General features: G+C 72.1%; 83 protein-coding genes and 1 pseudogene (1 of these 84 cut by a window edge). 45 read left to right on the plus strand and 39 right to left on the minus strand.

Features of this window, described 5'->3' with window-relative positions; translation table 11 throughout:
- Positions 1-425: the 5' portion of a sensor histidine kinase gene (locus tag AC067N_RS26110; protein WP_478681302.1), read on the minus strand. The gene continues 2,017 nt to the left of window position 1, outside the view; 425 of the gene's 2,442 nt are visible here — the first part of the coding sequence; the start codon lies at positions 423-425; its stop codon lies beyond the left edge, outside the window.
- 333 nt (positions 426-758) lie between these two features.
- Positions 759-1,772 carry a substrate-binding domain-containing protein gene (locus AC067N_RS26115; protein ID WP_478681303.1) on the minus strand — a complete coding sequence of 338 codons (1,014 nt, stop codon included), beginning with the start codon at positions 1,770-1,772 and terminating at the stop codon, positions 759-761.
- A gap of 367 nt (positions 1,773-2,139) precedes the next feature.
- On the opposite strand from AC067N_RS26115, the gene AC067N_RS26120 reads away from it, so the two are divergent.
- From AC067N_RS26120 to AC067N_RS26130, 3 genes are all read left to right on the plus strand, one after another.
- Complete coding sequence (locus tag AC067N_RS26120; protein ID WP_478681304.1) at positions 2,140-4,194, plus strand: pectinesterase family protein; 2,055 nt, start codon at positions 2,140-2,142, stop codon at positions 4,192-4,194.
- Between the two features lie 156 nt (positions 4,195-4,350).
- Positions 4,351-4,725, plus strand: a complete 375-nt coding sequence (locus tag AC067N_RS26125; RefSeq protein ID WP_478681305.1) for a DUF779 domain-containing protein — start codon at positions 4,351-4,353, stop codon at positions 4,723-4,725.
- 114 nt (positions 4,726-4,839) lie between these two features.
- Entirely contained in the window at positions 4,840-6,030 is a 1,191-nt protein-coding gene (locus AC067N_RS26130; RefSeq protein WP_478681386.1) for a phosphodiester glycosidase family protein, read from the plus strand.
- A gap of 9 nt (positions 6,031-6,039) precedes the next feature.
- Here AC067N_RS26130 and AC067N_RS26135 read toward each other — a convergent pair whose 3' ends face one another.
- The 6 genes from AC067N_RS26135 to AC067N_RS26160 all read right to left on the minus strand — a co-directional run bounded on the left by AC067N_RS26135 (position 6,040) and on the right by AC067N_RS26160 (position 11,356).
- Complete coding sequence (locus AC067N_RS26135; protein ID WP_478681306.1) at positions 6,040-6,234, minus strand: hypothetical protein; 195 nt, start codon at positions 6,232-6,234, stop codon at positions 6,040-6,042.
- Positions 6,235-6,344: 110 nt separating this feature from the next.
- Entirely contained in the window at positions 6,345-7,217 is an 873-nt protein-coding gene (locus tag AC067N_RS26140) for a phosphatidylinositol-specific phospholipase C/glycerophosphodiester phosphodiesterase family protein (protein ID WP_478681307.1), read from the minus strand.
- 194 nt (positions 7,218-7,411) lie between these two features.
- Positions 7,412-8,497, minus strand: coding sequence for an acyl-CoA dehydrogenase family protein (locus AC067N_RS26145; RefSeq protein ID WP_478681308.1), 1,086 nt, complete (start codon positions 8,495-8,497; stop codon positions 7,412-7,414).
- Positions 8,494-9,678: an acyl-CoA dehydrogenase family protein gene (locus AC067N_RS26150; protein ID WP_478681309.1), complete on the minus strand. Its 1,185-nt coding sequence runs from the start codon at positions 9,676-9,678 to the stop codon at positions 8,494-8,496. Before AC067N_RS26150 ends, AC067N_RS26145 begins: the two co-directional genes overlap by 4 nt.
- On the minus strand, positions 9,675-10,652 hold the full coding sequence (locus AC067N_RS26155; protein WP_478681310.1) for an NADPH:quinone oxidoreductase family protein: 978 nt from the start codon (positions 10,650-10,652) through the stop codon (positions 9,675-9,677). Before AC067N_RS26155 ends, AC067N_RS26150 begins: the two co-directional genes overlap by 4 nt.
- A 104-nt stretch (positions 10,653-10,756) precedes the next feature.
- On the minus strand, positions 10,757-11,356 hold the full coding sequence (locus tag AC067N_RS26160; RefSeq protein ID WP_478681311.1) for a helix-turn-helix domain-containing protein: 600 nt from the start codon (positions 11,354-11,356) through the stop codon (positions 10,757-10,759).
- Positions 11,357-11,433: 77 nt separating this feature from the next.
- Here AC067N_RS26160 and AC067N_RS26165 point away from each other — a divergent pair, with 77 nt between their 5' ends.
- From AC067N_RS26165 to AC067N_RS26185, 5 genes are all read left to right on the plus strand, one after another.
- A complete protein-coding gene (locus AC067N_RS26165; protein ID WP_478681312.1) occupies positions 11,434-12,378 on the plus strand; it encodes an NAD(P)/FAD-dependent oxidoreductase in 945 nt (314 codons plus the stop codon).
- Between the two features lie 210 nt (positions 12,379-12,588).
- A complete protein-coding gene (locus AC067N_RS26170; protein WP_478681313.1) occupies positions 12,589-14,127 on the plus strand; it encodes an ATP-dependent DNA ligase in 1,539 nt (512 codons plus the stop codon).
- The gene (locus tag AC067N_RS26175; RefSeq protein ID WP_478681314.1) at positions 14,124-14,591 is read left to right on the plus strand and encodes an NUDIX hydrolase; all 468 of its coding nucleotides are present in this window, start codon (positions 14,124-14,126) and stop codon (positions 14,589-14,591) included. The genes AC067N_RS26170 and AC067N_RS26175 overlap by 4 nt, the downstream gene beginning before the upstream one ends.
- Before the next feature lie 65 nt (positions 14,592-14,656).
- Positions 14,657-16,042, plus strand: a complete 1,386-nt coding sequence (locus AC067N_RS26180) for an NADP-dependent succinic semialdehyde dehydrogenase (RefSeq protein WP_478681315.1) — start codon at positions 14,657-14,659, stop codon at positions 16,040-16,042.
- A 25-nt stretch (positions 16,043-16,067) separates the two neighbouring features.
- Positions 16,068-16,307: a DUF6213 family protein gene (locus tag AC067N_RS26185; RefSeq protein WP_478681316.1), complete on the plus strand. Its 240-nt coding sequence runs from the start codon at positions 16,068-16,070 to the stop codon at positions 16,305-16,307.
- 18 nt (positions 16,308-16,325) lie between these two features.
- Here AC067N_RS26185 and AC067N_RS26190 read toward each other — a convergent pair whose 3' ends face one another.
- A complete protein-coding gene (locus AC067N_RS26190) occupies positions 16,326-16,988 on the minus strand; it encodes a thiaminase II/PqqC family protein (RefSeq protein WP_478681317.1) in 663 nt (220 codons plus the stop codon).
- A 228-nt stretch (positions 16,989-17,216) separates the two neighbouring features.
- Between AC067N_RS26190 and AC067N_RS26195 the strand changes: the two genes are divergently transcribed.
- On the plus strand, positions 17,217-18,431 hold the full coding sequence (locus AC067N_RS26195; protein ID WP_478681318.1) for a cytochrome P450: 1,215 nt from the start codon (positions 17,217-17,219) through the stop codon (positions 18,429-18,431).
- 153 nt (positions 18,432-18,584) lie between these two features.
- Here AC067N_RS26195 and AC067N_RS26200 read toward each other — a convergent pair whose 3' ends face one another.
- On the minus strand, positions 18,585-19,814 hold the full coding sequence (locus tag AC067N_RS26200; RefSeq protein ID WP_478681319.1) for an acyl-CoA dehydrogenase family protein: 1,230 nt from the start codon (positions 19,812-19,814) through the stop codon (positions 18,585-18,587).
- 167 nt (positions 19,815-19,981) lie between these two features.
- Here AC067N_RS26200 and AC067N_RS26205 point away from each other — a divergent pair, with 167 nt between their 5' ends.
- Positions 19,982-20,629, plus strand: a complete 648-nt coding sequence (locus AC067N_RS26205) for a TetR/AcrR family transcriptional regulator (protein ID WP_478681320.1) — start codon at positions 19,982-19,984, stop codon at positions 20,627-20,629.
- 34 nt (positions 20,630-20,663) lie between these two features.
- On the opposite strand, the gene def is transcribed toward AC067N_RS26205, so the two are convergent.
- Positions 20,664-21,203 (minus strand): peptide deformylase, encoded by a 540-nt coding sequence (gene def, locus AC067N_RS26210; RefSeq protein ID WP_478681321.1) that lies wholly within the window; start codon positions 21,201-21,203, stop codon positions 20,664-20,666.
- A 152-nt stretch (positions 21,204-21,355) separates the two neighbouring features.
- On the opposite strand from def, the gene AC067N_RS26215 reads away from it, so the two are divergent.
- From AC067N_RS26215 to AC067N_RS26245, 7 genes are all read left to right on the plus strand, one after another.
- The gene (locus AC067N_RS26215) at positions 21,356-22,594 is read left to right on the plus strand and encodes a MurT ligase domain-containing protein (protein WP_478681322.1); all 1,239 of its coding nucleotides are present in this window, start codon (positions 21,356-21,358) and stop codon (positions 22,592-22,594) included.
- 23 nt (positions 22,595-22,617) lie between these two features.
- Complete coding sequence (locus tag AC067N_RS26220; protein WP_478681323.1) at positions 22,618-23,346, plus strand: type 1 glutamine amidotransferase; 729 nt, start codon at positions 22,618-22,620, stop codon at positions 23,344-23,346.
- Positions 23,347-23,636: 290 nt separating this feature from the next.
- Complete coding sequence (locus AC067N_RS26225) at positions 23,637-24,662, plus strand: 6-phosphofructokinase (protein ID WP_478681324.1); 1,026 nt, start codon at positions 23,637-23,639, stop codon at positions 24,660-24,662.
- Between the two features lie 107 nt (positions 24,663-24,769).
- A complete protein-coding gene (locus tag AC067N_RS26230; protein ID WP_478681325.1) occupies positions 24,770-25,714 on the plus strand; it encodes a cytochrome c oxidase assembly protein in 945 nt (314 codons plus the stop codon).
- Positions 25,715-25,975: 261 nt separating this feature from the next.
- Entirely contained in the window at positions 25,976-27,328 is a 1,353-nt protein-coding gene (locus AC067N_RS26235; protein ID WP_478681326.1) for a DUF6777 domain-containing protein, read from the plus strand.
- 17 nt (positions 27,329-27,345) lie between these two features.
- On the plus strand, positions 27,346-29,202 hold the full coding sequence (locus AC067N_RS26240) for a serine/threonine-protein kinase (protein ID WP_478681327.1): 1,857 nt from the start codon (positions 27,346-27,348) through the stop codon (positions 29,200-29,202).
- A 13-nt stretch (positions 29,203-29,215) separates the two neighbouring features.
- A complete protein-coding gene (locus AC067N_RS26245) occupies positions 29,216-29,371 on the plus strand; it encodes a hypothetical protein (protein WP_468080424.1) in 156 nt (51 codons plus the stop codon).
- A 19-nt stretch (positions 29,372-29,390) separates the two neighbouring features.
- On the opposite strand, the gene AC067N_RS26250 is transcribed toward AC067N_RS26245, so the two are convergent.
- The 4 genes from AC067N_RS26250 to AC067N_RS26265 form a co-directional block, all read right to left on the minus strand.
- A complete protein-coding gene (locus tag AC067N_RS26250) occupies positions 29,391-30,611 on the minus strand; it encodes a sensor histidine kinase (protein ID WP_478681328.1) in 1,221 nt (406 codons plus the stop codon).
- A 178-nt stretch (positions 30,612-30,789) separates the two neighbouring features.
- A complete protein-coding gene (locus AC067N_RS26255) occupies positions 30,790-32,535 on the minus strand; it encodes a sodium/solute symporter (RefSeq protein ID WP_478681329.1) in 1,746 nt (581 codons plus the stop codon).
- A 34-nt stretch (positions 32,536-32,569) separates the two neighbouring features.
- Positions 32,570-32,962, minus strand: coding sequence for a hypothetical protein (locus AC067N_RS26260; protein ID WP_478681330.1), 393 nt, complete (start codon positions 32,960-32,962; stop codon positions 32,570-32,572).
- 9 nt (positions 32,963-32,971) lie between these two features.
- On the minus strand, positions 32,972-33,727 hold the full coding sequence (locus AC067N_RS26265) for a LytR/AlgR family response regulator transcription factor (protein ID WP_478681331.1): 756 nt from the start codon (positions 33,725-33,727) through the stop codon (positions 32,972-32,974).
- Positions 33,728-33,829: 102 nt separating this feature from the next.
- Between AC067N_RS26265 and AC067N_RS26270 the strand changes: the two genes are divergently transcribed.
- The 4 genes and pseudogenes from AC067N_RS26270 to AC067N_RS26285 form a co-directional block, all read left to right on the plus strand.
- Positions 33,830-34,321, plus strand: coding sequence for an Lrp/AsnC family transcriptional regulator (locus AC067N_RS26270; RefSeq protein WP_055537445.1), 492 nt, complete (start codon positions 33,830-33,832; stop codon positions 34,319-34,321).
- Positions 34,322-34,443: 122 nt separating this feature from the next.
- Positions 34,444-35,265: a dimethylargininase gene (gene ddaH / locus AC067N_RS26275; RefSeq protein WP_478681332.1), complete on the plus strand. Its 822-nt coding sequence runs from the start codon at positions 34,444-34,446 to the stop codon at positions 35,263-35,265.
- Between the two features lie 70 nt (positions 35,266-35,335).
- A complete protein-coding gene (gene rocD / locus AC067N_RS26280) occupies positions 35,336-36,562 on the plus strand; it encodes an ornithine--oxo-acid transaminase (RefSeq protein WP_478681333.1) in 1,227 nt (408 codons plus the stop codon).
- 229 nt (positions 36,563-36,791) lie between these two features.
- Positions 36,792-36,878: pseudogene (locus AC067N_RS26285) on the plus strand (hypothetical protein); the annotation flags it as partial.
- Between the two features lie 180 nt (positions 36,879-37,058).
- On the opposite strand, the gene AC067N_RS26290 reads toward AC067N_RS26285, so the two are convergent.
- The gene (locus AC067N_RS26290; protein ID WP_478681390.1) at positions 37,059-37,265 is read right to left on the minus strand and encodes a hypothetical protein; all 207 of its coding nucleotides are present in this window, start codon (positions 37,263-37,265) and stop codon (positions 37,059-37,061) included.
- Positions 37,266-37,802: 537 nt separating this feature from the next.
- On the opposite strand from AC067N_RS26290, the gene AC067N_RS26295 reads away from it, so the two are divergent.
- A complete protein-coding gene (locus AC067N_RS26295; protein WP_478681334.1) occupies positions 37,803-38,543 on the plus strand; it encodes a lysophospholipid acyltransferase family protein in 741 nt (246 codons plus the stop codon).
- Between the two features lie 225 nt (positions 38,544-38,768).
- Positions 38,769-39,794 (plus strand): NAD-dependent epimerase/dehydratase family protein, encoded by a 1,026-nt coding sequence (locus AC067N_RS26300; protein WP_478681387.1) that lies wholly within the window; start codon positions 38,769-38,771, stop codon positions 39,792-39,794.
- 54 nt (positions 39,795-39,848) lie between these two features.
- Here the strand turns inward: AC067N_RS26300 and AC067N_RS26305 are convergent, their stop codons facing one another.
- The 7 genes from AC067N_RS26305 to AC067N_RS26335 all read right to left on the minus strand — a co-directional run bounded on the left by AC067N_RS26305 (position 39,849) and on the right by AC067N_RS26335 (position 46,389).
- Positions 39,849-41,438 (minus strand): alpha/beta hydrolase, encoded by a 1,590-nt coding sequence (locus AC067N_RS26305; protein ID WP_478681335.1) that lies wholly within the window; start codon positions 41,436-41,438, stop codon positions 39,849-39,851.
- A 152-nt stretch (positions 41,439-41,590) separates the two neighbouring features.
- The gene (locus tag AC067N_RS26310) at positions 41,591-42,352 is read right to left on the minus strand and encodes an urease accessory protein UreD (protein ID WP_478681336.1); all 762 of its coding nucleotides are present in this window, start codon (positions 42,350-42,352) and stop codon (positions 41,591-41,593) included.
- A gap of 77 nt (positions 42,353-42,429) precedes the next feature.
- Positions 42,430-43,113 carry an urease accessory protein UreG gene (gene ureG, locus AC067N_RS26315; protein WP_478681337.1) on the minus strand — a complete coding sequence of 228 codons (684 nt, stop codon included), beginning with the start codon at positions 43,111-43,113 and terminating at the stop codon, positions 42,430-42,432.
- Positions 43,114-43,377: 264 nt separating this feature from the next.
- Positions 43,378-44,052: an urease accessory protein UreF gene (locus AC067N_RS26320; RefSeq protein ID WP_478681338.1), complete on the minus strand. Its 675-nt coding sequence runs from the start codon at positions 44,050-44,052 to the stop codon at positions 43,378-43,380.
- A complete protein-coding gene (locus tag AC067N_RS26325; RefSeq protein ID WP_478681339.1) occupies positions 44,052-45,773 on the minus strand; it encodes an urease subunit alpha in 1,722 nt (573 codons plus the stop codon). The genes AC067N_RS26320 and AC067N_RS26325 overlap by 1 nt, the downstream gene beginning before the upstream one ends.
- The gene (locus AC067N_RS26330; RefSeq protein WP_478681340.1) at positions 45,766-46,077 is read right to left on the minus strand and encodes an urease subunit beta; all 312 of its coding nucleotides are present in this window, start codon (positions 46,075-46,077) and stop codon (positions 45,766-45,768) included. Before AC067N_RS26330 ends, AC067N_RS26325 begins: the two co-directional genes overlap by 8 nt.
- Positions 46,078-46,086: 9 nt before the next feature.
- Entirely contained in the window at positions 46,087-46,389 is a 303-nt protein-coding gene (locus AC067N_RS26335; RefSeq protein WP_086752804.1) for an urease subunit gamma, read from the minus strand.
- Between the two features lie 473 nt (positions 46,390-46,862).
- On the opposite strand from AC067N_RS26335, the gene AC067N_RS26340 reads away from it, so the two are divergent.
- The gene (locus AC067N_RS26340) at positions 46,863-46,988 is read left to right on the plus strand and encodes a hypothetical protein (protein WP_478681341.1); all 126 of its coding nucleotides are present in this window, start codon (positions 46,863-46,865) and stop codon (positions 46,986-46,988) included.
- 456 nt (positions 46,989-47,444) lie between these two features.
- Here the strand turns inward: AC067N_RS26340 and AC067N_RS26345 are convergent, their stop codons facing one another.
- Positions 47,445-47,723, minus strand: a complete 279-nt coding sequence (locus tag AC067N_RS26345) for a type II toxin-antitoxin system Phd/YefM family antitoxin (RefSeq protein WP_478681342.1) — start codon at positions 47,721-47,723, stop codon at positions 47,445-47,447.
- Between the two features lie 134 nt (positions 47,724-47,857).
- On the opposite strand from AC067N_RS26345, the gene AC067N_RS26350 reads away from it, so the two are divergent.
- The 4 genes from AC067N_RS26350 to AC067N_RS26365 all read left to right on the plus strand — a co-directional run bounded on the left by AC067N_RS26350 (position 47,858) and on the right by AC067N_RS26365 (position 50,190).
- Positions 47,858-48,019, plus strand: coding sequence for a hypothetical protein (locus AC067N_RS26350; RefSeq protein ID WP_478681343.1), 162 nt, complete (start codon positions 47,858-47,860; stop codon positions 48,017-48,019).
- A 185-nt stretch (positions 48,020-48,204) separates the two neighbouring features.
- The gene (locus AC067N_RS26355) at positions 48,205-48,846 is read left to right on the plus strand and encodes an ATP-dependent Clp protease proteolytic subunit (RefSeq protein WP_478681344.1); all 642 of its coding nucleotides are present in this window, start codon (positions 48,205-48,207) and stop codon (positions 48,844-48,846) included.
- Positions 48,847-48,853: 7 nt separating this feature from the next.
- Positions 48,854-49,171, plus strand: a complete 318-nt coding sequence (locus tag AC067N_RS26360; protein WP_478681345.1) for a hypothetical protein — start codon at positions 48,854-48,856, stop codon at positions 49,169-49,171.
- A 545-nt stretch (positions 49,172-49,716) separates the two neighbouring features.
- Positions 49,717-50,190, plus strand: coding sequence for a C40 family peptidase (locus tag AC067N_RS26365; protein WP_478681346.1), 474 nt, complete (start codon positions 49,717-49,719; stop codon positions 50,188-50,190).
- A 338-nt stretch (positions 50,191-50,528) separates the two neighbouring features.
- Here AC067N_RS26365 and AC067N_RS26370 read toward each other — a convergent pair whose 3' ends face one another.
- Positions 50,529-50,987 carry an ATP-binding protein gene (locus AC067N_RS26370; protein WP_478681347.1) on the minus strand — a complete coding sequence of 153 codons (459 nt, stop codon included), beginning with the start codon at positions 50,985-50,987 and terminating at the stop codon, positions 50,529-50,531.
- A 246-nt stretch (positions 50,988-51,233) separates the two neighbouring features.
- Between AC067N_RS26370 and AC067N_RS26375 the strand changes: the two genes are divergently transcribed.
- Together AC067N_RS26375 and AC067N_RS26380 are read left to right on the plus strand one after the other, a co-directional pair.
- Positions 51,234-52,199, plus strand: coding sequence for a helix-turn-helix domain-containing protein (locus AC067N_RS26375; protein ID WP_478681348.1), 966 nt, complete (start codon positions 51,234-51,236; stop codon positions 52,197-52,199).
- Positions 52,115-52,339, plus strand: coding sequence for a DUF397 domain-containing protein (locus AC067N_RS26380; protein WP_478681349.1), 225 nt, complete (start codon positions 52,115-52,117; stop codon positions 52,337-52,339). Before AC067N_RS26375 ends, AC067N_RS26380 begins: the two co-directional genes overlap by 85 nt.
- Before the next feature lie 57 nt (positions 52,340-52,396).
- Here AC067N_RS26380 and AC067N_RS26385 read toward each other — a convergent pair whose 3' ends face one another.
- On the minus strand, positions 52,397-53,524 hold the full coding sequence (locus AC067N_RS26385; RefSeq protein WP_478681350.1) for an 8-amino-7-oxononanoate synthase: 1,128 nt from the start codon (positions 53,522-53,524) through the stop codon (positions 52,397-52,399).
- Positions 53,525-53,724: 200 nt separating this feature from the next.
- On the opposite strand from AC067N_RS26385, the gene bioB reads away from it, so the two are divergent.
- From bioB to bioD, 3 genes are read left to right on the plus strand one after another with little or no spacing between them, the layout of a single operon-like run.
- Positions 53,725-54,972 (plus strand): biotin synthase BioB, encoded by a 1,248-nt coding sequence (bioB, locus tag AC067N_RS26390; RefSeq protein ID WP_478681351.1) that lies wholly within the window; start codon positions 53,725-53,727, stop codon positions 54,970-54,972.
- Positions 54,965-56,254 (plus strand): adenosylmethionine--8-amino-7-oxononanoate transaminase, encoded by a 1,290-nt coding sequence (locus AC067N_RS26395; protein WP_478681352.1) that lies wholly within the window; start codon positions 54,965-54,967, stop codon positions 56,252-56,254. The genes bioB and AC067N_RS26395 overlap by 8 nt, the downstream gene beginning before the upstream one ends.
- Position 56,255: 1 nt before the next feature.
- Positions 56,256-56,975: a dethiobiotin synthase gene (gene bioD, locus AC067N_RS26400; RefSeq protein ID WP_478681353.1), complete on the plus strand. Its 720-nt coding sequence runs from the start codon at positions 56,256-56,258 to the stop codon at positions 56,973-56,975.
- Positions 56,976-57,019: 44 nt separating this feature from the next.
- Here bioD and AC067N_RS26405 read toward each other — a convergent pair whose 3' ends face one another.
- The gene (locus tag AC067N_RS26405; RefSeq protein ID WP_478681354.1) at positions 57,020-59,314 is read right to left on the minus strand and encodes a LuxR C-terminal-related transcriptional regulator; all 2,295 of its coding nucleotides are present in this window, start codon (positions 59,312-59,314) and stop codon (positions 57,020-57,022) included.
- A gap of 109 nt (positions 59,315-59,423) precedes the next feature.
- Between AC067N_RS26405 and AC067N_RS26410 the strand changes: the two genes are divergently transcribed.
- Together AC067N_RS26410 and AC067N_RS26415 are read left to right on the plus strand one after the other, a co-directional pair.
- Positions 59,424-60,110 (plus strand): esterase/lipase family protein, encoded by a 687-nt coding sequence (locus AC067N_RS26410; protein WP_478681355.1) that lies wholly within the window; start codon positions 59,424-59,426, stop codon positions 60,108-60,110.
- A gap of 173 nt (positions 60,111-60,283) precedes the next feature.
- Positions 60,284-60,955, plus strand: coding sequence for a class I SAM-dependent methyltransferase (locus tag AC067N_RS26415; RefSeq protein WP_478681356.1), 672 nt, complete (start codon positions 60,284-60,286; stop codon positions 60,953-60,955).
- 112 nt (positions 60,956-61,067) lie between these two features.
- Here AC067N_RS26415 and AC067N_RS26420 read toward each other — a convergent pair whose 3' ends face one another.
- Both AC067N_RS26420 and AC067N_RS26425 read right to left on the minus strand, forming a co-directional pair.
- Complete coding sequence (locus tag AC067N_RS26420; protein ID WP_478681357.1) at positions 61,068-61,442, minus strand: fic family toxin-antitoxin system, toxin component; 375 nt, start codon at positions 61,440-61,442, stop codon at positions 61,068-61,070.
- 4 nt (positions 61,443-61,446) lie between these two features.
- Complete coding sequence (locus AC067N_RS26425) at positions 61,447-61,722, minus strand: toxin-antitoxin system HicB family antitoxin (RefSeq protein WP_478681358.1); 276 nt, start codon at positions 61,720-61,722, stop codon at positions 61,447-61,449.
- A 216-nt stretch (positions 61,723-61,938) separates the two neighbouring features.
- Between AC067N_RS26425 and AC067N_RS26430 the strand changes: the two genes are divergently transcribed.
- The 3 genes from AC067N_RS26430 to AC067N_RS26440 all read left to right on the plus strand — a co-directional run bounded on the left by AC067N_RS26430 (position 61,939) and on the right by AC067N_RS26440 (position 66,372).
- Positions 61,939-62,814 carry an ABC transporter ATP-binding protein gene (locus AC067N_RS26430; RefSeq protein WP_478681359.1) on the plus strand — a complete coding sequence of 292 codons (876 nt, stop codon included), beginning with the start codon at positions 61,939-61,941 and terminating at the stop codon, positions 62,812-62,814.
- A 4-nt stretch (positions 62,815-62,818) separates the two neighbouring features.
- Complete coding sequence (locus AC067N_RS26435) at positions 62,819-65,389, plus strand: ABC transporter permease (protein WP_478681360.1); 2,571 nt, start codon at positions 62,819-62,821, stop codon at positions 65,387-65,389.
- 104 nt (positions 65,390-65,493) lie between these two features.
- The gene (locus AC067N_RS26440) at positions 65,494-66,372 is read left to right on the plus strand and encodes an LLM class F420-dependent oxidoreductase (RefSeq protein ID WP_478681361.1); all 879 of its coding nucleotides are present in this window, start codon (positions 65,494-65,496) and stop codon (positions 66,370-66,372) included.
- Positions 66,373-66,518: 146 nt separating this feature from the next.
- On the opposite strand, the gene narI (AC067N_RS26445) is transcribed toward AC067N_RS26440, so the two are convergent.
- The 5 genes from narI (AC067N_RS26445) to AC067N_RS26465 form a co-directional block, all read right to left on the minus strand.
- Positions 66,519-67,289: a respiratory nitrate reductase subunit gamma gene (narI, locus tag AC067N_RS26445; RefSeq protein WP_478681362.1), complete on the minus strand. Its 771-nt coding sequence runs from the start codon at positions 67,287-67,289 to the stop codon at positions 66,519-66,521.
- Positions 67,286-67,948, minus strand: a complete 663-nt coding sequence (narJ, locus tag AC067N_RS26450) for a nitrate reductase molybdenum cofactor assembly chaperone (RefSeq protein WP_478681363.1) — start codon at positions 67,946-67,948, stop codon at positions 67,286-67,288. Before narJ (AC067N_RS26450) ends, narI (AC067N_RS26445) begins: the two co-directional genes overlap by 4 nt.
- Before the next feature lie 5 nt (positions 67,949-67,953).
- Positions 67,954-69,684 (minus strand): nitrate reductase subunit beta, encoded by a 1,731-nt coding sequence (gene narH / locus AC067N_RS26455; protein WP_478681364.1) that lies wholly within the window; start codon positions 69,682-69,684, stop codon positions 67,954-67,956.
- A complete protein-coding gene (locus tag AC067N_RS26460; protein WP_478681388.1) occupies positions 69,684-73,367 on the minus strand; it encodes a nitrate reductase subunit alpha in 3,684 nt (1,227 codons plus the stop codon). The genes narH (AC067N_RS26455) and AC067N_RS26460 overlap by 1 nt, the downstream gene beginning before the upstream one ends.
- A gap of 360 nt (positions 73,368-73,727) precedes the next feature.
- Positions 73,728-75,014 (minus strand): nitrate/nitrite transporter, encoded by a 1,287-nt coding sequence (locus AC067N_RS26465; protein ID WP_478681389.1) that lies wholly within the window; start codon positions 75,012-75,014, stop codon positions 73,728-73,730.
- 246 nt (positions 75,015-75,260) lie between these two features.
- On the opposite strand from AC067N_RS26465, the gene AC067N_RS26470 reads away from it, so the two are divergent.
- Positions 75,261-75,683, plus strand: a complete 423-nt coding sequence (locus AC067N_RS26470) for a pyridoxamine 5'-phosphate oxidase family protein (RefSeq protein ID WP_478681365.1) — start codon at positions 75,261-75,263, stop codon at positions 75,681-75,683.
- A gap of 81 nt (positions 75,684-75,764) precedes the next feature.
- On the opposite strand, the gene AC067N_RS26475 is transcribed toward AC067N_RS26470, so the two are convergent.
- The 4 genes from AC067N_RS26475 to AC067N_RS26490 all read right to left on the minus strand — a co-directional run bounded on the left by AC067N_RS26475 (position 75,765) and on the right by AC067N_RS26490 (position 81,606).
- Complete coding sequence (locus tag AC067N_RS26475) at positions 75,765-76,787, minus strand: Acg family FMN-binding oxidoreductase (protein WP_478681366.1); 1,023 nt, start codon at positions 76,785-76,787, stop codon at positions 75,765-75,767.
- Between the two features lie 414 nt (positions 76,788-77,201).
- A complete protein-coding gene (locus tag AC067N_RS26480; RefSeq protein ID WP_478681367.1) occupies positions 77,202-77,648 on the minus strand; it encodes a hypothetical protein in 447 nt (148 codons plus the stop codon).
- Entirely contained in the window at positions 77,648-80,296 is a 2,649-nt protein-coding gene (locus tag AC067N_RS26485; protein ID WP_478681368.1) for a multicopper oxidase domain-containing protein, read from the minus strand. The genes AC067N_RS26480 and AC067N_RS26485 overlap by 1 nt, the downstream gene beginning before the upstream one ends.
- Entirely contained in the window at positions 80,293-81,606 is a 1,314-nt protein-coding gene (locus AC067N_RS26490) for a TIGR04053 family radical SAM/SPASM domain-containing protein (protein WP_478681369.1), read from the minus strand. The genes AC067N_RS26485 and AC067N_RS26490 overlap by 4 nt, the downstream gene beginning before the upstream one ends.
- A gap of 452 nt (positions 81,607-82,058) precedes the next feature.
- On the opposite strand from AC067N_RS26490, the gene AC067N_RS26495 reads away from it, so the two are divergent.
- Genes AC067N_RS26495 through narI (AC067N_RS26510) form a run of 4 tightly spaced genes read left to right on the plus strand, consistent with a single transcriptional unit; the run spans position 82,059 to position 88,906 of the window.
- The gene (locus AC067N_RS26495) at positions 82,059-85,757 is read left to right on the plus strand and encodes a nitrate reductase subunit alpha (protein WP_478681370.1); all 3,699 of its coding nucleotides are present in this window, start codon (positions 82,059-82,061) and stop codon (positions 85,755-85,757) included.
- A gap of 1 nt (position 85,758) precedes the next feature.
- Positions 85,759-87,294, plus strand: a complete 1,536-nt coding sequence (gene narH / locus AC067N_RS26500) for a nitrate reductase subunit beta (protein ID WP_478681371.1) — start codon at positions 85,759-85,761, stop codon at positions 87,292-87,294.
- Positions 87,291-88,133, plus strand: coding sequence for a nitrate reductase molybdenum cofactor assembly chaperone (gene narJ, locus AC067N_RS26505; protein ID WP_478681372.1), 843 nt, complete (start codon positions 87,291-87,293; stop codon positions 88,131-88,133). The genes narH (AC067N_RS26500) and narJ (AC067N_RS26505) overlap by 4 nt, the downstream gene beginning before the upstream one ends.
- Positions 88,130-88,906, plus strand: coding sequence for a respiratory nitrate reductase subunit gamma (narI, locus tag AC067N_RS26510; protein WP_478681373.1), 777 nt, complete (start codon positions 88,130-88,132; stop codon positions 88,904-88,906). Before narJ (AC067N_RS26505) ends, narI (AC067N_RS26510) begins: the two co-directional genes overlap by 4 nt.
- Before the next feature lie 46 nt (positions 88,907-88,952).
- Here the strand turns inward: narI (AC067N_RS26510) and AC067N_RS26515 are convergent, their stop codons facing one another.
- Positions 88,953-89,651, minus strand: a complete 699-nt coding sequence (locus AC067N_RS26515) for an NADPH-dependent F420 reductase (RefSeq protein ID WP_478681374.1) — start codon at positions 89,649-89,651, stop codon at positions 88,953-88,955.
- Between the two features lie 346 nt (positions 89,652-89,997).
- Here AC067N_RS26515 and adhE point away from each other — a divergent pair, with 346 nt between their 5' ends.
- Together adhE and AC067N_RS26525 are read left to right on the plus strand one after the other, a co-directional pair.
- Positions 89,998-92,658 (plus strand): bifunctional acetaldehyde-CoA/alcohol dehydrogenase, encoded by a 2,661-nt coding sequence (gene adhE, locus AC067N_RS26520; protein ID WP_478681375.1) that lies wholly within the window; start codon positions 89,998-90,000, stop codon positions 92,656-92,658.
- 283 nt (positions 92,659-92,941) lie between these two features.
- A partial coding sequence (locus AC067N_RS26525; protein WP_478681376.1) for a globin domain-containing protein occupies positions 92,942-93,402 on the plus strand: 461 nt, incomplete at its 3' end.

Consider the following 93,402-nt stretch of genomic DNA (forward strand, 5'->3'; position numbering starts at 1 on the left):
GTGGGGTTGTCCACCTGGCCCCGGTAGTACTCCAGGCTGCCGGAGCCCGCCATCACCGAGTACAGCTGCTCGCCGATGCGGTCCGGGGCGTCCTCGATCGCGTCCGCCCGCTCGGCGAGCCGGGTGACCGCCACGTCCGTCTTCCGGCGCTGTTCCTCCAGGGCGGCCGTGGAGCTGCCGGGAGCGGCCATGTAGGCGGCGGAGAGGACACGCTCCCGCTGGAGGGCCAGGGTGGCGTCGGTACCCATGGCGCCGGTGGACTTGCTCAGCCCCGTCTGCGCCCTCAGCCGCAGCCCCTCGGAGAACATCTGCGTCGTCGTCATGGCCCAGCTCGCGGTGAGCGTGACGCTGGGGATGAGAGCCAGCAGGATCAGCGAGAGACGTATGGAGCCGAGACGGCGCCGGGCGCCGGTCCTTGGGGGCATCGTCGTCCTTGGGCGGTTGGCGGGGAGCGGAGGGATTTCGGGGGCGGGGTTGCGGCGACCGAGGGTGGTGGGTGGTCACCCGTCAGTACGGTGCACAGGGGATGCGCAGGATGTTATCCGCACAAGTGAACGCATGGGTCGGGAGAGGCGGAAAGCTTGGCGTCGCCGTTACCGGACCCTTCCGGATGGTTGGATTCCGTGGTGAACCCGTGTCCGAACGGAAGGTTCCGCCGGGAGGTTCCGCCGGGTGCTCGCACGGGCCTGTGAGGCGCCGTGCGCCCGGTGTGCGGGGGCGCCCACCGCATCGTGTCCACGTATGCCGTCCACTTCGTGTCAACGTGTGCCGTTCGCGGCGAACTTCTCGATCCCCGCGATGTTCTTCCTGGTCACGAACGCGGGGCCGGTGAGCACCGGTTCGACGCCACCGCCGCTGACATTGCCGTTGGTTCGGTAGAGCCAGAGCCCGTCCACCGCGAGATAGCCCTGGAGGTACGGCTGCTGGTCCACGGCGAACTGCACGGCACCGCTCTTGACGGCCTTGACCATGTCCGCGTTGAGGTCGAAGGTCGCGACCTCGGCCCTGTCGCCCGCGTCCTTCACCGACTCCACGGCGGCCAGCGCGTACTGCGCCCCGAGGGTCACGACCTCGTCGATGGAGGGGTCCTGGCGGAGCTTCGCGGCGATCACGCCGGTGACCGCGTCCATGTCGGCGCCGTCGACGTAGAGGTTCTCGGTCTGTCCGCCGAAGGTCTTGCGGACCCCCGCGCAGCGGGCTTCCAGGGCGACGTTGCCACGTTCGTGGATGACGCAGACGGCGTGCCGGGCGTCGCGGGCGTCCAGTTCCTTGCCGAGCGCCCGTCCTGCGACGCTCTCGTCCTGGCCGTAGAACCCCAGCAGGCCCTGCGCCCGCCAGGCGTCGATGCCGGAGTTGAGGGCGACGACGGGTATGCCTGCCGCGCGGGCCTCGGCGACCGCGCCCCGCATGGCCCGCGGTTTGGCGAGGGTCACCGCGATGCCGTCGACCTTGTCGGCTATCGCGTCCCGCACCAGTTTCGCCTGGCCCGCGGCGTCGGGGTCGCTGACGAACGTGAGGTCGATGCCGTCCTTGGCCGCCGCGGCCTCCGCGCCCTTGCGCACCCGGTCCCAGAAGGCGTCCCCCTCGACCCCGTGGGCGATGAGGGCGACCTTCATCCCGCGCCCGCCCGGCGCGCCAGACGTGCCGTCGCCCGCGTCGGAGTCGGTGCCGCCGAGGACGGAGCAACCGGCGACGGCGAGACAGACGGCGGCGGCGAGCGCCGCGGCGCGGAGAGCGGTGGAGAGCCGGTGTGCGGCGGGGGCTGGGTTCATGAGGGTGCGGCACCTCGCTGTGCGGCCAAGGCGGAACGTCAGGGGCAGCGACATCGCCGTCATCACCGCGTTGACGTGCGGCGACTTGGCTGACTTTCGCTGTGCGGAGCCAATCGTGTGTGACGCCCGGTAGTCAAGTGACCATCGAAATCGATGTACTGCTGTGACGGGCCGGAACCGACCTGCGCACACGTGTCAACGTACGGGAGTCCGGTAAGTCCGACACCGTTCGAATCCGGCCAACTCCGATGCCTGGAGGGCTTTCTCAGCACGGCCGGAACGCGCGGGGAAGCGCGGCAACCTCCACGCCCGCGGTGGCGACTGCCCGGCAGACCGACCATCCCCCCGCGTGGAACGGATACGACTCGTGAGTGAGATCCGAAGCAAGGCCCGCCACCGCAGAAGGAGGACGGCTCTCGTGGCCGGCCTCCCCCTGGCTCTGACCGCCGCCGGAACCATGGCGTACGGCTCGGTCTTCGGAGCGTTCGGCGACGACGCCCGGCCGTTGGCCGCGGCGGCCGGGCCCGCCTGGGCCACCGAGGCAGCCGACGGCTTCGCCTCGGTCGACGCCCTCGGCCAGAAGGGCACCTACGGCGGCCGGGACGGCAGAACGGTCACCGTGCGGACTCTCGCGGACCTGGAGAACTACGCGACCGCCGCGGAGCCGTACGTCATCGTCGTGGCCGGAACGATCACCATGAACCCGGTGGGCAAGGAGATCAAGGTCGCCTCGGACAAGACGATCGTGGGCTCGGGGACCTCCGGGCACATCGTCGGCGGCGGGTTCTTCCTCGGCTCCGGCGTCCACAACGTCATCATCCGCAATCTGACGATCCGGGACTCCTACCAGGGCACCTGGAACGACAAGGACCACGACTTCGACGCGATCCAGATGGACGGCGCCCACCATGTGTGGATCGACCACAACGACCTGCGGAACATGGCGGACGGCCTGATCGACAGCCGCAAGGACACCACCTACGTCACGGTGTCCTGGAACAGGCTGAGCCAGAACAACAAGACCTTCGGCATCGGCTGGACCACCGACACCACCGCCGATCTGACGATCCATCACAACTGGTTCCGTGAGACCGAACAGCGCAACCCGTCCACCGACAACGTGGCCCACGCGCACCTCTACAACAACTTCCTGGAGGACGTGCCCGGCACGGACATCACCTCCTCGTACGGCAACCACGCGCGCGGCAAGACCCGGATGGTGCTGGAGAACAGCTACTTCCAGGGCATGCGGAACCCGGTGACGAAGGACGCCACGGCCGCCCTGGTCCAGCGCGGCAACGTCTTCTCGGGCACGTCCGGGCGCAACGAGAGCGGCGGCACCGCCTTCGACCCGAAGTCGTACTACCCGTACACCCTCGACAAGGCGGCCGATGTGCCGAAGCTGCTCAAGTCGGGTGCGGGGCCCAGGGGTTCGATCGGGACGACGGCCACGGCCAAGGCCGCCGCGGCAACGACGCTGACCGTCGCCAAGGACGGCAGCGGCCAGTACACCAGCGTGCAGAAGGCCGTCGACGCGGTGCCCGCGAACAACCCCTCGCGGGTGATCATCTCGGTCAGGCCGGGCACGTACCGCGAGCTCGTCAAGGTCCCCGCCAACAAGCCGCACGTCACCATCCAGGGCTCCGGCGCCAGTCGCAAGGACACGACCATCGTGTACGGCAACGCGTCCGGTACGCCCAAGCCCGGCGGCGGCACCTACGGCACCGGCGGCAGCGCCACCGTCGCCGTGGAGGCCGACGACTTCCAGGCCCGGAACCTGACCATCTCCAACGACTTCGACGAGGCCGCCAACCAGTCCCTGAGCGGTCACCAGGCGGTCGCCCTGCGCACCGCGGCCGACAAGATCGTCCTTGACGGCGTCATCGTCACCGGCGACCAGGACACCCTGCTGCTGGACACGGCGTCGAAGGACAGGATCGGCCGCGTCTACGTCTCGAACTCCTACGTGACCGGCAACGTCGACTTCATCTTCGGCAGGGCCACGGCCGTCATCGACAGGTCGGTCATCACCCTGAGGAAGCGCTGGAACGGCACCTCGGCCGGTTACATCACCGCCCCGAGCACGGCCGCGGGCCGCAAGGGCATCCTCATCGCCAACTCCACCGTCAACGGCGATGTCGCCGACCGGAGCTTCCACCTCGGCCGTCCCTGGCACGCGGGCGGCGACGCATCCCTCGACCCGCAGACGACGGTCCGCAACACCACGCTCAGCGCCGCGGTGAAGACCACACCGTGGACCGACATGAGCGGCTTCTCCTGGAAGGACGACCGCTTCGCCGAATACCGGAACAAGGGCCCGGGGGCGGGCGGGGCGAGCGCCGACCGCCCGCACCTGACCGACGCGCAGGCCGCCGACCAGGAGGTCGCCGACTGGCTGTCCGGCTGGACGCCCGGCGCCTGACCCCCACGGCCGAGGAGTCCCGGCCGCGTGGAGACCTGGCCGCATGGGGACCTGGCCGCGACCGGCCTCTCCGACCTCCCGGCCCGGAACGCGGCCGGCTGGGACTGACGGGAGTACGCAACGTCCTCGCAACCTGACGGGACGTTGACTGCGGCCATGGATGTGGTCCCACGTGTAGAGCTGACCCCCGCGGCCGCCGACCTGGTCCGGCGGCTGCGGGCGGCCCACGGCCCGCTGATGTTCCACCAGTCGGGCGGCTGCTGCGACGGCAGCGCCCCCATGTGCTACCCGGACGGTGAGTTCCGCACGGGCGACTCCGACGTCCTCCTCGCGGAGTTGGAGGTCGACGGCGTCGACGAGGCGGTGGGCTTCTGGATGTCCCGCGGCCAGTACGAGGTGTGGAGTCACACCCGGCTCATCGTCGACGTCGTACCGGGCCGGGGCGGCGGTTTCTCCCTGGAGGCACCCGAAGGGGTGCGTTTCCTGATCCGTTCCCGCGTCGTCGGCCCGGAGCCGCCGCCCGGCCGGTAGTCGTCTGGTGCACTTCCCCTGGGTCCTGGGACAGTTGACGAGACATCAGGGGGCGCCGTGACACGTCGTGGCGGACGGTTCAGAACGGTACTGACGGTTCTCGCGGCGTGGAGTGTGCTCACCGGCGGGGCCCTGGTGGGAGCGGCGCCGGCCACCGGCGCGCCCCGGGCCACAGGCCTCATGCCGGGCGTCGCGTACACCGAGTTCGACGTACCGGCCTCCCACGGTGTGGCACACGCCCATGTGCTGAGCGTCGATCTGCGCCACCGCCGGGTGGGCGTCGGCCTGCTGTACCCGGGCGTGGTGGCCGCGCGGGAGACGGTCTCCCGGATGGCCACGGCCGCGGGCGCCGTCGCCGGGGTGAACGGCGACTTCTTCAACATCACCGAGGTCCAGCACTCCGGTGTCACGGCCACCGGCGCGCCCGTCGGCCCGGCGATCGCCCGCGGACGCGCCCTCAAGGCGGCCGTGCCGGACGGTCAGCGCTTCGGCCCGGCGCCGCCGCCCGGTACGAGCACCAGGGACGTGCTCGGTGTCACGGCCGACGGCCGGGCCCGCCTGGACGGCATCGCCCTCGACGGTTCCGTCACCACCGCCGAGGGCGTCCTCCCGCTCGGTGGCCTCAACCAGTACGCCCTGCCGGTCGGCTCCGTCGGGGCGTTCACCTCCGACTGGGGCACCGTCTCCCGGATGCGGGCCGTGTGCGGCACCGACACCGACCGTGCGGCACCGTGCAGCACCGATGTCCACGAGGTGCTGGTCGCGGGCGGCCGCGTGGTCTCCGCCGCGCCCTCGCCCGGCAGCGGTGCCGTCACGCCCGGCGCCACGGTCCTCGTCGGCCGCGAGGCGGGCGCCCGGTGGCTGCGCGGGCTCTCCCCCGGCGACCCGGTTGCGGTACGGCACCGTCTGGTGACGGCGACGACCCGCGTCCCGTACGCCTTCGCGCTCGGCGGCCACCCGGTCCTGCGGTCGGGCCGGCCGCTGCCGGGCCTCGACGACACCGTCTCGGCGGTACGTACGGCCGCCGGCATCGCCGAGGGCGGCCACCGGCTGCTGCTGCTCGCCCTCGACGGAGCCCCCGCCCACCGGTCCGGCCTCACCGTCGCCGAGGTCGCCGAGGTGATGCGGGAGCTGGGCTCGGACGACGCGTTCAGCCTGGACGGCGGCGGCTCCTCCACGCTGGTCGCCCGTGCCGCCGGCGAGAGCGCCGTCACCGTACGGAACCACCCCGGAGCCGGCGCCGAACGGCCCGTACCGAACGGGATCGGCGTGTTCGTCAAACCCCGTCGGCACGAAAGGACATGAGGGCCGGGCTCATGGGTTCAGACTGCCGACGATCTCCGCCGTGGCCGTGAGCCCGTTGTGGATGGTCGGCGCCAGACTGGTGCTCGCCATGGAGAAGCCGAGCAGCACACAGACGGCGGCGTGCGAGAACTTCAGCGCTCCGTTGCGCATGAAGACCACCGTCAGGATCACGAGCAGCAGCACCACAGAGATGGAAATGGCCATCGTCAACCTCCTCCGCCACGCCCACTTCGCGGCATTCGGCCGCAAGTGTGGCGTAGCGGAGGGTTCGTCCGTGCGGCTGACGTGTCCGCCGAACGTGTGGTGTCACGGCGTCAGGCGGTGTCGCGGGCGTCCAGGAAGGCTTCGAGGCCCGCGAGGTCATCGGTGTTGAGGTGGTCCACGTCCGCGGCGAGCAGTTCGCCCCAGAGCGCGTCCCGGTCCGGGCCGGCCAGGTCCGGCGTCGCCCAGAACCGCACCCGCTGCCCGCGCCGGTGCGCCGTCGAGACGATGGTGCGCAGCTTGGCCCGCTCGGTGTCCGGGAACGGGCCGGCGCCCCGCCAGGTGAAGTTCGGCGCCCAGTTGTCGGAGATCAGCGGAATGAAGGAGGCGGGCGCGGGTCTCGCGCTCAGCAGGTCGGCGAGCCGTCCGTCGTAGAAGGCGCGCCGCACGGTCTGCGCCTCCATGGGGGCCCGGGCGGCCCGGTCCCCGGAGATCACGGCCGTCACCGGTCCGGGGTGCGCCCGGCCGTGCGCGTACGTCGTGAACAGGTGCCGGTGGCGCCGCAGGTGCCGGTCGAGTTCCAGATAGGTCGAGGAGCCCTCGGTCTTGATGTCGATGAGGAGTTGGAACGGCTTGCGACGCCCCCGGTACACGGAGCCGTGGTGGGCGCGGACGCGGGCGGCGAGTGGTTCCAGGTAGAGGGATTCGAGGGTGCGGGCAGGGTCGAGGCCCTCGGGGTCGTGGGCGACGAGGAGTTGGTCGCCGACGAGGAAGACGTCGGCCTCGACGCTGCCGAAGCGGTGGTCGAGGGCGTCGAGCAGGGGGCGCGGGTGCTCGTAGTCGTTGTGCGCGTGGGCACGCCGCAGCGGTCGCGGACGGTGCCCGCGCGGTTCCGCCGCCAGCGCCTCGGCGGCGGGCAGGGCGAGCGGTCCGGCGAGTGCGGCGCCGAGGGTGGTGAGCGCTCTGCGGCGGGTGGTGAGGGCCATGCTCTGCCTCCCCTGAGGTGGCGTACGGGACCCCAGCGAGTATGGGGTCCCGAACCGAGCAAAGAGCCTGTGCGGGGCGGAAGTCGGCCGGGCCGACGTCGTCGGTTCATCTCGTCCGCGCGGGGCGCGCGAGATGGCCCGCCCATGCGGGGCGGGCCGTTTCGCGCGCTGTGGTGGCGCTGTCCGACGGTGGCTCAGGGCGCGCGCAGGTCGACCAGTTCGGCCAGTGCCTCCCGGTGGGCGCCCGCGGTGCCGTAAGCGATCGCGTCGGCCTTGGCCCGCTTGAGGTACAGGTGGACCGGGTGTTCCCACGTCATGCCGATGCCGCCGTGGAGTTGCAGCGCCTCCTCGGCCGCGTGGACGGCCACGGGGGCGGCGAACGCCTGGGCGACGGCGACCGCGACGTCGGTGTCGTCGCTGCCGATGGCGAGCGCGTCGGCCGCGTTGCGGGCGGCGGCCCGCAGGTTGACGACCTCCAGCCACAGCTGTGCCAGCCGGTGCTTGAGCGCCTGGAAGCCGCCGACGGGCCGGTTGAACTGCTTGCGCTCCTTGAGGTAGCGGACCGTCTCGGTCAGCGTCCAGTCGGCGAGCCCGAGTTGCTCGGAGGCGAGCAGCCCCGCCCCGGCACGCAGGGCCCGGCGTACGGCGGGTTCCGCGTCACCGAGGAGGCGGCCGGGCGCCCCGTCGAGCGCGACCCTGGCCAGGGGCCGGGTCAGGTCGAGGGAGGCCTGCGGGGTCACGGTCGCGGCGGAGGCGTCGACCGCGTACAGACCGCCGTCGTCGGCGGGCACGAGCAGCACGTCGGCGACGGTCGCGTCCGCGATGCCGGTCAGCTCGCCGTGCAGGGCACCGTCCTCGAACCGGACGACCTGGTAGGCCCCGCCGGCGGCGACGTTCAGCGCGACCGCCAGGGCGCCGATCCTGCGGCCGGAGGCCAGCTCGGCGAGCAGGTCGTCGGCGGCGCAGGCCAGCAGGGCCTCGGTGGCGACGACGGCGCTCGTGAGGTACGGCAGGGGGGCGACGGCACGCCCCAGCTCCTCCAGGACGACGGCGGCCTCGCGATGGCTGGCGCCCTGGCCGCCGCGGTCCTCGGGGACGAGGAGTCCGGCGAGGCCCATACCGTCGGCGAGCGCCTTCCAGGCGGCCGGGTCGTGCGGGGCGTCCGACTCGACGCGCGCGATGACACCGGCCGCGTCGCAGTGGTCGGCGAGCAGGTCGCGGACGGCCGCGCGGAGGGCCTCTTCCTCCTCCGAGTACAGCAGGTCGGGCTGGGTGCTCATCGGGCCAGGTCCTTCCAGGCGACGTCCTTGTCGGTGCGCGGCTCCGGGGGCAGGCCCAGGACGCGCTCGGCGACGATGTTCAGCAGGACCTCGGTGGTCCCGCCCTCGATGCTGTTGCCCTTGGAACGCAGGTAGCGGTAGCCGGCGTCGCGGCCGACGAAGTCGACCAGCTCGGGGCGGCGCATGGTCCAGTCGTCGTACAGCAGGCCCTCCTCGCCGCGGAGTTCGACCTCCAGGCCGCTGATCTCCTGGTTGAGGCGGGCGAAGGCGAGCTTCATGCCGGCGCCCTCGGGGCCGGGCTGTCCGGCCACGAGCTGCTGGCGCAGCCGCTCGGCGGTGAGCCGGGCGGCCTCGGCCTCGACCCACAGCCTGAGCAGCCGCTGGTGGAGGTCGTGGGTGCGCAGCTCGGGCCGTTCGCGCCAGGTCCTGGAGACGGGGCCGATCATGCCGCCCTCGCGGGGCAGCCGCATACCGCCGATGGCGACGCGTTCGTTGTTGAGGGTGGTCTGCGCGACCTTCCAGCCGTCGCCGACCTCGCCGAGGCGGCGCGCATCGGGGATGCGGACGTCGGTGATGAAGACCTCGTTGAACTCGGCCTCGCCGGTGATCTGCCGCAGCGGCCGGACCTCGATGCCGGGGTCGGTCATGTCGCAGATGAAGTAGGTGATGCCCCGGTGCTTGGGCACGTCCGGATCGGTGCGGGCGATGAGGATGGCCCAGCGGGCGACGTGGGCGCTGGACGTCCACACCTTCTGCCCGTTGACGACCCAGTCTCCCCCGTCCTCCCGCACGGCCCGCGTCCCGAGCGCGGCGAGGTCGGACCCGGCGCCGGGCTCGCTGAAGAGCTGGCACCACACCTCCTCCCCGGTCCACAGGGGCCGCAGATAGCGCCGCTTCTGCTCCTCCGTGCCGTAGGCGAGGATCGTGGGCGCGGCCATGCCGAGGCCGATGCCGATCCGCCGCGGGTCGTTGTCGGGCGCGCCCTCGGCCTCCAGGTCGGCGTCGACGATCGCCTGGAGGGAGCGCGGGGCGCCGAGGCCGCCGAGTCCCTCGGGGTAGTGGACCCAGGCGAGCCCGGCGTCGAAGCGGGCGCGCAGGAAGTCCAGCCGGTCGGTGGTGGCGGGCGGGTATGCGGCCAGCAACTCGGCGGTGCGGCGCTTGAGTTCGGCTGCGTCGGTCATGCGGCGGCTCCGTTCTCCGGCGAGGGCACCACGACGACCCGGCCGGTGGTGACACCGTCCGCGACGCGCTGGACGGCGGCCGCGGCCCCGTCGAGCGGCACCCGTTCGCTCACCAGGGGCTTGACGACGCCTCGCGCCGCCAGTTCGGTGAGCTGTTCGTGGCAGTGCTGGACCAGCTTCGGGTTCTTGGTGTTGTACAGGCCCCAGTGCAGGCCGAGGATCGAGTAGTTCTTCACCAGGGCGTGGTTGAGGCCGGGGCTCGGGATGTTCCCACTGGCGAAGCCGACGACCACGATCCGCCCCTCGAAGGCGACGACCTTGGTCGACTGTGTGTAGGCCTCGCCGCCCACGGGGTCGTAGATCACGTCGGCGCCGCGTCCCCCGGTGGCCTCCTTCACGGCGGAGACGACGTCCTCGCTCCGCCGGTCCACCACCACGTCGCAGCCCAGTTCCCGGGCGACGGCGGCCTTGTCGGCGCCGCCGACGACCCCGATGACCGTGGCGCCGGCCGCCTTGCCGAGCTGCACGGCCGCGCTGCCGACCCCTCCGGCGGCGGCGTGGACGAGCAGCGTCTCCCCCGCTTCGAGGCCGGCCCGGCGGTGGAGGCCGAACCAGCCCGTCTGGTAGCCGATGTGCAGGGCCGCGGCCTCCGCGTCGTCCAGCGCCCCGGGCGCGGGCAGCAGGGCCGCGGCGTCCGCCACGGTGTACTCGGCGAAACCGCCGTGGGGCAGCGCCGGGGTGGCGATGACCCGGCGGCCGTCCTCGGTCTCACCGCAGATCTCCACTCCGGGCGTGAACGGCAGCGGGGGGCGGACCTGGTAGTGGCCCCGGGCCATCAGCACGTCCGGGAAGTTGATGTTCGCGGCGCGCACCCTCAGCAGGACCTGGCCGCCACCGGGCGTGGGCCGCTCCACGTCCCGGAGCCGCATCACCTCGCTCGGCTCGCCGTTCTCGTGCACTTGCCATGCCTGCATGCGGTGCCTCCACGGGACAGCTTCGTCGGACCGGGGTGGACTGACATCCGCATACTAAGCGGTCGCTTGCCATCCGGGGAACAGTCGGCGGACAGTAGCGTGCGTCACCGGCGGGCGGGCTTGGCGCGGACGTGCATCCGCTCCCCCTGCGGCCCGAACAGACTGAGGAACTCCGCCGGCGCCTCGCCCGCCGCCCCGAACCAGTGCGGCACCCGGGTGTCGAACTCGGCGGCCTCCCCCGCGGTGAGCACCACGTCGTGCTCACCGAGCACCACGCGCAGCCTCCCCGAGAGCACGTACAGCCACTCGTACCCCTCGTGGGTGCGCGGCTCGGGGACCTGCTGCCCCTCCGGCTCGACCCGCACCTTGAAGGCCTGGAGGCCGCCCGGCTGCCGGGTGAGCGGCCAGTACGTCCGCCCGTGCCGCACGATCGGCTTGGACCGGACCCGCGGATCACCGACGGGCGGCTCCCCGATCAGCTCGTCCAGCGGGACCTGGTGGGCCCGCGCGATCGGCAGCAGCAGCTCCAGGCTGGGCTTGCGCAGCCCCGACTCCAGCCGGGAGAGGGTGCTCACGGAGATCCCGGTCGCCTCCGACAGGGCGGCGAGCGTCACCTCCCGCTCCTTGCGGAGGGCTCGCAGCCTCGGCCCGACCCCGGCGAGCACCTCGTCCGTACCGCTCGCCGCCTCGCTCTTCTCACTCATGCCGCTATTGCAGTTTCGGCAAAGGCGTTTGTCAATGCGGCAGCTCTCGGGCGACCTTTTCCGTGGAGGTGGTCACCATGACCGAGCAGTACGAAGTGATCGTGATCGGCGGCGGCGCGGCCGGACTGTCCGCGGCCCTGGTCCTCGGCCGGGCCCGGCGCCGGACCCTGGTCGTCGACGCCGGGGAGCCCCGCAACGCGCCCGCCGCGCATATGCAGGGCTATCTGTCCCGGGACGGCATGCCGCCGCAGGAGTTCCTGGCCGTGGGCCGCGAGGAGATCGCCCGGTACGGCGTGGAACTCGTCCGGGGTCGCGCGGTCGACGTCGCCCGGAACGAGGACGCGGACGACGCCGAATTCTCGGTGACCCTGGCCAACGGCCGGACCTTCCACGCCCGGCGCCTCGTCGTCGCCACCGGCCTGCAGGACGAGCTGCCGCCGGTGCCGGGGGTCGCCGAGCGGTTCGGACGGGACGTCCTGCACTGCCCCTACTGCCACGGCTGGGAGGTGCAGGACCAGGCGTTCGGTGTGCTCGCCACCACCCCCATGAGCGTGCACCAGGCCCTGATGGTCTCCCAGTGGTCCAAGGACGTCACCCTGTTCCTGCACACCGTCCCCGAGACCGACCTCTCGGACGACGACCTGCGCCGGCTCTCCGCGGCCGGTGTCCGCGTGGTCCCCGGCGAGGTCGCGGGCCTGCTGACCGAGGACGACCGCCTCACCGGCGTCCGGCTCAGCGACGGCACGACCCACCCCCGGCAGATCCTCTTCGTCGCCCCCCGCCCCCTCCCCCAGACCGGCCTCCTCGAGCACCTGGGCGCCGACCTGCGCGAGACCCCCTTCGGCAGCTACCCGGTCGTCGACCCGAACGGCCTGACCTCGGTCCCCGGCGTCTGGGCGGTGGGCAACGCCATGGGCTTCTCCGAACAGGTCGTCAACGCCGCCTCCACCGGCTACCGGGCAGGCGCCGTCATCAACGGAGACCTCCTGATGACAGACCTGGACGCGACGGTGCCGTCGTAGGGGCCAGGTCAAGCCAGGGGCGCAGGGAACGACGCACATGGAACGGCGCTGGTCCCCACAGGGACGCTGGGAACCGCGCAGACGATCGGCCCGAAGGGCCGTCGAGGGGCGCGGGGAACGGCGCGACCAGCCCCCACCCACCCGCACCCGCCACACACCCCCGCCCCCACCCACTGGGCGCCCGGCGAAACTCCGTAGGACCATGGCTGCATGCTGTTCGCCCAGCTGGCCCACCTGTCCCGGCAGCTCGCCGCCACCTCGGCCCGCTCCCGCAAGACCGCTCTGCTCGCCGAGCTGTTCCGGCACGCCGAGGCGAACGACGTACCGATCGCCATCCCGTACCTCGCGGGACACCTCCCCCAGGGCCGTCTCGGCATCGGCTGGAAGATCCTCGACCAGGACATCGCCCCCGCAGCCGAGCCCACCCTGACCGTACGCGGGGTCGACGCCCGGCTCACCGAGATCGGCGGCGTCACCGGCAGCGGCTCGCAGGCGGAACGCCGACGCCTCGTCGGTGAGTTGCTGGCCGAGGCCACCGACGTCGAGCAGCGCTATCTGTTCGGGCTCCTCACCGGCGAGGTCCGGCAGGGCGCGCTCGACGCGGTGGCCGTCGAGGGCCTGGCCGCCGCCACGGGCGCGCCCGCCGCCGGCGTCCGCCGGGCGGTGATGCTGGCCGGCTCCCTGCAGACCGTGGCGCAGGCGCTGCTCGCGGACGGCCCGCCCGCACTGGAGCGGTTCCACCTCACCGTGGGGCGGCCGGTCCTGCCGATGCTGGCGCACAGCGCCTCCTCGGTCGCGGAGGCCGTGGAGAAGCTGGGCGCCTGCGCGGTCGAGGAGAAACTGGACGGCATCCGCGTCCAGGTCCACCGCGAAGGCCCCGAGGTACGCCTCTACACCCGGACCCTCGACGACATCACCGACCGCCTCCCCGAACTGACCGCGGCGGCACTGGAGTTGCGGGGCGAACGGTTCATCCTCGACGGGGAGGTGATCGCGTTCGACGAGAAGGGACGGCCGCGTTCCTTCCAGGAGACGGCCGGGCGCGTCGGCTCGCGGCTGGACGTGGCGACGGCCGCCGGACAGGTGCCCGTCGCACCGGTCTTCTTCGACGCGCTCTCCGTGGACGGCCGGGACCTCCTCGACCTGCCGTTCACCGCACGCCACACCGAGCTGGCCCGTCTCGTCCCGGAGCCGATGCGCGTCCGGCGCACCCTTGTACACGGCCCCGACGACCTGGCCGAGGCGGAGCGGTTCCTCGCCGACACCCTCGCCCGGGGCCACGAGGGGGTCGTACTGAAGGCCCTCGACGCCGCCTACAGCGCGGGCCGGCGCGGTGCCTCCTGGCTGAAGGTCAAGCCCGTGCACACCCTCGACCTGGTGGTGCTGGCCGCCGAGTGGGGCCACGGGCGCCGCACCGGCAAGCTCTCCAACCTCCACCTCGGCGCCCGCACCGCCGACGGCGGCTTCGCGATGCTCGGCAAGACCTTCAAGGGCATGACCGACGCGATGCTGACCTGGCAGACCGAGCGGCTGCGTGACCTGGCGGTCGAGGAGAAGGGCTGGGGCGTGGCCGTCCGCCCCGCACTCGTCGTGGAGGTCGCCTACGACGGCCTCCAGCGCTCCACCCGCTATCCGGCCGGTGTCACCCTCCGCTTCGCCCGCGTGATCCGCTATCGCGAGGACAAGTCCCCCGCCGAAGCCGATACCGTCGAGACCCTGCTCGCCGCACACCCGGAGGTAGCCCGGTGACGACCCCCAAACGCAGTGCCGGCCTGCTGCTGTACCGCCGCACCGAGCACGGCGTCGAGGTGTTGCTGGGCCATATGGGCGGCCCCTACTTCGAGCGGAGGGACGCCGGCGCGTGGACCGTGCCCAAGGGCGAGTACGAGCCCGACGAGCCCGCCTGGGAGGCGGCGCGCCGCGAGTTCCGGGAGGAGCTGGGGCTGGAGCCGCCCGACGGGGAGGCCGTGCCGCTGGGCGAGGTGCGGCAGACCAACGGCAAGATCGTCACGGTCTGGGCGATCGAGGCCGACCTCGACCCGGCGACGGTGGTGCCGGGCACCTTCCGCTTGGAGTGGCCGCCCAGGTCGGGGCGGTTCCAGGAGTTCCCCGAGCTGGACCGGGTGGAGTGGTGCGGCCTGGAGCGGGCCCGCGCGGTGCTCGTGAAGGCGCAGACGGAGTTTCTCGACCGGCTGCCTGAGCACTCGGACTGAGTCCGCGTTGCGGCGCGCGTCGCCGCGCGGGAAGGTCGAGGGACAGCCCACGCAGGAGGTCAGGCATGCCCATCGCGACGGTGAATCCGGCGAACGGCGAGACGCTCAGGACGTACGAGGCACTGGGCGAGGAGGAGATCGAGCGCCGGCTCGCCGTCGCCGACAGCACGTTCCGTACGTACCGGACGACGTCCTTCGCGGAACGCGCCCGGCTGCTGCGCCGGGCCGCCGACCTCCTGGACGAGGACGCGGAGGACGTCGCCCGTGTGATGACGACCGAGATGGGCAAGCCGATCAGGCAGGCCCGCGCCGAGGCCGCCAAGTGCGCCAAGGCGATGCGCTGGTACGCCGAGCACGCGGAGGTGCTGCTCACCGACGTGGAGCCCTCCGACGCGGACGTGAAGGACTCCGGCGCCTCCCGCGTCCTGGTCCGCTACCGTCCGCTGGGCCCGGTCCTCGCCGTGATGCCCTGGAACTTCCCCCTCTGGCAGGTGATCCGCTTCGCCGCGCCCGCGCTGATGGCCGGCAACGTGGGCCTGCTCAAGCACGCCTCGAACGTCCCGCAGACCGCCCTGTACCTGGAGGACCTCTTCCGCCGGGCGGGCTTCCCCGAGGGCTGCTTCCAGACCCTGCTCATCGGGTCCGGCGCCGTCGAGGGCGTCCTGCGCGACCCGCGGGTGCGGGCCGCCACCCTCACCGGCAGCGAGCCCGCGGGCCGGTCCGTGGCCTCCGTCGGCGGCGACGAGATCAAGAAGACCGTGCTGGAGCTCGGCGGCAGCGACCCGTACATCGTGATGCCGTCCGCCGACGTCGACCGCGCGGCGAGCACCGCCGTGACGGCGCGTGCCCAGAACACCGGCCAGTCCTGCATCGCCGCCAAGCGGTTCATCGTGCACGCCGACGTGTACGACGCCTTCGCCGAGCGGTTCGTCGAGGGCATGAAGGCGCTGAAGGTCGGGGACCCGCTGGACGAGGACACCGATGTCGGCCCGCTCTCCAGCGAGCAGGGCCGCGAGGACCTGGAGGGTCTGGTCGACGAGGCCGTGGAGAGCGGCGCCACGGTGCTGTGCGGGGCGGAGCGCCCGGACGGGCCCGGCTGGTACTACCCGCCGACCGTCCTCGCCGACATCACCCCCGAGATGCGTGTCCACCGCGAGGAGACCTTCGGTCCGGTAGCCACCCTGTACCGGGTCGCGGACCTCGACGAAGCGATCGCGATCGCCAACGACACGCCCTTCGGACTCAGTTCGAACGTGTGGACGCAGGACGCCGCCGAGGTCGACCGCTTCGTCCGGGACCTCGACGCGGGGGGCGTCTTCGTCAACGGAATGACCGCCTCCCACCCGGCGTTCCCGTTCGGCGGGGTCAAGCGGTCGGGTTACGGACGTGAGCTGTCGGGACACGGAATCCGGGAGTTCTGCAACATCACCACCGTGTGGCACGGGGCGTGAGCGTTCCGCGGTTACCATCCCCGTTGTGAACCGCGAAGTGACTCTGCCTCTGATCGTCGACGACCGCGGGAACCTTCAGGTGGCCGCCGCCGATGTCAGCAAGCTGCTGCGAACGGTGGGCGGGCGGTGGCTGCACCTCGTGGAGGCGGGTGCGGACGACCTGGACGAGGACACGGTGGCCGCGTTGACGATCGAGCTGGCGAAGCTGGCCGACCGTATCGACGTGGCGTGCATCGCGCACAGCAGTGGTGCCGTGTCCGGCTGAGACGTACCTCAACGCCCTTCACAGGCGCGCGAGGGTGCTCCAGAACAGGGATTCGTAGCTCTGCAGCAGTCGGCCGTGACGATGGGCGAGTCTCTCGTCGATCCGGCCGGCCTCCCACCCCTCCTCCACGGCCGTCCGGGCGCTCTTCTCCAGGTCGGGGGACGGCTCGGCGAAGAAGTCGAAGAAGGCGCAGGCATCGTCGCCGAAGTCGTAGTGGTGGCGCAGGGCTTGCGCGATCACGGCGCAGTAGCCGCCCCAGGAGGCGAAGTTGGCGGTCAGGGCGAGGACCGCGTCGGCCGGCTCGGCCTCCAGCGCGAGGCGGGCCACGTACGACGGATAGGCCTGGCAGCCCGGCAGCGGTTCGTGGGCCGCGGCTCGTTCCTCGTCCACGCCGCAGGCCCTCGCGAACGCGGTCAGGTGTCCGGCCGCCACGGCCTCGCCGTCCGCGAGCAGCCGGAAGAAGGCGGCGCCGGCGGGGGCTTCGGTCGCCGCGCGCTGGGCCAGACGGGCGAAGGAACGGTGGTCGGAGCCGATCACCAGGTGCTGCTCCAGGGCGAGTACGGCGAGGGTGGCGCGGTCGGCCGCACCGGAGGCGATGAGCGGCAGGAGGGGGTTGTCGTCGGGTTCGGGGGCCAGTCGCGTCGTGAGGGTGTCCAGCAGCTGCCCGGCCGTGCGCGTCATTGCGTCCTCCTGTCGGTTCCGGCGGTGGCGCCGTGCTTCCCCGACCTTGGCACGGCCGCCCGGTTCGGAGTAGTGGGCGGTGGTCCGTCCGGCTTCGCCGGTCTGGAGTAGTCCGGCGCGAGATCGCCGGGCCACCGGGTGATCGTGGGTAACCGAGCGAACCAACCGTGCCCGGGCCCGAAGGCCTTGCGGACAGCGAAAGCAGGCGTTCTCCATGGGTGACGACACATGACGACGAGCGAAGAGACCCTCGGTGCTCCGCCGGTACGGCACTGGCCCGTCCTGAATCTGAACGGGGTCGACTTCGACCCCCTGCTGGCCGAGCTGATGCGGGAGGGTCCGATCAACCGGATCCAGTTGCCCGACGGCGAGGGCTGGGCGTGGCTGCTGACCCGCTACGACGACGTACGGCTGGTGACGAACGACCCCCGGTTCAGCCGTGCCGAAGTGATCGGCCGTCAGGTCACCCGGCCGGCAGCGCACTTCGTCCCGCCGCCCGGCGCGATGCACTTCGTGGACATGCCGGACCACGCCCGGCTGCGCAGCTCCGTCGCCCCCGCCTTCGGCACCCACGGCATCGAACGCCTCCGGACGGCCGCGCGGCGGACGCTGGACGCGGTGGTGGACGCGATGCTGCGCGACGGCCCGCCCGCCGATCTCGTCGCACGGGTGCTGGAGCCGTTCCCTTTCACCGTGATCTGCGAGCTGATGGGCGTCCCCGAGGCGGACCGTGCGGACCTGCGGGAGTGGACCCGCCGGATCCTGTCGTCCACCGACGGTGGCGCGGCCGGCCGTCAGGCCCGACGGGACATGGAGGCGTACTTCGCGAAGGCCGTCGCCGCGGACCGGCACTCCGACGGCGAGGACGTCGTCTCCCTGCTCGGCTCGGCCGTGGACCGGGACGACATCACGGAGGAGGAGGCGACGGCCCTGGCCTGCTCCCTCCAGCTCGGCGGCGAGACCGTCACCCACCACGCGGGCCGGCTGTTCTCCATCCTGCTGACCCGCCCCGACCTGCTCGCCCGTCTGCGTGCGGAACCCGGGCTGCGACCGCAGGCCCTCGACGAGCTGCTGCGGTACATCCCGCACCGCAACGCCGTCGGCCTCTCCCGTATCGCCCTGGAGGACGTGATCCTCCACGGCGTCCGCATCCGGGCCGGCGACCCGGTCTACGTCTCGTACCTGGCCGCCAACCGTGACCCGGACGTCTTCCCCGACCCCGAGCGCATCGACTTCGACCGCGCCCCGAACCCCCATCTGGCCTTCGGGTACGGGGCGCACTCCTGCGCGGGTGCCCACCTGGCCAGGCTGGAGATCGGACTGATCACCGATACGCTCCTCGACCGCGTACCGGGCCTGCGGCTGGCCGTGCCGCCCGCCGAGGTCCGCTGGCGGCGGGGGGCCCTGATCCGCGGCCCCGAGGCCCTCCCCGTCGCCTGGTGACCGTGACCGCCCTCAGCGGGCCCGAAGGGCCTTCCGCCGGCCACGCCGGCACCCATGCGCACATCCGCACTTCAGGGGCGGCCAGGAGCGCGGGGGCTGTCGAACGGTCCCCCACGCGCCCGCGGCCCGCCTCGCACGGAAGATCCCGCGGTGCTACCGGATCGACATCCCCGAGACCGTCCGGGCGATCACCAGCCGCTGGATCTCGCTGGTGCCCTCGAAGATCGTGTAGATGGCCGCGTCCCGGTGCATCCGCTCCACCGGGTACTCCCGGGTGTACCCGTTGCCCCCGAGGATCTGCAGCGCCTGCGCGGTCACCTTCTTCGCCGTCTCGCTCGCGAACAGCTTCGACTGGGACCCCTCGGCGGCGGTGAACGGCCTGCCGTTGATCGCCATCCACGAGGCCCGCCACACCAGCAGCCGTGCCGCGTCCACGGCCGTCCGCATGTCCGCCAGCTGGAACGCGACGCCCTGGTTGTCGATGATCGGCCGCCCGAACTGCTCACGGGTCTTGGCGTACTCCAGCGCCACCTCGTACGCGGCGCGAGCGGTCCCCACGGCCATCGCGCCGACCGCCGGCCGGCTCGCCTCGAACGTCGCCATCGCCGCGTTCTTCACCCGCTCACCGCCGGCGGCCTTCGCCCGCTCCCGGGCCCGGGCGAGCCGCTCGTCGAGCTTCGCCTTCCCGCCGAGGAGGCAGGAGCCGGGCACCCGCACGTCCTCCAGCACGACCTCGGCGGTGTGCGAGGCGCGGATGCCGTGCTTCTTGAACTTCTGGCCCTGGGACAGACCGGGCGTGTTCGGCGGGACGATGAAGGACGCGTGGCCCTTGGAGCCGAGTTCGGGGTCGACGACGGCCACCACCACATGGACGTTGGCGATGCCGCCGTTGGTCGCCCAGGTCTTGGTGCCGTTGAGCACCCACTCGTCCTTGGCCTCGTCGTACACCGCGCGGGTGCGCATGGAGGCGACGTCGGAGCCGGCGTCGGGCTCGGAGGAGCAGAACGCGGCCACCTTGACGTCGTTGGCGTCGCCGTACATCTGGGGGATCCAGGTGCCGATCTGCTCCTCGGTGCCGTTGGCGAGGACGCCCACCGCGGCGAGGCCGGTGCCGACGATGGAGAGCGCGATGCCGGCGTCACCCCAGAACAATTCCTCCATGGCCATCGGAATACCGAGGCCGGTGGGGTCGAAGTACTGCTGGGCGTAGAAGTCGAGGGAGTAGATGCCGACCTTGGCGGCCTCCTGGATGACCGGCCAGGGCGTCTCCTCGCGCTCGTCCCACTCGGCGGCGGCGGGCCGGATCACATCGGCGGCGAATCCGTGCAGCCAGTCGCGGACCTCTCGCTGTTCCTCGTTGAGTTCCATGGTGAACTCGGCCATGACGCCTCCAGCACTGCACTAAGATGTTACCTGCGGTAACGCGAGTCTGTTACCGGTCGGTAGGAAAAGTCAACTCCCGGGTCGCCCTCGGTAGCCCGTTCGATCGCGACATGTCCATCAGTGCTACTTTGCGCAGGCGTCACCGAAATACGTACTGGGGGAGAGACATGGACACCACGCAGTCGACCGACCAGGAACGGTCCGCCGACCGTCGTCGGCGCGAGCTGCTGGAGGCCGCGGACCGAGTGGTGCTCCGCGACGGCCCCGGGGCGTCGATGAACGCCATCGCCGCCGAGGCGGGCATCACCAAGCCCATCCTGTACCGCCACTTCGGCGACAAGGGCGGACTCTACGCCGCTCTCGCCCAGCGTCACACCGATGCCCTCCTGGACTCCCTGCGGGCCGCCCTGGACGCCCCGGCGGAGCGCCGGGAACGCGTCGAGGCGACGCTCGACACCTATCTCGCGGCCATCGAGGCCCGCCCTCAGGTGTACCGCTTCCTGATGCATCCCGCCGAGGGCGGTCAGCCCGGGGGCGACCAGGGCTTCGACGTGGGCAAGCACTCCGCGCCCCTGCTGCGCCGGATGGGCGAGGAACTGGGCAAGGTCATAGAGGACCGCCTCGACCTCGGCCCCGACAGTCGTCGGCTGGCCCGCGTCTGGGGCCACGGCATCGTGGGCATGATGCACGCCGCAGGCGACTGGTGGCTCGGCGAACGTCCCTGCACCCGGGCCGAGTTGGTCCGCAGCCTGGCCGACCTCCTGTGGGGCCGCCTGGCGGCGGCCGGCGACAAGGTGGGCGGCCCGGGTTTCTAGCGCCGCAACCGGCAACGGTCGCCCCGCCGAGACGTCAGGTGCCCCACGGTGCCTTCGCGATCTTCCGCCGCATCCGGGAGCGACGCCACCCCGAGAGCCGGTCCACGTACACCCGGCCCTCGAGGTGATCGCACTCGTGCTGGAGGCACCGCGCGAAGAACCCGGTCCCCCGCACCCGCACCCGGTCGCCGTCGACCGTGTAGCCCTCCACCACGGCCTCGTCGTAGCGTTCCACCCCCGCCTCCAGCCCGGGCAGCGAAAGGCACCCTTCCGGCCCACGCAGCACGATCCCGTCCGCCGACACCAGCCGCGGGTTCACCACGTGGCCGAGATGGCGCTCGTCCTCGTCGTCCGGGCAGTCGTACACGAACACCCTCAGCGCCCGGCCCACCTGGTTCGCGGCCAGACCCACGCCCCGCGCGTCGTACATGGTCGCGAACATGTCCTCCACGAGCCGCGCGAGTTCGGGGCCGAACTCGGTGACGTCCTCACCAGGGGCGTGCAGGACGGGGTCCCCGAGCAGTGCCATGGGGAGAACGCGCCCTCGGGCGCCGGGAATCGAGCCGCTTCGCATGGGCGCAAGAGTACGTTCGGACCCGATATCGCCGGTCCCGTCGGTGCGAGGCCCCCGGCGAGATTCGGGCACGTGAGTGGATCTCGATAGGCTTTGGTCCACACGTTGCCGGGACTGGGCGCGGCGCTGTACGCAAGGAGGATCGAGAACTGATGGCAGGCAACTCGGACCCGCTGACGCCGCGGGCCAAGCTGGCCGTGACGGCGGGCAAGGCGGTCGCGGCGGCATCACGTGCCGCGGGACGCGGTAGCGGATCGGTGATCGGCGGCCGGGTGGCCCTCAAACTCGACCCCGATCTACTCGCCAGACTGGCGCAGAGCCTGGACGTCGTCCTGGTCTCCGCCACCAACGGCAAGACGACCACGACCCGGCTGATCGCTGAGGCCCTGCGCGCCGCGGGCCCGGTCGTGTCGAACGCGCTGGGCGCGAACATGCCCGCGGGCATCACCTCGGCGCTCGCCGGGAACTCCGACGCCAAGTTCGGTGTCATCGAGGTCGACGAGAAGTACCTCGCCGGCGTGGCGCGGGACACGGACCCCAAGTGCATCGCGCTGCTCAACCTCTCGCGCGACCAGCTCGACCGGGCCGCCGAGACCCGCATGATGGCGGAGGCCTGGCGGGAGGGCCTGGCCGGCACCAAGTCCGTCGTCGTCGCCAACTGCGACGACCCGCTGGTGGTGTGGGCCGCGTCGTCCTCCCCCAACGTGGTCTGGGTCGCCGTCGGCCAGATGTGGAAGGACGACGCCTGGTCGTGCCCGTCCTGCGGCGGTGTGATGCAGCGCCCGGGCGACGACTGGTTCTGCGGCGAGTGCGGGTTCCGCCGGCCCACCCCGAGCTGGGCGCTCTCCGGCGACCACGTCCTCGACCCGCACGGCTCGGCCTGGCCTATCCACCTCCAGCTGCCGGGCCGCGCCAACAAGGCGAACGCGGCCTCGTCGGCCGCCGTCGCCGCCGTCTTCGGAGTGCCCCCGCAGGTCGCCCTGGAACGCATGTACCAGGTGCAGGCGGTGGCCGGGCGCTATGACGTGGTGCAGTTCATGCAGCGCGACCTTCGGCTGCTGCTCGCCAAGAACCCGGCCGGCTGGCTGGAGACGTTCTCGCTGATCGACCCGCCGCCGTCGCCGGTGATCCTCTCGGTGAACGCGCGCGGCGCCGACGGCACCGACACCTCCTGGCTGTGGGACGTCGACTACACGCGGCTGACCGGCCACCCGATCTTCGTCCTGGGCGACCGGAAGCTCGACCTCGCGGTGCGTCTGGAAGTGGCCAACCAGCACTTCCAGGTCTGCGACAGCCTCGACCAGGCGGTGCAGATGTGCCCGCCGGGCCGGATCGAGGTCATCGCCAACTACACCGCCTTCCAGGACCTGCGCCGCCGCGTGGGCAACTGACCACGAGGACTCGAGGGGAACTCATGAGTGACAACAGCCTGCGGGTCGTCTGGGTCTACCCGGACCTGCTCAGCACCTACGGCGACCAGGGCAACGTGCTGGTCGTGGAGCGCCGGGCGCGTCAGCGCGGCCTGGACGTGGCCCGGCTGGACGTGCGCAGCGACCAGCCGATCCCGACCTCCGGCGACATCTACCTGATCGGCGGCGGCGAGGACCGTCCGCAGCGGCTCGCCGCCGAGCGGCTGCGCCGCGACGGGCATCTGTACCAGGCGGTGAACAACGGCGCGATCGTGTTCGCCGTGTGCGCCGGCTACCAGATCCTCGGCCACGAGTTCGTCAACGACCTCGGGCAGCGCGAGCCGGGCCTGGGTCTGCTCGACGTGACCACGGTCCGCGGCGAGGGCGAACGGTGCGTCGGCGACGTCCTCGCGGACATCGACCCGCGCCTCGGTCTGCCCCAGCTGACCGGGTTCGAGAACCACCAGGGCGTCACGCACCTCGGCCCCACCGCCCGGCCGTTCGCGAACGTGCGGCTCGGCAAGGGCAACGGCACGGGCGACGGCACGGAGGGCGCGTACAACGACACCGTGTTCGGCACCTACATGCACGGTCCGGTGCTCGCGCGGAACCCGCTGATCGCCGATCTGCTGCTGAAGCTGGCGCTCGACGTCAACGCGCTGCCGCCGACCGACGACCACTGGTTCGAGGCGCTCCGCAACGAGCGGATCGCGGCGGCCACCCAGCCGGCGTAGCGCATGCGCGCGGAGCGGCCGAGACGGCGTCGGCCACGGCCCGCGCACCGGGACGAGGGCGGGCCGAGGAGCCTGGGAAACGGTTCCTCAGTGCCCGTACCGAAGCCCGTCTGACACCGCCCCCGCTCACCTGTGACAGCCCGTCTGACCAGGGCCGCGCTCACCTGTGCGGGGGCGTCCAGCAGGCGGACGCCCGCTACGGTCCCGCCCCGTGCCGCCGGTAGGGTGGCGGGGATTCCGCCGGACAGCGTGGTCCGGATCCTGCCCACGTTGAGAAGGTAATTCGGGCTATGCGCATTGGTGTCCTCACGTCCGGCGGCGACTGCCCCGGGCTGAACGCCGTCATCCGGTCCGTCGTGCACCGTGCCGTCGTCGACCACGGCGACGAGGTCATCGGCTTCCGGGACGGCTGGAAAGGCCTCCTGGAGTGCGACTACCTCAAGCTCGACCTGGACGCGGTGAGCGGCATCCTTGCTCGCGGCGGCACGATCCTCGGTTCCTCCCGGGTCCAGCCCTCGCATCTGCGGGACGGTGTGGAGCGGGCGAAGGGCCATGTCGCGGAGCTGGGCCTCGACGCGATCATCCCCATCGGCGGTGAGGGCACGCTCAAGGCGGCCCGGCTGATGTCGGACAACGGCCTGCCCGTGGTGGGCGTGCCGAAGACCATCGACAACGACATCGCGGTCACGGACGTCACCTTCGGCTTCGACACGGCCGTCGGTGTCGCCACCGAGGCCCTGGACCGCCTGAAGACCACCGCCGAGTCCCACCAGCGCGTCCTGGTCGTGGAGGTCATGGGCCGCCACACCGGCTGGATCGCCCTGCACTCCGGCATGGCGGCGGGCGCGCACGCCATCGTCGTGCCGGAGCGGCCCTTCGACATCGAGGAGCTGGCCGCGCGGGTCGGCGAGCGCTTCGAGGCAGGCAAGCGCTTCGCGATCGTCGTGGCGGCCGAGGGCGCCAAGCCGAAGGCCGGGTCCATGGACTTCGACGAGGGCGGCAAGGACATCTACGGACACGAGCGGTTCGCCGGCATCGCCCGGCAGCTCTCCGTCGAGCTGGAGGCACGGCTCGGCAAGGAGGCGCGGCCGGTGATCCTCGGGCATGTGCAGCGCGGCGGTACGCCGACCGCGTACGACCGGGTGCTGGCGACGCGCTTCGGGTGGCACGCGGTGGAGGCCGTGCACCGCGGGGAGTTCGGGAAGATGACCGCGCTGCGCGGCACGGACATCGTGATGGTCCCGCTGGCGGAGGCGGTGGAGACGCTGAAGACGGTTCCCGAGGAGCGTTACGCAGAGGCTGAGTGCGTGCTCTGACTCCAGGGTTCGCCGTAACCGCCCCCGGTCGCCGACGCGGCCGGGGGCGGTTCTAGTCTGGTGCGGGACAGACGGCGCTCAACCCCCACGAAACAGGAGCCGGCGGAATGGATCACAGCGGGCACGGCACGGATCTCCTCCCCTTCACCCTGGGGCGGGGACTCGGGTGGTCGGCGGACCCGTTCTTCCTGGTCGGCTGTCTGGCGGCACTCGCGCTGTACACGTGGGGCGTCGTCCGGCTCGTGCGGCGCGGGGACAGGTGGCCGGCCGGGCGGACGGTGTCGTTCGTCGCGGGTGTACTGCTGATCATGCTGGTGATGTGCACCAGGCTGAACGACTACGGCATGGTCATGTTCAGCGTGCACATGGTGCAGCACATGGTGATCAGCATGCTGGCGCCGATCCTGCTGCTGCTGGGCGCGCCGATCACCCTGGCGCTGCGGGCGCTGCCGACGGCGGGCAAGGGCCGCAAGGGGCCCCGTGAACTGCTGCTGATGCTGCTGCACAGCTGGTACATGCGGATCGTCACGCACCCGGCGTTCACGATCCCGATGTTCATCGCGAGCCTGTACGCGCTGTACTTCACCCCGCTGTTCGACTTCCTGATGGGGTCCCGGCCGGGACACATCGCGATGATGGTGCACTTCCTCGCGGTGGGTCTGGTCTTCTTCTGGCCGATCATGGGCGTGGACCCCGGCCCGCACCGGCCGGGCTATCTGATGCGGATGCTGGAGCTGTTCGCGGGCATGCCGTTCCACGCGTTCTTCGGCATCGCGCTGATGATGGCGTCCACGCCGATGGTGAAGTCGTACGAGAACCCGCCCGCGTCGCTGGGCATCGACGCGCTCGCCGACCAGAACGCGGCCGGCGGGATCGCATGGGCGTTCAGTGAGATCCCGTCCGTGCTGGTGCTGCTCGCGCTGCTCTTCCAGTGGTACGGCTCCGAACAGCGCCAGGCCCGGCGCAAGGACCGGGCGGCCGACCGGGACGGCGACAAGGAACTCGAGGCGTACAACGCCTATCTGGCCTCACTCAACGCTCGCGGCCGCTGAGCCCTTCTCGATGTCGCGGGACCACTCCCCTTTTCCCCGGCCTCATTTCCTTTGTTCGGCCCCACGGCCGCGCATTCATATTCTTCTTGACTGAAAGGCTTTGTCCTTCAGTAGCATGATGCGTGACCCCGCTTCCGTTCCGCGGGGCGTCGGGGGAAACCGCCGGGGGGAGCGGTCATGACAATTCACGCCTGCCTGCGAACATGCTTGCGAAATTCCGGGAAATCCACCGTCCGCGGGATCGCCGCTCTTCTTGCGGGAATGGTGATGCTCAGCGGATGCGCCGATTCCGGGCCGGCACTGCTCCCGGTGAAGGCCGTCGCCGCGGGCGTGGCCTCCCTCGCACCTTTCTTCGACGAGAACGCCGGACTGGGCAGGGACCAGAGGAACCTCAGGTCCCGTGCGCCGCACAGCGGGCTCCAGCAGGGGAACGCACCCGGCCTGTACGGGGGAACACGGAAGCGACCGAAGATCTGCGACGTCGGCAAACTCGAGAGTTTCCTCACCGATCCCAAGCACCGGAAAAAGGCTCAGGTATGGGCCGGCCTCGCCGGTGTGAAGGTCGACGGGATCGGCGATTATCTCGACGGTCTCACCCCCGTTCTCCTGCGCCACGACACCCTCGTGAAGAACCACGACTACAAGAACGGCGAAGGCGTCGGCTTCGACGCCCTGCTGGAAGCGGGCATCGCCGTATTGGTGGACGAGCACGGTCTGCCCGCGGTGAAGTGCAGCTGCGGGAATCCGCTACGGGCGTTCGACGACGACCCCCGGCGCATCGACGTGAGGTTCGACAACGGCAACGACAAGTGGGACGGCTACGACAAGTCCGCCCTGGTCGTGGTCAAGCCCGCGCCCGAGCGGCTGAAGGAGGTCAGGCTCGTCGACGTCGAGGACCCGGACCAGGGCATCGGCAGGGACGTCGGCACCGCCGGCGAGTCGGACGAGACCTTCGACGCGCGTGAGCGGCGGACCGTGCCCGAGGTGGAGGGGAAGTCCTTCGGTGAGGCGAGCGCGGCTCTGGCCGACAGGGGCCTGGCGGCGGTGGCCGAAGGGGACGAGATGCCGCCGAGTGATGCTGTGGTGAGCGGGTCGAGCCCGGGACAGGGCACCAGCCTGGAGTTCGGGGACGCGGTGACGCTGACGGTGGACCGGACACCGAGCGAGTCCTCGCAGTCGGACGGTGGCACCGGCCCGGGCGGGGACTCGGGGGGCTCCGGGTCGCCACCTCGGAGCACGCCGCCGGGATCCCCCTCGAAGCCCACGCCGACGCCGACACCGACACCGACACCGACTCCCCCACCCACGCCCACCCCGACACCCACTCCCTCGTCCCCGTCCCCGGCCCCGATCGCCCCGACGCCTACGCCGGAATCGGGCACTCCCACCCCGATCCCCACCACGTCGAGTGCGTCCCCTCCCCCGCCGGAACCCACCTCGACGAAGGACGGCGATCCGCCCGCCGCCCCGAAGGTCGACCCGACCACAGGTGATCCCGCACCGGCCGGCGGCTCCCCGTCCGAGGAACCGGGTGATCCGCGTGATCCCGGCGGGGGCCCCGGCGGAGATGCCAAGGACCCCGTCGATGCCCCGGCCCAGCCCGTATGGATCTGAACCCTGGGGAGTGACCGATGCAGTCAGAAGCACCGGAGTCGGGAGTCGGCCGGGTCATCGCCGACCGCTACCTCTTGCTGAACCGCCTCGGCAGCGGCGGTATGGGCCATGTCTGGCTCGCCCACGACCGGCAGCTGGACTGCGAGGTGGCGCTCAAGGAGATCGTGTTCCGCGACCCGGCCGAGGAGGAGCACGAGCGCGCCGCCCGTATCGCCCGGGCCCGTGCGGAGGCCCGCCACGCCGCCGGGCTGCGCGGCCACCCCCACGTGGTCACCGTGCACGACGTCCTGGAACACGACGATCTGCCGTGGATCGTCATGGAGTACGTACCGGGCGCCCTGGACCTGAAGGCGCTCGTCACCCGGCGCGGCCCGCTCGCGCCCGCCGAGTGCGCCCGTATCGGGCTCGCCGTGCTGGACGCGCTGACCGCCGGGCACGAGCGCGGCATCATGCACCGGGACGTCAAACCGGCCAACATCCTGCTCGCCCCCGACCGCACCGGCTCGCCGTGTGCGCGCGTCCTGCTCACCGACTACGGCATCTCCGTCCAGCCCGATACCCAGGAGACCCGCCACACCCGCACCCACATGCTGGTGGGCACCGCCGGGTATCTGGCGCCCGAGCGGGCCCAGGGCGGGCCGCCGACCGCCGCGGCCGACCTGTTCTCGCTGGGCTGCACGCTGTACTACGCCGTGGAGGGGTACGGCCCCTTCGACCGGGACTCCGGGATCGCCGCCCTGACCGCCGTCGTCCTGGAGCAACCGCGCCCGGTGCTGCGGGCCGGCGCCCTGGAACCGTTGCTGGTCACGATGCTGGCCAAGGACCCCGTGCGGCGGATCACCGCCGCCGAGGCCGAGGTGGCGCTCACCGCGATCCTGACACCTCAGGCACACCCCCGCACCCAGCGCGGCCCGCACCCGCACGAGACGCCGTGGCTCGCTCCCGTCCCGGCACCGGACAGCCCTTCGGCCCGTGCCGCCTCCCCCGGCCACGGCCCCACCCCCCGCACCCGCGGCATCCCCGCGGACGGACGGCGCCGCCATCACCGCGGGAAGGCCCTGTGGGCCGGTATGGCGACCACCCTCGGCCTGGCACTTCTGGTGAGCGGGGTGATGTACGGCCTGGAGAACCTGCCGGGCATCGGCGGCCTGCGTGGTGGCAACGGGAGCGGTGCTCTGCCGTACGGGGCCGCCGTCGGGCTGACCCGGGCGCTGGAGAACGGCGACTGCGTCGACGCCGTGTGGCCCGGCACGCCCTTCGCGGGCCGGCCCCGGCTCACCGTCGTGGACTGCGGTGAGGGGACGGACGGGCAGGTCATGGCGGTGTACGAGGCCGCGTCCGCCGAGGACGCCCGCGGCAGCGGTCCCGCCAGGTGCGAGCGGCTCACCGAGGAGGCCGACGACAGGCTCGCCGACACCCGCGGCTACGCGGTGGTCCCCTCCACCGACGGCTTCGACACCGCCGGGCAGCGCGTCGCCTGTCTGCTGCTGGGGGCCCACGGCCCGGTGCACGGCCCGATCGGGGAGCACCGCCCGATGGGCATGCTGTTCACGGACACGGCCACCATGCAGAAGCGGGACTGCCTCGACAGGCTTTCCGACACCCGCGCCAAGCTGGTCCCGTGCGACGGGCCGCACGACCAGCAGGTGCTCGCGTTTCTTCGGCTGCCTCCGGACACGAAGCTGAGGGACGCGAAGGACGAGGGACCCGGCATCTGCCGGAAGGAGGCGCCGCCCAAGGAGTACGGCTACCCCCACGACACCTATGAGGCCGATGTCTGGGTGGGCGGGAGTGGATGGCATTCGGACACACATTTCGTCGTCTGCACCGCGATTCGCCTGGACAGGCGCACCATGGAGAAGGACGAACCATGAGGAGGGTGTTGCGATGCCCAGTTCGACTAAGGCCATGGGGGTGCTCACCGTGGGTGGGCTGGTCGTGGTGACGGCCTACACCGTGGCTCTCGGAAGCAATGGCTGGCTGTGGTTCGGATGGGTCGTCCTCGGCCTGCTGACGCTGGGGATGGTGGCATCGCGCACCTGAATCGCACGCTGCGCGACCCTCAGGCTCGGGGTATTACCCCGTCCGGGTGTACGCCCGGCTGGTACTTGGGCAGCCGGGCGGTGATCTTCATGCCCGCGCCGACCGCGGTCTCGATGACGAGGCCGTGGTCGTCGCCGTACACCTGGCGGAGCCGTTCGTCGACGTTGCTGAGGCCGATGCCCCCCGAGGGGCTCGTCTCGCCGGAGAGGATGCGGCGCAGCACCTCGGGGTCCATGCCGACGCCGTCGTCCTCGATGACGACGAGTGCCTCGGCGCCCGAGTCCTGGGCGGTGATGCTGATGTGGCTCTTGTCGAGGCGGCCTTCGAGACCGTGTTTCACCGCGTTCTCCACCAGCGGCTGGAGGCAGAGGAAGGGCAGGGTGACCGGCAGGACCTCCGGGGCTATCTGCAGGGTGACGGAGAGGCGGTCGCCGAAGCGGGCCCGGACCAGCGCCAGGTAGTGGTCGATGGCGTGGAGCTCGTCGGCGAGGGTGGTGAAGTCGCCGTGTCTGCGGAACGAGTAGCGGGTGAAGTCGGCGAACTCCAGCAGGAGTTCGCGGGCGCGCTCGGGGTCGGTGCGGACGAACGAGGCGATCACGGCGAGCGAGTTGAAGATGAAGTGGGGGGAGATCTGGGCGCGCAGCGCCTTGATCTCGGCCTCGATCAGCCGGGTCCGGGACTGGTCGAGGTCGGCGAGTTCGAGCTGGACGGAGACCCAGCGGGCGACCTCCCCGGCCGCGCGGACGAGGACGGCGGACTCCAGGGGTGCGCAGGCGACGAGCGTGCCGTGGACGCGGTCGTCGACCGTGAGGGGGGCGACGACCGCCCAGCGGACCGGACAGTCGATGATGTCGCAGGTCAGGCGGAAGGCCTCGCCCCGGCCGCTCTCCAGGGGTCCGGCCAGACGCTCCATGATCTCGGCTCGGTGGTGCTCGCCCACGCCCTCCCAGGCGAGGACCGACTCGTGGTCGGTGAGGCACAGCGCGTCCGTGCCGAGCAGGGTGCGCAGCCGCTTGGCCGACTTGCGGGCCGTCTCCTCGGTGAGGCCGCCGCGCAGCGGGGGCGCGGCGAGCGTCGCGGTGTGCAGGGTCTGGAACGTGGCGTGCTCCACGGGCGTGCCGAGGCCGCCCAGGCTTCTGCCCGGCCGGGCCGTTCGGCGGCCGAGCCAGAAGCCGGCCGCGAGGAACGGCAGCACCGCGACCAGGAACCCGGCCAGGAACCCGCTGACTTCACCGCTCACCGTTCGCCTCCCGCATCCGCTGCGCCTCCCGCCGCCCGCGGGCCTCCGTCCGCCCGTCGGCCGCTTCTCCCACCGTCGACCGCCCGCTCGTTCCCGTCCGCCCGCAGGCTGCGGGCCGGCCGGCCGTCGACCGCCCGCGGTTGCCCCGTCGGCGCCGGTCCCCGGCGGGTTCCCCGGCTCACCTCCGCCACAGTTCGATCTCCTTGGAGGCCGCTCCGGGCTGGCCGCCGACCAGTTCCTCCGGCAGGTGGAAGCGGGCCAGGATCGACGGCGTCCCGGCCGGGACCCTGCTCGGGGTGGCCAGGGAGACCAGGACCATCGTCAGGAAGCCGAGCGGCACCGACCAGAGTGCGGGCCAGGCCAGGAGGGCGTGGAAGGTGCCGTTGCCCGGGTAGCCGGCCATGGTCGCCGCGACCGCCAGCAGGGCCGCGCCACCGCCGGCGAGCATGCCCGCGGCGGCACCCGGCGGGGTCAGGCGCCGCCACCAGATGCCGAGGACGAGCAACGGGCAGAAGGACGACGCGGACACGGCGAAGGCGAGGCCGACCGCGTCCGCGACCGGCAGTCCGCCCACCAGGACGCTCGCCGCGAGCGGTACGGCCATGGCGAGGACCGTGCCCAGCCGGAAGTGCCGCACCCCGCGCGCGGGCAGCACGTCCTGGGTGAGGACGCCGGCGACGGCCATGGTGAGGCCGGACGCGGTGGACAGGAACGCCGCGAACGCCCCGCCCGCCACCAGCGCGCCGAGCAGATCGCCGCCGAGGCCGCCGATCATGCGGTCCGGCAGGAGCAGTACCGCCGCGTCGGCGTCTCCCGTGAGGGTGAGCTCGGGGGCGTAGAGCCGGCCGAGGGCTCCGTAGACCGGCGGAAGCAGATAGAAGGCGCCGATGAGACCGAGGACGACGACCGTGGTGCGGCGGGCGGCGACGCCGTGCGGGCTGGTGTAGAAGCGGACGACCACATGGGGCAGTCCCATCGTGCCGAGGAAGGTGGCGAGGATCAGTCCGTAGGTGGCGTAGAGCGGGCGTTCCTCGCGGCCCTCGGCGAGGGAGGTGGACATGCCGCCGTTGCTGCCGCGGTCGGCCACGGGCACGGTGTCGCCCTCGGTGAAAGTCAGCCGGGTGCCCCGCTCGACGCGATGGGTGCCGGTGGGCAGGTCGATCCGTCTGTCGTCGAGGCGGCGGCCGTCGATCGTGCCCGACACCGTGACGGTCAGCGGCTCGGCGAGCTTCAGGTCGAGGGTCTCGTCGACGCGGACGACTCGCTGCTCGCGGAAGGACGCCGGTTCGTCGAAGGCGTGGCGGGGGCCGCCGTCACCCTGCCAGGCGAGGACGAGGAAGAGCGCGGGGACCAGCAGGGCGGTGAGCTTCAGCCAGTACTGGAAGGCCTGCACGAAGGTGATGCTGCGCATGCCGCCCGCGGCGACGGTGGCGGAGACGACGACGGCGACGATGACCCCGCCGAGCCACTGGGGTGCGTCGGTGAGCACGTTCAGGGTCAGTCCGGCGCCCTGGAGCTGGGGCAGCAGGTAGAGCCAGCCGACACCCACGACGAAGGCGCCCGCGAGCCGCCGTACGGTCTTGGAGGCGAGCCGGGCCTCCGCGAAGTCGGGCAGGGTGTAGGCGCCCGAGCGGCGCAGCGGGGCGGCGACGAACAGCAGCAGCACCAGGTATCCGGCGGTGTAGCCGACCGGGTACCAGAGCATGTCGGGGCCCTGGACCAGGACGAGTCCCGCGATGCCGAGGAAGGAGGCGGCGGACAGGTACTCGCCGCTGATCGCCGCCGCGTTCAGGCGGGGGCCGACGGTGCGGGAGGCGACGTAGAAGTCGGAGGTCGTGCGGGATATGCGCAGGCCGAACGCGCCGACGAAGACGGTCGCCACGACGACCAGGGCGACCGCGGGGACGGCGTAGTTCTCGTTCATGCTGTGCTTCCGGTCGGCTCGTGCACGGTGGGCCTCAGCGGTCCTCGACGAGACGCACGAGGTCCTGTTCGTTGCGTTCGGCACGCCGTACGTGCCAACGGGCCAGGAGGACCAGCGGGGGGTAGACGCCGAAACCGAGGACGGCCCACTCCAGTCCGGCACCGTCCGGCATGGCGGCGAAGACCAGGGGCAGCGGGGCGACCAGAAGGACCAGGACGGCGGAGACCGCGAGGGCGGCGCGGAGCTGGCTGCGCATGAGGGAGCGGACGTAGGTGTGGCCGAGGGTGGTCTGTTCGTCGATCTCGGTGCGGGGGCGGTGGGGGGAGCGGTGCGGGTACCTGCCGACCGGGCGGAGCCGGGAGCCGGGGAGGGTGCGGCGGGGCACACCGGTGACGACGACGCGTCGCTCGGTCGGGTCCTGGGGCATGCCGTCTCCTCAGCCGGTGGTCCGGCGCATCAGCAGATCGCGCAGCTCACGGGCGTGGCGGCGGCTGACCTGGAGTTCCACCGAGCCGACGAGGACGCTGACCGTGCCCGCGTCGAGGCGGAGTTCGCCGATGTGGCGCAGGGCGACGAGGTGGCGGCGGTGGATGCGGACGAAGCCGCGGGCGCGCCAGCGTTCCTCGAGGGCGGAGAGCGGGATGCGGACCAGGTGGCTGCCCTGCGAGGTGTGCAGACGGGCGTAGTCGCCCTGGGCCTCGACATGGGTGATGTCGTCGACGGCGACGAAGCGGGTCACGCCGCCGAGCTCGACGGGTATCTGGTCGGGGTCGGGTTCGTGGACGGGTATCGGTGGGGCGGTGCCGCGCAGCTGGGCCGCTCGGCGTATCGCCTCGGCGAGCCGTTCGCGGCGCACGGGCTTGAGGACGTAGTCGACGGCCTTGAGGTCGAATGCCTGCACGGCGAAGCCCTCGTGGGCGGTGACGAAGACGACGAGCGGTGGCCGGGCGAAGCCGGTGAGGAGCCGGGCGAGGTCGAGGCCGTCGAGTCCGGCCATGTGGATGTCGAGGAAGACGACGTCGATCGCCTCGGGCCCGGCGGGGCCGGACTCCAGGGCGCGGTTGATCCGGCGCAGGGCCTCGGTGGCGTCGCCGGCGCCCTCGGCGCTGCTGATCCGCGGGTCCGCGTTCAGCAGGTACAGCAGCTCCTCGAGGGAGGGTTTCTCGTCATCGACGGCGAGCGCGCGCAGCATGAACCCGGAGTGTAGGAGTAATTCGTACGCCTGCACATGTCCGCGCGCCGGAGGCGTTCCCGGTGGGCGCCGCGGGCGCTCCTCGCTGGATACAGTGCCCGCATGAACAGCAAGTCCGCGGCGTTCGACGAGCTCGATCGCAAGATCATCACGGCGCTGATGGCGAACGCGAGGACCAGCTTCGCCGAGATCGGCTCGGCCATCGGTCTGTCCGCCACGGCGGTCAAGCGGCGGGTGGACCGGCTGCGGGAGACCGGGGTGATCACGGGGTTCACGGCCACGGTGAAGCCGGCGGCGCTCGGATGGCGCACGGAGGCGTACGTGGAGGTGTACTGCGAGGGCGCGGCGCCGCCCCGGCGGCTGGCGGAGGTGGTACGCAACCATCCGGAGATCACGGCGGCGATGACGGTGACCGGCGGCGCGGACGCGCTGCTGCATGTGCGGGCCGTCGATGTGGAGCACTTCGAGGAGGTGCTGGAGCGGATCCGCACCGAGCCGTTCATCCGCAAGACGATCAGCTACATGGTGCTGTCCCATCTGCTGCCCGAGGCCCCGGAGGCCGCCGCCACCCACGACGCACCGAACGTGCGCTGACCGGGTTCAATACGCAGTATCACTGCGTGAACACGCAGCGCTCGTTGCTTGTCGGGCGTCTGCCCCGATTCCTACCGTGGTGTCATCCCCAGCCGACACCGCAGGAAGCGGAGAGACCCTCTGTGCCCGACAGCCGTGTGCCGCGCCTTCGGCGCTTTCTCGTCTGCGAACCCAGACACTTCGCCGTGCAGTACTCGATCAATCCCTGGATGCATCCGGACACCCCCGTGGACGTCGACCTGGCCCGTGAGCAGTGGCGGGCGCTGATCCGCGCCTACCGGGCCCACGGCCACACCGTGGAGACCGTGGAGCCGGTGGCGGCGCTGCCCGACATGGTCTTCGCGGCCAACTGCGCGCTGGTCCTCGGCGGCCGTGTCCTCGGCTCGCTGTTCCACGCGCCCGAGCGGCGCCCGGAGTCCCTCGCCTACGACGCCTGGTTCGAGGGCGCCGGGTACGAGGTGCACCGGGCCGAGTCGGTGTGCGAGGGGGAGGGCGATCTGGTGCCGACCGGCCGCTATCTCCTTGCCGGGACCGGTTTCCGTACCACGCGTGAGGCCCACCGCCAGGCGCAGGAGTTCTTCGGCGTCCCGGTGATCAGCCTCCAGCTGGTGGACCCGCGGTTCTACCATCTGGACACCGCCCTGTTCGTCCTCGACGACGGGGAGGACGGCAACATCGCCTACTACCCGGAGGCGTTCTCCCCCGGCAGCCGCGCGGTCCTCGCCCGGCTGTACCCGGACGCGGTGATCGCCACCCGTGAGGACGCGCTGGCCTTCGGTCTGAACTCGGTGTCCGACGGCCGCCATGTGTTCATCTCGTCCCGCGCCAAGGAACTCGCCGACCAGCTCGACCGGCAGGGCTATGTGCCCGTCCCCCTCGACCTGTCGGAGTTCCGGAAGGCGGGCGGCGGCATCAAATGCTGCACGCAGGAGCTCCGGCCGTGATGCTGGAGACCCGGCCCCCGTTCCCCCGCCCTCGCCCGGCGTTTCGCCCCGTGCCCCAGGAGGCCCGCTCATGACCGCTCCCGTCCGTACGCGTTCGTCGGCCGACCTCATCCGTGCCGAGGAGCCCGTCCTCGCGCACAACTACCATCCGCTGCCCGTCGTCGTCGCCCGAGCCGAGGGCACCTGGGTCGAGGACGTGGAGGGCCGCCGCTATCTGGACATGCTGGCCGGCTACTCCGCGCTCAACTTCGGTCACCGCCACCCGGCACTGATCGAGGCCGCGCACCGCCAGCTGGACACGCTGACGCTCACCTCGCGGGCCTTCCACAACGACCGGCTCGCGGAGTTCGCCGAGTCCCTGGCCGAGCTGACGGGCCTGGACATGGTGCTGCCGATGAACACGGGCGCCGAGGCCGTGGAGAGCGGGATCAAGGTGGCCCGCAAGTGGGCGTACGAGGTGAAGGGCGTCCCCGCCGACCGGGCGACGATCGTGGTGGCCGCGGGCAACTTCCACGGCCGTACGACGACGATCGTCAGCTTCTCCACCGACCCGGAGGCGCGCAACGGCTTCGGGCCGTTCACCCCGGGGTTCCGGGTCGTGCCGTACAACGACCTGGCCGCGCTGGAGGCGGCCGTCGACGAGACGACGGCGGCCGTGCTGATCGAGCCCATCCAGGGCGAGGCGGGGGTGCTCATCCCGGACGCGGGCTATCTGCGCGGGGTCCGCGAGGTGACCCGCCGCGCCGGCTGCCTGTTCATCGCGGACGAGATCCAGTCGGGCCTGGGCCGCACCGGCCGAACGCTCGCGGTCGAGCACGAGGACGTCGTGCCCGACGCCGTTCTGCTCGGCAAGGCGCTCGGCGGCGGCATCGTGCCGGTGTCGGCGGTGGTCGCCCGACGGGAGGTGCTGTCCGTCCTGAAGCCGGGTGAGCACGGCTCGACGTTCGGCGGCAATCCGCTGGCGGCGGCGGTGGGCTCCGCGGTGGTCGAGCTGCTGCGGACCGGAGAGTTCCAGCAGCGGGCGGCCGAGCTGGGCGTCGTCCTGCGGGACGGGCTCGCGGAACTGGTCGGCGGGGGCGTGGTCGGCTTCCGGGCGCGCGGTCTGTGGGCGGGCGTCGACATCGACCCGGCGATCGGCACCGGCCGCGAGATCAGCCAACGGCTCATGGGCCGGGGGATCCTGGTCAAGGACACCCATGGCTCCACGATCCGCCTGGCGCCGCCGCTGACGATCACGCCCGCGGAGCTCCGCTCGGCGCTGGGGACGCTGGGGGAGGTTCTGCGGGAGGGCTCCTGATCCGCCCGCAAGGTCGGCCCCGGGAGTGCCGTCGTTGGCGCCCCCGGGGCGGTCCGCCGTCAGGCCCACGAGGAGGGACCGGGCCGACGACCGGCACCCGGCGGCCCTCACGCGCAGCGGTGAGAACCAACTGCGGGCCCCCTGCGACACCCTGGCCACCCGCTGCGTTCCCGGCATCACCGCCGACCGCGAGCGCCTCCACGCCGCGCTCCACCGCTCCGTCGGCCTGGTGACCGCGTTCGCCCCGCGCACCGGCTACGCCGCCGGCACCGCCCTCGCCCGCCAGGCCCTCGGCACCGGGCGCGCCGTCAAGGACCTCGCCGCCGACTCGGGCCTCCTCACCACCGGGCAACCGGACGCGATCTGCGCCCCGAGAACCTCACCCGCCCCACGGCGCGCGCATCGGCGGTCACCGCTCCGTGAGACCCCGGCTCCGCCGGCGCGCGGGGCCACGAGCGCCGCTTCGGCCGGCACTCGGTCGCGCGGCGTCCCGCCGTCAGTCGAGGCGGACGCCCGTGCGGCTCTCCAGAGCCCCGATCAGGCGGGCCTGGAACTCCTCGTCCCGTGCCGCGCGATGCGGTGTCTGCGTCCGCCCGCGGTATCGGTGGCCGCCGGTGGCCGGGGTGACGTCGGAGTGGGTGGCGAGCCGGACCTGTGTCCGGTGACCGGCGGCCAGGTCGTCCGACGCACCGGGGCCGCCCATGCGGGTCGGGACCCAGCCGGGGTCGACCGCGTGACCGGGGGTTCCCTCCCAGCCCGGTGCCCTCGGCCTGCCGACCCAGGTCGGTCGAGCCCGACCGGTGCATGGAGCTGCTGACGTGGCTCAGCCTGGCCGGCACCCGAAGCCGCCATCGAAGTCAGGGATCGTCCGGCGGTCGATCCGGCGGAGGGGGCGCGGATACGGGGCGAGGCGGGCCGCAGCGGTGACGCGCGGGGAAGGGCGAGCAGCAGTGCTCCCGTGCACCCCGCCCGGCTGATCGTCCTTGCCGTTCGGGGCAGGTCGGGGCACTCCTTACTGCGGGTACATCGGGCTACGATCAATGCTCGGCACCGCAGGACGAGGCTCACCGGCGCGCGAGCGCCTGATGCAACGTCAGTACAGTCAGCGAGGAGTCGGTATGAGTCCGATCGGACCTGTCCTCACATGGCCGCACCCTCAGCACGGTCGCGTCCGCGGATGTGCGTTGTGACCTGCTGGAACACGTCCATAGAGCCGATCCGGTAGAGCGAAGGGGACACTGTGTTCTATTACCTGCTCAAATACGTGCTTCTGGGTCCGCTCCTGCGACTGGTCTTCCGGCCTCGCATCGAGGGTCTCGAACACGTGCCGTCGTCGGGCGCGGCCATCGTCGCGGGGAACCATCTGTCCTTCTCGGACCACTTCCTGATGCCCGCGATCCTGAAGCGGCGCATCACCTTCCTGGCGAAGGCCGAGTACTTCACCGGGCCGGGCGTCAAGGGCCGGCTGACGGCGTTCTTCTTCCGCAGCGTGGGCCAGATTCCCGTCGACCGCTCCGGCAAGGAGGCCGGTCAGGCCGCGATCCGCGAGGGGCTCGGGGTGCTGGGCAAGGACGAACTCCTCGGTATCTACCCGGAGGGCACGCGCTCGCACGACGGCCGCCTCTACAAGGGCAAGGTCGGGGTGGCGGTCATGGCGCTGAAGGCCAGGGTGCCCGTGATCCCCTGCGCGATGATCGGCACCTTCGAGGCGCAGCCCCCGGGCAAGATCATCCCGAACATCCACCCGGTCGTCATCCGCTTCGGCAAGCCCCTCGACTTCTCCCGCTTCGAGGGCATGGAGAACGAGAAGGCCGTCCTGCGGGCCGTCACCGACGAGATCATGTACGCGATCCTCTCCCTCTCCGAGCAGGAGTACGTGGACCAGTACGCGGCCGTCGTGAAGGCCGAGGAGGCCGAGGCCGCCGCGCAGGTACGCAAGGACCGAAGGGAACGCAAGTTCCCCCGCCTGCCGCTGAGTTGACGCAGGTCGCGCCGAGAACACCGGGAGCCGGGGCGGGCGGGGCGTCGGTGGCTGCCGGGTCACCGCGTACACGATGCCGTCCACGCTGCCGATGTCGAGCACTCCGGCGGCGAAGACGGGTGTCGTTCACGGGGTGCCGGCGGGCCGACAGCCGGGCTCTGCTTGGAGCAGAGCGCCCTCCTCCAGGGTGCGTCGGAGCCGTACGGTCGGAGCATGAGACGGGCTGTGGTGATCGGAGCGACGGGACAGATCGGGCGGGTGGCCGTGGGCGCCCTGGCGGAGGACGGCTGGGAGGTGACGGCCCTCTCTCGGGGCGGCGGACGGGACGACCGCTGGCCGGAGGAAGTGCGGGCCGGGCGGGCGGACCGCGGTGACGACACGGCACTGGCGGCCGCGATCGGCGACGGCTGCGACGTCGTGGTGGACATGGTGGCCTACGGCCCCGAGCACGCACGGCAGTTGACCGCGCTGGCCGACCGGATCGGCTCCGCCGTCGTCATCTCCAGTGTGTCGGTGTACGAGGACGACAAGGGCCGCAACTTCGACACCCAGGCCGAGCCGGACGGCTTCCCCGAGTACCCCCTGCCCCTCACCGAGAGCCAGCGGACGGTCCGGCCCGGCGAGACCTCGTACAGCACCCGCAAGGCGGGCCTGGAACGGGAACTCCTCGCCTCCGGCGACCGGCTGCCGACGACGCTGCTGCGTGCGGGCGCCATCCACGGGCCGTACTGCCGTACGCCCCGCGAGCTGTACTTCGTGAAGCGCAACCTCGACCGGCGGCCCCGTCGGATCATCGCCCACGGCGGGCGGAGCCGCTTCCATCCGGCGAGCGTCCGCACCATCGCCGAACTGATCCGCCTGGCCGCCGCCCGGCCGGGCTCACGAGTGCTCAACGCGGTCGACCCCGACGCGCCCACGGTCGCGGAGATCGCCGCCGCGATCGACGCCGTCATGGGCGTCGAGACGGAGGACGTGCTCGTCGACGGCCCCGCCCCGTCGCCCACGGTGGGCGACACGCCGTGGTCGGTGCCGGTGGACGTGGTGTGCGACATGTCGGCGGCCGAGCGGGAGTTGGGCTACCGGCCGGTGGCCCGGTACGCGCAGACCCTGCCGGAGACGGTCGCGTGGATCGAGAGCAGGCTGGCGGGCGGCCGGGACTGGCGGGAGGCGTACCCCAAGATGCCCGCGGCCTACGGGGACCTCTTCGACTACGCGGCGGAGGACGCCTGGCTGGCGGAGCGGCGGCGGTGAGCACATGGGTGAGGGGCGACCGGCCGGCCCGGTCGCCCCTCACTCACTCACTGCCTACGGCGCCGGCGTGGCGTGCGGGGCGCACTTCACGTCGGTCTTGCCCACCTTGCCGGTGAGCAGGTAGGTGTCCACCCGCTCGTTGACGCACGGGTTGACCAGACCGGTGACTCCGTGGGAGCCGGCCTTCGTCTCCGTGACCAGACGGGAGCCCTTGAACCGCTTGTGCAGCTCGACGGCACCCTCGTACGGGGTGGCCGCGTCACGCTCGGACTGGACGATCAGAACGGGCGGCAGGCCCTTCTTCGTCTTGACCTCCACCGGCGTGTACTGCTTCGACGGCCAGGTGGCGCACGGCAGGTTCATCCAGGCGTTGGCCCAGGTCATGAACGGGTAGTTCTTGTGCAGCCGGGTGTTGTCGCGGTCCCACGTCTTCCAGCTGGTGGGCCACTTGGCGTCGGTGCACTCGACCGCGGTGTAGACGGCGTTGCCGTTCTCCGACGCGGCGTTGCCCGCGGTGTCGCCGAGGTCCGGGGCGGCCGCGTCGACGAGCGCCTGGGTGTCACCGGCGGCGTACTTGCTCCACACCTGCGCGGTGGGCGCCCACGCGGAGTCGTAGTACGGGGCGCTCTGGAAGAAGGAGATCAGCTCGGCCGGGCCGACGAGCCCGCCGATCGGGTTCTTCTTCGCCGTGGCGCGCAGCTCCAGCCACTTCGCCTGCACCTTGGCGCGGGTGTCACCGAGGTGGTACGTCGCGTCGTTCTTCGCGACCCACTTCGTCCAGTCCTTCCAGCGGCCCTCGAACGCGACGTCCTGGTCCAGGTTGGCCTGGTACCAGATCTTCTCGCGCGAGGGGTTCACCACGCTGTCGACGACCAGGCGGCGCACATGGGTCGGGAAGAGGGTGCCGTAGACCGCGCCGAGGTAGGTGCCGTACGAGACGCCGAGGAAGTTGAGCTTCTTCTCCCCGAGGGCGGCCCGGATGACGTCCAGGTCACGGGCGGTGTTCGCCGTGGTCATGTACGGCAGCATCGCGCCGCTGCGCTTCTTGCAGCCGGCCGCGTACGCGGCGGCGAGCTTCCGCTGCTTGCGCTTGTCGGCCTCGGAGTCGGGCACCGGGTCCATCTTGGGCGCCTTCACGAACTCCTGCGGGTCGATGCAGGAGATGGGCGCCGACTTGCCGACACCACGCGGGTCGAAGCCCACGAAGTCGTACGCCTTGGAGACGTTGGCCCACAGCGGGTTCTTGGTGGTGACCCGGCGCGGGAAGCGCAGACCCGAGCCGCCCGGGCCGCCCGGGTTGTAGACGAGGGCGCCCTGGCGCTCCTCCTTCGTGCCCGTGCTGCCGATCCGGTCGACGGCGAGCTTGATCTGCTTGCCGTTCGGCTTGGCGTAGTTCAACGGCACGGTGACCCAGCCGCACTGGATGGGCTTCTCCAGCCCCCATGCCTCGGGGCAGTCCTGCCATGTGACGCCCTTCTTCGCCGCCTTGGCGGCGGCGACGGCGACACCCTTGGCCTCCAGGTCCTTGCCGGACCCGGTGTCCGCGGCGTTGGCCACGGGGGCGGTGACGGCGCCGGCTATCAGGGTCGCCGTGACGAGCAGTCCGGCGGAGCCGAACGCTGCCGCCCTTCTCGTCGGCCTCATACCTCTCAAGAGGGAACTCCCCGTACATCGTTGCGAAGTGTCGAATGGTCACGGGGATCCTCGTGCCTGTGAGGTGTCCGGCAACAGAGGGGCGGAGCGTTCTTTACTAATCCGATAACCGGTGAGGAACGTTCCGTTGAGCGGGGCAGCGGTCAGCCGTCGAGCCCGGCCAACGCCTCGTCCAGCACCCGCCGCAGCCGAAGCGCGTCCGGCGCCAGGGCGCTGACGAGCACGGCGGGCCCGGCCAGCGGAGTGAGCGCGGCCGCCTCCCCCAGCACCCGGGGTCCAGGAACCATATCGCTGAACTCCGGTCGTACGACGAGGAGTTGCCCGAGCGCCCGGTACCCGCCCAGCACGGCGGGACCGTCCCACCCGCCCGGCGCTCCCGGCCCGCAGGACACCTCCTGGTCGAGCAGCGCCCGCCCGCCCAGCCGCAGGGTGAGCCGACTGCTCAACCGCCCCGGCTCCTCTCCGACCCGGCCGAGCACCTGCTCCTCCCGGAACACGAGCCGGGCGCCGGGGGCCAGATCCAGGGACGTCGCCACATGGAGGTCACTGCCCCCGGCCGAGATCAACTGCTCGGGCAGCCATCGCAGTTCGCCTCCGGCGGCGACGCGGACCCGGACGTCGTAGCGGGCCTCGTCCTTGCCCTGCCCGGGCAGCGCGATGGTCGCCGCGGCGGACCCCAGGTGCAGCCGGGCCCCCTCCCCGACCTCCGCCTCCACGGCGAGGCGGTCACCGCCGAGCGGACCGCTCATGGCCCCGACCAGCATGACCCGGGCCTCGTCACCGCTCCCCCGGGTGCGTCGCAGCGCGAGCGGCCCATGGCTCTCCAGCACCGGCAGAGCGGTGCCGCCGCGCCCGTCGGCACGGGCGGCGATCCGCGCGGTGGCGGAGACACCGGTCGTACTCATGGCGGAGGCACCGGTGGGTCTCGCGCCCCGCGAGATCATCGAACTCCCGCCCCGCGTGCCGACGCCTCGCGCCGCCGTCATGCCGTCCACGCCGCGAGCCGCTCCCGCACCCAGGCCGCGACGTCCGTGACACCGGCCTCGCTCCTCAGCGACTGGAACACCACCGGCAGTTCGGCGCGCTGCGCCTTCGCGTCGACGGCCATCCGGCCGAGGTCGGACCCGACGTACGGCGCGAGGTCCGTCTTGTTGACCACGAGCAGATCGGCGGTGGTGACGCCGGGTCCGCCCTTGCGGGGGATGTCGTCCCCGCCGGCCACGTCGATCACGAAGATCTGCGCGTCCACGAGCCCCCGGGAGAACGTCGCGGTGAGGTTGTCCCCACCGGACTCCACGAGGACGAGGTCGAGCGGCCCGACCTCGTCCTCCAGGTCCTCGACGGCTTCCAGGTTCGCCGAGATGTCGTCCCGGATCGCCGTGTGCGGGCACGCCCCCGTCTCCACGGCCGTGATCCGCTCGGGCGGCAACACTGCCTCGCGCAGCAGGAACTCGGCGTCCTCCCGCGTGTAGATGTCGTTCGTCACCACGGCCAGGGACAACTCGTCCCGCAGCGCACGGCACAGCGCCGCGACGGTGGCCGTCTTCCCGGACCCCACGGGCCCGCCCAGACCGATCCGCAGCGCCCGGCGACGGCCGTCGGGCCGGCGCGCGTCCGCGCTCACCGCGGAGGGACCGTCGTGAAGGTGGTCATGGCCGAGATGCATGAAACGGCTCCTGTTCGTTGTGGTGTGGGTCGCCGGAGCGGGGGCGGTGCGGGTTGTTCGTGGGCTGGTCGCGCGGTTCCCCGCTCCCCTGAGGGAACCCGCCGGGGGGCGCCGCGTGCTTTTGAGGGGCGCGAGGAACTGCGCGACCGGCCACCGACAACCCGCAGCCGCCCGACGACAAGACGTCCCCGAGTTCGAAGGCGGGGGTCGAAGGGGCGCAGCCCCTGGGGATGGGACGGGCAGGGGCGGCGGGGCGAGCCCCCGCTACGAGGCGAACAACCGCACGGCCCAAGCCGCATGCACCTCCGCCCCGATCTCCAGCAACGGCCCGGAGGCCGCCGGCAGGACGTCAACCCCACCACCGACCACCTCCCGCCCCGCCTCGACGGCGCCCCGCACCACCCGGTCCATCTCGGGAGCCAACCGCGCCACCACACCCGTCGCCTCGAACGGATCCAGACTCAGCAACCGCACGGTCGCACTGGCCGGCCCGCTCACACTCTCGTACACGGAGCAGTACGCCGCGTCCTCCGGCCCGAGCCCGGCCGCCCGCGCGGCGACCCCGAGCACCACCGGCTGATGTGCCCCCTTGGGGAACTGCCTCGCCAGCGCGTCCAGTTCGTCGGACGGCCAGGTCGCCCGGGCCGCCCGCATCAGCTGCCGCCCCAGCTTGCGCGAGGCCACCCGCAGGGCGAGGGACGGCGTACGGGCGTCGGCCGCGGCGTCCAGCGCGACCGGGTCGACACCGAGTGCCGCCGCCGCGGCCAACGCCGCCGACACCAGCCCCACCGTGTGCAACCGCCCCCGGCAGAACGCCTCCAGCCCCTCCGCCCCGCTGATCAGCCCGGCCTTGACGGCCGCCTCGGCCCCACCGGAGTGGGCGTGCCCCCCGGCGGGAAAGCGGCCGTCGGCCAGTACGAGAAGCGTCGCCCTGGACATCAGAAGAGGAAGTAGCGCTGGGACATGGGCAGTTCTGCGGCCGGTGTCGCCTCCACCAGTTCACCGTCGATGTGCACGGCGAAGCTGTCGGGGTCGACGCGCACCTCCGGCCGCGCGTCGTTCTCGCGCATGTCGGCCTTGGTGACCCCGCGCGTCGACTCGATCGCGACGAACCGCTTCCCGAGCGAGAGCCGCTCCGGAAGGCCGTCCTCGACGGCCAGCGGTGCCACGAAGTTCAAGGAGTTGGCCGCCGGCGCCCGCCCGATCGCCCCGTACATCGGTCGCGGGAGGATCGGCTGCGGTGTCGGGATGGACGCGTTGGCGTCGCCCATCTGCGCGTACGCGATCTGCCCGCCCTTGATCACGAGCTGCGGCTTGACGCCGAAGAACGCGGGCTCCCACACCACGAGGTCGGCGAGCTTGCCGCTCTCCACGGAGCCGACCTCACGGGCGAGGCCCTGCGCGAGCGCGGGATTGATCGTGTACTTGGCGACATAGCGACGTACGCGGTGGTTGTCGGCGCGGTCGTCACCCGGCAGCGCGCCCCGTCGCCGCTTCATCACGTGCGCGGTCTGCCAGGTGCGCAGGATGACCTCCCCGACCCGGCCCATGGCCTGGGAGTCGGACGAGATGATCGAGATGGCGCCCAGGTCGTGCAGGATGTCCTCGGCCCCGATCGTCGACGGCCGGATGCGGGACTCGGCGAAGGCCAGGTCCTCCGGCACAGCGGCGTTGAGGTGGTGGCAGACCATCAGCATGTCGAGGTGTTCCTCGGCGGTGTTGACGGTGTAGGGCCGGGTCGGGTTGGTGGAGCTGGGCAGCACGTGTGGCTGGGAGACCACCGTCATGATGTCGGGCGCGTGCCCGCCGCCCGCGCCCTCGGTGTGGTACGCGTGGATGCCGCGTCCGGCGATCGCGGCCAGGGTGTCGCCGACGAACCCGGCCTCGTTGAGGGTGTCCGTGTGGATCGCGACCTGGATGCCGGTGCGCTCGGCGACGGTCAGGGACGCGTCGATGACGGCGGGGGTCGAGCCCCAGTCCTCGTGCAGCTTCAACCCGAGCGCCCCGCCGCGGATCTGGGACAGCATCGCCTCGTGGGAGACGGTGTTGCCCTTGCCGAGGAAGCCGATGTTGAGCGGGTACTGCTCCATCGCCTCCAGCATCCGGGCCAGGTGCCAGGGCCCCGGGGTGACCGTGGTCGCCTTCGAGCCCTCCGCCGGTCCGGTGCCACCGCCGACCAGGGTCGTCACTCCGGACGCCAGCGCCTCGTCGGCGATCTGCGGGCAGATGAAGTGGACGTGCGCGTCGATGGCGCCGGCGGTGACGATCCGCCCGTTGCCCGCGATGACCTCCGTCTCGGGGCCGATGACGAGGTCGGGGTGGACCCCGTCCATGGTGTCGGGGTTGCCCGCCTTGCCGATGCCGGTGATCCGGCCGTCGCGGATGCCGATGTCTGCCTTGACGATGCCCCAGTGGTCGATGATCACCGCGCCGGTGATGACCGTGTCCGGGGTGCCGTCTGCGCGCGTAGCGCGGGCCTGGCCCATGGATTCGCGGATGACCTTGCCACCGCCGAACACGGCCTCGTCACCGGCGAGTCCGGGGCCGCCGGAACGGTCCTCCTCGATCTCGACGAGCAGATCGGTGTCGGCGAGCCGGATGCGGTCACCGGTGGTCGGGCCGAACAGGTCGGCGTACGCGGCACGCGAGATCTCAGGCATCGAGAGCACCTCCGGTCTCCCCGCGCAGCCCGGGCACGACACGGGCGCCGGTGAGGGGAACGAGTTCCACGTCGACGGGGATCCCGGGCTCGAAGCGCACGGCGGTACCCGCGGCGACGTTCAGCCGCTTGCCGCGCGCGGCCGCACGGTCGAACTCCAGGCCCGGGTTGGCCTCGGCGAAGTGGTAATGGGAACCGACCTGGACGGGCCGGTCGGCGGCGTTGAGGACGGTCAGCCGGGTGACCTCACGGCCCTCGTTGTACACGATGGAGCCCTCGGCGAAGAGGATCTCTCCGGGAATCACGGCAGCCCCTCAGACGATCGGGTCGTGGACGGTGACGAGCTTGGTGCCGTCCGGGAAGGTCGCCTCTACCTGGACGTCGTGGATCATCTCGGGGATGCCCTCCATCACGTCGTCACGGGTGAGCAGTCTCCGCCCGGACGCCATGAGTTCGGCCACCGTACGGCCGTCCCGCGCGCCTTCCAGGATGTGCGCGGTGATCAGGGCGACGGCCTCGGGGTGGTTCAGCTTCAGGCCCCGGGCCCTGCGCTTCTCCGCCACGTCCGCAGCCACGTGGATCAGCAGCCTCTCCTGCTCGTGCGGGGTCAGTTGCACGGCGTCCCACCTCACATCCTCGCTCCGGACCGTGCGGGGTCCGGTTGCCGCGCCACCGGGCGAAATCGCTGGTGGCGTGGGCGCAGGCTAATTGCGCGGCGTTTCAGCGACGTTAACCGACACAGCGTCCCCGCAGGCCGGCCCACCCCGATCCAGCCACCGCCACCGAGCGCGCCCCGACCGGCTCCCGCCCACGCCGACAGGCTTGCTCCGGCAGGCGGTGACCGGGCGGGCGGCACAGGAGGGCGCCAGGGTGCCGGTCACCGACGTGGTGGCCGCTCCGGCGGGCGATCCGCGCGGCGCGGCCTTCGGTTCGAGTGTGCTGCCGCCGGCGCCGGTCGGTACCGCCTCCGGCGCGCTGGTCACGCTGCTCGGGTTACGCCGGGCGCGAGCGACCGGCGCACGGACCGGAGCCGCCGTCCTGGCCGGGCTCACCGCCACCGCCCTCGCCCTCGCCCACAGCTCGCCCGGGTGTGCTCACCGGCGACTGGTGGGCGGAGGACGGCGTGCTGAGCCTCACCACCCTCGCCGTGAGTGCCACCGCCACCGGCTTCGCCGCGCCGCTCGGCCGGGCGGGTATCGGCCTCGGGCACTGCTGATCGAGTTCCTCGGTACCCCCTTCTCGGGCACCGCATCGGCACCCCGGATGCTGCCCGAGCCGGCGGGGGCGCCGGGCCAGTGGCTGCCGCCGGCGCGGGAGCGAGGCTGCTGCGCCCGGTGTCGTTCTTCAACGGCGCCGCCGCACTCAGCCCGGCGCTGGTCCTGAGCTGGGGGCCAGCCCGGCGCTCGTCCTGAGCCGGTGGGCCGCGCCCGGCCCCGGCGCGATCCTTCCGGGCCCCCTGTTCGAGCGGTCCAGGATGTCCGCCCCGCCCGCCACCACACCCGCTCCGGCGTCAGCACCGGCACACCGACCGCCGGCGGGCTCGCGGCCGGAGCCACCCGAGCAACGGCCGAGCGGACGGGTCGTGCGCCCCCCGCTGTAGCGGACGGGTCATGCGCCCCCGCTGTAGCGGACGGGGGCGCACGGCCTTCTCATGCCTGCTCCGGTCGGCGCCTCAGGAGGCGCCCGGCCCCCGGTGCTCCGCCGTGATGCCGAACCGCTGCTGGTCGCGGGGATGCGACGCCACCTCGCGGACGCCGGAGACCGCGCTGATCACGGGCTCCTCCGCGGGGTCCTGAAGCGCTTCGAGCTGCTCAAGATCGGCGGCGGAGACCAGGGCGACGAGGGGCTTGCCGTGCCGTGTCACGACGACGCGCTCGCCGCCGTAGACCACTCGGTTGATCAGATCGGCGAGCTCAGCCCTGGCTTGCGTCACCGGAATCTCGTAGGCCATGGGGTCCAGCTTAAACCGGGACCCATAGCCTCCCTGGAGCGGAAGATCCCCTTCTGCCCCCGGACGCTCCATTCGTTCATGGGATCACCACGACCTCCAGCAGGAGGCGTTCATGACAATCGAACAGGGGGGCCGTGTCCAGCCCTTCCAGCCGGCACACCGCCCGCATACACGGGGACGGCGGCAGCGGGGACGGCACCTTCACGGCGAGCACGACGGAGGCACCGACCACCCGGCGGATCTCGGCGCTCGAGGCGGCGAACGCCCTCAACGAACTCGCAGCCACCCGCGACTGACCCCGGTCACCTCCTACGGGTCCCCTGCCCCGCCCCGGCTCAACTGATCCGACGCGCTCCAGCCCGCCCGAGACCCATCCCCACGCAGTCACGCTCCGCGGGGATTTTCGCTGTCAGCCGAGCGCACCCCTGAAGATATGTACGTCCTGTACATTTCTAACGGACGAAGATCAGAGGAGGCTCCCATGCCCGCGCACCGACCGTCGGCCCGCCAAGTGCTCCCCGAGTTCACCGAACGCACCGGTACGGGTCACCGAACGATGGATCCGTATGCGAAGTTGCTGGAGGAGCGGATCGTGTTCCTCGGGACGCAGATAGACGACTCGTCCGCGAACGACGTGGTGGCCCAGTTCATGCACCTGGAGCACCAGTCCCCGGAACGGGACATCTCCCTCTACATCAACTCCCCCGGCGGCCCGTTCAGCGCGATGACGGCCATCTACGACACGATCCGCTTCGTCACCTGCGACGTGGAGACCGTCTGCCTCGGCCGGGCGGGGGCGTCCGCCGCGGTGTTGCTGGCGGCGGGCACCCCGGGCAAGCGATCCGTGCTGCCGGGCGCGCAGGTGGTGATCCATCAGCCGTCGCCGGCCGGGCCGGTCACCGGACAGGCGAGCGATCTGGCGATCCAGGCCGACGAGTTGATGCGCAACCGCCGCGGACTGGAGGAGATGCTCGTACGGCACACCGGGCGGAGCCACGAGCGGATCAGCGCCGACATCGAGCGGGACACGTTCCTCGACGCGCGAGGAGCCGTGGACTACGGCCTGGCCGACCGGGTCGTACCGAGCCGCAAGGGCTCGCGGGCGCTCCCCGGCGCGAGGTGAACCGCCGATGCTCCCACCCGAGCTGCCGCCGTTGCCCGCGCTGACGCGCGCCGAGGCGGAGTTGATCGACCGCTATCTGGACGTGGTCGACCTGCTGGGCCGGATCAATCCGGCGCGCCCCGGAGACACCTATCGCGGGCTCCGGGCCGCACAGGCCCTCGTCGGCAGGGCGGCGGCCCTGCGCGACGCCCTCGAACTGATGCACGCACGCGGCGAGAACGAGCTGCACGGGCCCACGCTCGCCCGGGCCCTGCGGGTCCTGGACGGGGAGCGGCGGGCGGCTCGGGTCACCCTTCCGCCGGAGCCCGAGGACTCACCCGCCTGAACGGATCGCCGTTCGCCCGCCGTACTACTGACGGGGCCTTCGGTCCGGGCTTCGGCCCACCGGACGGCCTACACGGAACCACCCATCGGCCCATCCGTCCGAAGGACTGCCCGAGTTGCGCTCCATGCCTACGCGAACGCCGGATCTGGTGATTCCGGTGCTGGTACAGACGCCCTCGCCTCCTCGGACAGAACAGCCGAAAACGGTCTGTCCACCCGAACGGGCGAGTGGTGAGTAACACCACAAATCCCTGATTCCGTTGGGATTTTCGGACTTCCGTGCGTCAAGATCCCTTCCTGACGACAAGCCCCCGCCGCAGCGGCGGGGCGATCCGGGCGGACGCCGAGTCCTGCCGCCGTCCGGATGACCGGTCGACAGGAGTGGATCGGCAGGAGTGGAGGACCCAAGCACGACGGGTCGCCGGAACGGTCACGCCATGGCCGGGCCGAGCAGCCCTTGGGGTGAAGCCGCGTCAGCGGCCGGGCAACTTCGCCAGCCCGAATCCGACAGGTCATCCTTCACAGGCGGCTGACGAAGGGTTGCGCATGTCTGCGCTGAATCGTGTCCCGTCGCTGTTGACCCGGGCCGGCACGGCCTCGGCTCTCACCATCGCCGCCGTCGGCGGCAGCATCGTGGTCCCGGGCGTCGCAGCCGACGCCGAGGCCGTCACAGTGGCGTCGAAGGCACTCAAGGTCGCGGCTTCCAAGAAGGGCTCCCCTTACAAGTACGGCGCGACGGGCCCCGGCAGGTTCGACTGCTCGGGGCTGACGCTCTACTCGTTCAAGAAGGCGGGCAAGAAGCTGCCCCGTACTGCCCAGCAGCAGTACAACAAGACGAAGCACGTCTCCGCGAGCAACCGCAAGCTCGGAGACCTCGTCTTCTTCCACTCGGGCTCGAACGTGTACCACGTGGGCATCTACGCGGGGAAGGGAAAGATCTGGCACTCGCCGAAGACGGGTGACGTCGTGCGGCTGCAGAAGATCTGGACGAAGAGCGTCTGGTACGGGCGGGTCCGCTGACCCGCGGGGGGCGGCCGGTCCGACGGCCGCCCCCTCTGCCGCCCCACGCTCACCGGGTCTCCCCGAGCCGTCCTTCACCCCTCCTCCGGAGGCGTGACACGGGCCCTGATGGTCACCCGCACAGTCATGGCCGACGAACGCATCAGCCCCGCCCCGGCCGCCCTGCCCCGCTCGCTGTTCCAGCCGCATCGCCGCGGGGGGCGGCACTCTCGTCGGCTGTCTGCTGCTGTGAGGCGTCTTGCCGAAGCTCATGGGACGCTCCGGTCGCGACAGCGGTACGCCGGCGCGGGCATCGCGCCGCGGCGGGACGGTCCCCGCGCCCGGGCGGGAGGACACCGTCAGGGTTTCTGCGGACCGCCGGTCCTGACCGGCTGCACGGGCACGGTCCACGGAAGTTCGATCGCCACCGTCTTGCCGCCCTCCCGCGTGGGTCTGACGCTCAGCCTGCCGCCGCACTCGGCGGTCAGCCAGCGGATGATGACCATGCCCCGCCCGTTGTCCTGCTGGACGGCCGCGGGCAGACGCTTCGGGAAGCGGGGATGACTGTCCGTGACGCCGATGCGCAGGTGCTCGTCACGGTCGAGGGCGAGGTCCACGGTGAACGTGGGTGACTGACCGAAGGTGTGCTGAACGGCGTTGGTGGCGAGTTCGGACACGATCAGGCGCACGGTGTCCGCGATGTCCGTGTCGCTCGGCAGGCCCCATTCGGCCAGCACGGTGGCGACGTATTTACGGGCCGCGGACACCGAGGCGGGATCGCTCGGCAGAGTGACGGATGCTTCCTGGTGATCTGCCATGGCGAGGCGTCCCTTTCCCACGGGACCGGTGTCCGACGGGGAGCGGATGATTCGAGTACGGTCCCGGACTGGTGCTTCGCGCCAGACTGCCACTACCTGGGCCGTCACGGGTGACGATCCCCCAAGATATGCATATATCTGTCGCTCGAAGCGGTGAACTCTCCGACGGCCGACCGTATGCGGAGGGGCTCTCGGGCCATCCTCTACCGTCACCGGGCTTCGCGCGCCGGGCGGAAGGAGAAGCCCATGCAGTACGGTCCGGCGGTGCGCCGCCGCAAGCTCGGCGCAGAGCTGCGCCTTCTGCGTACCCGCGCCGGCATCACCAGCATCGAGGCGGCCCGTCTCGTGGGCTGGCACCAGTCGAAGATGAGCCGGATCGAGACGGGCGCGAGCGGGGTGAAGCCCGCGGACGTACGCAGGCTCCTGGACGCGTACGCGGTGGATGACGCCGGGTTGCGGGACCTGCTGCTGGCGCTGGCGGGCTCCGAGGACGGCGGCGGGCGGCACAACTGGTGGCACGCGTACCGCGGGGTGCTGCCGCCCACCTACCGGGACTTCATCAGTCTGGAGTCGCAGGCCAGCCGGATGCGCACCTTGGAGACCTCCGTCGTGCCGGGCCTGTTGCAGATCCCCGAGTACGCCAGGGCGGTGACGCGGGCCGCGGTGGAGGGGCTGGAAGACGACAAACTCGACGCGCTCGTGGAAGTGCGGCTCGCACGGCAGGACGTCCTGCGCGGGCATCCCCCGCTGGAGCTGAGCGCCGTGCTCGACGAGGGCGTTCTGCGGCGGGAGGTCGGCGGACCCGAGGTCATGGCCCGTCAGCTGGAGCGGTTGGCCGACGCGGCGCGCCTTCCTCAGGTGAGGCTGCAGGTGCTGCCGTTCACCGCCGGGGCGCACATCGGCATCACGGGCCCGTTCGTGATTTTCTCATTTCGAAGCACGTCAGATCTGGACGTGGTTGTTCTCGACCACCTGACGAGTAGCCTCTACCTCGAACGGAAAGAAGACCTCAGGGCCTATGTCGAGGCCTTCAACACCCTTCAGATCCACGCCCTTTCGCCCGAGGACTCGTCGGATTACATCGCCGGACTGGCTCAGGGCCAGCTTCCGGCGCGTGAGGAGGCGCCATGTCAGCTCTGCCTCGCAGCGTACCCACCAGTACCGCACTACGCGGTGTGCGGTGGCTGCGCAGCAGCCGCAGCACGGGGATGAACAACTGTGTGGAGACGGCCCGTCCCGGGTCCGGCCGGCTGGCCGGACTGGTGGCCGTGCGCGACTCGAAGAACACGGCGGGGCCCGCCCTGCTGTTCACCCCCGAGACATGGGAGGGATTCATCACCACCCTTCGGTGAGCATCACCGATGGTCCCAGCGGTTCCGCTTCCGGCGACACACGGCCGCGACGCCGACTCACGGTCGCGTATCGCCGATGATTCCCACGGCTTGGTCGATCTGCCCCTCGGTGAGATCCGCCCGGGCGGTCAGCCGCAGCCTCGAGATGCCGTCGGGCACCGACGGTGGGCGGAAGCAGCCGACGGCGAGACCCGCCGCCCGGCAGTCGGCCGCCCACCGCACCGCCTGATCCGGAGACGGCGCGCGTACGGACACCACGGCGGCGTCGGGCCGCACCGCTTCATGGCCCGCCGCCGTCAGCCGTGTGTGCAGCGCCCGCGCCACCTCACGGGCCCGCGCGGCACGCTCCGGCTCACGGCGCAGCAGCCTGAGCGCGGCAAGGGCCGCGCCCGTCGCGGCCGGGGCGAGCCCCGTGTCGAAGATGAACGTCCGGGCCGCGTTGACCAGGTGGTCGATCACCCGGGCCGGGCCGAGGACGGCACCGCCCTGGCTGCCCAGCGACTTCGACAGGGTGACCGTCACGACGACATCGGGTGCGCCCGCCAGCCCCGCCGCGTACGGCGCGCCCCGGCCGCCGTCGCCGAGGACACCGAGTCCGTGGGCGTCGTCCACGACGAGCCCGGCGCCGTACTCCCGGCACGCGGCGGCCAGTCCGGCCAGCGGGGCGGCGTCGCCGTCCACCGAGAACACCGTGTCGGAGACCGCGATGGCGGGCCCCATGGCCGTGCCGAGCGCCTTGCGGGCCGCGTCCGGGTCTGCGTGCGCGACGACCTGGGTGGTCCCTCGGGCCAGCCGGCAGCCGTCGATCAGGGAGGCGTGGTTGCCCGCGTCCGACACGATCAGGGAGCCGTGCGGTGCGAGCGCCGTCACGGCCGCGAGGTTGGCGGCGTAGCCGGAGGAGAAGACGAGGGCGGCCTCGAATCCGCAGAAGGCGGCCAGTTCGCGCTCCAGTTCGCCGTGGAGTTCGGTGGTGCCGGTGACGAGCCGCGAGCCGGTCGCCCCGCCGCCCCAGGTGCGCGCCGCCTCGGCGGCGCCCTCGACGATCTCGGGATGGCGGGCCAGTCCCAGGTAGTCGTTGCTCGCGAGGTCGAGCAGGGGCGAGTCGGCGGGGCGGGGGCGCAGGGTCCGTACGAGCCCGGCGCGGCGACGCGCCGACGCCTCCTCGTCGATCCAGCCGAACGCCATGGGTCCTCCGGGGGTCGCGTGGGCAGCCCTCGGCGCCGGCGCCGCCATGTGGCAGCGGGGCAGGGGCTTTTGTAGGCAGTGCACAGACACTAACGGGACGACCGGTCGCCCACGATGTGGCGATACCCACACGTCGATCCGACTCTGTTGTCCGAAGTCTCCTTGGCCGGGAGCGGTCCCGTAGGACAGGATCGGCTCTCATGGACCTGCTGAACACGCTGGTGGACAAGGGGCTCCGGCGCGAGCCGCTGAGCCGTGCCGAGGCGCTCGCCGTTCTCGGCACCTCCGACGACGACCTGCTCGACGTGGTGGCCGCGGCCGGAAAGGTGCGCAGGCACTGGTTCGGGCGACGGGTGAAACTGAACTATCTCGTCAACCTGAAGTCCGGGCTGTGTCCCGAGGACTGCTCCTACTGCTCCCAGCGGCTCGGCTCGACGGCCGGGATCCTCAAGTACACCTGGCTCAAGCCCGACGAGGCGTCCAAGGCCGCGGCGGCCGGGCTCGCCGGCGGCGCCAAGCGGGTGTGCCTGGTGGCGTCCGGACGCGGTCCGACGGACCGGGACGTCGACCGGGTCGCGGGCACCATCAAGGCCATCAAGGAGCAGAACGAGGGCGTCGAGGTGTGCGCCTGTCTGGGTCTGCTCTCCGACGGCCAGGCCGAACGGCTGCGCGACGCGGGCGCGGACGCCTACAACCACAACCTCAACACGTCGGAGTCGACGTACGGGGAGATCACGACCACCCACACGTACGCCGATCGGGTGGACACCGTGCAGAAGGCGCACGCGGCGGGTCTGTCGGCGTGCTCCGGTCTGATCGCGGGCATGGGCGAGACGGACGAGGACCTGGTGGACGTCGTCTTCTCGCTGCGCGAACTGGACCCGGACTCGGTGCCGGTCAACTTCCTGATCCCGTTCGAGGGCACCCCGCTGGCCAAGGAGTGGAACCTCACGCCCCAGCGGTGCCTGCGGATCCTCGCCATGGTGCGGTTCGTCTGCCCCGACGTCGAGGTGCGCATCGCGGGCGGCCGCGAGGTACATCTGCGCACGATGCAGCCGCTCGCGCTGCACCTGGCCAACTCGATCTTCCTCGGTGACTACCTCACCAGCGAGGGCCAGGCGGGCAAGGCCGACCTGGAGATGATCGCGGACGCCGGGTTCGAGGTGGAGGGCGCCGACCAGGTGACGCTGCCGGAGCACCGGGCGGCCGGGGGCGGCTGCGGGTCCCACGAGAGTGCCGGCTGCGGATCGCACGAGGGCGGCGGCGGGTGCGCGTCCCATGCGAGCGGTGGTGGTTGCGGGTCCCACGAGGGGGGCGGCGTCTGCGGTTCCGCGCCCGGTACGGCCTCCACCCCCTCCGAGGCCGTACCGCAGGCGGGCGAGGCCCGTACGGATCTGGTCGCCGTACGCCGTCGGGGTGCCGGAACGGATCTCGCGCCCAATGCCTGAGGCGCCCGACCCGAGCGTGGCCGAGCTGGTGGAGCTGGACCGGCGGCATGTGTGGCATCCGTACGGTCCGATGCCCGGACGGGTCGAGCCGCTCGTCGTGGAGTCGGCGAGCGGCGTCCGGCTGCGGCTCGCCGACGGCTCGGGCGAACTGGTCGACGGCATGTCGTCCTGGTGGTCGGCCATCCACGGCTACAACCACCCGGTGCTGAACGAGGCCGCGCGCGAGCAGCTCGGCCGGATGAGCCATGTGATGTTCGGCGGTCTCACCCACGAGCCCGCCGTACGTCTGGCGAAGCGCCTTGTCGACATGTCGCCCGAGGGGCTGGAGCATGTGTTCCTTGCCGACTCGGGGTCGGTCTCGGTCGAGGTCGCGGTCAAGATGTGCCTCCAGTACTGGCGCTCGCTCGGCCGCCCCGGCAAGCGGCGCCTGCTCACCTGGCGCGGCGGCTACCACGGCGACACCTGGCAGCCGATGTCGGTGTGCGACCCCGAGGGCGGGATGCACGAGCTGTGGCAGGGAGTGCTGCCCCGGCAGGTGTTCGTCGAGGCGCCGCCGGCGGAGTACGACGAGGCGTACGCGGAGCGGCTGCGCTCGGCCGTCGAGCGGCACGCCGACGAGCTGGCCGCCGTGATCGTGGAGCCGGTGGTGCAGGGCGCGGGCGGGATGCGGTTCCACTCCCCCGCGTATCTGCGGGTGCTGCGCGAGGCGTGCGACGCGCACGACGTGCTGCTGGTGTTCGACGAGATCGCGACCGGCTTCGGGCGGACCGGCGCGTTGTTCGCGGCGGAGCACGCGGCGGTGGCGCCGGATGTGATGTGCGTGGGCAAGGCGCTGACCGGCGGGTACCTGACGATGGCCGCGACGCTGTGCACGGCGCGGGTGGCCGACGGGATCTCGCGGGGCGAGGTGCCGGTGCTCGCCCACGGACCGACGTTCATGGGCAACCCGCTGGCCTCGGCCGTGGCGCTCGCCTCGATCGAGCTGCTGCTGGGGCAGGACTGGCTCGCGGAGGTCCGGCGGATCGAGGCGGGACTGCGGGAAGGGCTGGCACCGGCGCTCGACGTGCCGGGGGTGAAGGACGTCCGGGTCCTCGGTGCCATCGGTGTCGTGCAGCTCGACCACGAGGTGGACATGAGGGCGGCGACGGGGGCCGCGGTGCGCGAGGGCGTGTGGCTGCGGCCGTTCCGCGACCTCGTCTACACGATGCCGCCGTACGTCACGGGTGACGAGGACGTGGCACGGATCGCGCGCGCGGTGTGCGCGGCGGCGCGGGAGGGATGACATGACGATCCTGGTGGTGACGGGGACGGGCACGGAGGTCGGCAAGACGGTCGCCACGGCGGCCGTCGCCGCGGTGGCGGCGGCCGCCGGCCGGTCCGTGGCGGTGCTCAAGCCCGCGCAGACCGGGGTACGGCCGGACGAGCGCGGCGACGCGGACGAGGTGGTGCGCCTCGCCGGGGGCGCCGTGGCGGCGCATGAACTCGCGCGCTACCCCGAGCCGCTGGCTCCCGCGACGGCCGCCCGGCGGTCCGGTCTGGCCCCGGTCCACCCGGAGGACGTCGCCGAGGCCGCGGCCAAGCTGGAGACCGGCCACGACCTGGTCCTGATCGAGGGCGCGGGCGGTCTCCTCGTCCGCTTCGACGAGGCGGGCGGCACGCTGGCGGACACGGCCCGGCTGCTGGGCGCGCCGGTGCTGCTGGTCGCCTCGGCCGGGCTGGGCACGCTCAACACCACCGAGCTGACGGCCCGTGAACTCGCCGTCCGGGAGGTACGGCTGACGGGCGTCGTCATCGGCAGCTGGCCCGAGGCCCCGGATCTGGCGTCCCGTTGCAACGTGGCGGATCTGCCGGTGGTGGCGGGAGCGCCGCTGCTGGGGGCGGTGCCGGAGGGCGCGGGCGCGCTGGAACCGGCGGACTTCCGGGCGCGGGCGGGCAAGTGGCTGGCACCGGCGCTGGGCGGCGTGTGGGATGCGGGCGCCTTCGCGGCACGGGAGACCGCGTAGCGGTCGGACATCCCGGCTGGGCACCCGGCGCTGCCGGCCGGGTCTCAGTCCGCCGTTTCTCCCAGCAGTCGCACCAGTTCTATCCGGGATCTGATGCCCAGTCGGGCGAAGACGCCCCGGAGGTGGTGGTCGATGGTGCGGGGGCTCAGCAGCAGGCGCGCCGCGATCTCGCGGTTCGTCGCGCCGTCCGCGGCCATGCGGGCGATGGTCAGTTGCTGGGCCGTGAGCCGGGTGGTGAGGTCGTCGGGGCCGTGGGTGGCGGGGGCGCGTTCGCCGAGGGCCCGGAGTTCGGCGCGGGCCTGGTCGGCGCAGTGGGGCGAGCCGAAGTGGCCGAATGCCTCCAACGCGCTGTGGAGCCGGTCGCGGGCCTCGGTGCGGTTGCGCAGCCGCCGCAGCGCGCTGCCGAACAGCAGTTCCGTACGGGCCCGTTCGAAGTCACGGGTGCCGGAGGCGTGCAGGTCGAGCGCGGTCCGGTAGTGCTCGACGGCCTCCTCCCCCGTCGCGAGCAGCGCCCGGCAGCGGGCGCTGAGCGCGAGGTCGTCGGCGCTGCGCACGGTGCGGGCCCAGCGGTCGTAGTCGGCGTGTGCGGCGCGGGCCACCCGGGTGTCGCCGGTGCGGACGGCCGCCTCGACGTAGTGCGGTGTCGCGAGGTGCCGGATGGCCCGGTGCCCGTGCCCGGGGCCGAAACCTGCGAGCGCCCGGAGGCGGGCCGCCGAGGCGGCGTAGCGGCCCGTGCCGAGGTCGAGGAAGGCGAGGGCGAACATGGCGAGCGCGGCCGGGAGTCCGAGGCCCCGTTCCAGCGCGTGGGTACGGGCGGACTCGGCGCGCTCCCGGCACAACCGCTCGTCGCCGGTGACGGCCGCGAACATCGCGAGCGCGGCCTGGAGATGGCAGGCCCCGTTGTCCTGCCCGGTGGCGTACGCCTGCCGCAGGGCCTCCACGGCGGCGGCCTCGGCGGCCTTGGGGCGCCCGGTCCAGAACTCGGCGTACGCCCGGAACTCCATGGCCTGCGGCACGGTCACCGTCTCGCCCCTGGCGCGGGCTGAGGCGGCCGCGCGGGCCGTCGCGGTGAACGCGCGGGTGTGGTCGCCGAGGAGGAGGGCGGCGATCCCGGAGTGGATCAGCCCGGTGGGGTCGCCGCCGGGACCGCAGCGGCCCGCGGAGGCTTCGAGGACGTCGCGGGCGTCGTCGTAGCGTCCCTCGAACGCGGCGGTCAGCGCGCCGAGGGTGCCGGGCGGCAGGATGCCGAGCCGGTCGGCGACGGCGGCGGCCTCCCGGCAGCGGCGCAGGTCCCCGGTGTAGATGGCGGCCTCGGTGGCTCGTGCCAGCACATGGGCAGCCGTGTCCGCGTCGTGGTCGCCGCCGTGCCGGACCGCGGCGGTGAGCAGGGCGTCGAACGCTTCGGCGGCGTTGCCCGAGCGGAGGGCGAGGAGCCCGGCGAGGGCGTCGTCGTCGGTGGCGGCGACGAGCCGGCGGGCCCGGTCGCCGTCGCCCGACTGCCATGCCTCCGCAGCCGCTTGTGCGAGCAGCGGCCGGCGTTCGGCGGGGTCGGGAGTGAGGGCGGCGGCGCGTTCGGCGAGGGCGGAGGCCAGCGCGGGCTCACCGATGGCACGTGCCACCTGCGCGGCGAACCGGAGTTCGGCGGCGAGCCGGCGGCTGGGGCCGAGGGCGGCGGCGGCCCGGTGCCAGGAGCGCCTGGGTCTCTCGCCCTCGCCGCTGAGGACGCCGGCGAGCAGGCGGTGGGCCGCGCGGCGGTCGGCCGTGGCGGCGGACTCGTACACGGCGATCCGGGTCCAGGCGTCCCGGAAGACCACGCCCTGGGCCGTGGCGTCCGCGATGCCCGCCGCGTCGGCCGCGTCGAGAGGCCGGGTGTCGAGTCCGGCCGCCGTGACGGCCCGCTCGAAGGCGTGCGTCGGGATCGGGTACTGGTCGGCCGCGGCGAGGAGCAGCAGGAAGCGGGTGTCGTCGGGCAGGGCACGGACGTCCCGCCGGTGGACCCGCAGCAGCGCGGGCGCCAGGGCGAACGGCTCGGCGGGGAGCGGGTCGAGCCCGATGGCCTGACGCGGGGTCAGGGCGGCGGCGAGTTCGGCGGCGGCGCGCGGATCGCCGTGGGCGGCGTGCAGGAGACGCACCCGCACGCCTTCGGACAGCGCCTGCGCGGGCACGGCACCCTCGGCCGGACCGGACGGCGGCAGGTCGTCCCGGGCCGGCGCGGGCACACCTTCGGACGGCGTCGGCGCGGGGGCCGCCGCCGTGTTGGGGCTCGGCCACGCGGCCGTGGGGGGCGGTGGCGAGCGATGCGGAAGTCGTGGGGGGTTCACCGGAGTCACCACACCCATCACGTTACTTGCGAGTTAACCGACCAGTAAAGACCGGCGATTTCACCGATGCGGCGCGCGTAGACCCCCCTGACACTCCAGACGAACCCCACCCGTTTCAGGAGGCTCCATGCATCGCCGCATGCGCCGTATCGCCACGGCCCTCGGGACCGTGACCACCACGCTCCTGCTGTCCCTCTCCTTCTCCGCGGTCCCCGCTCGGGCCGCGACCCACGACCCGATCGTCTTCGTACACGGTCTGAGCAGCTCGTCCAGCAGCTGGGACGACTGGGCCGCGTACTTCAGGGCGGACGGTTACGCCGCCTCCGAGCTGCACTCCTGGTCGTACGACTGGGGCCAGTCCAACGCCACGACGGCGGCGCAGCTCAGGACGAAGATCCAGAGCGTGCTCGCCTCGACGGGCGCCGCCAAGGTCGACGTGGTCGTCCACTCGATGGGCGCGCTCAGCTCCCGCTACTACCTCAAGAACCTCGGCGGGACGGCCTACGTCGACGACTTCGTCTCCACGGCAGGCGTCAACCACGGGACGACCGTCGCGGGTTGGTGCCGCTGGCTGTACACCTCGTGTGCCGAGATGTACACCGGCAGCTCGTTCCTGACCTCGCTCAACTCCGGTGACGAGACCCCGGGCAGCGTGTCGTACGCCAGCTACTGGTCGAACTGCGACGACGCGCTCACCCCGGACACCACCGCGATCCTGAACGGGGCCACGAACGTCGAGGTCGGCTGTGTCTCGCACAACGAGATGAACAACGACCACGGTGTCTACGAGCAGGTGCGCGACTTCGTCGCCTGACCGCCCGCCACCAGCGGAAGACCGCCTGCCGTACGTCCCGCACCCGTCGCGCGACCTCCTCCCCAGGGCCGCGCGGCGGGCGCCGCCGTGTCCGCCCGCCGGCGCCGGACGGGTGAGCCGGTGTCCTACGGGGGACAATCGCGGTATCTGTCGTCCTCCTCGGGAGGCCCGTCATGGTCCGTGCCGGCAAGGACACCGTGCACCACCCCCTGTTCGCCCGGTTCTACGCCCGCCTGAGCGTGTCGGCGGAGCCGAAGATCGGTCCGTTGCGCGACGAGCTGCTCGCCGGTCTCTCGGGGCGGGTCATCGAGATCGGTGCCGGCAACGGCCTGAACTTCGCGCACTACCCCCGTACGGTCGCCGAGGTCGTGGCGATCGAACCGGAGCACTCCCTGCGGCAGTTGGCCCTGGAGACGGCCCTGCGCGCCGATGTGCCCGTGGATGTCGTACCGGGCGCGGCGCAGGCCCTGCCGGTGAAGAGCGAGGCGTTCGACGCGGCCGTGGTGTCGTTGGTGCTGTGCAGCGTGCGGGATCTGCGGCGCTCGTTGCGCGAGATCCGGCGGGTGCTGCGTCCCGGCGGTGAGCTGCGGTTCTTCGAGCACGGCAGGGGCGGCGGCCGGGTGATGCGCACGACCCAGCGGGCGCTGGACCGCACGGTGTGGCCCCTGCTGTTCGGCGGCTGCCATGTGTCCCGCGACCCGGTCGGCGCGATCGAGGCCGCGGCGTTCGAGATCGAGTCGGCAAGGGAGCTGCACCTGCCGCCCCGGGGCCCACGACTGCCCAGCTCGTACCTCGTACTCGGCCGGGCCCGCCGGTCCGGACCGGACGAAGATGCGGACGGCTAGGGCTTCCGGTGGATCTCCGCGGCGTCGCGGTGGCATCGGACAAGGGCGCCATGCCGGCGCGCCGCCGGCCGGACCGTCCCCCGCACCGGGCGAAGCCCGCCGGTCCGGTCGTTCATCGGCTCCACTGGCGAAGCTCCTGCGCGATGTCCTGGACGGTGGCCTCGCCGGTCTTGACCAGTCTGGCCAGCTCGCGCACCTGCTCGGCGGAGGTGACGACCTTGACGCCACTGGCGACGAGGTAGCCGTAGGCGACGGCGGAGGCGAACAGCGCGTTGGAGCGTTCCAGGGCCGGGACGTGCATCAGCAGCTGGAGGAGGGAGGCGGCCCGGGCGTGCGGGGTGTCGTAGACGGGGACGTCGAAGATCTGCGCCTCGTGCCGGGCGACGGCCGCGACGAGGGCGCCCCAGTCGCTGACCTGGGGGTCTCCGGGGGTCTTCTGTTCTGCGACCATCAGCAGCCAGGCGAGGTCGATTCTGAGCCGGCTCAAGGGATCAGTGACGTCCCTCGCGCCCGCCCCCGGGTTCCCCCGCCGCTCCCGGCTTCGCCCGAGTGGGGGCACCCCCGTCGAATTCCTCGGCGAAGACCGCCGCGTACTGCTTCATGAAGTCGGCCGCGGACTCCACGAAGGTGTGGCCCACCTCTCCGGTGTCCTGTCTGACCAGCTCCTCGATGTACCGGTTGACACTCATCCCGCGCTCCAGGGCCCGCTCCCGGGCTGCCCGGGCCGTGTCCTCGTCCACCCGTACGTTCAGCTGGGTCTTGGCCATGACTCGACGCTAGCGCCGGAGTGCTAGCGGGGCAAGGGCGCCTTGGACCGTGCGCCCCCGGGAGCGGCACCCCGGTGCCCCTTACACCGACACGCGGAACCCGACCTGCGACGGAGACCGCCTCGGACTTCCGGGGGATACCCGGTGTGGACCGGATCACATTAGGCTCGTCCGGTAACGCCCGGAATGCGAACTGGTTCGAGCATGGAGGCCGTTTTGTCCACTGCTGCCGCTGAGCACTCCCTCGGCCGCGCGGAAGCCGACGGCGTCGCCGCCCGCGCCCGGGGCCTGACCAAGGCGTACGGCTCGGGCGAGACGACGGTGCTCGCCCTCGACTCGGTCGACGTGGACATCGCGCGCGGCCGCTTCACCGCGGTGATGGGCCCCTCGGGCTCGGGGAAGTCCACGCTGATGCATTGCCTGGCCGGACTCGACACCGTGTCGGCCGGGCAGGTGTGGCTCGGGGACACCGAGATCACCGGGCTCAAGGACCGTGAGCTGACCCGGCTGCGGCGGGACCGCATCGGCTTCATGTTCCAGTCGTTCAATCTGATCCCTACATTGAACGCGGCCGAGAACATCACCCTGCCCATGGACATCGCGGGCCGGAAACCCGACGAGAGGTGGCTCGACCAGGTCATCGACACGCTCGGGCTGCGGAACCGGCTGGGGCACCGGCCTGCGCAGCTGTCCGGCGGCCAGCAGCAGCGTGTCGCCTGCGCCCGCGCGCTCGCCTCCCGGCCCGAGCTGATCTTCGCGGACGAGCCGACCGGCAACCTCGACTCGCGGGCCGGACTGGAGGTGCTGGGCTTCCTGCGGGAGGCCGTCGACCAGCTGGGCCAGACCGTGGTCATGGTCACCCACGACCCGGGTGCCGCCGCCCACTCCGACCTGGTGCTCTATCTCGCCGACGGGCGGATCGTGGACCGGATGGAGCATCCCACGGCCGAGGCGGTCCTCGAACGCATGCGGCTGTTCAGCGGGACCGCCACCCAGCCCTCCGGGCTCGACCCGCTCGCGACGGCATCCGACGGGGGCGGCGAACCCGCTGACGCGCACACCCTCCGGACCACCGACCTCGACAAGGACTGACACCGTGCTGAAGGCGACCCTGCGGAGTTTCCTGGCGCACAAGGGGCGGCTGGTCCTCTCGGCCCTGGCCGTCGTCCTGTCGGTGGCGTTCGTCTCGGGCAGTCTGATCTTCTCGGACACGGTCACCCGCACCTTCGACCGGCTCTTCGCCTCCACCTCGGCCGATGTCACCGTGGGCCCGAAGGACGACGACCTGGAGGGGCAGCTGCCGTCCGGGGCGGTGGAAACGGTGCCCGCCGCGCTCGCGGAGCGGGTCGCGAAGGTCGACGGCGTCGCGGACACCCATGTCGACGCGGCCGTGGAGAACATCACCGTCGTCGACCGCGACAACGAGTCGGTGGGCCCGACGACGGGCGCACCCACGATCGCGACCAACTGGTACCTCACCGACCGCAGCCCCGTGGAGCTGACCAGCGGACACGCGCCGGAGGGCCCCGGCCAGGCGCTGCTGGACGCCGACACCGCGAAGAAGAAGGACGTGGAGATCGGCGACACGCTCACCGTGCTCGCCGGGCCCGGCTCCTTCAGGGTGGAGGTCGTCGGCATCGCCACCTTCACCACCACCAACCCCGGCGCCGCGCTGGTCTTCCTCGACACCCCCACCGCGCAGACCCGGCTGCTGGGCGACCCCGGCGCCGCCACCGGCATCTCGGTGACCGCGGAGCCCGGTGTCACCGACGCCCAGCTCAAGGAGCGGATCGCCGCGGCGCTCGGGCCGGGCGCGTACGAGTACCAGACCGCCGGCGAACAGGCCGATTCCGCGGCGGCCTCGCTGGGCGGGTTCCTCGACGTCATCAAGTACGTGATGCTGGGCTTCGCGGGCATCGCGACGCTCGTCGGGGTGTTCCTGATCGTCAACACCTTCTCGATGCTGATCGCGCAGCGCACCCGTGAGCTGGGCCTGCTGCGTGCCCTCGGCGCCGACCGGCGGCAGGTGCGCCGGTCCGTGCTCACCGAGGCGGCGCTCCTCGGTCTGGTCGGGTCGACGCTCGGCCTCGCCGCGGGCATCGGGCTGGCCTTCGGGCTGATCGAACTCATGGGCGCCTTCGGGATGAACCTGAAGTCCACCGAGATGGTGGTCGGCGTGGGGACGCCGATCGCGGCGTACGTCGTCGGGCTCGGTGTCACCTTCGTGGCGGCGTACCTGCCTGCGCGGCGCGCGGCAACCGTGTCCCCGATGGCGGCCCTCACGGACGCGGAGATCGCCGGGGTGGGCCGGCCGCTGAGGACGCGGGCGGTGGTCGGTGTGATCGTCGGCGCGGCGGGCGCCGCCGCACTCGTGGGGTGCGCCGTGTCGTCGGACACCGGCTCGGCGGCCTCGCTGCTAGGACTCGGTGTCGTCCTCACGCTGATCGCGACCGTCATCGCGGGCCCGCTCCTGGTACGGCCGGTGATCCGGGTCCTCGGCGGCGCGTTCCCGGCGCTGTTCGGCTCCGTCGGCCGGATGAGCCAGCGCAACGCCCTGCGCAACCCGCGCCGGACGGGCGCGACCGCCGCCGCGCTGATGGTGGGGCTCGCGCTGGTCGCCGGGATGTCCGTGGCGAGCGCGTCGATGACCAAGTCGTTCGACCACGAGATCGACAGGACACTGGGCGCGGACTTCGTCGTCCAGAACCAGAACTTCCTGCCGTTCCCCCAGGAGGTCACCGACGAGGTCCGCGACACGGAGGGCGCCGGACTGGTCGTACGGCAGCGGTTCGCGCCCGTCGCCGTCCGGCTGCCGGACGGAGAGCGGATCGAGACCACGGCCGCCGCCTACGACACCCGGCTCGACGAGGTCGCCAACGTCACCTACGCCGAGGGCGACAGCGCCGCCGCGCTGGCCGACGGCGCGATCGCCATGGACGTGGACTTCGCGCGCGAGCACGAGGTGGCGGTCGGCGACACGGTCCCGGTGCGGTTCCCGGGCGGGAAGGACGCCGAACTGAAGGTCGCCGCGCTCACCGACCAGGACACCGCCGACGGCTTCGGAATGCAGGGCGGGCTGTACTTCGGGATGGGGACGATCGAGACGTATGTGCCGGACGGCCAGGACTCGGCGCTGTACGTGAACGCCGCGTCCGGGGTCGGTGCCGACGAACTGCGCGCGAACCTGGAGAAGACGCTGGACGCGTACCCCCAGGTACAGGTGCGCGACCAGGCCGATTACAAGGAACTTGTCCGCGGCCAGATCGCCGTGCTGCTGTACCTGGTGTACGCGCTGCTCGGCCTCGCGATCGTGATCGCGGTGCTGGGCGTGGTCAACACCCTCGCCCTGTCGGTGGTCGAGCGCACCCGCGAGATCGGGCTGCTGCGCGCGATCGGGCTCGGCCGACGGCAGTTGCGGCGGATGATCCGGCTGGAGTCGGTGGTGATCGCCGTGTTCGGCGCGGTCCTCGGGCTGGCGCTGGGGCTGGTGTGGGGGGTGTGCGTGCAGCAGGTGCTGGCGCTCCAGGGCATGAAGGCGCTGGCGATCCCGTGGGGCACGGTCGTCGCCGTGGTGATCGGTTCGGCGGTGGTGGGCGTGGTGGCCGCGTGGCTGCCGGCGTTGCGCGCGTCGCGCATGAACGTGCTGGCGGCGATCGCGCACGAGTGACCTGCCGACGGTGGGTGGCGGCCGGGCGTGCTGGCAGCGAGGGCGCGAGGGTGGTGTACTCACCGGGATGCCAGGCTCAAATCCCATGCCGGTGAGGAGAGTTCATGCCGCGCCCGTTCCGTTTCGGAGTCAATCTGCTCAATCCGACCTCGGCCGGGGAGTGGCGCGCGAAGTGCCGCCGCGCCGAGCGGCTGGGCTACGACGTGATCCTGGTCCCCGACCATCTGGGCATGCCGGCCCCGTTCCCGGCGCTGGTCGCCGCCGCGGAGGCGACCGAGCGGCCACGGGTCGGCACCTTCGTGCTCAACGCGGGGTTCTGGAACCCCGCCCTCCTGGCGCGCGAGGTGTCCACGACGGACGCGCTGACCGACGGACGGCTGGAGCTGGGGCTCGGCACGGGTTACGTACCGGCCGAGCACGAGAAGGCGGGCCTGCCGTGGGGGTCTCCCGGCGAGCGCGTCGACCATCTCGTGCGGACCATCACGGAGTTACGGCGGCTCCTCGGGTCGCAGGAGCACCAGCCGCGCCCCGCGCAGCGGACGGTTCCGCTGCTCGTCGGCGCGAACGGCGACCGGATGCTGCGGGCCACCGCCGAGCACGCGGACATCGCGGCGTTCACGGGCGCGCGGCCCGGAGCGGGCGGCACGCTGGAGGCGCTGACGGCGGAGGAGCTGGACGAACGGGTCGGCCGGTACCACGAGTTCGCTTCCGTCCGCGGCGAGCCGGCCGAGCTCAATCTCCTGATCCAGCTCGTGGAGTTCACCGAGGACCGCGGGGCGGCCGTGCAGCCGTGGCTCGGGCACATCCCGCATCTGAGCGAGGAGCAGGTCCTGCGACTGCCGCTGGTCCTGGTGGGGACGCTGGACGAGATCGTCGAGCAGGTGCTGGCGCAGCGGAAGCGCTACGGCTTCACCTACCTGACGGTGCTCGAGCCGAACATGGAGGCGTTCGCCCGGGTCATCGAGGCGCTGCGCGGCAGATGACCCCGCCCTCCTCAGGCCCCCGCCCTCCTCAGGACCCAGCCCTCCTCAGGCCCCCGCCCTCCTCAGGACCCAGCCCTCCTCAGGCCCCCGCCCTCCTCAGGACCCAGCCTTCCCCAGGACCTCGCAGCCCTCAGGACCCGCAGCCCTCAGGACCCCGCGCGTTCCCAGCCGCGTCGCGGGGCACGGGCGCCGAGTCGGGTGTCGCGGCTGCGGTAGACGATGTACGGGCGGGTCAGATAGCCCAGCGGCGCGGTGAGCATGTGGACGAGCCGGGTGAAGGGCCAGAACGCGAACAGCAGCAGGGCGCTGAGCGCGTGGAGCCGGAACAGCACCGGCGCCTCGCTCATCAGGGCAGGATCCGGCTGGAAGTAGAAGATCGAGCGGAACCAGGGGGAGATCGTCTCCCGGTAGTTGTAGCCGCCGCCCACGATGTTCGCGGCCACGGTGGCGGCCAGGCCCAGGGCGATGGTCACCGTCAGGGAGACGTACATGGCCTTGTCGTTGCGGGTGGTGGCCGAGAACACGGGCCCGACGGTACGGCGCCGGTAGATCAGGATGGCCAGCCCGCCCACGGTGGCGACGCCCGCGACGGTGCCCAGGACGACCGCGGAGACGTGGTAGGCGTGCTCGCTGACACCGGCCGCCTCGGTCCAGCTCTCCGGGATGACCAGGCCGCCGATGTGACCGAGGAGCACGACCAGGATCCCGAAGTGGAACAGTGGGCTGCCGATGCGCAGCAGCCGCCGTTCGTAGAGCTGGGAGGAGCGGGTGGTCCAGCCGAACTTGTCGTAGCGGTAGCGCCAGACGTGGCCGAGGACGAACACCGCGAGGACGACGTACGGCAGGACGACCCACAGCAGGATGCCGCCGGTGCCTGCCTCCGCCGCCAGGGTGAGGGGCTGCGCGGGCGCGGTCATCGGGGACCTCCTACGACGGGGTCGGGCAGGAACACCGGGGATGCGTACGGGTCGAGGCCGACCTGCTCCTCGGGCGGGCCCTCGGCGGCCAGGCGCATGACGGCCTCGCGGTCGTCGCCGGCCAGGGCGGGCAGAGTGGCCGATACGGAGTCCAGGACAGGGGCCCAGGGCGAGCCGTCGTCGTTCAAGGCCAGGCGCAGCAGCTCGAGGCCGGCGCGGTGTTCGGTGAGCAGAGGTCCTCCGGTGGGCGGGTCGGTGGCGGCGAACTCGAGGACGACGGCCAGGTGGTCGGGCAGTTCGTCGTCACCCAGACGCCAGCCGGCCGCGGTGTACGTCTGCTTCAACCGCAGCAGGCCGATGCCGCGCTTCCGGGTGTCGCCGTGCGCGTAGTACGTCAGGTACGGGCAGCAGCGTTTGCGGTGGTCGAACGTGGCCACATACGCGGCGGCCAGGTCCGCGGGGGCGGTCCGCTCGGCGTGTGCGGTGAAACGGAGCAGGGGTCGGGCCACCGGGTCGGGCAGGACGTCGGCGACCCGGCCGGCCAGGGCCAGGTGCCGCGTGAACCGGTCGTCGGGGTAGGACAGCAGCAGGGACTGTACCTGCCAGGCGAGGGGATGCCAGGACTCGGTCCGGGCGGTGCGTGTGCTCTTCCTTCTCATGGCTTTCACGGCTTCGGCTCGGCCTCCCCGCCCGTGTCCTGGCCGGCACCGGTTCCGCCGCCGGAGGGATGGTCCGGGAACAGGCCGGGCGGTGAGCCCTTGCCGTCCCAGTTGAGGAGGTTGACGCGGGTGGCCTTGTCGCCGGGCGTGGCGGCGGTGTCGGAGGTCTGGCGGTCGCGCAGGGCGCGGAAGTTCTCCACGGCGATCGGGGCGGCACCGCCGGAGGTCTCGCCGAACGGGCCGGAGCCGCCCATGCCGGGGCCGCCCTCGTAGTCCAGGCTGCACTCGGTGGCGAGTTCCTCGAGCTGGTGGGCCTGTTCGGCGTGGGCCGGGGGGATGACGTAACGCTCGTCGTACTTGGCCAGCGCCAGCAGCCGGTACATGTCGTAGACCTGCTCGCCGCTCATGCCGACCGCCTCGGGGATGGCGTCGTTCGGCTCGCGGCCGAGGTTGATGTCGCGCATGTACGAGCGCATGGCCGCCAGCCGGTGCAGCACCGCGTCGACGGGTGCCGGATCGCCGGCGGTGAACAGCTGGGCGAGGTAGTCGACGGGGATGCGCAGGGCGTCGACGGCGGCGAAGAGGTTGTGGTGGTCCTCGGCGTCCTGACCGGTGTCGCGGACGGCGTCGACCACCGGGGACAGCGGCGGGATGTACCAGACCATGGGCAGGGTGCGGTACTCCGGGTGCAGCGGCAGGGCCACCTTGAAGGTGTTGATGAGGGAATGGATCGGGGAGCGCTGGGCGGCCTCGACCCAGTCCCGCGGGATACCCGCCTTCTCCGCCTCGGCGATGACCCGGGGGTCGTGCGGGTCGAGGAACACCTGGCGCTGGGCCTCGTACAGGCCCTTCTCGTCGGGGGTGGACGCCGCTTCGAGGACCCTGTCGGCGTCGTAGAGGACGAGGCCGATGTAGCGCAGCCGGCCGACGCAGGTCTCGGAGCAGACGGTGGGCAGGCCGACCTCGACGCGCGGGAAGCAGAACGTGCACTTCTCGGCCTTGCCGGTGCGGTGGTTGAAGTAGACCTTCTTGTACGGGCAGCCCGTGACGCACATCCGCCAGCCCCGGCAGCGGTCCTGGTCGACGAGGACGATGCCGTCCTCCTCGCGCTTGTAGATCGCGCCGGACGGGCATGAGGCCGCGCAGGACGGGTTGAGGCAGTGCTCGCAGATCCTCGGCAGGTAGAACATGAAGGTCTGCTCGAACTCGAACTTGATCTTCTCGGAGACCTCGTTCAGCAGGACGTCCCGCTCGCTGGTCGCGGCCGAGCCGCCGAGGTCGTCGTCCCAGTTCGCCGACCAGGAGATCTTCATGTCCTTGCCGCTGATCAGGGACTTGGGGCGGGCGACGGGGGTGTGGTCCTGCAGGGGGGCGTTGGTCAGCGTCTCGTAGTCGTAGGTCCAGGGCTCGTAGTAGTCGTCGAGGGAGGGCAGCACGGGGTTGGAGAAGATCTGGACGAGCTTCTTGAAACGGCCGCCGGCCTTCAACGCCAGTTTCCCGCGCTTGTTGAGTTCCCAGCCGCCCTTCCAGGTGTGCTGGTCCTCGTAGCGGCGCGGATACCCCTGGCCGGGGCGGGTCTCGACGTTGTTGAACCACACGTACTCGACGCCGGTGCGGTTGGTCCACGCCTGTTTGCAGGTGACCGAGCAGGTGTGGCAGCCGATGCACTTGTCGAGGTTCATCACCATCGCCATCTGTGCCATCACGCGTCCGATGGCGGCTTCGCCACGGGGCATCAGTACGTCACCTCCTGGTCGGCGCGGCGGCGGATGACGGTCACTTCGTCCCGCTGGTTGCCGGTGGGGCCGAGGTAGTTGAAGGCGTAGGAGAGCTGGGCGTAGCCGCCGATCAGATGGGTCGGCTTGATCAGCAGGCGGGTCAGGGAGTTGTGGATGCCGCCGCGGCGGCCGGTGGTCTCCGTGCGGGGCACGTCGATGAGGCGGTCCTGGGCGTGGTGCATGTAGACGGTTCCCTCGGGCATGCGGTGCGAGACGACCGCGCGGGCGGCGACGACACCGTTGCGGTTGACGGCCTCGACCCAGTCGTTGTCCTCCACCCCGACCTTGGCCGCGTCCTGGGTGCTCATCCAGATCGTGGGGCCGCCCCGGGACAGGGAGAGCATGAACAGGTTGTCCTGGTACTCGGAGTGGATGGACCACTTGTTGTGCGGGGTCAGGTAGCGCACGGTCACCCCCAGTTCCCCGACGTCGCCCGGGCGTGGCTCGTCGAACAGGACGTCCATGTTCAAGGGGGGCCGGTAGACGGGGAGTTGCTCGCCGAGGGCGGCCATCCAGTCGTGGTCGAGGTAGAAGTGCTGGCGGCCGGTGAGGGTGTGCCAGGGCTTGAGGCGCTCGACGTTGACGGTGAACGGCGAGTAGCGGCGCCCGCCCGTCTCCGAGCCGGACCACTCCGGGCTGGTGATGACCGGGACGGGGGCGGCCTGTGTGTCGGCGAAGGTGATCTGCTTGCCCTCGTGCTCGGCGGCCAGGTCCGCGAGCCGCGTGCCGGTGCGGGCTTCCAGGGTGTGGAAGCCCTGTGTGGCGAGGTGGCCGTTGGTGGTGCCGGACAGCGCGAGGATGGCCTCGCACGCCTGTGTGTCACGCGCGATCGACGGGCGGCCGTCGCCCGCTCCGCCGCGCACGACGCCGTTCTTGTGGCGCAGGTAGTCCAGTTCCCTGTCGACGTGGAAGGTGACGCCCTTGGTGGTGGCGCCCAGCCGGTCGAGGAGCGGCCCGAGAGCGCCCATCTTCTCGGCGACGGCGCCGTAGTCGCGCTCCACGGTGACCAGCTTCGGCATGGTGCGGCCCGGAACCGGCTCGCACTCCCCCTGCTTCCAGTCGCGCACCCTCCCGTGCGGGGTGGCCAGTTCGTCCGGTGTGTCGTGCAGCAGCGGGGCGGCGACCACGTCCTTGCGGACGCCGAGGTGGCCGGCGGCCTGGCGGCTGAACTCCTTGGCGAGGGTGTGGAAGGCGTCCCAGTCGGTGCGGGTCTGCCACGGAGGGGCGATCGCCGGGTTGAACGCGTGGACGAAGGGGTGCATGTCCGTGCTGGACAGGTCGTGCTTCTCGTACCAGGTCGCGGCCGGCAGGACCACGTCGGAGAAGACGGTCGTGCTGGTCATGCGGAAGTCCAGCGTCAGCAGCAGGTCGAGCTTGCCCTCGGGGGCTTCCTCCCGCCACACCACGTCCCTCGGCCGGGCGTCCGGCGGCGCCTCATCGGCCCGGACGGAGGAGTCGGTGCCGAGGAGGTGCTTGAGGAAGTACTCGTTGCCCTTGGCGGAGGAGCCGAGCAGGTTGGCCCGCCACACCGTCAGCACCCGGGGGAAGTTCCCGGGGGCGTCCGGGTCCTCGCCCGCGAACCTCAGCCGCCCGGACTTCAGCTCCTCCACGACATGAGCGCCCACGTCGCGGCCCGCGGCCTCCGCCTCGTCGGCGAGGTCCAGCGGGTTGCGGTCGAAGGTCGGGTACGACGGCATCCAGCCCATCCGGGCCGACTGCGCGATCACGTCGGCGGTGGTCCTCCCCGCGAAGGGGCTGCCCCGTCCCGCCGCCGCGAGGGTGTCAGCGGAGAACGGGTCGTAGCGGAACTGGTCGCTGTGCAGGTACCAGTACGCGGTCTGGATCATCAGCCGGGCCGGGCGGTTCCAGTCGGCGGCGGTCGCGATCGCCGAGTAGCCGGTGATCGGACGGACCTTCTCCTGGCCGACATAGTGCGCCCAGCCGCCGCCGTTGACCCCCTGGCAGCCGGTCAGCGTCGTCAGCGTCAGAAACGCGCGGTAGATGGTGTCGGAGTGGAACCAGTGGTTGGTGCCCGCACCCATGATGATCATGGAACGGCCACCGGACTCCTCGGCGTTGGCCGCGAACTCCCGCGCGATCCGGGCCGCCCGGCCGGCGTCCACTCCGGTGATCGACGCCTGCCAGGCCGGGGTGTACGGCTCCTCGGCGTCCTCGTACGACGACGGCCAGCGGCCGGGCAATCCGTCGCGGGCCACCCCGTACTGAGCGAGCAGCAGGTCGAACACCGTGGTCACCAGGCGTCCCGCCACCCGGCGCACCGGTACGCCGCGCCGCAGCCGCCCCGCGGCGCCGTCCGGCGCGTCGAAGCGGGGCAGGTCGACGGCGACCGGCGCCTCGCCGCCTCCGCCCGCGGACAGCAGCGGATTCACGTCGCCCAGGTCGAGGTTCCATTTCCCGGCGCCCGACTCGCCGAAGCGGTCCCCGAGGGTGCCGTTCGGCACGATCGGTCGCCCGGTGGCGGCGTCCAGCAGCACGGTCCGGAACTCCGCGTGCTCGGCCGTGGCGGGCTCGCCGCCCAGGTCCGCCGCGGTCAGGAACTTGCCGGGCGTGTACGTGCCCGGCTCGTCCGCCGCCTCGTCCAGGGTGACCAGGAACGGCAGGTCGGTGTACCGCTTCACGTAGGAGGTGAAGTACTCCGTCTCCCGGTCGACGAAGAACTCCTTGAGGATCACATGGCCCATGGCCATCGCCAGGGCTCCGTCGGTGCCCGGCTGGGCCGGCAGCCACTCGTCGGCGAACTTCACGTTGTCCGCGTAGTCGGGCGAGACGGCGACGACCTTCTGCCCGCGGTAGCGGGCCTCCGCCATCCAGTGCGCGTCCGGGGTCCGGGTCACCGGGAGATTGGAGCCCCACATGATCAGATAGCCGGCGTCCCACCAGTCCCCCGACTCCGGTACGTCGGTCTGGTCGCCGAACATCTGCGGCGAGGCGACCGGCAGGTCGGCGTACCAGTCGTAGAACGACAGCATCGCCCCGCCGACCAGTGAGTAGAAGCGGGCGCCGGCCGCGTGCGAGACCATCGACATCGCCGGGATCGGCGAGAACCCGGCGAGCCGGTCCGGCCCGTACTCCTTGATGGTGTGCACGTGCGCGGCGGCGACCATCTCCACCGCCTCGTCCCAACTCGCCCGCACCAGCCCGCCTTTGCCGCGCGCCTTCTTGTAGCGGCGGGCGCGCTCGGGGTCGGAGACGATGTCCGCCCAGGCCGCCACCGGGTCACCGAGGCGGGCCTTGGCCTCCCGGTACATCTGCAGCAGGACGCCGCGGACGTACGGGTATCGGACCCGGGTCGGCGAGTAGGTGTACCAGGAGAAGGCGGCGCCGCGCGGGCAGCCGCGCGGTTCGTACTCGGGCCGGTCCGGGCCGACCGACGGGTAGTCGGTCTGCTGTGCCTCCCAGGTGATGATGCCGTCCTTGACGTACACCTTCCACGAGCACGAGCCCGTGCAGTTCACGCCGTGTGTGGAACGCACCACCTTGTCGTGCGACCAGCGGTCCCGGTAGAACTCGTCCGCCTGCCGGCCACCCTTGCGATGCAGGGTGCGCAGATCGTCGGAGACCTCCGCCCGCGTGAAGAACCGGCGACTGCGCACCAGCGCCTCCGCCAGATCGCCGTCCATGCCCGTCCGTGTCCGTTCCCGGCTGGTCTCCGTGCTCACCGTGCCACTCCGCCCCGGGCATCGCAGGCCCGTTCGAATTGTGATCGGTTCCGGCCGCCCACGACTCTACGACCGCCATCCCCACGAAGGTCAACAGCCACACCAAGACCCACACATGGCGTAGGGAGATCGTCCGACGGAGCGTGCGGGGCCGGCTGCACCCGCTCCGAGCGTCACGCCCGTATCAGTGAAGCCCCGTGCCCCCGCTCGCGATGAGCGGGGGCACGGGGCCTGTGCGGTGCGGTGTCCGGCCGGAGAGGTCACCCCCCTTCAGGCGGTCGACCTGGATGTCCTTGACTGTTCCGGTGACGCCGGGTGCCCTTACGCGGTGGTGCCGGCGGTGGTGCCGTGGCCCCGCCGGCCACCCGTGCGCGGCCGGGGCTCCCCGCCCTCAGCGGCGCGCTTGACGCCGGTGAGGGTGAAGGCGAGCGCGGCTGTGGCCACGACCGCGAGGAGGGCGAGGCCGATGGCGTACGACTCGTACGCGCCGTACAGCGAGCCCATGACCAGCGGCGGCAGGAAGCCGCCCAGACCGCCCGCCGCGCCGACCACGCCGGTGACCGAGCCGACCTGGGCCGCCGGGGTCATCAGGGCCACCAGGGCGAAGGTCGCCCCGCTGCCCGCGCCGAGCGCGGCGGCCATGGACAGGAAGGCGATGGTGCCCACGGGAGCCAGGGGGAGCGTGAAGGACTGTACGACCGCCCCGGCGACGACCACGGCCAGCGAGCCGGCCAGCACCCGGACCGGGCCCAGCCGGTCGGACAGCCAGCCGCCCATCGGGCGCATCGCCACCGCGAGGAGCACGAAGCCCGCCATGCGGTTGGCGGCGTCGGCCTGTGAGAGGCCGTAGCCGGTCTTGAGGTAGGTGGGCAGGTAGACGGAGAAGGCCACGTATCCGCCGAACGCCACGGCGTACAGCGCGGACGCCTGCCAGGTGATGGGCAGCCGGGCGGTGGCGGCCAGCCTGCGGCCGAGCGGCTCGGTCGGCACGGTGCGGCCGGGTGCGTCGCGCAGCAGCAGGGCGGCCACCACGGCGTAGACGGCCAGGACCGCCGCGGTGATCAGGAACGGCGTGGCCATGCTGTTCGCGTCGACCAGCTTCACGGTGGTCAGGGCGCTGATGGCGGTGCCGCCCATGCCGGCGCCGAAGACGCCGATGGCGAGCCCGCGCCGTTCGGGCGGGAACCATGCGTTGACCAGCGGCACTCCGACGGCGAAGGCGGTGCCGCCGATACCGAGGAAGAACCCGCCGACCAGGAGCGCGGCCAGCGAGGAGTGGCCGGCCAGCCCGAGGTAGAGAACCGGCACGATGGTGGCCGCCGACACGATCGGGAACATCACCCGTCCGCCGAACCTGTCGGTCAGCGCGCCCACCGGGATACGGCCCAGGGAGCCGACCACGACCGGAACCGCCACCAGCAGCGACTGCTCGAACGACGAGAGGTCGAGGCTCTCCTTGAACCGGGGGCCGAGCGGGCTGAGCAGCGCCCACGCCCAGAAGTTCACCGCGAAACCCACGGTGGCCAGGGCCAGCATCAGCCACGCCCGTGCGGACACCGGCGTATCCGACGGTGAACCGCCGCTCTTCGACTTCAACGGCTGGACCATGTTGTCCGTCCCTTTCCTCTTCATGGTGGTACTGCGCCACCGGGATCGCACGTGCGCCGCAGACCCATCGTCCGAGGAACGGCATCCCACAGCCACTCTCCGCGTCCGCGCCCACCCTCGGCATGGGCCATGGGTCCCTGCCGACGGACAAACGGTCCCGGGCCGGTCCACCCCGTGCCGCGGGGCACATCCGGGTAGGGCCGATCGGCCCTACCCGCGGCATGCGCCCGTATGGACGATGAACTGATGTTCCAGAACGACGCGTTTCGCGCACTCGACCGGCCGCAGTGCCTGCGCCTGCTCGGCAAGGTGCCGGTCGGCCGCGTGGTCTACACCCGGCAGGCCCTGCCCGCGGTCCTCCCCGTCAACTTCTCCCTGGACACGGACGGCTCCGTTCTGCTGCGCACGTCACGGGGCTCCGACCTGGTCCGCGCCGTCGACGGCGTCGTCGTCGCCTTCGAGGCGGACGAGTTCGACGCCTCGACCCGGTCCGGGTGGAGCGTCGTCGTCACCGGCCGGGCCACCACCGTGACCGATCCCGCCGAGCACGAGCGGCTGTCGCAGATCGGCCCCGCCTCCTGGATGCCCCTGCGGGACCCGGTGTTCGTACGGATCGTGTCGGAGATGGTCACCGGACGTGAACTCCAGGGAGCGCACGCCCTGCAGTGAGGGTGGCGGCGGCGAACCGCCGCTCCGGGCCCGCCGTGCCGGCCACGCTCAGGGCCGGCCGTGCGCAGCCGGCCCGTCGGCTCAGTCGTTCGTACCCGCGTGGGATGCCCGCGGCTCCGCCTCCGGGAGGGCGGCAGGTACGGCACCCGCGGAGGCCCGGGGTGTGCGGCCGCCGTCCGGGCCGTACCCGAACCGGATCAGCAGCTGCGGGAAGCACCGCCGCCTCGACCCCGCCATCGCCGCCCGAAGGTCCGGCCACTCCATCGCCTGGTGCAGCATGGAGGTCCGCACCCCGCGCCGGGTCGCCGTCAGCAGCACGCGCTCCAGTGCCTGCCCCGCTCGCAGCCAGTCCTCCGGCCGGTCGTGTGACGTCCACAGCAGGGCCACCTGAGCATGGCGTTCGAAGCGCAGGGCGGGCAGGTGGGGAGCGGGCAGCCGGCCCGTGAAGTCCCGGACCGGCATCCGCCCGGACGCGTCCCGCGGGCCCAGCGCCATGAGGGGAATGCCGTAGGAGGCGTTCTTCCCCGGAACGGTGATCCAGGTGCGTGCCTCGGCCGCACGGGCCGGGTGGGCGGCGTTGCGCGCCTCGGCCGCCTGGGTCAGTCGGAGCAGGCGCCGCGTCCCCACGATGTCCGGCACGGTCAGGTGAGCGCCCTCGGCCCCGGCCGAGCTGATCATCTCGGCGACGACCGGGTCCGGAACCGGACGGCCGGTGAACGGCATCCGGCTCGTGTGGCGCCGCTCGACCGCCTCGTACACATCGCCCAGGGGCGCCTGCCCGTCCAGGGCCGGCCCGGCCAGTTGGACCCTGGCCAGCAGGTCCGGATCGTCTGCGGCGGGAAGCAGCCGGACGACGGTCTCCCAGCCCAGATGCGCGGCGGCGACCCGGAGGTTGAAGACGGCCGCCCCCACCGACAGGTGCTGGGCACGCAGGTCGGGGTCGGCCAGCGGCAGCCGCCGCCGACGGTCGGCACGGACCTCGATCGACCGGCTCTCCGGGTCGAGACCGAACCGCCAGGGCTGCGTGTTGTGGATCGACGGCGCCGCCACCGCCGCGGCCAACAGGGTGTGCACAGCTGTGGCGTCGACTTCCCGGGTCTGCATGACGGCTCCTTCGCAGGGTGTCCTCCGTATCACCAACCCTGCGCCGTGCCCCCCGCCCCGGGGAGGGTTGGCCGGCCCCCGGGCCGTGGGCCGTACGGCCTCATTCGGCGACCGGAACGGCCCCGAGGGCACTGTCGTCCAGAGGGGCGGGACCTCCGCGGCGCAGGGCCCGGGGCGCGCCGGTGCCGGGCGGCGGGACACCGGTGGCGGGCGGCGGACCCGGTGCTCGACGGTGGTACACCGGTGCCGGGCGGCGGGACGGGCCCGACGAATCCTCTGCTCGTTCCCACGACGCCGGCCGAGCCGCTGTCGTGGCCACGGCGGCCGGCCGCGCGGCGTCGCGCCCGGGGCACCCGGCACGTCGCGGACAGCGCCGCGGCCACGCTCATGTCACGGACAGCGCCGCGGCCGCGCTCACGTAGCGGGCAGGGCCGTGGCCAGCAGCACGACGCCGAGGGAGCCGACCAGGGACACGACCGCCAGGGCCCGCGCGAGGTCGGCGCGGCCCCTGGCGTGGGCGATGCCGTGTCCGGCCGCCGCGAGCATCACCAGCACGAAGAGGGCGAGCTTGGTCGCCAGGGTGCGGCCGTAGCCGGGTTCCGCGAGGGAGGCCCAGGTGACGCCCCGGTGCCAGGCCATGGCCCAGCCGGTGGCCAGCTGCACGGGCAGGAACACCGCCCCGGTCAGCATCCCGAAGCGGCGCCCGGCCGCGGCGGTGAAGCCGTCCTTGGCCTCCGGGGCGAGCAGATGGCGCGCCAGTGGGAGGACCACCAGGGAGAGGGCCAGTTGCCCGCCGACCCAGAGGGCGGCGCCGGCCACGTGCGCGAACCGCACGAGCGACCACCAGCCGACGGTGTCCATCAGCCGGTCACCTCCACCATGCCGTGCGCGCCGGCTTCGGCGTGGCGCATGTCGTGGTCGACGAAGGCGTAGTGGCCGGCTTCCGGGAACGTCGTCTCGACGAAGCCGCCCTGTGCGGGGGCCAGGTCCAGGACCTGTGCCCCGCCCGGCTGGTCGGGCTTCAGCAGGTACGCGCCTTCCTTGTACACGGTGTCGAAGACGGTGCCGACGAGGTGGAAGGCGATGCCGTCGCCGGGTCCCGCGGCCACCACCCAGAAGCGGGCCCGCTCACCGGTCTTCACCTTCAGGGGCCGCTTGGCGTACTGGGCGGCGACGCCGTTGAACGCCCAGGCGTCGGGGGTGCCGGCGCGCATCTTCGCGACCTGGGCGGCACTGCCGGTGGTGCCGAGGTAAAGCTCGGAGCTGACCAGCACGTACTCGTGGTCGGCCTTCCGCAGACCGGGCGGGTCGATGATCACCGCGCCGTACATGCCGTTGCCCATGTGCTGGAGCATGGGCGAGGTGCTGCAGTGGTACAGCCATGCCCCCGCTCTCTCGGCGCGGAAACGGTAGACCAGCCGCTCGCCCGGGTCCAGGGTGCGCATCGGCCGGTCGGGGGCGAGGGATCCGGCGTGGAAGTCGATGCCGTGGCCCATGTTCTCGTCGTCGTTGACGAGGGTGACCTCGAAGACGTCGCCGACCTTGCCGCGCAGGGTGGGTCCGGGTGCGGTGCCTCCGAAGGTCCACATCTGCTGCTTCACCCCCGGGGCCACTTCGACCACGGTGTGCGCGGCGCGCAGTTCGACCTTGTGGACCGTCCCGCCGGGGGCCGGCGCCAGGTCGGCGGCGCGCGGCTGCCAGCCGGTGGAGAAGTCGGCGGACAGGTCCGGGCCGGCGTCGTGCTCGCCGGCGGTGGCAGAGGTGTGCCCCTGGTGTCCGCCGCCGTCCGCGGTCTTGCCGTCCTTCACGACGATGTCCATGACCATCCCCGCCGCCCTGTGGCCCGGCAGGGTGCACCACGCTTCACGGTTCTCCGTGACCGGCCCGATGTCGAGTACGCGGGTGTCGCCCTGGCCGAGCATCGGGGTGCCGGGACCGTCCTCGACCTTGAGGTCGTGGCGCCGGCCGTCCGTGTTGGTGACCTTCAGCCGCAGCGCGGTGCCCGCCGGGACCTCGATCCGGGCGGGCCGGATGCGCATGTCGGCCAGGGTGACGGCGACCGTGCGGGTGGCCCCGGCGCCGGCACCCGACGCACCGCCGGCGCTCGTCCCGCCGCCCGTGTCCCCGCCGCTGTTGGCCACGATCACCGCCAGTACGGTCAGGACGACGCCCGCGGCGGTACCCCACAGAGCCGGGCGCCGAGCCGCACCGGTACCGTCCGCGTCCGCTTCCTTGCGCAGGGCCCGTCCGCTGCGGACGAGCACCCGCACCGCGAGGGCGAGGAACGCGGCGCCGGCCAGCGCGGCGAGCAGCAGGCCGGCCGTGGCGGCAGGGGCGGGCAGCGGGAGGGCCGCCAGGGCGACGCCGGCGTTCAGCGTCACCAGCCGCGTCGACCAGCCCCGCTCCAGCACCGCCTTCACGGCAGCGCGGTCCTTCGGGCCACTGCTGAGGACGACCGGGAGGAGGTAGGTGAGCGCGCCGATCAGGATCTGGGCGACGAAGCCGACGAGCAGCACCGGCAGCAGGGCGTCGATCCCGGCCTGTGCCGCCGCGGGCGGCCGGGTGACCAGCAGGGCGAGATCCGCCGCCACCCCGGTCAGCAGCCAGCAGGTGGCGGCGGCGAGCATCCAGGCCGCCGCCGCGGAGACGGGCCGGTTGCCGCGGACGGTGCGCAGGAACAGGTTGACGGCGAGGGCGACTCCCTCCACGTAGAGGGCGAGGCCCGCCACGGCCGGCCAGCGCCAGCCGAGGGCCAGTGCGGCGACCGCCACCAGCAGTCCGCTGCCGGTGAGCCGGAGCACCTTCCCCGACACCTTCGTGGTGCGGTCCTTCATCCGTACGCCCAGCACGGTAGGCCACAGCATGAACAGCGTGCCCAGCACGGGCAGCCCGATCCAGCCGAGCAGTGTGACGTGCAGGTGCGCGAGGCGCAGCCCCGCGTACCGGTCGGGATCGCCGGCAGCGCCGGTGGCCAGCAGCCAGCCCAGGAGGGTACCGGCGATCAGGGCCGCGGTGGCCGCCTGGTAGTAGGAGACGACCGGCTTGAGGCGTCCGCCGAGCGCCCCCCTCCTCAGCCGGAGCAGCATCACCAGGTGCGCGACGGCCGCGGCCACCAGCATCGCCGCGGAGACCGCGGTCAGCACGGGGGTCGCGGTCCACACGCCGGCGCAGAGCCCGGCGACGGCGAGGTTGGCCGTCGCGAGCCGGGCGGCACTCCCCCGTGCGTCCGGAATCCTCGCGTGCAGCAGGGCGACGGCGAAGTGCTCGCTCCACACGAGGACGGCCGTGGTGACGGCGCCGAGCAGGAACATGTGCACGGCGATCCAGTGGGCCACCGGCCATGTCTCCCGTGCCCCGACCGCCACCAGGGCCAGGCCCAGCCACGCCAGGACCAGGACGTGGGCGCGCAGATGCCGGGTCCTCACCCCGGACGCCCTGAACCGGTTCGGGTACGTGCCGGGGTCGCTGCCCTTTCCGGCCCCGGTGGGCCCGGCCGCGATGCTGGTCATGCCGCTCCTTGCCGCTCGGGTGAACCCCCGCCGTCCTGCCCCGGTGTGTTCCGGGCCGGGTGTGCCGCTCCGGCCGGCCGCGAGCCCTCGCCGGCCGGCCCGCCCCCGGTGCCGGCGCCGTCGGACAGCAGCGCGGCCAGTTCCCGCTGGTACGGGAAGGATCCGGGCCGGTAGCCGCACCAGGGCTCCTCCGCGTACGGGTCGCCGGTGACGCCGTAGGCACGCGATCGCGAGCCGCCGCAGACCCGGCGGAACTCGCAGGCACCGCACCGGCCGCCCAGCAGGCCGGGGTCCCGCAGGCCGGTGAACAGCTCCGAGGTGCGGTAGATCTCGGTCAGGGGCGTGTCGCGGACGCTTCCCGCGCCCAGCGGCAGGAAGCCGCTCGGGTGGACGGTGCCGGTGTGGGAGACGAAGACGAAGCCGCGGCCCGCGTTGACGTCCAGCGGTGGCCGCCGTACCCGGCGCGCCGCGGTGTCCAGGCCCAGTTCTGCGGCACGTTCGCGCAGCTCCCGGTACAGCGGGCCGAGGCCGAGCACCGCCACATGGTCCTCACCGGTGGTGGCGAGGATCTGGCGCTGCAGGGCGACGCGGCGGAAGTGGTGGGCCTCGGTGGTCTTGGCCGGCACGGTCAGGCCGACGTCGTGGACGAAGTTGAGGACGTCCTCCACCTCACCGGGGGTGAGCGCGCCGAGGGCGCGGCCACGGCCGGTGGGCACCAGGAAGAAGGCGCTCCACAGCATCGCCCCGTGCTCGGCGACGAGGCGGACGATGTCGGGGAGGTCGTGCAGGTTGTGCCGGGCGACCGTGGTGTTGATCTGGACCTTCATGCCGAGGGCGCGGGCGGTGTCCCAGGCGTCCAGGGTCCAGCGGAAGACGCCGGGCACCCCGCGGAAGGTGTCGTGGACCTCGGCGGTGGAACCGTCCAGGCTCAGGGAGAGGCCGACCGCCCCCGCCGTGTGCAGCTCCCGCAGCCGGTCCGCGGTGAGCGTCGGGGTGCCGGACGGGGACACGGCGACCCGGACGCCGGCCTCCTGGCCGTAGGCGATGAGTTCGGTGAGGTCGGGGCGCTGGAAGGGGTCGCCGCCGGTGATCACGAACAGCGGGGCGGGGCGCCCGAAGGCGGCCACCTGGCGCAGCAGGTGCTTGGCGGCGTCGGTGTCCAGTTCGCGCGGGTCCCGGTCGGACACGGCCTCGGCGCGGCAGTGCAGACAGGCCAGCGGGCAGGCCCGGGTGGATTCCCAGATGACGATGAACGGCCGTTCCCCCGCGTCGTGGCGCTGGCGCCGTACCGCCTGGGCGGTGGCGCTCACCGTACGGCCCTGCCCAGCGCCCTGGGGCTGTGTCCGGCCGCCCTGGAGTCAGGGCAGACGAGGCGGGCGGCCGGACGGTGGCCGGGCCGGACCGTGCGCGGCGCCCACCGCGTGCGGCAGCGGTGGCATCGGCCTTGAGGGCGGTCGACGTGGTCGTGCACGGAACACCTCCGGATCGGTCGCCGTCAGCATCCACCGGCGGCGGTGGCCGGCGCGGCGGCCGATGGTCATGCGGAACAGGGCCGACGGTCCCTCTACGGGGCGGGCGTACAGGGCCGAACGGGCCGTCGGCGGTGCGAGCGGCGGTTCCGCACCCGGTTCCCCGGGCTGCCCGTGAGCCGGTACCGGGACCATTGGCCCCGTGGAGACCGGCGGGATGGGGCCGGAAGGTCGGCCGCCGGGGACCGCCGGCCCCGGGTGGTGACCCTGTTCACGGCCTAGCGTTCCCGGCCATGGAGAACGATCAGAACGCACGGCAGCGGGAGTCACGCGCCGGTGAAGGCTGGCCGCTGGCCGCCCGTCGGCTGCTGACGCGCCGTGAGGTGTCGGCTGACGGACGTGCCGTGTTCGGCACGGGCGACCCGCAGTGGGAGGGCTTCTACCGGGACCGGTGGGCCCACGACAAGGTGGTGCGTTCCACGCACGGCGTGAACTGCACGGGTTCGTGCTCGTGGATGGTGTACGTCAAGGACGGCATCATCACCTGGGAGCACCAGGCCACCGACTACCCGTCCATCGGCACCGACTGCCCCGAGTACGAGCCGCGCGGCTGCCCGCGCGGGGCGTCGTTCTCCTGGTACACCTACTCCCCCAGCCGTGTCCGCTACCCGTACGTCCGGGGGGCGCTGCTCAAGCTGTGGCGTGAGGCCCGCAAGCGGCTCGGTGACCCGGTGGCGGCCTGGGCGGAGATCACCTCCGACCCGGCGAAGGCCCGGGCCTACAAGCGGGCCCGCGGCAAGGGCGGCCTGGTGCGCGCCGACTGGGACGAGGTGAGCGAGCTGATCGCCGCCGCCCATGTGCACACCGTCAAGGCGTACGGTCCGGATCGTGTGGCGGGCTTCTCCCCGATCCCGGCGATGTCGATGGCGTCGTTCGCGGCGGGCGCCCGGTTCATGTCGCTCATCGGCGGGACGCTGCTGTCGTTCTACGACTGGTACGCCGATCTGCCGATCGCCTCGCCGCAGGTCTTCGGCGACCAGACCGACGTGCCCGAGGCGGCCGACTGGTGGAACGCGGGCTATCTGATCATGTGGGGTTCCAACATCCCCGTCACCCGCACACCCGACGCGCACTTCCTCACCGAGACGCGCTACAACGGCACCAAGGTGGTCGCCGTCAGCCCGGACTACGCCGACAACGTCAAGCACGCCGACGAGTGGCTGGCCCCGCACCCGGGCACCGACGGAGCCCTGGCCATGGCGATGGGCCACGTGATCCTGCGCGAGTTCCTCGTCGACCGGGAAGTGCCGTACTTCCAGGACTACATGCGGAAGTTCACCGACGCGCCGTTCCTGGTGACCCTGCGCGAGCACGACCGCGGCCTCGTCCCCGGCGGCTTCCTGACCGCCGCCGACCTCGGAGACGGCACGGAGCACGCCGAGTCCAAGACCGTCCTCCTCGACTCGGTCACCGGTGAGCCGGTCGTGCCGAACGGCTCGCTCGGCTTCCGCTGGGCGAAGGAGGAGCAGGGCCGCTGGAATCTCGAACTCGGCGATGTCGTCCCCGCGCTGAGCCTGCTGGCGGAGGACGGGGAAACGGCCGAGGTCGCGCTGCCCCGCTTCGACGAGGGCGCCACGGAGGGCGGCTCGGTCCTGGTGCGCGGTGTGCCCGTGCGCCGGATCGGCGGCCGTCTCGTCACCACGGTCTTCGACCTGATGCTCGCTCAGTACGGGGTGCGGCGTCCCGGTCTGCCGGGCGGCTGGCCGTCGTCGTACGAGGACGCGTCCGAGCCGTACACGCCGGCCTGGCAGGAGACGATCACCTCCGTGCCGGCCGAGCAGGCGGCCCGTATCGCCCGGGAGTTCGCCCGCAACGCCGAGCGCACTCAGGGGCGTTCGATGATCGCGTTGGGTGCCGGCACCAACCACTGGTTCCACTCGGACACCATCTACCGCGCGTTCCTGGCGCTGACCACCATGACCGGCTGCCAGGGCGTCAACGGCGGCGGGTGGGCGCACTACGTCGGCCAGGAGAAGGTCCGCCCGGTCACCGGGCAGCAGCACCTGTCGTTCGCCTTCGACTGGCAGCGGCCGACCCGGCACATGGCGGGCACCTCGTACTGGTACCTGAACTCCGATCAGTGGCGGTACGAGGCGTTCGGGCCCGAGGAGCTGGCCTCCCCGCTCGGCAAGGGGCGGTTCCAGGGCAAGGGGTTCGCCGACTGTCTGGCGCAGGCGGTGCGGCTGGGCTGGACGCCCGGTCACCCGGGCTTCAACCGCAATCCCCTCGACCTGACCGACGAGGCACGGGCCCAGGGGCGCGAGGTCGCCGACCACGTCGTGGACGAGCTGAAGGCGGGCCGGCTGCGGTTCGCCGCCGAGGACCCCGACGACCCGGCCAACTTCCCCCGTGTGCTGACCGTGTGGCGGGCCAACCTGCTGGGCTCCTCCGGCAAGGGCAACGAGTACTTCCTGCGCCACCTGCTGGGCACGGACGCCGCGGTCCGCTCCGAGGAGACGCCGCCCGAGGGGCGCCCGAAGGACGTGGTGTGGCGGGAGGAGGCCCCGGAGGGCAAGCTCGACCTGCTGGTCACCGTGGACTTCCGGATGACCTCCACCGGTCTGCTCGCCGACGTGGTCCTCCCGGCCGCGACCTGGTACGAGAAGGACGACCTGTCCAGTACGGACATGCACCCCTTCGTGCACGCCTTCACCCCGGCCATCGCCCCGCCCTGGCAGGCCCGCACCGACTACGACACGTTCCTCACGATCGCCGACCGGTTCAGCGACCTGGCCGCCGAGCACCTGGGCACCCGTACCGACGTCCTGGCCGTGCCGCTGCTGCACGACACCCCCGACGAACTCGCCCAGCCCGGCGGAGTCGTACGGGACTGGAAGAACGGCGAGTGCGAGCCCGTACCGGGCCGCACCATGCCGAAGCTCGTCGTCATCGAGCGCGACTACGCGGCGATATCGCAGAAGATGCGGGCCGTCGGTCCGCTCCTGGACACCCTGGGCACCACCACCAAGGGCGTCACCGTCCACCCGGACCAGGAGATCGAAGACCTCAGGCACCGTAACGGCACCGTCCGGGACGGAGTCGCGGCCGGACGGCCCTCCCTCGCCACCGCGAGCGACATGTGCGAGGCGATCCTCGCCCTGTCCGGCACCACCAACGGCCGCCTCGCCACCGAGGGGTTCCGCGCCCTGGAGCGGCAGACCGGCAGCAAGGGCCTGGTGGAACTGGCCGCCGAGCGGGAGGCGGAGCGGATCACCTTCGCGGACACCCGGACCCAGCCGCGCTCCGTGATGACCTCCTACGAGTGGTCGGGCTCGGAGACCGGAGGCCGCCGCTACTCCCCGTTCGTCATCAACACGGAGCACAAGAAGCCCTGGCACACCCTCACCGGCCGCCAGCACTTCTTCGTCCAGCACGACTGGATCACCGAACTCGGCGAACAACTGCCCGTCTACCGGCCGCCGTTGAACTCGCCCCGGCACTACGGCGACGAGCACCTGCACGAGGACGGCCGGGCCGAGGTCACCGTCCGCTATCTGACCCCGCACTCCAAGTGGTCCATCCACTCGAACTACCAGGACAACAAGTACATGCTCGACCTGTCCCGGGGTGGTCCCACCATCTGGATGTCGGTGGAGGACGCCGAGAGGATCGGCGTGAAGGACAACGAGTGGATCGAGGCGTACAACCGCAACGGCGTCGTCGCCGCCCGCGCCGTGGTCACCCACCGGATGCCCGAGGGCACGGTGTACATGTACCACGCCCAGGACCGCAACGTGAACGTGCCGAAGACCGAGGTCAGCGGCAGGCGCGGCGGCATCCACAACTCCCTGACCCGGCTGCTGCTCAAGCCCACCCATCTCGCGGGCGGTTACGCGCAGTTCACCTACGCCTTCAACTACTACGGCCCTACCGGCAACCAGCGCGACGAGGTCACCGTCGTTCGCCGCCGCAGCCAGCAAGTGGAGTACTGACATGCGAGTGATGGCTCAAGTGGCGATGGTGATGAACCTCGACAAGTGCATCGGCTGCCACACCTGCTCGGTCACCTGCAAGCAGACGTGGTCCAACCGGCCCGGCGTCGAGTACGCCTGGTTCAACAACGTCGAGACCAAGCCCGGCGTCGGCTACCCCCGCCGCTACGAGGACCAGGAGCAGTGGAAGGGCGGCTGGATGCTCGACAAGCGCGGGCGTCTCGTCCTGCGCTCCGGCGGCCGGGTCAGGCGCCTGCTGTCCCTCTTCTCCAACCCCGACCTGCCGTCCCTCGAGGACTACTACGAGCCGGTCACCTACGACTACGACAACCTCGTCAACGCCCCCGCCCAGAAGGACATCCCGGTCGCCCGCCCCCGCTCGGTCCTCACCGGCAAGCCCACCTCGATCACCTGGGGCGCCAACTGGGAGGACGGCCTCGGCGGCGCACCCGAGCACGCCGGCGGCGACCCCAACCTCACCGGTGAGTGGGCCGAGAAGGTGAGGTTCGAGTTCGAGCAGACCTTCCTCTTCCACCTGCCCCGCCTGTGCGAGCACTGCCTCAACCCGGCCTGCGTCTCGGCCTGTCCGTCGGGCGCGATGTACAAGCGGGTCGAGGACGGCATCGTCCTCGTCGACCAGGACCGCTGCCGCGGCTGGCGCATGTGTGTGACGGCGTGCCCGTACAAGAAGGTGTACGTCAACCACGCCACCGGCAAGGCCGAGAAGTGCACCTTCTGCTTCCCGCGCATCGAGGCCGGCCAGCCCACCGTCTGCTCCGAGACCTGCGTCGGCCGTCTGCGCTACCTCGGGCTGCTGCTGTACGACGCCGACCGCGTGGGCGAGGCCGCCGCCACCCCGGACGAGAAGGATCTGCTGGACGCCCAGCGCGGCGTGTTCCTCGACCCGCGTGACCCGGAAGTCATCGCCGCGGCAAGGGAGTCCGGCATCCCCGAGGACTGGCTGGACGCCGCCCGCCGCTCCCCGGTGTACGACCTGGTCATGCGGTACAAGGTGGCGCTGCCCCTGCACCCGGAGTACCGCACCCTGCCCATGGTCTGGTACGTGCCGCCGCTCTCCCCCGTTCTCGACGCCGTCGACGCGGCGGGCGGCGACCAGGACGACCCCGACCACGTCTTCGCGGCCGTCACCCGCCTGCGCATCCCGCTGGAGTACCTCGCGGAGCTGTTCACCGCCGGGGACACCGACGTGGTCGGCGGGGTGCTGATGAAGCTCACCGCGCTGCGCTCGTACATGCGCGAGCGCACCCTCGGCGAGGCAGGCGACGAGGCCGTGCTCAAGGCCGTGGGCCTCACGGCACGCGAGGCGGAGGACCTGCACCGCCTCCTCGCCGTCGCCAAGTACGCCGACCGGTACGTCGTCCCCGCCGCGCACAAGGAGGACGCCGCCGCGCTGACGGCGATGGAGAACCGCTGCCCGGTCGAGACCTCCGACCCCGCCGGGTCCCGCAAGACCATGCTCGGCATCCCCACCCTGCGCCGCCGTTCGTCCGAAGCACCCGCCGGAGGCCATTCATGAGCCCGCAGCCCTCCCCCGGTGCCGAACGCCTGGGGGGACCCGCGTCCCTTCCCGCCGTCCTCCGCTCCCGGGTCCGGGCCGCGGTGCGCCGCCCGGGTCGCGCGACCCGCACGGCGCGCCCGACGCAGCTCACCCCGCAGGAGACCCGCGACAGGGCACTGCTGCTGCGGCTGCTGTCACTGCTGCTGCAGTACCCGGACGCGGAGCTGGCCACCGCCCGCCCCGTGCTGGCCGCCACCGTCGAGGCGCTCCCGCCCTCGCCCGCCGCCGAGCATCTGGCCGCCTTCAGCGGCTGGTTCCGGGGGCAGGAGCCGGAGGCGCTGGAACGCCACTACGTCGAGACCTTCGACCTGCGCCGCAGAAGCAGCCTGTACCTCACCTACTACCTGCACGGCGACACCCGTCGCCGCGGCATGGCCCTGCTGACGCTGGCGCAGCGCTACCGCGCCGCCGGCTGGGACAGCGACGGCGCCGAACTCCCCGACCACCTCCCGGTCGTCCTGGAGTTCGCCGCGCTCGCGGGGCCGCGGGCGGGCGAGGCGGCACTGCGTCAGCACCGCCGCGGCCTGGAACTGATCCACCGGGCGCTGACCGACGCCGACTCCCCCTACCGCCACGTCCTGGCCGCCCTGCTCACCCTGCTGCCGCCGCCCACCGAGGCCGACCTGCTGGCCGTCGCCGAACTGGCCGCCCAGGGCCCGCCGGACGAGGACGTCGGCCTCGACCCGTACGGGACCTACGGGGCCGGGGAGTTCGCCCCGCCAAGCACCTTCGTCCCGCCCGAGCAGGCCCCGCCCACCCTCATGCCGCCCCTCTCCACCCCGGAAGGCCCCCGATGAGCACCGCGTCTCCTCACCTTGCCGCAGCGAGCGGCTCCGATCTGCTCCTGTGGGTCGCCGTGCCCTACATCTGCCTGGCCGTGTTCGTCGTCGGGCACGTCTGGCGCTACCGGCAGGACCAGTTCGGCTGGACCTCCCGCACCACCCAGCTCCTCGAACACCGGTGGCTGCGCTGGGGGAGCCCGCTGTTCCACCTGGGTGCCTTCATGGTGATCGCCGGACATGTCGTGGGGCTCGCCGTCCCCGACACGTGGACCGAGGCCGCCGGGATCTCCGAGCACGCGTACCACACCACGGCCGTCTGGGCGGGCTCGGTCGCGGGCGTCGCCATGGTCGCCGGGCTGGGCATGCTGTGCGCCCGTCGTCTCCTGACCCGCCGGATCCGGCTCGGCACCGACCGCAGCGACAAGCTCCTCTTCCCGTTGCTCTCCGCGACCGTTCTGCTCGGCATCACCGCCACCGCCGCCCACAACGTCTTCGGCGCCGGCTACGACTACCGTTCCACCGTCTCCGTCTGGTTCCGCGGCCTGTTCGTCCTCCAGCCGGAGCCCGAGGCGATAGCCGGAGCCCCGCTGCTGTTCCAGCTGCACGCCCTGACCGCGTTCCTGCTCTTCGCCGCCTGGCCGTTCACCCGGCTGGTCCACGTGTGGAGCGCCCCGATCGGGTACCTGGCCCGTCCGTACCTGGTCTACCGGCGGCGGACCGCGCCGCCGGCGGGGCGGCCGGCGGGCGGCCGGCCCCGGTCGGCACCGGGCTCGCGGCGAGCCGCCTGAGCCCCGGACCGGCGCTCGCCCCGGCCGCTCCGCCGTCCGGCCGCGATCAGAGGCTGTGGTGGGCGCCCTGGATGTGGAAGTTGAAGTCCGTGTGGCCGAGCGCGCCGTACAGGCGCAGCCAGATCGGCAGCAGCATCTCGGCGCCACGGGCGGTGGTGATGTCACCCAGGTCGATGATGTCGCCGGCGGGCCACCCGAACGACATGAGCAGGTCCGTGACGGCCCTCTTGGCCCCGGCGTCGTCTCCGGAGACGAACACGGTGTGCGCACCCGCGACCCGGGCCGGGTCGACCATGATCCGGGCGTTCATGGTGTTGAGGGTCTTGACGACCTTCGCCTCGGGGAAGGCGCGCTGGATCTGCTCTCCGAGGCTGTCGGTGCCGATCGGGTCCAGCGTCGGGGGCATGCCCCGGGAGAAGTCCAGGGGGTTGGCGACGTCGATGACGGTCTTGCCGGCCAGGTTGGCGGCACCGGCGGACTCCAGTGCCCGCAGACTGCTCAGGCCCGCGGTGGTGTTGACCACCGCCTCGCCCTGTGCGGCGGCGTCGGCGAAGGCGGCCAGCCGGACCTGAGGATGCCCGGCCTGCCACCGGGCATACGGCGGGTTGCCGTAGCCGTCGGGCTCGGTGCGGGCGAGCGTCGCCTGCGGGTCGCGGGTGCCGACGACGACCTCGTGGCCCAGCGAGGAGAGCTTGCCGGCGATCGTCCGGCCGACGACGCCGGTGCCGAGAACTGCGTAACGCATGGGTGCGGGTCCTTTCCGGCGGTACGGACGCCTCGCCGTGACCCCCGTGACGCCGGGACGAGGCGGACATCGTCACCTCCACCATCACCCCGGGACGTCGGCAGCGCCCGCGAACTCGGCCGAATGCCGCAGCGGTGCGTGACGCGGCGCGCCGGGCGGCCGGGTGTCCGACCGGCCCCACCGTCCCGGGACCGTCGGTCCCGGGACGGGACCTTTGCCGCCTGGGGGGCGGCTGCCGTCCACGGGAGGGTGGAGGTGGAAGCGGTACCGGCCCCCGGCACCGCTCCCCGCACGGACACGCTGCCGGACTTCCGGCCCACGACCTCGACGACGGAGGCGCAACCCCATGACCCGACAGGACGCCCTGACCCGCCCCGCCACCCCGGGCGGAGAGCCGTCCGAGACCGCCATCGCCATCGACCGGTTGGTCACGAACGGGCTCAAGGCGCTCGCCGACTACGAGGACCTGACACAGGAACAGATCGACCACATCGTCAAGAAGGCGTCGGTCGCCGCTCTGGACCAGCACACGGGACTCGCGCTGCTCGCGGTCGAGGAGACCGGGCGCGGTGTCTTCGAGGACAAGGCGGCCAAGAACATGTTCGCGTGCGAGCACGTCACGCACAGCATGGGCCGCATGAAGACCGTCGGGGTCATCGCCCGCGACGACATCGAGGACATGGTCGAGATCGCCGAACCCGTCGGGGTCGTGTGCGCGATCACTCCGGTCACCAACCCGACCTCCACCACGATCTTCAAGGCGCTCATGGCGCTGAAGACCCGCAACCCGGTCGTGTTCGCCTTCCACCCCTCGGCCCAGCGCTGCAGCGCGCAGGCGGCCCGCGTGGTGCGGGACGCGGCTGTCGCCGCCGGCGCACCGGAGCACTGCGTGCAGTGGATCGAGACTCCGTCCGTCGAGGCGACCGGCACGCTGATGCGCCACCCGGGCGTCGCGCTGATCCTCGCCACCGGCGGCAACGCGATGGTCAAGGCCGCCTACTCGGCCGGCAAGCCCGCCCTGGGCGTGGGCGCCGGGAACGTCCCCGCCTACGTCCACAAGAGCGCCGAACTGCGCCGCGCCGTCAACGACCTGGTGCTGTCCAAGTCGTTCGACAACGGCATGATCTGCGCCTCCGAACAGGCCGTCATCCTCGACGACGAGATCTACGACGCCGCCCTGGCCGAGTTCCGCACCCTGCACGCCCACCTGGCGACCGCGGAGGAGAAGGCCAAGCTGGAGACGTTCCTGTTCCCCACCGGCCGGGCGGGCGGCGGCTGCGAGCCCAAGGTCAACGCCGCCGCCGTGGGCCAGAGCCCGGTGTGGATCGCCGAGCAGGCCGGCTTCACCGTGCCCGCCGACACCTCGCTCATCCTGGTCGAGGCGGGCCGCGTCGGCCCGGACGAGCCGCTGACCCGGGAGAAGCTCTGCCCGGTCCTCGCCGTCCTGCGGGCCGAATCCGAGCAGCAGGGCTTCGCCCTGGCCGCCGACATGGTCGCCTTCCACGGCCAGGGCCACAGCGCGGTCATCCACACCGAGGACAGGGCGCTGGCGGAGGAGTACGGCAAGCGGATGAAGACGGTACGGATCATCGTCAACGCGCCCTCCTCGCAGGGTGCCATCGGCGGCATCTACAACAGCCTCCTGCCGTCCCTCACCCTGGGCTGCGGCTCCTGGGGCAGCACGTCGGTGTCGAACAACGTGTCCGCCGCCCAGCTCCTCAACGTCAAGCGGGTCGGCACCCGCCGCAACAACCTCCAGTGGTTCAAGGTCCCGCCGAAGATCTACTTCGAGCCGCAGGCGATCCGCTACCTCGCCTCCATGCCGGACGTCCACCGCGTCACGATCGTCACCGACGCGACCATGACCCGCCTCGGCTTCGTCGACCGCCTCGACCGGGTCCTGAAGCGCCGTCCGGAGCCGGTCACGCTGCAGATCATCGACAACGTCGAACCGGAACCCAGCATCGATTCCGTGCAGCGCGGCGCCCGTCTCATGCGGGACTTCCGCCCGGACACGATCATCGCGCTCGGCGGCGGCTCGCCCATGGACGCGGCGAAGGTGATGTGGCTGCTCTACGAGCACCCCGACATCGACTTCGCCGACATGCGGCACAAGTTCTCCGACATCCGCAAGCGCGCGTTCCGCTTCCCGACGCTGGGCAGCAGGGCCCGCCTGGTGTGCGTGCCCACCACCTCCGGCACCGGCGCCGAGGTCACCCCCTTCGCGGTCATCTCCGATCCCGCGACGGGCAAGAAGTACCCGCTCGCCGACTACGCGCTCACCCCCAGCGTGGCCATCGTCGACCCCCTCCTGACCACCGCCCTGCCCCCGGCCCTGGCCGCCGACAGCGGCTTCGACGCCCTCACCCACGCCATAGAGGCGTATGTCTCCGTCTACGCCAACGACTTCACCGACGGCCTCGCGCTGCACGCGATCCGGCTGATCTTCGACCACCTCGAGGCGGCGGTGAACGACCGCGAGGGCTCGGCGCGGGCCCGGGAGAAGATGCACAACGCCGGCACCATCGCGGGCATGGCCTTCGGCAACGCCTTCCTCGGCATCGTCCACGCCATGTCCCACACCCTCGGCGCCACCTTCCACATCGCTCACGGCCGCACCAACGCCGTACTGCTCCCCCACGTCATCCGCTACAACGGCACCGTCCCCGGCAAGCTCACGGGCTGGCCCAAGTACGAGCACTACCGGGCCCCGGAACGCTTCCAGGACATCGCCCGGACCCTGGGTCTGCCCGCCGCCACCCCGCAGGAAGGCGTGGAGTCGCTCGCCTGGGCGGTCGAGCGGCTGCGCGACGCCGTGGGCATCGAGCCGTCGTTCGCCTCCCTCGGCGTCGACGAGCGCGCCTTCCTCGACGCCCTGCCCCAACAGGCCCTCAACGCCTACGAGGACCAGTGCGCGCCCGCCAACCCGCGGATGCCCATGCTCGACGACATGCGGGAGCTCATGCGGGCGGCCTACTACGGCCCGGACCGGCCGGCCGACGCGTAGCCCGCGCAGCGGCCTCGCTCACCGCCCCACGGACGCCGTCGTCGTCGGACGCCTCGACAGCGGCGGCGGCCAGGGGCCGTCGGGAGGCCGGAACCGCACCATCCGGCCCTGGCCGGCGGGACCCGTGGGGCCGCTGTGCCGCAATCCATGGGGCCGTTCGGCCCCTCTTGGCCCGGCACCGCCGAAACACCGTCCGGTGCCTGCTACACAGAAGACGGTCGCCCCCTGGGTCGCGGCGCCCCCCACTCACCCCACCCTTCACTCCACCTTTCCGGGAGTCTCCATGCTGTCCGAAGAGTCCGCCGCCGTCGTCCGAGCCACCCTGCCCGCGGTGGCCGGAGCCCTGGACGAGATCACGACCCGCTTCTACGGCGCCATGTTCCGGGACCGCCCGGAACTGCTCGACGGGATGTTCAACCGCGGCAACCAGGCCAGCGGCGCCCAGCGCCGCGCCCTGGCCGGATCGATCGCCGGCTTCGCGACCGCGCTGCTCGACCACCCGGACACCCGCCCGGACACACTCCTGGACCGCATCGCCCACAAGCACGCCGCCGTCGGCGTCACCGACGACCAGTACACCATCGTCCACAAGTACCTCTTCGGCGCGATAGCCGACGTACTCGGCGACGCCGTCACCCCCCAGGTGGCAGCAGCCTGGGACGAGGTCTACTGGCTCATGGCCGGCGCACTGATCGGCCGCGAGGCCCGCCTCTACCAGGACGCCGGCGTCGAACCCGGCCGGAT

The sequence above is a fragment of the Streptomyces sp. NPDC042364 genome (assembly GCF_056437585.1).

Bases quoted from the DNA above. Each gene is read 5' to 3' on its own strand.
- AC067N_RS26480 (WP_478681367.1), bottom strand. From the start codon at position 77,648: ATGGACACCGTCGGCTGGTGGTCGCTCGTGCGGTTCGCGCACGTGGCC.
- AC067N_RS26180 (WP_478681315.1), top strand. From the start codon at position 14,657: ATGCCCATCGCGACGGTGAATCCGGCGAACGGCGAGACGCTCAGGACG.
- bioD (WP_478681353.1), top strand. From the start codon at position 56,256: ATGACGATCCTGGTGGTGACGGGGACGGGCACGGAGGTCGGCAAGACG.
- narI (WP_478681362.1), bottom strand. From the start codon at position 67,289: ATGACCGCGCCCGCGCAGCCCCTCACCCTGGCGGCGGAGGCAGGCACC.
- AC067N_RS26385 (WP_478681350.1), bottom strand. From the start codon at position 53,524: ATGGCGTTCGGCTGGATCGACGAGGAGGCGTCGGCGCGTCGCCGCGCC.
- def (WP_478681321.1), bottom strand. From the start codon at position 21,203: ATGCGAAGCGGCTCGATTCCCGGCGCCCGAGGGCGCGTTCTCCCCATG.
- AC067N_RS26440 (WP_478681361.1), top strand. From the start codon at position 65,494: ATGCCGCGCCCGTTCCGTTTCGGAGTCAATCTGCTCAATCCGACCTCG.
- AC067N_RS26405 (WP_478681354.1), bottom strand. From the start codon at position 59,314: ATGGGTGTGGTGACTCCGGTGAACCCCCCACGACTTCCGCATCGCTCG.
- AC067N_RS26255 (WP_478681329.1), bottom strand. From the start codon at position 32,535: ATGAACGAGAACTACGCCGTCCCCGCGGTCGCCCTGGTCGTCGTGGCG.
- AC067N_RS26495 (WP_478681370.1), top strand. From the start codon at position 82,059: ATGGAGAACGATCAGAACGCACGGCAGCGGGAGTCACGCGCCGGTGAA.
- narH (WP_478681364.1), bottom strand. From the start codon at position 69,684: ATGCCCCGTGGCGAAGCCGCCATCGGACGCGTGATGGCACAGATGGCG.
- AC067N_RS26230 (WP_478681325.1), top strand. From the start codon at position 24,770: ATGGATCACAGCGGGCACGGCACGGATCTCCTCCCCTTCACCCTGGGG.
- AC067N_RS26165 (WP_478681312.1), top strand. From the start codon at position 11,434: ATGACCGAGCAGTACGAAGTGATCGTGATCGGCGGCGGCGCGGCCGGA.
- AC067N_RS26205 (WP_478681320.1), top strand. From the start codon at position 19,982: ATGGACACCACGCAGTCGACCGACCAGGAACGGTCCGCCGACCGTCGT.
- AC067N_RS26485 (WP_478681368.1), bottom strand. From the start codon at position 80,296: ATGACCAGCATCGCGGCCGGGCCCACCGGGGCCGGAAAGGGCAGCGAC.
- AC067N_RS26320 (WP_478681338.1), bottom strand. From the start codon at position 44,052: ATGTCCAGGGCGACGCTTCTCGTACTGGCCGACGGCCGCTTTCCCGCC.
- AC067N_RS26410 (WP_478681355.1), top strand. From the start codon at position 59,424: ATGCATCGCCGCATGCGCCGTATCGCCACGGCCCTCGGGACCGTGACC.
- AC067N_RS26270 (WP_055537445.1), top strand. From the start codon at position 33,830: ATGAACAGCAAGTCCGCGGCGTTCGACGAGCTCGATCGCAAGATCATC.
- AC067N_RS26170 (WP_478681313.1), top strand. From the start codon at position 12,589: ATGCTGTTCGCCCAGCTGGCCCACCTGTCCCGGCAGCTCGCCGCCACC.
- AC067N_RS26370 (WP_478681347.1), bottom strand. From the start codon at position 50,987: ATGGCAGATCACCAGGAAGCATCCGTCACTCTGCCGAGCGATCCCGCC.
- AC067N_RS26305 (WP_478681335.1), bottom strand. From the start codon at position 41,438: ATGAGGCCGACGAGAAGGGCGGCAGCGTTCGGCTCCGCCGGACTGCTC.
- AC067N_RS26125 (WP_478681305.1), top strand. From the start codon at position 4,351: ATGGATGTGGTCCCACGTGTAGAGCTGACCCCCGCGGCCGCCGACCTG.
- AC067N_RS26365 (WP_478681346.1), top strand. From the start codon at position 49,717: ATGTCTGCGCTGAATCGTGTCCCGTCGCTGTTGACCCGGGCCGGCACG.
- AC067N_RS26155 (WP_478681310.1), bottom strand. From the start codon at position 10,652: ATGCAGGCATGGCAAGTGCACGAGAACGGCGAGCCGAGCGAGGTGATG.
- adhE (WP_478681375.1), top strand. From the start codon at position 89,998: ATGACCCGACAGGACGCCCTGACCCGCCCCGCCACCCCGGGCGGAGAG.
- AC067N_RS26200 (WP_478681319.1), bottom strand. From the start codon at position 19,814: ATGGCCGAGTTCACCATGGAACTCAACGAGGAACAGCGAGAGGTCCGC.
- AC067N_RS26220 (WP_478681323.1), top strand. From the start codon at position 22,618: ATGAGTGACAACAGCCTGCGGGTCGTCTGGGTCTACCCGGACCTGCTC.
- narJ (WP_478681372.1), top strand. From the start codon at position 87,291: ATGAGCCCGCAGCCCTCCCCCGGTGCCGAACGCCTGGGGGGACCCGCG.
- AC067N_RS26160 (WP_478681311.1), bottom strand. From the start codon at position 11,356: ATGAGTGAGAAGAGCGAGGCGGCGAGCGGTACGGACGAGGTGCTCGCC.
- AC067N_RS26265 (WP_478681331.1), bottom strand. From the start codon at position 33,727: ATGCTGCGCGCGCTCGCCGTCGATGACGAGAAACCCTCCCTCGAGGAG.
- AC067N_RS26145 (WP_478681308.1), bottom strand. From the start codon at position 8,497: ATGAGCACCCAGCCCGACCTGCTGTACTCGGAGGAGGAAGAGGCCCTC.
- AC067N_RS26215 (WP_478681322.1), top strand. From the start codon at position 21,356: ATGGCAGGCAACTCGGACCCGCTGACGCCGCGGGCCAAGCTGGCCGTG.
- AC067N_RS26115 (WP_478681303.1), bottom strand. From the start codon at position 1,772: ATGAACCCAGCCCCCGCCGCACACCGGCTCTCCACCGCTCTCCGCGCC.
- AC067N_RS26380 (WP_478681349.1), top strand. From the start codon at position 52,115: ATGTCAGCTCTGCCTCGCAGCGTACCCACCAGTACCGCACTACGCGGT.
- narI (WP_478681373.1), top strand. From the start codon at position 88,130: ATGAGCACCGCGTCTCCTCACCTTGCCGCAGCGAGCGGCTCCGATCTG.
- AC067N_RS26190 (WP_478681317.1), bottom strand. From the start codon at position 16,988: ATGACGCGCACGGCCGGGCAGCTGCTGGACACCCTCACGACGCGACTG.
- AC067N_RS26360 (WP_478681345.1), top strand. From the start codon at position 48,854: ATGCTCCCACCCGAGCTGCCGCCGTTGCCCGCGCTGACGCGCGCCGAG.
- AC067N_RS26290 (WP_478681390.1), bottom strand. From the start codon at position 37,265: ATGGGCGGCCCCGGTGCGTCGGACGACCTGGCCGCCGGTCACCGGACA.
- AC067N_RS26225 (WP_478681324.1), top strand. From the start codon at position 23,637: ATGCGCATTGGTGTCCTCACGTCCGGCGGCGACTGCCCCGGGCTGAAC.
- AC067N_RS26240 (WP_478681327.1), top strand. From the start codon at position 27,346: ATGCAGTCAGAAGCACCGGAGTCGGGAGTCGGCCGGGTCATCGCCGAC.
- AC067N_RS26355 (WP_478681344.1), top strand. From the start codon at position 48,205: ATGCCCGCGCACCGACCGTCGGCCCGCCAAGTGCTCCCCGAGTTCACC.
- AC067N_RS26475 (WP_478681366.1), bottom strand. From the start codon at position 76,787: ATGCAGACCCGGGAAGTCGACGCCACAGCTGTGCACACCCTGTTGGCC.
- AC067N_RS26425 (WP_478681358.1), bottom strand. From the start codon at position 61,722: ATGGCCAAGACCCAGCTGAACGTACGGGTGGACGAGGACACGGCCCGG.
- narH (WP_478681371.1), top strand. From the start codon at position 85,759: ATGCGAGTGATGGCTCAAGTGGCGATGGTGATGAACCTCGACAAGTGC.
- AC067N_RS26310 (WP_478681336.1), bottom strand. From the start codon at position 42,352: ATGAGTACGACCGGTGTCTCCGCCACCGCGCGGATCGCCGCCCGTGCC.
- AC067N_RS26150 (WP_478681309.1), bottom strand. From the start codon at position 9,678: ATGACCGACGCAGCCGAACTCAAGCGCCGCACCGCCGAGTTGCTGGCC.
- rocD (WP_478681333.1), top strand. From the start codon at position 35,336: ATGACCGCTCCCGTCCGTACGCGTTCGTCGGCCGACCTCATCCGTGCC.
- AC067N_RS26460 (WP_478681388.1), bottom strand. From the start codon at position 73,367: ATGGACGGCGATCTGGCGGAGGCGCTGGTGCGCAGTCGCCGGTTCTTC.
- AC067N_RS26260 (WP_478681330.1), bottom strand. From the start codon at position 32,962: ATGCCCCAGGACCCGACCGAGCGACGCGTCGTCGTCACCGGTGTGCCC.
- ureG (WP_478681337.1), bottom strand. From the start codon at position 43,113: ATGCATCTCGGCCATGACCACCTTCACGACGGTCCCTCCGCGGTGAGC.
- AC067N_RS26325 (WP_478681339.1), bottom strand. From the start codon at position 45,773: ATGCCTGAGATCTCGCGTGCCGCGTACGCCGACCTGTTCGGCCCGACC.
- AC067N_RS26235 (WP_478681326.1), top strand. From the start codon at position 25,976: ATGGTGATGCTCAGCGGATGCGCCGATTCCGGGCCGGCACTGCTCCCG.
- AC067N_RS26140 (WP_478681307.1), bottom strand. From the start codon at position 7,217: ATGGCCCTCACCACCCGCCGCAGAGCGCTCACCACCCTCGGCGCCGCA.
- AC067N_RS26135 (WP_478681306.1), bottom strand. From the start codon at position 6,234: ATGGCCATTTCCATCTCTGTGGTGCTGCTGCTCGTGATCCTGACGGTG.
- AC067N_RS26345 (WP_478681342.1), bottom strand. From the start codon at position 47,723: ATGGCCTACGAGATTCCGGTGACGCAAGCCAGGGCTGAGCTCGCCGAT.
- AC067N_RS26515 (WP_478681374.1), bottom strand. From the start codon at position 89,651: ATGCGTTACGCAGTTCTCGGCACCGGCGTCGTCGGCCGGACGATCGCC.
- AC067N_RS26415 (WP_478681356.1), top strand. From the start codon at position 60,284: ATGGTCCGTGCCGGCAAGGACACCGTGCACCACCCCCTGTTCGCCCGG.
- AC067N_RS26470 (WP_478681365.1), top strand. From the start codon at position 75,261: ATGTTCCAGAACGACGCGTTTCGCGCACTCGACCGGCCGCAGTGCCTG.
- AC067N_RS26465 (WP_478681389.1), bottom strand. From the start codon at position 75,014: ATGGTCCAGCCGTTGAAGTCGAAGAGCGGCGGTTCACCGTCGGATACG.
- bioB (WP_478681351.1), top strand. From the start codon at position 53,725: ATGGACCTGCTGAACACGCTGGTGGACAAGGGGCTCCGGCGCGAGCCG.
- AC067N_RS26245 (WP_468080424.1), top strand. From the start codon at position 29,216: ATGCCCAGTTCGACTAAGGCCATGGGGGTGCTCACCGTGGGTGGGCTG.
- AC067N_RS26375 (WP_478681348.1), top strand. From the start codon at position 51,234: ATGCAGTACGGTCCGGCGGTGCGCCGCCGCAAGCTCGGCGCAGAGCTG.
- AC067N_RS26195 (WP_478681318.1), top strand. From the start codon at position 17,217: ATGACGACGAGCGAAGAGACCCTCGGTGCTCCGCCGGTACGGCACTGG.
- AC067N_RS26395 (WP_478681352.1), top strand. From the start codon at position 54,965: ATGCCTGAGGCGCCCGACCCGAGCGTGGCCGAGCTGGTGGAGCTGGAC.
- narJ (WP_478681363.1), bottom strand. From the start codon at position 67,948: ATGAGAAGGAAGAGCACACGCACCGCCCGGACCGAGTCCTGGCATCCC.